The 115,343-nt window shown below is 60.5% G+C and carries 67 protein-coding genes, 42 pseudogenes and 1 other annotated feature (2 of these 110 running past the window's edge); of the genes and pseudogenes, 62 read left to right on the top strand and 47 right to left on the bottom strand.

Translation table 11 applies throughout. The annotated features are described in order from the left end of the window. A pseudogene (locus IVB23_RS13830) lies at window positions 1-253 on the top strand (IS3-like element ISRj2 family transposase); it begins 876 nt to the left of the window's first position. Window positions 254-1,236: 983 nt separating this feature from the next. Here the strand turns inward: IVB23_RS13830 and IVB23_RS13825 are convergent. Together IVB23_RS13825 and IVB23_RS39445 are read right to left on the bottom strand one after the other, a co-directional pair. Then, a pseudogene (locus IVB23_RS13825) lies at window positions 1,237-1,443 on the bottom strand (transposase); the annotation flags it as partial. Continuing rightward, a pseudogene (locus tag IVB23_RS39445) lies at window positions 1,425-1,742 on the bottom strand (transposase); the annotation flags it as partial. The pseudogenes IVB23_RS39445 and IVB23_RS13825, both read right to left, overlap by 19 nt. Before the next feature lie 744 nt (window positions 1,743-2,486). Between IVB23_RS39445 and istA (IVB23_RS13815) the strand changes: the two are divergent. Further along, the gene (gene istA / locus IVB23_RS13815; RefSeq protein WP_247804854.1) at window positions 2,487-3,998 is read left to right on the top strand and encodes an IS21 family transposase; all 1,512 of its coding nucleotides are present in this window, start codon (window positions 2,487-2,489) and stop codon (window positions 3,996-3,998) included. A 14-nt stretch (window positions 3,999-4,012) separates the two neighbouring features. Further along, complete coding sequence (gene istB, locus IVB23_RS13810) at window positions 4,013-4,765, top strand: IS21-like element helper ATPase IstB (protein ID WP_247803900.1); 753 nt, start codon at window positions 4,013-4,015, stop codon at window positions 4,763-4,765. A gap of 127 nt (window positions 4,766-4,892) precedes the next feature. Here istB (IVB23_RS13810) and IVB23_RS13805 read toward each other — a convergent pair. The 5 genes and pseudogenes from IVB23_RS13805 to IVB23_RS13785 all read right to left on the bottom strand — a co-directional run. Then, window positions 4,893-5,198 (bottom strand): annotated as a pseudogene (locus IVB23_RS13805) (transposase); the annotation flags it as partial. Window positions 5,199-5,260: 62 nt separating this feature from the next. Next, on the bottom strand, window positions 5,261-6,691 hold the full coding sequence (locus IVB23_RS13800) for a basic amino acid/polyamine antiporter (protein ID WP_247803899.1): 1,431 nt from the start codon (window positions 6,689-6,691) through the stop codon (window positions 5,261-5,263). Between the two features lie 190 nt (window positions 6,692-6,881). Continuing rightward, a pseudogene (locus IVB23_RS13795) lies at window positions 6,882-8,609 on the bottom strand (ABC transporter ATP-binding protein/permease); the annotation flags it as partial. Window positions 8,610-9,654: 1,045 nt separating this feature from the next. Next, window positions 9,655-11,034 (bottom strand): aspartate aminotransferase family protein, encoded by a 1,380-nt coding sequence (locus tag IVB23_RS13790; protein WP_247803898.1) that lies wholly within the window; start codon window positions 11,032-11,034, stop codon window positions 9,655-9,657. Window positions 11,035-12,705: 1,671 nt separating this feature from the next. Then, a pseudogene (locus IVB23_RS13785) lies at window positions 12,706-13,834 on the bottom strand (IS3-like element ISRj2 family transposase). A 243-nt stretch (window positions 13,835-14,077) separates the two neighbouring features. Between IVB23_RS13785 and IVB23_RS13780 the strand changes: the two are divergent. Then, window positions 14,078-14,200: pseudogene (locus IVB23_RS13780) on the top strand (ATP-binding protein); the annotation flags it as partial. Between the two features lie 172 nt (window positions 14,201-14,372). On the opposite strand, the gene istB (IVB23_RS13775) reads toward IVB23_RS13780, so the two are convergent. Beyond that, the gene (gene istB / locus IVB23_RS13775) at window positions 14,373-15,182 is read right to left on the bottom strand and encodes an IS21-like element helper ATPase IstB (RefSeq protein WP_247803897.1); all 810 of its coding nucleotides are present in this window, start codon (window positions 15,180-15,182) and stop codon (window positions 14,373-14,375) included. Continuing rightward, window positions 15,179-16,658, bottom strand: a pseudogene (istA, locus tag IVB23_RS13770) (IS21 family transposase). Before istA (IVB23_RS13770) ends, istB (IVB23_RS13775) begins: the two are co-directional and overlap by 4 nt. 279 nt (window positions 16,659-16,937) lie before the next feature. On the opposite strand from istA (IVB23_RS13770), the pseudogene IVB23_RS13765 reads away from it, so the two are divergent. After that, window positions 16,938-17,993 (top strand): annotated as a pseudogene (locus IVB23_RS13765) (IS256 family transposase); the annotation flags it as partial. 14 nt (window positions 17,994-18,007) lie between these two features. Then, window positions 18,008-18,331 carry a hypothetical protein gene (locus IVB23_RS13760; protein WP_247337951.1) on the top strand — a complete coding sequence of 108 codons (324 nt, stop codon included), beginning with the start codon at window positions 18,008-18,010 and terminating at the stop codon, window positions 18,329-18,331. Here the strand turns inward: IVB23_RS13760 and IVB23_RS13755 are convergent. Beyond that, window positions 18,310-19,395, bottom strand: coding sequence for an IS110 family transposase (locus IVB23_RS13755; RefSeq protein ID WP_247803896.1), 1,086 nt, complete (start codon window positions 19,393-19,395; stop codon window positions 18,310-18,312). The genes IVB23_RS13760 and IVB23_RS13755 overlap by 22 nt on opposite strands. 351 nt (window positions 19,396-19,746) lie before the next feature. Here IVB23_RS13755 and IVB23_RS13750 point away from each other — a divergent pair, with 351 nt between their 5' ends. The 5 genes and pseudogenes from IVB23_RS13750 to IVB23_RS13730 all read left to right on the top strand — a co-directional run bounded on the left by IVB23_RS13750 (window position 19,747) and on the right by IVB23_RS13730 (window position 25,912). Then, window positions 19,747-19,944, top strand: coding sequence for a hypothetical protein (locus IVB23_RS13750; RefSeq protein WP_148756753.1), 198 nt, complete (start codon window positions 19,747-19,749; stop codon window positions 19,942-19,944). Next, a complete protein-coding gene (locus IVB23_RS13745; protein WP_247803895.1) occupies window positions 19,925-21,994 on the top strand; it encodes a recombinase family protein in 2,070 nt (689 codons plus the stop codon). Before IVB23_RS13750 ends, IVB23_RS13745 begins: the two co-directional genes overlap by 20 nt. 398 nt (window positions 21,995-22,392) lie before the next feature. Then, window positions 22,393-22,635: pseudogene (locus tag IVB23_RS13740) on the top strand (IS256 family transposase); the annotation flags it as partial. A gap of 1,104 nt (window positions 22,636-23,739) precedes the next feature. Continuing rightward, window positions 23,740-24,249: pseudogene (locus IVB23_RS13735) on the top strand (transposase); the annotation flags it as partial. 118 nt (window positions 24,250-24,367) lie between these two features. Further along, window positions 24,368-25,912: pseudogene (locus tag IVB23_RS13730) on the top strand (ISNCY family transposase). 567 nt (window positions 25,913-26,479) lie between these two features. Here the strand turns inward: IVB23_RS13730 and IVB23_RS13725 are convergent. The 4 genes and pseudogenes from IVB23_RS13725 to IVB23_RS13710 all read right to left on the bottom strand — a co-directional run. Beyond that, window positions 26,480-26,680: a transposase gene (locus IVB23_RS13725; RefSeq protein ID WP_247804852.1), complete on the bottom strand. Its 201-nt coding sequence runs from the start codon at window positions 26,678-26,680 to the stop codon at window positions 26,480-26,482. Window positions 26,681-26,995: 315 nt separating this feature from the next. Beyond that, complete coding sequence (locus tag IVB23_RS13720; protein ID WP_247803894.1) at window positions 26,996-27,640, bottom strand: aminotransferase class III-fold pyridoxal phosphate-dependent enzyme; 645 nt, start codon at window positions 27,638-27,640, stop codon at window positions 26,996-26,998. 34 nt (window positions 27,641-27,674) lie between these two features. Further along, window positions 27,675-28,387 (bottom strand): annotated as a pseudogene (locus tag IVB23_RS13715) (IS5 family transposase). Between the two features lie 91 nt (window positions 28,388-28,478). Then, window positions 28,479-29,268 (bottom strand): annotated as a pseudogene (locus tag IVB23_RS13710) (aminotransferase class III-fold pyridoxal phosphate-dependent enzyme); the annotation flags it as partial. Window positions 29,269-29,693: 425 nt separating this feature from the next. Between IVB23_RS13710 and IVB23_RS13705 the strand changes: the two are divergent. Continuing rightward, a pseudogene (locus IVB23_RS13705) lies at window positions 29,694-30,969 on the top strand (IS256 family transposase). Between the two features lie 40 nt (window positions 30,970-31,009). Here IVB23_RS13705 and IVB23_RS13700 read toward each other — a convergent pair. Beyond that, window positions 31,010-31,303, bottom strand: a pseudogene (locus IVB23_RS13700) (transposase); the annotation flags it as partial. 73 nt (window positions 31,304-31,376) lie between these two features. Between IVB23_RS13700 and IVB23_RS13695 the strand changes: the two are divergent. Then, window positions 31,377-32,366, top strand: a complete 990-nt coding sequence (locus IVB23_RS13695; RefSeq protein WP_247803893.1) for an IS3 family transposase — start codon at window positions 31,377-31,379, stop codon at window positions 32,364-32,366. A gap of 74 nt (window positions 32,367-32,440) precedes the next feature. Here the strand turns inward: IVB23_RS13695 and IVB23_RS13690 are convergent. The 5 genes and pseudogenes from IVB23_RS13690 to IVB23_RS13670 form a co-directional block, all read right to left on the bottom strand. Then, window positions 32,441-33,282: pseudogene (locus IVB23_RS13690) on the bottom strand (IS5 family transposase). 97 nt (window positions 33,283-33,379) lie between these two features. Further along, window positions 33,380-34,217, bottom strand: a pseudogene (locus tag IVB23_RS13685) (IS5 family transposase). A 599-nt stretch (window positions 34,218-34,816) separates the two neighbouring features. Further along, entirely contained in the window at window positions 34,817-36,292 is a 1,476-nt protein-coding gene (locus IVB23_RS13680) for a cytochrome c peroxidase (protein ID WP_247803892.1), read from the bottom strand. 154 nt (window positions 36,293-36,446) lie between these two features. Beyond that, window positions 36,447-36,737, bottom strand: a complete 291-nt coding sequence (locus IVB23_RS13675) for a hypothetical protein (RefSeq protein WP_247803891.1) — start codon at window positions 36,735-36,737, stop codon at window positions 36,447-36,449. Window positions 36,738-37,136: 399 nt separating this feature from the next. Further along, window positions 37,137-37,350 (bottom strand): annotated as a pseudogene (locus tag IVB23_RS13670) (hypothetical protein); the annotation flags it as partial. A gap of 268 nt (window positions 37,351-37,618) precedes the next feature. Between IVB23_RS13670 and IVB23_RS13665 the strand changes: the two are divergent. Both IVB23_RS13665 and IVB23_RS13660 read left to right on the top strand, forming a co-directional pair. Further along, window positions 37,619-38,836, top strand: coding sequence for an IS110 family transposase (locus IVB23_RS13665; protein WP_247804850.1), 1,218 nt, complete (start codon window positions 37,619-37,621; stop codon window positions 38,834-38,836). Window positions 38,837-39,434: 598 nt separating this feature from the next. Continuing rightward, window positions 39,435-40,521 (top strand): annotated as a pseudogene (locus IVB23_RS13660) (IS5 family transposase). A gap of 112 nt (window positions 40,522-40,633) precedes the next feature. Here the strand turns inward: IVB23_RS13660 and IVB23_RS13655 are convergent. From IVB23_RS13655 to IVB23_RS13645, 3 genes are all read right to left on the bottom strand, one after another. Next, window positions 40,634-40,828, bottom strand: coding sequence for a hypothetical protein (locus IVB23_RS13655; protein WP_247803890.1), 195 nt, complete (start codon window positions 40,826-40,828; stop codon window positions 40,634-40,636). 977 nt (window positions 40,829-41,805) lie between these two features. Beyond that, a complete protein-coding gene (locus IVB23_RS13650; protein WP_247803844.1) occupies window positions 41,806-42,870 on the bottom strand; it encodes an IS630 family transposase in 1,065 nt (354 codons plus the stop codon). A 384-nt stretch (window positions 42,871-43,254) separates the two neighbouring features. Further along, window positions 43,255-43,836 carry a hypothetical protein gene (locus tag IVB23_RS13645; protein WP_247803889.1) on the bottom strand — a complete coding sequence of 194 codons (582 nt, stop codon included), beginning with the start codon at window positions 43,834-43,836 and terminating at the stop codon, window positions 43,255-43,257. Between the two features lie 380 nt (window positions 43,837-44,216). Here IVB23_RS13645 and IVB23_RS13640 point away from each other — a divergent pair, with 380 nt between their 5' ends. The 8 genes and pseudogenes from IVB23_RS13640 to IVB23_RS13605 all read left to right on the top strand — a co-directional run bounded on the left by IVB23_RS13640 (window position 44,217) and on the right by IVB23_RS13605 (window position 51,232). Beyond that, a complete protein-coding gene (locus tag IVB23_RS13640) occupies window positions 44,217-44,492 on the top strand; it encodes a type II toxin-antitoxin system RelE/ParE family toxin (protein WP_247804848.1) in 276 nt (91 codons plus the stop codon). Next, the gene (locus tag IVB23_RS13635) at window positions 44,489-44,827 is read left to right on the top strand and encodes a helix-turn-helix transcriptional regulator (RefSeq protein ID WP_247803888.1); all 339 of its coding nucleotides are present in this window, start codon (window positions 44,489-44,491) and stop codon (window positions 44,825-44,827) included. Before IVB23_RS13640 ends, IVB23_RS13635 begins: the two co-directional genes overlap by 4 nt. A gap of 575 nt (window positions 44,828-45,402) precedes the next feature. Further along, window positions 45,403-45,681, top strand: a complete 279-nt coding sequence (locus IVB23_RS13630; protein WP_247803887.1) for a hypothetical protein — start codon at window positions 45,403-45,405, stop codon at window positions 45,679-45,681. 135 nt (window positions 45,682-45,816) lie between these two features. Next, entirely contained in the window at window positions 45,817-47,226 is a 1,410-nt protein-coding gene (locus tag IVB23_RS39395; RefSeq protein WP_276578586.1) for a GGDEF domain-containing protein, read from the top strand. Window positions 47,227-47,621: 395 nt separating this feature from the next. Further along, window positions 47,622-48,152, top strand: a pseudogene (locus IVB23_RS13620) (GGDEF domain-containing protein); the annotation flags it as partial. A gap of 89 nt (window positions 48,153-48,241) precedes the next feature. Further along, window positions 48,242-49,048 (top strand): EAL domain-containing protein, encoded by an 807-nt coding sequence (locus IVB23_RS13615; RefSeq protein WP_346659139.1) that lies wholly within the window; start codon window positions 48,242-48,244, stop codon window positions 49,046-49,048. A 131-nt stretch (window positions 49,049-49,179) separates the two neighbouring features. Next, window positions 49,180-50,208 carry a dipeptide epimerase gene (locus tag IVB23_RS13610; RefSeq protein ID WP_247803886.1) on the top strand — a complete coding sequence of 343 codons (1,029 nt, stop codon included), beginning with the start codon at window positions 49,180-49,182 and terminating at the stop codon, window positions 50,206-50,208. A gap of 7 nt (window positions 50,209-50,215) precedes the next feature. After that, window positions 50,216-51,232 carry a DUF1611 domain-containing protein gene (locus IVB23_RS13605; RefSeq protein WP_247803885.1) on the top strand — a complete coding sequence of 339 codons (1,017 nt, stop codon included), beginning with the start codon at window positions 50,216-50,218 and terminating at the stop codon, window positions 51,230-51,232. A gap of 251 nt (window positions 51,233-51,483) precedes the next feature. Here IVB23_RS13605 and IVB23_RS13600 read toward each other — a convergent pair. After that, window positions 51,484-52,175: pseudogene (locus tag IVB23_RS13600) on the bottom strand (IS3 family transposase); the annotation flags it as partial. Window positions 52,176-52,208: 33 nt separating this feature from the next. After that, window positions 52,209-53,050 (bottom strand): annotated as a pseudogene (locus IVB23_RS13595) (IS5 family transposase). A gap of 381 nt (window positions 53,051-53,431) precedes the next feature. Between IVB23_RS13595 and istA (IVB23_RS13590) the strand changes: the two are divergent. Next, window positions 53,432-54,966: pseudogene (gene istA, locus IVB23_RS13590) on the top strand (IS21 family transposase). Window positions 54,967-55,034: 68 nt separating this feature from the next. Next, window positions 55,035-55,307 (top strand): annotated as a pseudogene (locus IVB23_RS13585) (ATP-binding protein); the annotation flags it as partial. 34 nt (window positions 55,308-55,341) lie between these two features. On the opposite strand, the gene IVB23_RS13580 reads toward IVB23_RS13585, so the two are convergent. Both IVB23_RS13580 and IVB23_RS13575 read right to left on the bottom strand, forming a co-directional pair. Further along, window positions 55,342-57,411 (bottom strand): recombinase family protein, encoded by a 2,070-nt coding sequence (locus tag IVB23_RS13580; RefSeq protein WP_247803884.1) that lies wholly within the window; start codon window positions 57,409-57,411, stop codon window positions 55,342-55,344. Further along, on the bottom strand, window positions 57,392-57,592 hold the full coding sequence (locus IVB23_RS13575; protein ID WP_247803883.1) for a hypothetical protein: 201 nt from the start codon (window positions 57,590-57,592) through the stop codon (window positions 57,392-57,394). The genes IVB23_RS13580 and IVB23_RS13575 overlap by 20 nt, the downstream gene beginning before the upstream one ends. 312 nt (window positions 57,593-57,904) lie before the next feature. On the opposite strand from IVB23_RS13575, the pseudogene IVB23_RS13570 reads away from it, so the two are divergent. From IVB23_RS13570 to IVB23_RS13550, 5 genes and pseudogenes are all read left to right on the top strand, one after another. Next, a pseudogene (locus IVB23_RS13570) lies at window positions 57,905-58,345 on the top strand (ATP-binding protein); the annotation flags it as partial. 203 nt (window positions 58,346-58,548) lie between these two features. Beyond that, window positions 58,549-59,677 (top strand): annotated as a pseudogene (locus IVB23_RS13565) (IS3-like element ISRj2 family transposase). A gap of 205 nt (window positions 59,678-59,882) precedes the next feature. Then, window positions 59,883-60,398 carry an IS3 family transposase gene (locus IVB23_RS13560; protein ID WP_247803882.1) on the top strand — a complete coding sequence of 172 codons (516 nt, stop codon included), beginning with the start codon at window positions 59,883-59,885 and terminating at the stop codon, window positions 60,396-60,398. Between the two features lie 47 nt (window positions 60,399-60,445). After that, a pseudogene (locus tag IVB23_RS13555) lies at window positions 60,446-61,207 on the top strand (IS630 family transposase); the annotation flags it as partial. 481 nt (window positions 61,208-61,688) lie between these two features. After that, the gene (locus IVB23_RS13550) at window positions 61,689-62,126 is read left to right on the top strand and encodes a hypothetical protein (RefSeq protein ID WP_074279456.1); all 438 of its coding nucleotides are present in this window, start codon (window positions 61,689-61,691) and stop codon (window positions 62,124-62,126) included. A 69-nt stretch (window positions 62,127-62,195) separates the two neighbouring features. Here the strand turns inward: IVB23_RS13550 and IVB23_RS13545 are convergent. The 4 genes and pseudogenes from IVB23_RS13545 to IVB23_RS13535 form a co-directional block, all read right to left on the bottom strand. Beyond that, a pseudogene (locus IVB23_RS13545) lies at window positions 62,196-63,752 on the bottom strand (IS66 family transposase). 54 nt (window positions 63,753-63,806) lie between these two features. Beyond that, window positions 63,807-64,157 carry an IS66 family insertion sequence element accessory protein TnpB gene (gene tnpB / locus IVB23_RS13540; RefSeq protein ID WP_247803881.1) on the bottom strand — a complete coding sequence of 117 codons (351 nt, stop codon included), beginning with the start codon at window positions 64,155-64,157 and terminating at the stop codon, window positions 63,807-63,809. After that, a complete protein-coding gene (locus IVB23_RS39345; protein WP_256469078.1) occupies window positions 64,154-64,282 on the bottom strand; it encodes a hypothetical protein in 129 nt (42 codons plus the stop codon). Before IVB23_RS39345 ends, tnpB (IVB23_RS13540) begins: the two co-directional genes overlap by 4 nt. Window positions 64,283-64,372: 90 nt before the next feature. Then, window positions 64,373-64,534: pseudogene (locus IVB23_RS13535) on the bottom strand (transposase); the annotation flags it as partial. Window positions 64,535-64,678: 144 nt separating this feature from the next. Here IVB23_RS13535 and IVB23_RS13530 point away from each other — a divergent pair. From IVB23_RS13530 to IVB23_RS13500, 7 genes and pseudogenes are all read left to right on the top strand, one after another. Continuing rightward, window positions 64,679-65,340: pseudogene (locus IVB23_RS13530) on the top strand (IS5 family transposase); the annotation flags it as partial. Window positions 65,341-65,426: 86 nt separating this feature from the next. Next, window positions 65,427-65,849 carry a transposase gene (locus IVB23_RS13525; RefSeq protein WP_247803850.1) on the top strand — a complete coding sequence of 141 codons (423 nt, stop codon included), beginning with the start codon at window positions 65,427-65,429 and terminating at the stop codon, window positions 65,847-65,849. Beyond that, entirely contained in the window at window positions 65,846-66,199 is a 354-nt protein-coding gene (gene tnpB / locus IVB23_RS13520; RefSeq protein WP_247803849.1) for an IS66 family insertion sequence element accessory protein TnpB, read from the top strand. Before IVB23_RS13525 ends, tnpB (IVB23_RS13520) begins: the two co-directional genes overlap by 4 nt. 69 nt (window positions 66,200-66,268) lie before the next feature. Continuing rightward, window positions 66,269-67,858: an IS66 family transposase gene (locus tag IVB23_RS13515; protein ID WP_247803848.1), complete on the top strand. Its 1,590-nt coding sequence runs from the start codon at window positions 66,269-66,271 to the stop codon at window positions 67,856-67,858. Window positions 67,859-67,878: 20 nt separating this feature from the next. After that, a pseudogene (locus IVB23_RS13510) lies at window positions 67,879-68,061 on the top strand (transposase); the annotation flags it as partial. Window positions 68,062-68,261: 200 nt separating this feature from the next. Then, window positions 68,262-68,653, top strand: a pseudogene (locus IVB23_RS13505) (hypothetical protein); the annotation flags it as partial. Further along, window positions 68,654-69,245: pseudogene (locus tag IVB23_RS13500) on the top strand (ArdC-like ssDNA-binding domain-containing protein); the annotation flags it as partial. A gap of 45 nt (window positions 69,246-69,290) precedes the next feature. Here the strand turns inward: IVB23_RS13500 and IVB23_RS13495 are convergent. Then, a pseudogene (locus tag IVB23_RS13495) lies at window positions 69,291-69,736 on the bottom strand (IS66 family transposase); the annotation flags it as partial. Between the two features lie 175 nt (window positions 69,737-69,911). Here IVB23_RS13495 and IVB23_RS13490 point away from each other — a divergent pair. Continuing rightward, the gene (locus tag IVB23_RS13490) at window positions 69,912-71,294 is read left to right on the top strand and encodes a recombinase family protein (RefSeq protein ID WP_247803880.1); all 1,383 of its coding nucleotides are present in this window, start codon (window positions 69,912-69,914) and stop codon (window positions 71,292-71,294) included. A gap of 185 nt (window positions 71,295-71,479) precedes the next feature. Here the strand turns inward: IVB23_RS13490 and IVB23_RS13485 are convergent, their stop codons facing one another. The 4 genes and pseudogenes from IVB23_RS13485 to IVB23_RS13470 form a co-directional block, all read right to left on the bottom strand. Then, entirely contained in the window at window positions 71,480-72,748 is a 1,269-nt protein-coding gene (locus tag IVB23_RS13485; protein WP_247803879.1) for a hypothetical protein, read from the bottom strand. Window positions 72,749-72,930: 182 nt separating this feature from the next. Continuing rightward, window positions 72,931-73,772 (bottom strand): annotated as a pseudogene (locus IVB23_RS13480) (IS5 family transposase). Window positions 73,773-74,200: 428 nt separating this feature from the next. Continuing rightward, window positions 74,201-74,408 (bottom strand): annotated as a pseudogene (locus IVB23_RS13475) (IS481 family transposase); the annotation flags it as partial. A gap of 67 nt (window positions 74,409-74,475) precedes the next feature. Continuing rightward, complete coding sequence (locus tag IVB23_RS13470; protein WP_247803878.1) at window positions 74,476-74,730, bottom strand: WGR domain-containing protein; 255 nt, start codon at window positions 74,728-74,730, stop codon at window positions 74,476-74,478. A gap of 862 nt (window positions 74,731-75,592) precedes the next feature. Here IVB23_RS13470 and IVB23_RS13465 point away from each other — a divergent pair. Both IVB23_RS13465 and IVB23_RS13460 read left to right on the top strand, forming a co-directional pair. Next, window positions 75,593-75,802, top strand: coding sequence for a hypothetical protein (locus IVB23_RS13465; RefSeq protein ID WP_247803877.1), 210 nt, complete (start codon window positions 75,593-75,595; stop codon window positions 75,800-75,802). A gap of 1,297 nt (window positions 75,803-77,099) precedes the next feature. Continuing rightward, a pseudogene (locus tag IVB23_RS13460) lies at window positions 77,100-78,551 on the top strand (GntP family permease). Between the two features lie 27 nt (window positions 78,552-78,578). On the opposite strand, the pseudogene IVB23_RS13455 reads toward IVB23_RS13460, so the two are convergent. Continuing rightward, window positions 78,579-78,889 (bottom strand): annotated as a pseudogene (locus IVB23_RS13455) (helix-turn-helix domain-containing protein); the annotation flags it as partial. A gap of 115 nt (window positions 78,890-79,004) precedes the next feature. On the opposite strand from IVB23_RS13455, the gene IVB23_RS13450 reads away from it, so the two are divergent. Beyond that, the gene (locus IVB23_RS13450) at window positions 79,005-80,033 is read left to right on the top strand and encodes an IS110 family transposase (RefSeq protein ID WP_247804843.1); all 1,029 of its coding nucleotides are present in this window, start codon (window positions 79,005-79,007) and stop codon (window positions 80,031-80,033) included. 252 nt (window positions 80,034-80,285) lie between these two features. Here the strand turns inward: IVB23_RS13450 and IVB23_RS13445 are convergent. Together IVB23_RS13445 and IVB23_RS13440 are read right to left on the bottom strand one after the other, a co-directional pair. Next, a pseudogene (locus IVB23_RS13445) lies at window positions 80,286-80,630 on the bottom strand (transposase); the annotation flags it as partial. 116 nt (window positions 80,631-80,746) lie between these two features. Beyond that, window positions 80,747-81,139: a hypothetical protein gene (locus IVB23_RS13440; RefSeq protein ID WP_247803876.1), complete on the bottom strand. Its 393-nt coding sequence runs from the start codon at window positions 81,137-81,139 to the stop codon at window positions 80,747-80,749. 172 nt (window positions 81,140-81,311) lie between these two features. On the opposite strand from IVB23_RS13440, the gene IVB23_RS13435 reads away from it, so the two are divergent. The 12 genes from IVB23_RS13435 (at window position 81,312) to IVB23_RS13380 (ending at window position 95,089) form a co-directional block, all read left to right on the top strand. Further along, window positions 81,312-82,244, top strand: a complete 933-nt coding sequence (locus tag IVB23_RS13435) for a hypothetical protein (RefSeq protein ID WP_247803875.1) — start codon at window positions 81,312-81,314, stop codon at window positions 82,242-82,244. Window positions 82,245-82,303: 59 nt separating this feature from the next. After that, window positions 82,304-84,460 (top strand): hypothetical protein, encoded by a 2,157-nt coding sequence (locus IVB23_RS13430; protein ID WP_247803874.1) that lies wholly within the window; start codon window positions 82,304-82,306, stop codon window positions 84,458-84,460. Between the two features lie 199 nt (window positions 84,461-84,659). Beyond that, entirely contained in the window at window positions 84,660-85,502 is an 843-nt protein-coding gene (locus IVB23_RS13425) for a hypothetical protein (protein ID WP_247803873.1), read from the top strand. Next, window positions 85,477-86,307 carry a hypothetical protein gene (locus IVB23_RS13420; protein ID WP_247803872.1) on the top strand — a complete coding sequence of 277 codons (831 nt, stop codon included), beginning with the start codon at window positions 85,477-85,479 and terminating at the stop codon, window positions 86,305-86,307. Before IVB23_RS13425 ends, IVB23_RS13420 begins: the two co-directional genes overlap by 26 nt. Further along, entirely contained in the window at window positions 86,304-88,394 is a 2,091-nt protein-coding gene (locus IVB23_RS13415) for a hypothetical protein (RefSeq protein WP_247803871.1), read from the top strand. The genes IVB23_RS13420 and IVB23_RS13415 overlap by 4 nt, the downstream gene beginning before the upstream one ends. After that, entirely contained in the window at window positions 88,391-89,437 is a 1,047-nt protein-coding gene (locus IVB23_RS13410; protein ID WP_247803870.1) for a hypothetical protein, read from the top strand. The genes IVB23_RS13415 and IVB23_RS13410 overlap by 4 nt, the downstream gene beginning before the upstream one ends. Window positions 89,438-89,449: 12 nt before the next feature. Further along, the gene (locus tag IVB23_RS13405) at window positions 89,450-91,078 is read left to right on the top strand and encodes a hypothetical protein (RefSeq protein ID WP_247803869.1); all 1,629 of its coding nucleotides are present in this window, start codon (window positions 89,450-89,452) and stop codon (window positions 91,076-91,078) included. A 51-nt stretch (window positions 91,079-91,129) separates the two neighbouring features. After that, the gene (locus IVB23_RS13400) at window positions 91,130-91,462 is read left to right on the top strand and encodes a hypothetical protein (RefSeq protein ID WP_247803868.1); all 333 of its coding nucleotides are present in this window, start codon (window positions 91,130-91,132) and stop codon (window positions 91,460-91,462) included. A gap of 47 nt (window positions 91,463-91,509) precedes the next feature. Continuing rightward, window positions 91,510-91,905, top strand: a complete 396-nt coding sequence (locus tag IVB23_RS13395; RefSeq protein WP_247803867.1) for a hypothetical protein — start codon at window positions 91,510-91,512, stop codon at window positions 91,903-91,905. A 76-nt stretch (window positions 91,906-91,981) separates the two neighbouring features. Continuing rightward, window positions 91,982-93,013: a hypothetical protein gene (locus IVB23_RS13390; RefSeq protein ID WP_247803866.1), complete on the top strand. Its 1,032-nt coding sequence runs from the start codon at window positions 91,982-91,984 to the stop codon at window positions 93,011-93,013. A gap of 170 nt (window positions 93,014-93,183) precedes the next feature. Further along, on the top strand, window positions 93,184-94,662 hold the full coding sequence (locus IVB23_RS13385; RefSeq protein WP_247803865.1) for a hypothetical protein: 1,479 nt from the start codon (window positions 93,184-93,186) through the stop codon (window positions 94,660-94,662). A gap of 49 nt (window positions 94,663-94,711) precedes the next feature. Beyond that, window positions 94,712-95,089, top strand: a complete 378-nt coding sequence (locus IVB23_RS13380) for a hypothetical protein (protein ID WP_247803864.1) — start codon at window positions 94,712-94,714, stop codon at window positions 95,087-95,089. 371 nt (window positions 95,090-95,460) lie between these two features. On the opposite strand, the gene IVB23_RS13375 is transcribed toward IVB23_RS13380, so the two are convergent. Further along, a complete protein-coding gene (locus IVB23_RS13375) occupies window positions 95,461-97,053 on the bottom strand; it encodes an EAL domain-containing protein (RefSeq protein WP_247803863.1) in 1,593 nt (530 codons plus the stop codon). Between the two features lie 446 nt (window positions 97,054-97,499). Between IVB23_RS13375 and IVB23_RS13370 the strand changes: the two genes are divergently transcribed. Continuing rightward, on the top strand, window positions 97,500-98,909 hold the full coding sequence (locus IVB23_RS13370) for a GGDEF domain-containing protein (RefSeq protein WP_247803862.1): 1,410 nt from the start codon (window positions 97,500-97,502) through the stop codon (window positions 98,907-98,909). Between the two features lie 29 nt (window positions 98,910-98,938). Here the strand turns inward: IVB23_RS13370 and IVB23_RS13365 are convergent, their stop codons facing one another. Beyond that, the gene (locus IVB23_RS13365; RefSeq protein ID WP_247803861.1) at window positions 98,939-99,190 is read right to left on the bottom strand and encodes a hypothetical protein; all 252 of its coding nucleotides are present in this window, start codon (window positions 99,188-99,190) and stop codon (window positions 98,939-98,941) included. A gap of 141 nt (window positions 99,191-99,331) precedes the next feature. Here IVB23_RS13365 and IVB23_RS13360 point away from each other — a divergent pair, with 141 nt between their 5' ends. From IVB23_RS13360 to IVB23_RS13340, 5 genes are all read left to right on the top strand, one after another. Next, complete coding sequence (locus IVB23_RS13360) at window positions 99,332-100,714, top strand: HlyD family secretion protein (protein ID WP_247803860.1); 1,383 nt, start codon at window positions 99,332-99,334, stop codon at window positions 100,712-100,714. Next, window positions 100,711-102,654: a glycosyltransferase gene (locus tag IVB23_RS13355; protein WP_247803859.1), complete on the top strand. Its 1,944-nt coding sequence runs from the start codon at window positions 100,711-100,713 to the stop codon at window positions 102,652-102,654. The genes IVB23_RS13360 and IVB23_RS13355 overlap by 4 nt, the downstream gene beginning before the upstream one ends. 248 nt (window positions 102,655-102,902) lie before the next feature. Next, window positions 102,903-103,073: a hypothetical protein gene (locus tag IVB23_RS13350; protein WP_247803858.1), complete on the top strand. Its 171-nt coding sequence runs from the start codon at window positions 102,903-102,905 to the stop codon at window positions 103,071-103,073. Window positions 103,074-103,116: 43 nt separating this feature from the next. Beyond that, on the top strand, window positions 103,117-103,410 hold the full coding sequence (locus IVB23_RS13345) for a transposase (protein WP_247803857.1): 294 nt from the start codon (window positions 103,117-103,119) through the stop codon (window positions 103,408-103,410). Beyond that, window positions 103,407-104,348, top strand: a complete 942-nt coding sequence (locus tag IVB23_RS13340) for an IS3 family transposase (RefSeq protein WP_247803856.1) — start codon at window positions 103,407-103,409, stop codon at window positions 104,346-104,348. Before IVB23_RS13345 ends, IVB23_RS13340 begins: the two co-directional genes overlap by 4 nt. 250 nt (window positions 104,349-104,598) lie before the next feature. Here IVB23_RS13340 and IVB23_RS13330 read toward each other — a convergent pair whose 3' ends face one another. Beyond that, a complete protein-coding gene (locus IVB23_RS13330; RefSeq protein ID WP_247803854.1) occupies window positions 104,599-104,826 on the bottom strand; it encodes a hypothetical protein in 228 nt (75 codons plus the stop codon). A gap of 626 nt (window positions 104,827-105,452) precedes the next feature. After that, window positions 105,453-106,286, bottom strand: a complete 834-nt coding sequence (locus IVB23_RS13325) for a transglycosylase domain-containing protein (RefSeq protein WP_247803853.1) — start codon at window positions 106,284-106,286, stop codon at window positions 105,453-105,455. Window positions 106,287-107,063: 777 nt separating this feature from the next. Between IVB23_RS13325 and IVB23_RS13320 the strand changes: the two are divergent. The 3 genes and pseudogenes from IVB23_RS13320 to IVB23_RS13310 all read left to right on the top strand — a co-directional run bounded on the left by IVB23_RS13320 (window position 107,064) and on the right by IVB23_RS13310 (window position 111,789). Next, a pseudogene (locus IVB23_RS13320) lies at window positions 107,064-108,301 on the top strand (IS3 family transposase). After that, window positions 107,291-107,407 (top strand) — a sequence feature (AL1L pseudoknot). It overlaps the preceding pseudogene by 117 nt. Window positions 108,302-108,896: 595 nt before the next feature. Then, window positions 108,897-110,123, top strand: a complete 1,227-nt coding sequence (gene metC, locus IVB23_RS13315; RefSeq protein WP_247320908.1) for a cystathionine beta-lyase — start codon at window positions 108,897-108,899, stop codon at window positions 110,121-110,123. 940 nt (window positions 110,124-111,063) lie between these two features. Continuing rightward, window positions 111,064-111,789 (top strand): LuxR family transcriptional regulator, encoded by a 726-nt coding sequence (locus tag IVB23_RS13310; protein ID WP_247320906.1) that lies wholly within the window; start codon window positions 111,064-111,066, stop codon window positions 111,787-111,789. Between the two features lie 454 nt (window positions 111,790-112,243). Here IVB23_RS13310 and IVB23_RS13305 read toward each other — a convergent pair whose 3' ends face one another. The 4 genes and pseudogenes from IVB23_RS13305 to IVB23_RS13290 form a co-directional block, all read right to left on the bottom strand. Then, window positions 112,244-112,981 carry an outer membrane beta-barrel protein gene (locus tag IVB23_RS13305; protein ID WP_247803852.1) on the bottom strand — a complete coding sequence of 246 codons (738 nt, stop codon included), beginning with the start codon at window positions 112,979-112,981 and terminating at the stop codon, window positions 112,244-112,246. A 219-nt stretch (window positions 112,982-113,200) separates the two neighbouring features. Then, the gene (locus tag IVB23_RS13300) at window positions 113,201-113,515 is read right to left on the bottom strand and encodes a hypothetical protein (RefSeq protein WP_247320904.1); all 315 of its coding nucleotides are present in this window, start codon (window positions 113,513-113,515) and stop codon (window positions 113,201-113,203) included. Window positions 113,516-113,600: 85 nt separating this feature from the next. Further along, entirely contained in the window at window positions 113,601-113,816 is a 216-nt protein-coding gene (locus tag IVB23_RS13295; protein ID WP_247803851.1) for a hypothetical protein, read from the bottom strand. Window positions 113,817-114,792: 976 nt separating this feature from the next. Continuing rightward, window positions 114,793-115,343: pseudogene (locus tag IVB23_RS13290) on the bottom strand (IS110 family transposase) (it continues 475 nt past the right edge of the window).

Here is a 115,343-nt window from a genome sequence, read left to right as displayed (position 1 = left end):
GCTGGACGCGAAGATCGCCATCAGCATGGACGGCAAGGGCGCCTGGCGCGACAACGTGTTTGTCGAGCGGCTCTGGCGCACGGTCAAATACGAAGAAGTTTATCTCCGCACCTACGACAGCGTGTCCGAGGCGCGAGCGTCAATTGCCAAGTATCTGGCCTTCTACAATCAGGGACGCCCTCACTCGAGCCTTGACGGGCGCACGCCCGATGAGGCTTACTTCGGCACGCAAGCTATGGTGATGGCCGCATGACCGTCGCCGACGATTTTTGTCGTCGCTCTGGTCGGGCTACGCCCTCCCGACGCAACGACAAAATCGTAAGGCCCCGCGTTCAGCATAACCCGGCAGGAATCCACTTAAATCCCGCGGGGCGCTGTCCAAACAACCGGGGCCAGCTCTCTGTTCGCGGATCTCGCCGACCATTTTAGTCGAAAGGCGCGCGTTCATGTCCTTTAAACGAGCCGACCAGCCAAGCAGAATGAGGAACGATAAGCGGCGATCCGTTCTGCGGCCAAATTCACTGCCGACACGGATGGCCGTGACGCAGGGCACCTGACAAGGCACCGGAAACGCGCAGGACTTGCTCGATTGGCTGCGCAACCAGCAGGGCCATTGTCTTCGCTCGAGCCGGCGAGCTCTTCGAGGAAATGCTTGACCGTCGCTTCGCGATGATCGGGATGGAGGCGATTGACCCAATCCTCATGTGACTCGTCTGTGGCCTCAAGCGGCAGGCCATGAATTATATATTCGGGCGAGCGGCGATCTCCATACCCGCGCCATTTTGCTCTCGACGGTGCTGACGGAAAGCGGTTGGATTGGTTCGCCGGACTTGGGTATAAAAGGCAGAATTCGGGAGTGGGGCCACCGCTGTCAGGCCTATTTGGCGACCAATTTGCGCGCTTTCGGAGTTGACCTTTCGTTAGACCTACCGACGTGCGCCGCACGTATAAAAAAGTGCCTGAACACATAAGAGTCGCCGTCACTAAGCGAACTGTATTGGGTCCAGCTGATCGCAATTGGAGGGAGGCAATCGCGTCTGAGCCAGGCCCGGCGCACAGACCATCACCTTGCGTAGCTGAGCGACTTCCAAGTGTACACCAACATTTTGCTCATTTGCGATCGCCAGATGGTTTTCCGCTTTACGGCCTAGGAGCCTGTCCCGGTAATGGACTTGGGATCAAGCGGATCGAGTTCTGAGCGTTTTTTTGGAGACAAGTTTCTCCTTAGCGTGCTGCTGCGAGTTTTGTGAGGTTGTGGGCGGTGCAGATCATGGCCCATTCGGCTTTGACCTTGTCGATGCCGCGCAGGAGGAACTGGCGGAAGCCTCTTGCCTGCTTGATCTGGCCGAAGACGGCTCGACGATCTGTTTTCGCAATCGATACCGGCTTCGATAGCCTGCGCGCTTGAGCTTTGTGCTCATTCTGGCGATCAGCGTGCCGGATTTGAGCTTCCTTTTTGCCGTGGCCGCCTTGGTGCCGTGCTTTTGCCGTCCAGTGGCGACGTAGCCCTCGATCCGGCGTCGAACGAGCGTGCGAAGATTGGCTTGCGAGCAATAGCCCGCATCGGCCGATGCTTCATCCGGGTTCGTCCCGAGATTGGCTTTGATGGCATCGAGCAAGGGTGCGAGCTGCGCCTGATCGCTCGGCGAGTTGGTCAGCGTGTGCGCCACGACGATCTGATGGGCGCCATCGACGGCGGCCTGTGCGTTGTAGCCCTGGATGAAGCCGTTTTTGGTCGGCATCACGCGGCTGTCGGGATCGGTGAAGTTGCGTTGCGCCTTGTCGCTCGGCTCTGCCGTGACAGGCTTGGACTTGCGTCCCGGCCGGCCCCTGCCGCCGTCGCCGGAGCCGTCGTCGTCCGGCTTCGAGGCGGCTTTGGTTTCGGCAGCAGCCTTGGCTTCGGCTTCCAGCGCGGCCTTGGCGGCCCGGATCTTCTCGAGCCGCTTCTCTTTATTGGCCATCCAGTCCGGCATCTCGTCGCCGCGCTTCAAGGCTCCGAACTGGCGGTCCTCGGCCTTGTCGGTCTGAGCGGCTTCGGCGAACCAGCGTTGGACTTCGGCAGCAAGCCTCGGTTCGGCCTCTTTCATCCGGCCATAGCTCATCGCCTTGTTGATCCCGGCATTGGCCTTGATCTTGGTGCCATCGAGCGCCACATGGCCAAGCTTCACAAGGCCGGCCTCGCGGCACAGCTTCAAGACCTGCCGGAACAGGCCCGATAGCGCGGCCAGATGGCGCTTGCGGAACTCGCTGATCGTGCGGAAGTCCGGATGCGGATTCCGATTTATTCCGGCCGGGTATTCCGATCTGAAGCCGGCCATCGTTCCGATTTGAAGCCGGCCACGATTCCGAAATGAAACCGGCCGGCATTCCGATTTGAAGCCGGCCGGGTTTTGGAAGTCGGCGTTTTCGTTTGGGTCAGTCCCTCAGGCATCAAATCCCTCGTTGATCACGAGGGGAAGCGGATGCCGGCCAAGAGAGAACTGACCATGCGACAGATACGACAGATGCTGCGGCTTGCCCGTGATGGGGTGAGCGCCCGGGAGATCGGGCGCACGCTCGGCGTGGCGCGCAGCACCATCCAGGACAATCTCAAGCGTGCCTCGACTGCCGGGCTGGCGTGGCCTTTGGCAGGCGATCTGACCGACGCCGTTCTTGAACAACGTCTGTTTGCCCATGCCGGCGTCAGGCGCGGCTTCCGCCGGCGAGCTGAGCCGGATTGGGCCTCGCTGGCCTGTGAGCTGAAGCGGCCTGGCGTCAATCTGATGGTGTTGTGGGAGGAGTACCGGGCGGTCCATCCGGAAGGTTATGGCTACAGCCGGTTCTGCGATTTATTCCGGGAATTCGAGCGGCGGCTGTCTCTGACGATGCGGCAGGACCATCCGGCCGGCGACAAGGTCTTTGTCGATTACTCCGGCAAGAAGATCATGATCGTTGATCGCGAAACCGGGGTTGTGCGCGACGCGGAGATCTTCGTCGCCGTGCTTGGCGCCTCGAATTACACCTACGCCGAGGCGACATGGACGCAGAAACTGGCGGACTGGATCGAGGCCCATGTCCGGATGTTCCGGTTCTTTAGCGGGGTGCCCCGCCTCGTCGTCCCTGACAATCTGAAGTCCGGCGTGCACCGGGCGTCGTTCTACGACCCTGAAATCAATCGCAGCTACGGGATGATGGCGTCCCATTACGGCGTTGGCATCCTTCCGGCACGGCCAAGAAAGCCCCGGGATAAGGCAAAAGTGGAAGCCGGAGTGCGTTTTGCCCAGACCTATATCCTCGGACGGCTTCGCCGGCAGACCTTCTTCTCGCTGGCTGAGGCGAACGCGGCAATCGCCGCCGCGCTGGAGCGCATCAACGCCCACGTCATGCGCCGGATCGGCGTCAGTCGCCGACAATTGTTCGAGACCGTCGAGATGCCTGTCCTGGCGCCGTTGCCGGATGCCGACTATCAGTTCGCGGAATGGCTCCTGGCCCGCGTCTCGCTCGATTATCACGTCGAGGTCGACGGCTTCTTCTACTCAGTGCCACACGGCCTGATCGGGGAGCAGGTCGACGTTCGCGCCACCACCCGGACCATCGAGTTGTTCCATCGGGGTTTGCGTGTTGCTGCTCACCAGCGCCGTTATGGCGGCCGCCGGCACGGCACTGATCCCGATCACATGCCCAGTGCGCATCGGCGTTACGCCGAGTGGACTCCCGATCGATTCCGGCGCTGGGGGCGGTCGATCGGGCCCAACACCGAGGGGCTCGTCCTCGCCATCCTGGCCAATCGGCCTCATCCCGAACAGGGATTCCGGACCTGTCTCGGCGTGCTTCGGCTGTTCAAGGATATTGATCCCGAACGCGCCGAGCTGATCGCGGCCCGCGCGGTCGGGGTCAGCGCACTGACCTACAAGAGCATCGCCTCCATCATCGCCAACAAGCTCGAACGCAGTTCTCGCGATACCGAGGACGCGATCATCGAACATCCCAATCTGCGCGGCCCCGGTTACTTCCATTGAAAGGATTATCCAGCATGCTCACCCATCCCACCCTCGACCTGCTGCATAGCCTCGGTCTCCACGGTATGGCCAAAGGCTTCAAGGACCTCGATGCCCAGTCCGAAGCGCGCAGCCTCGAACACGCCGAATGGCTGGCCCTGCTCCTGGAACACGAGAAAACGCTGCGCCAGCAAAAGCGGTTCGAAAGCAGAGCTCGAGCCGCCAAGCTGCGTCATGCCGCTTGCGTCGAGGATGTCGATTACCGCGCCATCCGCGGCCTCGACCGCACGCTCTTTCTAAAACTCGCCGCCGGCGACTGGATCCGGGCACGACATAATCTCCTCGTTACCGGGCCATGCGGCGTCGGCAAGAGCTGGCTCGCTTGCGCCCTCGGCAACAAGGCTTGCCGAGACGACTTCTCAGTTGCCTACCATCGTGTGCCGCGTCTCTTCGCCGCCCTCGCGCTCGGCCGCGCCGATGGCCGTTACACTAAGATGCTGCGGGCGATCGCACGACTTGATCTGCTGATCCTGGACGACTGGGGACCAGAACCTCTCGACGCCGACCAGCGCCGTGATTTGCTCGAAATCGTCGAGGATCGATACGAAGCCCGCTCGATTATCGTCACCAGCCAGCTGCCCGTCGATCGCTGGTACGAAATCATCGGAAACCCCACCATCGCCGACGCGATCCTCGATCGCCTCGTCCACAATGCCTACCGCATCGAACTCAAAGGAGAGAGCCTCAGGAAGCAGAAGCAAACCGCTCAAGATCAACCGGTCTCTTGACCTTCCCAGCCCTCGACGACATCATGAAATTGACCCATGCGAACGACGCCACGGGTGGCCGGCTTCAGATCGGAATACCCGGCCGGCTTCGAATTGGAATGCATGGCCGGCTTCGTCGGAATCCGCAGTCCGGACGCTGCATCTCCGTTACTGCCGCAAAATCCAGCCGCTCCTCGCAGCCCCGAGCGATCCTGCGCGACGAGTAGATCCCCTGGCTGTACGCACAAAGCAGCAGCGCCACCATCATGCCAGGATGATAGGGCGGAAAGCCGCGCTCCTCGTCGTAGGCATCCATGATCGCCGACAGGTCCAAACCCGTGCGAACCGTGTCGCGAACAAAGTGGGCCACGTGCCCGGGAGGCACCAAATCCTGGACCGACGGCGGCAGCAGCCAAACCTGATCAACGTCCCAAGGACGAAATGTCTTGCTCATCCGCCGTTTGAATCACGACGCTTGTGCTTCGTCGAGAAAAATCCGATTACTCGGACAGGCTCCTAGATGCTGATGTACCCCGTGGCCAAGCCGTGTATGCCGACAATGCATCCGACAACAGCTACGCCGAACAAGAGCCACTCGGCGGGTGTGAAGAGCCGCTTACCTAACTCTCGTCGACTCATGTAGTAGAGGATGGTGCCCGGGGCATAGATAATAAATCCAAGCAGCAAGAACTTCATCCCACCGGCAAACAGTAGAAATATCGTGTAGAGCGTCGCCAACACCGCAATAATTGTGTCCTTGGCGAGATCGCCTGAATGTTTTTCATAAGTCTCTTTGCGAAGCACCAGCATCAGCGCAAAAGCTGCGGAGAGAAAATAGGGTATCAACGAAAGATGGCTGCATAGTGAGAGCGCGAAGGTGAAGGCGTCGTCCGAAACCAATGTAGTAACAAGCACCGCTTGAATCAGTAGCGTTGTCATCAACAGTGCCGATGAGGGCACTTGATTGGCGTTCTCTCGCGCCAAGAAGGCCGGCATATCCTGCTTCTTCGCCGCTATCGAAAGCACCTCGGCGGCCATCATCGTCCACGCCAGGTAGGCGCCGAGCAAAGAGGTAATCACTCCAGCGGCGATAAACACCACTCCCCAATGTCCGACGGCGGCCTCGAGCACGCCACCGACGGAAGGCTGGCGGAGTTGTGCGATCTCCGCGCGGGGCAGGATGCCGTAAGCTAAAATCGAAACCGATGCGAACAGAGCCAAAACGCCAAGGAATCCTACGACCGTGGCTACACCAACGTCTTGGCGCTTCTTAGCCAAGCGCGAGTAGTTGCTTGCTCCTTCAATGCCAAGGAAGACGAACACGGTGACAAGCATCGTCGCCTTGACCTGAGCGAAGAGGTTGCCATAGTCGCCAGCTGAGTCGCCCCAGAGATTGTCCGCGAACACAGCGGGTTTCAGATAGAACATAGTCAAGAAGACGAATACCACCAGCGGGATGATCTTGGCGATCGTGACGATCTTGTTTATTCCTGCCGCCTCTTTCACGCCACGCAGAACCAGAAAATGGAATGCCCATATACCAACCGACGAGATGAGCACGGCGGAAAGCGTATTTCCTTGGCCAAACACCGGGAAAAATGCCCCGAGGGTTGATTTGATCAGGATCCAGTACGAAACGTTTCCGACGCATACGCTGGCCCAGTAGCCGAACGCCGAGAAGAAGCCGACGTACGGCCCGAAGCCAGCACGGGCATACGCATAGACGCCCGCATCGAGGTCTGGCTTGCGGTTGGCCAGAGTCTGGAACACGAAACACAGCATCAGCATGCCCGCGCCCGCGATGGCCCAGGCGATGAGTGCCCCGAAAATGCCCGTTGCTGTCGCGAAATTGCGCGGTACCGAAAAAACGCCGGCGCCGACCAAGCTGCCGACCACCAAAGCCGTAAGTGTCTGCAACGAGATTTTCTGATTGTCATTCGCGCTCATCGTCGTATCCCACGGTGATGGTGCTTGACTTTGCAAACTCATTCGGAACCTGACGCTGGACTCGCGAGCTTAAAACACGGCCGAGAAAGCGACCCACCTCCTGCAGAACGTCTGGAGTCGCCCTGTTGCGTTGCTCAGGGTTTCGACCGCAACAGGAGCTTTGGCTCCGCGGCGCCCGCTGGCGCCTCAGCGCCGCACTGGGCTCTTTCTCGACCGGCGCGCCATGGTCTCCGAGGAGGTGGATCGCGCCGTGCTTCACCATCGTCACCTTGCGGGTATGGAAGGCGTCCAGCGTCGAGCGGTGGCCGATCGAGACGATGGTGGCCAGTGGCAGCTTTTCCGTCAGCAGCCGGTACAGCCGGGCCTCGGACGGTTCGTCCAGCGACGCGGTGGCCTCGTCGAGGAACAGATAGTCGGGCGCGTGCAGTAGCGCGCGGGCCAGCCCGAGGCGCTGCTGTTCGCCCAGCGACAGCATCCGGTTCCAATGGCCTTCCTCATCGAGACGCTCGGCGAGGTCCGGCAGCCCGACCGCGATCAACGCGTCCCTGACGCGCGCGGTTTCGTATGCGCCCGGTGCCAGCACGCCGACCGGGAAATAGGGGCGCTGGGGCAACGTCATCAGCTTCGCCTTTCCGGGACGAAGATGGTGCCGGTGCCGAACGGCCAGATGCCGGCGATAGCCCGGAACGGCGTCGATTTGCCGGAGCCCGACGGTCCGGTCACCAGCACGCGCTCCGGCGTCTGGACGGAGAAGGCGTCGGCGGCGACCAGCGGCGTGCCGCTCGGCAGGTTCACGCAGAGCTGTTGCGATATTGCGATTGTCGCCCGCGGCCTTGAGGGCGATCGCAGGCTCGTGCGGCGGCAGGTGCGCGGCCGCGTCGACCGACATCTCGAAGCCGTCGAGGCGCGCGACGATCGAGCGCCATTCCGCCAGCGACCGGTACGCCGTGACGAAGAACGACAGTGCGCCCTGTACGCTCGAGAAGGCGGAGGCGGTCTGCATCATGTCGCCAAGCTGGATCTTCTTGGCGAAGAAGGCCGGCGCCACCAGCACGTAGGGAAAGATTACGGCGGCCTGCTGATAGCTCGCGGTGAACGCGGTGAGGCGCTTGGTACGGCTCATGATGGCGTACCAATTGCCGATCACGAAGCCGAAGCGATCCAGCAGGCGGCCGCGTTCGGCGCCTTCGCCCTTGAGCAGCGCGATCTGCTCGGAATTCTCCCGGACGCGGACGAGGTTGAAGCGGAAGTCGGCCTCGAAGCGCTGCTGCTCGAAATTGAGATTGACCAGCGGGGCGCCGATCCAGTGCGTCAGCGCCGTGCCGAAGATCGCGTAGACCAGCGCGCCCCAGCACAGATAGCCGGGGATCATGAGATCGGCGCCGAACAGGTGCAGCGGGGCGGCGTTGGAGAGACCCCAGAGGATGATCACGAAGGAGAACAGCGTCACGATGGACGACAATAGGCGAAGGCCGATGATCAGGGTCAGCTCGACGAAGTTCCTGACGTCCTCGGTGATGCGCTGGTCCGGGTTGTCGGCCGTATCGCCCTTGAGCTGCATGCGGTAGTGGGTGGCGCGTTGCAGCCATTCGCCCAGATAGTTCCGTGTCAGCCATTGCCGCCAGCGGATCTGGAGCCACTGGTTGAGGTACAGCTTGTAGACGGCCAGCGCGATATAGACTGACGCAAGGGCGACGAAGATCCAGATCTGCGTGACGAAGGCGTCCCAGTCGCTCGCCTGCAGCGCGCTGTAAAACCGGTTCTGCCACTGGTTCAGCAACACATGGATAGCCACAAGCGCCAGCTCCATCGCGATGATGGCGGCGAGGAGGCCGCGGCCGGCCCATTTGTCCTCCGACCGGAAATAAAGGGCAGCGATTCGCCAGACGATCGCGAGGGTGGCGCTGAAGTGGTTCAAAGAGCTTCCTCTCAATTTAATCTGTAGGAGGCCCGAAAGAACGTACCCAGCGCTGCTTTGCGAAAGCAAAAACTGGTGAAACATCACGGAAGCAAACGCTCCCGTTGCCCGTGCCGTCGCTGTGCTCTTCAGTCGACATGGCCCAATAGCGGCCGCCGAGGCCGGCGCTGAAGTTTTTGCAATCAGGTAGGACAGCAAGCTTCAGTCGGGACTCCTCCGCCAACATTGTCGCCTTGTTCAGCGAAGGTGGTCCTCCGGCGCTCAAGCCCACACGGAGCGCACTCCAGTCAGTAGCCTCGGGGCCCATGATCCTAGTCACCTGGCGCGACGCACGGGCGGCTGACGACCTTGGCGCATCCTGTCCAATCTGAGGTCTGGGCGTAATAGGGCCAACTCATGAATCCTCCGGCCTTGTAGTTGGTGCCCTGCAGAACTTCGTAACCGCCGTCGGCGGTGTAATAGGCGACCCCGTCGTTTGCCTGGCCCGACATCGTGTTGGTATCACCAAAATTTGGCGATAGCTCCCCCGAAACCATCGACGCCAAATCAGCAGCACCGGGCGCAAGATGTCGTATCGCCGCACTGTCGATGAGACGGACCGTGTGGAAACTCTCGAACAGGATCTTGAGCTCCTCATTGTCGGCCCACCGAAGACGCCGGGCAGTGTCAACAACCCGTTACCCTGAGCGCTGCACTTACTCCTGTCCATCAGGGCTGTTAAACAGCGCTCTCGCTAGCCTGAGAAGGCAGGCGTCATCCAAAGGACACCCTACACCGGACGAAGACTTCTCAACTCCGGCATAGTCAATGCATTCGAACAAGGCGCGAGACCATCGCTTACCTCGCGTTCGCCTGCTTCTATCCGGCAGCGGTGATCACACAACGCGCCGGAGCGATCACGCCCAATCCCACATCGATTGCGTTGGGGGGGCTCGCACAGATTCGATCTGTTTAAATGCAGGGGCGTTTGTTGCGTATTGTATTGATTTCGTGGCCTCTCAAGGCGAAACGGATTTGTAGGCGACTAGAGGGCTCGAGTGGAGAATCATCGGGCTCGTGACAGATTGACGACGGCCGCCTTAAGCTTGTGGAGCATGCCCGTGATCCCGTCCAAAAGCGCGTCGATTTGGTCCTTGTTGACGATCAGAGGTGGGCACATCGCTAACGCATCGTCGACATTCCGCATAATAATCCCTTGCTCGTGCATCAACCGGCTGGCGATAGTGCCAACGGCGCCCGGAGTAGCAGCGGCCACCTTCAGGTCCTTGTCCAGCACCAGCTCGATTGCCGCAATAAGGCCAACGCCGCGGACTTCACCGACAAGTGGATGGTCGCTGAGCGTACGCAGCCGTTCCTGCATGTAGCCGCCGATGCGGCGCGCGTTCGCAATCAGCTCCCGCTCCTCGATGAGTTTGAGGTTTTCAATCGCGATGGCGGCGCCAACCGGATGACCGCCACCTGTGAATCCGTGAGCCAGCATTCCAACCTTATTGCTCTCTTCCGCGACAGGCTCGAACATGCGGTCATTCATAATTATGGCCGAAAGTGGAAAATAGCTGGACGTGAGCTGCTTCGACACTACGATTACATCGGGCGCGATGTCGTAGGTTTCGCAACCGAACATTTTGCCAGTCCTGCCAAAGCCGCAAATCACTTCATCGGCAACCAAAAGAATGCTGTGCTGCTTTAGTACGTTTTGTATTTTGTCCCAGTAAGTCGGCGGCGGAACGACGACGCCGCCCGCGCCCATTACAGGCTCGGCGAAGAATGCTGCAATGGTATCGGGGCCTTCATGTTGAATCTGCGACTCGAGCTCCTCGGCCCGGCGCGTCGCAAAGGTCTCCTCCGATTCGCCGGGATGACCGTCTTTGTAGAAATGGGGGGAACCCGTGTGCAAAATGTTCGGCAGCGGCAGATCGAACGAGCGGTGGTTGTCCGGAAACCCGGTCAGGCTTGCCGCACCGATCGTGACGCCGTGATATCCACGTAAGCAGCTGATGACTTTCTTGCGCTGAGGCTGGCCCAATGCATTCGAGCGATAGGCGATCAGCTTCAGCACCGTGTCGTTCGCCTCGGACCCGGAGTTGGTAAAGAAGACCTTACTCATGGGCACTGGAGCCATCTTCACGAGTTTCTCGGAGAGCTCGATGGAAGGCCCATTCGATCGTGATGCGAAGGTATGATAAAATGGCAGGAGCGTCATCTGTCGGTTCGCGGCTTCGATTAGCCGTTTCTCACTGAAGCCAAGTCCCACACTCCAGAGACCGGCCATGACATCGAGGTAGCGGTTTCCGGCCGTGTCGAAGACATAGGAACCCTCGCCGCGCTCAATGATGAGCGGGCCGGCCTGTTGGTGCGACCGCGCGTTAGTGTAGGGATGGAGCTGATACGCTGCATCTCGGGCCTGTTGAGAATTGGGCTGCATGGTGGACCTCACGGCATCGCTCCAGAATTGCACCCGGGAAAAATATCGAGCACCAACAAGATCAAACACTTTGAACGACGCGAGCGAATACTATTTCCAGTGTCCGCTCGACAAACGACTCGTTTGCCTCAACTTTGGTCGGGCCTTCACGACTTCTGCCCGGCACCCGGAACCGTCTCCGCACCAGCAATGCTGCTCACAATGCGTGATCAAGGGGCTGAGGTAAGGCTAGTCAGAAATCTTGAGCTCGCCACCTGCCAAAGCTTATAGGCTCATTTGACACTTGGTACCGACCCGAGGGCGAGTTGCTTTCCGCTCCGGCTCGTGCGGTTGCCGACCGTTCCGCCAGAGCAATCCATTCGCGCAGGTCTTGCTCATTGCAGATAAGGGCTCGGCTGATACCGTGCTGACGTGAAATAGCAGCGAACCGCTATTGAATAACGATTGCTCGGCCGAGGCCCGACCCGAGTGACGCGTCGCATCCCGGGATGGCCTAAGTCAATGATTGCTCTGCCAGAGCTCCCATCTCTGTTGCCGTTCTGTCTACAGAAGCCGGTGTTATCAAGGAGCTTTGAGTGGTAACTGCGCTGAACTGGCTATCTCGCGCCGAGTTAGCGCCGCAACCAGGCACTGTCGGCACTCTTGCAGATTTGACCTTTTTGCATCATCTCCAATACGGGGCTGGGCAGATTGGAACGATTCGGCGTCGGGTTTTTTCGAAGCGGACCTTGTGGCGCATAGTGGTTCATCGGCGCGCGGCAACGGCGCCTAGACCCGCCTTACTAACGGCGTCGCGCCTGGTTGGACGAACGATACGCTCCACTATTGCGCGCGAACATTACGGAAGTCATGAGCCAGCGCGCGGGACTGGGTGATCGATGCCATTGGCGCACACACTCGCCGATGCTTGCATCCTTCCAGCCACCGAGCTGTGGCTACGAGCTGGTCTTCTTGAGAGCTGCGGGAGGCAAGACACGGACGGGTAGCGCGCATGCGGCTAGCGTGCGAGTATCCTCCTGCACTACATCCTCGCTCTGTGAGGACCCAATAACGGCATCGTCGCCATGCACCCGAGCGCATCGCGACTGTGCGCTATGCTGATGACTGTGTGCCAGGAACGCACCGACGTGGAGGAAGGTCTTCCGGAAGCCGGCCGTCAGGGGCGGGCGTCAAACCATCGCAGGCTGCGTCGGCCAAGAGCTGGAGTGGTGAGCTTTGCGAACAACGACCGTCGCTCCGGAGGTCAGGCGCCCCTTTGTGGAAGCTTCCAGCGCATTGGGTAAGCAGAACCCCGTCACATTACGGAATCATGCTTGTGTTAGTTGGCGCGCTTGGCTGTCCGGGACCATTGGCTGGGCAGGCGCGAGCCGAGATCGGAGAGTTCTCTGTCATCCGTGGATTAGCACCATGAGCCCGCAAGCCGAACTGTGTGCTTTGTTGAGAGGTGTTCTGGATGACGCCGTCGGGATGGTGCCCGAAGCAAAGCGAACCTCTTCGCTAAAGGCGTACGCCTACGCCGAAGCTAGAGCTGGCCCCGGTTGTTTGGACAGCGCCCCGCGGGATTTAAGTGGATTCCTGCCGGGTTATGCTGAACGCGGGGCCTTACGATTTTGTCGTTGCGTCGGGAGGGCGTAGCCCGACCAGAGCGACGACAAAAATCGTCGGCGACGGTCATGCGGCCATCACCATAGCTTGCGTGCCGAAGTAAGCCTCATCGGGCGTGCGCCCGTCAAGGCTCGAGTGAGGGCGTCCCTGATTGTAGAAGGCCAGATACTTGGCAATTGACGCTCGCGCCTCGGACACGCTGTCGTAGGTGCGGAGATAAACTTCTTCGTATTTGACCGTGCGCCAGAGCCGCTCGACAAACACGTTGTCGCGCCAGGCGCCCTTGCCGTCCATGCTGATGGCGATCTTCGCGTCCAGCAGCACATCGGTGAACTCGAGGCTGGTGAACTGGCTGCCCTGGTCCGTGTTGAAAATCTCGGGCCTGCCGTGCTTCGCCAACGCCTCCTGGACCGCTTCGACGCAGAAGGCCGCCTCCATTGTGATCGAGACGCGATGGGCCAGGACCCGTCGGCTGAACACATCGACGACCGCCGCGAGATAGACGAAGCCACGCCGCATCGGAATGTAAGTGATGTCCATTGCCCACGCCTGGTCGGGCCGCTCGATCTTCAATCCGCGCAACAGGTACGGGTAGATCTTGTGACCCGGTGCCGGCTTGCTCGTGTTCGGGCGACGATAGACCGCCTCGATCCCCATGCGCTTCATCAGCGTCGCGATGTGCGGCGACCGGCGTATACGCCTTCCCGCCGCAGCAACGATCGCAGCATACGCGCTCCCGCGAAGGGATAATCGAGATGCAGCTCATCGAGCCGACGCATCAAGGCAAGGTCCTCGGCCGAAACTGGCCGAGGTTCATAGTAGACCGTGCTGCGAGCCAGCTTCAGGACCTTCGCCTGGCGCACGATAGAAAGATCATGACCGCGGTCGATCATCGCTTTGCGCTCAGCAGGCCCGCCTTGGTGAGCGCGCCGGACAAAAAATCGTTTTCCAACGCCAGCTCGCCGATCTTGGCATGTAACGCCTTCAAATCGACCGGCGTCTCGGCCGATGCCTTGTCATGCCCAAACACGCCGGCGGCGCCTTCCAGGAGCTGGCTTTTCCAGATCGTGATCTGGTTCGGATGAACATCAAACAGTTGCGCCAGCTCCGCCAGCGTCTTGTCGCCTTTGACCGCAGCCAAAGCAACCTTCGCCTTGAATGCCGGAGAATGCGTCCGGCGGCTCTTCTTCGTCATCTTCGCTCCTGATTCGCGGCAAGAATCCTCGCCGCTGTCAGGCAGAAAATCCACTCAAGCTACTGTCCGAATTTGCGGAGCCAGCTCTCCCGATGATGCCACCGCGGCCCGCGGAGATATGATCCGCGCTAAAGGCCGGACATACGATCGCAGCCGTCCAAGTCGTTCGAAGTGCCAAATTGTGCTTGCCATCAGAGGCCGTCCACATACGACGACTGGGGCTCGTCGGTCCTCAATCCGCCCGAACGGCGCGACCTTCTGGAGATCCTCGATGATCGCCACGGTCGCGCCTCCACCATCGTTACCAGTCAGGTCCCTGTCGAACATTGGCACGACGTTATCGGCGAGCCGATGATCGCCCAAAGTTGGTGACGGCGGGAATCGGAAAGGCGGCATGTAGCGCGACAATCTGGATGGGGACACAGCGACAATCAGGATGGCCATTTCGACGGTCGCGGCGGGAGGATGATTGTCTCGGCGCGACGGTAACGCAAGAGATATTTTCGCGACGCGTGATTTGATTGTCGTGGAGCGACAATCAGGATGAGGTTTTGATCGTGGCACGGGTTGGCGGTCGTCCGGCGCCGCGGGCGTTGTCGACAGCAGCCTTGCGGCGGTAACTGTCGACATTCATTTCGAGGATTGTGGCGTGGTGGACGAGGCGATCGATCGCCGCGAGGGTCATGGCTTGGTCAGGGAAGATTTTGCCCCATTCGCCGAACGGTTGGTTGGCGGTGATGAACATCGATCGTCGTTCATAGCGGGCACTGATCAATTCGAACAAAACGCTGGTCTCCGCTTGATCCTTGGTGACATAGGCGAGATCGTCGAGAATGAGCAGATGATATTTGTCGAGTTTGGCGATGGCCGCTTCGAGCGCGAGATCGCGGCGCGCGATCTGAAGCTTTTGCACGAGGTCGGTGGTTCTGGTGAACAACACGCGCCAGCCCTTTTCGATCAGGGCCAGGCCGAGCGCCGCCGCCAGATGCGATTTGCCGCCGCCGGGCGGACCAAAACACAAGAGATTGGCGCCCTTTTCGAGCCAGGCGTCACCGGCGGCGAGCGCCTGCACCTGCGCCTTTGAGATCATTGGGACGGCATCGAAGTCGAACGTGTCGAGGGTCTTTCCCGGTGGCAGTCGGGCTTCTTCCAGATGACGTTCGAAGCGACGGCGGCTTCGTTCCACCATCTCCTGTTCGGCAAGAGCGGCCAGGAAGCGGGCGGCAGGCCAGCCTTCCTTGTCCGCGGTCTCCGCCAGAGCGCTCCAGATCAGCTTGATGCCGGGCAGCCGCAGTTCGCCGAGCAGCAGTTCGATGCGGGCGGCGTTGATCTTGTCGGTCGCATTCATGCGGCTTCTCCCACGGTCGCGGCGATCTGGTCGTAGATGGCGAGCGAGGGCAGCGTGACGATGACGACGGGCAATGCCATGCCTTTCGGGCGGAAGCGTTCGATCAGCGCCTTGAGATCCGGGAGCACGCCGTCGTCGAGCGCGGCTTGCAGCACGGCACCGAGCTCCGCCTCGCAGGCACGTTCGTGGGCGAGCGCCAGAAGGCCGACCATGACGCGGCAGGCTGGCCTCTCGCCGATTCCAGCGAGCAAAGCCTCGAACGCAAGGGCGTAGGCGCGGCGGGGAAAGAGCTGCTCGCGATAGACCAGATTAAGCAGCGCCATCGGCTTGCGACGCAGGGAATGGATGACATGGCGATAGTCGATGACATGGCCATGCTTGCCGTTTGGCAGAGCTCGCCCGCACCGCAAGGAGACGATATGCGTCGCGCCCTGGAAGCATTCGAGCCGGTCGTCATACAGACGCACGCGCAACCGGTGACCGATCAATCGAGAGGGAACCGAATAAAACACCTTGCGCAAGGTGAAGGCGCTGGATGTCGTGACATCGACGTTGACCTCCTCATAGTCGGCGGTCTTGCGGACCGGCAGCTTCTTCAACGCCATCCGCTCCTGGTCGATGCGCTTGGCATTGCGCGCGTTGCCGCGGCCAACAATCTCGTCGACGAAGCCACGCCATGCCGGAAGATCGTCGAAGTCGCGCGACGCGCGCAGCAACAGGGCGTCGGCGAGCGCCCTCTTGAGATGGCCATGCGCGCTCTCGATCGAACCATTCTCATGCGACACTCCGCGATTGTTGCGGGTCGGCGTCATGCCGTAATAGCCGCAGAGTGCCTCGTAGCGTGTCGTCAAATCCTCTTTGGCGTCGGCGCCGAGATTGCGGAACGCCGCCGAAAGGCTGTCGCTTCGGTGCTGCTCGGGAACCCCGCCCAACGACCACAGGGCGTTCTGCAACCCTTCCGCCAGCGCGACAAAGCTCTCGCCACCGAGCACGACATGGGCGTGTTCGAAGCCGGAAAACGGCAGACGGAAGTGATAGAGCCGGCAATCCAGCGGTTCGCCGGCGACGGTGACGCCAAGATCGGCGACCTCGGTGAAGTCCGACAAGCCCATGCGACCCGGCGGATGCTCCTGGCGGAAGATCACCTCCCGGTCCGGGCCGTTCACCGCGCGCCACGCCCTGATCCGCCGCTCAAGCGTGCGCCGCGTCCCGGGGCCCAGCTCCGGATGCCGACGACATAGTTCCTCGAACACAGCGACCGGCCGCAAGCCGGGGGGCGGCCTTCAGCATGGGGAGGACGTCGTTCTCCCAGACGCCAACGAATGGATCGGCGCGGCGACGTTCGCGGGGCGCCTGTTTTTGGGTTGGAAGTCGGGGATCCTTCTCGAACCGGTAGGCGGCGGAGGTGCTGAATCCGGCCTTCGCAGCGGCAATGGCTGGCGAATGGTTGCGGCGCAAGTTCATGAATAGCCTCATTTGTTGATCGGTGACGTGTCGGCCAGCCAAGGAATTGGGGTCCTCTCGAAAGAGAAAACCGATCCTTGACCAGCCGCCGTTACCGCCAAATGAGGCCCTTCGGGCGCCCACGCCGCTGCTGGGGTAACTCCGGTCGGGCTACGCCCTCCCTTCGTCACCCCAGCAGCGGCGCATTCTCATCCTGATTGTCGCGGGATTCTCATCCTGATTGTCGCGCCGCAGCGGCATATCGTGGGGGTGCTTGACGCCTCCACTTCTCCACCGAAGGAGCGATATGCCGTGTCCAACGATAACGTCATCCATCTGATTCAGCCAGGAATCTTCGACGATCAACTCACAGAAGTCTTGCGCAATGGAGCGCGTGCCCTGCTGGCCCAGGCGGTCGAGGCCGAGGTTGCAGACTTTCTAGGCCAGCATGCCGATTTGAAGACCCGGGACGGCCACCAGCGCGTCGTCCGCCACGGTCACCTGCCGGAGCGCGAGGTGATGACCGGCATTGGTCCGGTCGCCGTCCGCCAGCCGCGTGTACGCGATCGCGAAGCGGACGCCGCCGATCCTGGCCGCATCCGGTTCTCGCCGTCGATCCTGCCGCCCTACATGCGTCGGTCGAAGTCGATCGAGACGCTGCTGCCGATCCTTTACCTGAAGGGTATCTCGACCGGCGACTTCTCTGAGGCGCTGGCTGCGCTGCTCGGCAAGGATGCTGCCGGGTTGTCGGCCTCCGCCATCGGTCGCCTGAAGGATGGCTGGCTCGACGAGCACGCCGCGTGGCAGAGGCGCGATCTGTCGGCGAAGCGCTACGTCTACATCTGGGCCGATGGCATCCATCTCCAAGCGCGCCTCGAAGACGAAAAGCAGTGCATCCTGGTGCTGATCGGCGCGACGCCGGAAGGCCGCAATGAATTGGTCGGCTTCACCGATGGCGCCCGCGAGAGCGCGCAGGACTGGCGCGATCTGCTGCTCGATCTGAAGCGGCGCGGGCTCGACGTGGCGCCGCAGCTTACCATCGCCGATGGCGCACTCGGGTTCTGGAAGGCGGCCGGCGAGGTCTGGCCGAAAACGCGCGAGCAGCGCTGCTGGGTGCACAAGACCGCCAACGTGCTTGCCAAGTTGCCGAAGAGCCAGCAGCCGAAAGCCAAACGCGCGTTGCAGGAGATCTGGATGGCTGAAACGAAGCTCGCCGCCGAGCTGGCGTTCGACGCCTTCATCGAGAGCTACGCGCTGAAGTACGAGAAGGCCGCCGATTGCCTGAGCAAGGATCGAGACACGCTACTGGCGTTCTACGACTTCCCGGCCGAACACTGGAAACACTTGCGGACGACGGATGAGATGGACAAGCGATTTTTTTCATGACCGAGATGACGATTGCAGAAATCGCGTACGTCCATTCTTTTGTTCGGCTGCGCCGCGGGCCATTCTTCCGTCCCGGCCATCGATCTCGCAGCCGCCGCGCGCAGGGGCGGTCAAGGCTGGCCGCGTTTGCAGCCACCGCAAGGCTTGGCCTTGACCGGCCCGAGCACGGCGGCATGCTGGCGTGGAACGGGACTGCATTCCTGGCTGGCACTTGCCGTCAGGCGGGATTATCCTGGGTGGGCGCGGGCGACCTCGTGGCGAAGCGTGGCGCATCGGCTGCAAGCGCCACCAGGCTGCCCTATTTTGTCTTGCCGAGCTGAGGCGCCCGCGCGCCGGTTTTTGGCCGCCGTGGTTTCCATTGCGTCACCAAGCGCTCGTAGCTTTGCTCCGCCTGTGCGGCAATCAACATCTCGCGGTCGCGCAATGCCTTGATGTTGTAGGCATACGCTGGCCCACGCCGGCTGCCTTTCTGTTGCGGATGTCCGGCTTGAAGCTGCATCGCGCGGGTCTTAATAGCGACCAGTGCCGGGCGCGCCCATAGGTAATCCTCGCCCTTCGTCAACAAATGCCAGCAAAGCACGGTGAGCTTCCGGGCCACGGCCACCGCGGCGATCTGATGGCCACGCCGGGCGCGGATGCGCACGAAAAACGCATGCAGCGGACCGGGCGCCTTGGCCGCTGCCCAGGCCGCCTCGACCAGCATGGCGCGCGCGTGACTGCGGCCGATCTTGCTGATGCGGCCGTGATGGGCGGCGCCCAGTCCGGACTGCCGCACCCGCGGGTTCAGCCCAAAATAGCTCACCAGCTTCTGCGGGCTGTTGAACCGGCTGATGTCGCCGATCGCCGCCATGATGCCGGCAGCGACCGCCAAGTTGACGCCGGTGATCGTCATCAATCTGTTGACCGCGGAATCGTCGATGGCGTCCTGCGCGATCTCGCGGTCGAGCAGGGCCAGATCTTCCGCCAGCCGGTCAAGCTCGCGGACGTGCCGATCGATCGCCGCGCGCTCATCGTCCGGCAACGGTTGGGCGGCCAACCACGCCCGGCCGCGGCCGTTGAAAAGATCGGCATGCGGGCACTTCGGGATCAGGTGCGCGTGCAGGATCGAATGCACCTCGTTCTTGAGCCGCGTGCGATGCCGCACGACCTGGTAGCGCCGCGCCACCAGCCGACGCTTGCGTTCCGTCTCCGCGTCAGGCGTCCAGATCTGCGGCAGGTACCCAGCCGCCTGCAGACTGGCGAGCGTGCCGGCATCGATCTTGTCGGTCTTGACGTGAGCCTGGGCGATCGCCTTCACCTGCAGCGGATTGGCGATAATCACCCGTGCCACGAACGGTGCCAGAACCCGCGATACCGCCATGCTGTTGCCGGTCGCTTCGACCACCACCTCATCACTGGCCAGCAGGGTCTTGCCAAATCCCGTCGAACCAGCGTCACAATGCCGGGTGTCCGGCGTTCGAGGTGCGGATCTTCTATCCGTTCCATCCACGGGCCGGGCAGATGGTGCAGGTCGAGCACCGCAAGCGGTTCGCCGGCGAGGATCATCTGGTCGTGGTTCAGCCCGACGGCACGCTCGCCCTGATTTCGGCATGGATGAGTGAGGAGACGGCTCGCTCCACGGCAATCACCGGCTCTCCTTGTTTATCTGTCGATAGGCTCGTCGAGCTGCGCGTCCGGCTCGATGCGCTTCTAGCCTCGCCTGACGGGGAATCAGCCCCGCACCAAGGAGGCGATCATGCGACCACGACCGAGCCGGCAGCGAGACCTGTTCGAAGTCGATCAAAAGATGTTGGACATTCCGACCACGCAGAAGCCTCTGCTTGTCAGCCTGATCGAGCGCATGCTGGTCGAGGCCCTAGCCGACGACGACATCGCGACAGACGCGGCCAGCGACAAGGCAAGGGAGGTCGCTGATGAGCAAGATCGCGCCTGAGCACCTCGCCCGTCAGGCCGTCGTCTACATCCGTCAGTCGACGGCTGATCAGGTCGCCAGCAATCTGGAAAGCAAGCGCCGTCAATATGGACTTGCCGATCGGGCGCGGCAGCTCGGCTGGAGCGATGTCGCCATCATCGATGACGATCTTGGCCGCTCTGGCGGTGGCGTTGCGCGGCCCGGCTTCGAGAAGCTGCTGGCTGCCATCTGCGACGGGCGTGTCGGCGCCGTTGTCTCGATCGAGGCGTCGCGCCTGGCTCGTAACGGCCGTGACTGGCACACATTGCTGGAGTTCTGCGGTCTCGTGGGTACGCTGATTGCCGACGAGGACGGAGTCTACGATCCGCGTCATCCCAACGACCGCCTGCTGCTCGGCATGAAGGGTACTATGAGCGAGATGGAGCTATCGGTCCTACGACAGCGCTCGCTGGAAGCCTTGAAGCAGAAGGCGCGCCGCGGCGAACTGTTCATGACGGTTGCCATCGGGTACGTGCGGATCGGCAACAACAGCATCGCGAAGGATCCGGATCGGCGCATTGCGGAAGCCATCACACTTGTCTTCGCGAAGTTTACCGAGATGCAGTCACTGCGTCAGGTGCACCTGTGGCTCAGGCACGAGCGCATCCCGTTGCCGGCCGTCGCCTACGGCACAGAAGGCCGACGGATTGAGTGGAAGCTGCCAGTCTACAACACGCTCTTGCACATCCTGACCAACCCGATCTACGCCGGTGCCTATGCATTCGGACGTACGGGCAGCCGCGTCAGCATCGAGGCCGGCCGCAAGAAGGTCGTTCGCGGCTTCAAGAAGGAGCGCGACGACTGGGAGGTATTGATCCCGAGTCACCACGAGGGTTATCTGAGCTGGGCGGATTACGAAAGGAACCTCAGCCTGATCGCGGACAACGCCAATGGCAAGAACCCAATGAGCCGCGGCGCATTGCGCCGTGGCGAGGCGCTGCTGGCCGGCCTTCTGCGCTGCGGCCATTGCGGGCGCAAGCTGCATGTCGCCTACTCCGGCAAGGACGGCAACACCGGCCGTTATCACTGCCAGGGTGGCTTCATCAATCACGGTGGCGATCGCTGCATCTCCTTCGGCGGCATGCGGATCGATCGCGAGGTCGGCATCGAGGTGATCGAGCGCCTGCAACCGCTCGGAATCGAAGCCGCACTCGCGGCGCAAGCGGTGCGCAGCCGTGCCAGCGAGGACAAGCGGCGGCACTTGGAACTGGCGCTCGAGCAGGCCCGCTACGAGGTCGGCCATGCGCGGCGTCAATATGATGCCGTCGATCCCGACAACCGCCTCGTTGCCGCCGAGTTGGAGAAGCGATGGAACGAGCGGCTGGCCATCGTCCGCGATCTGGAGACCGAGCTGGAAGGGCTGACAGCCTCACCCGCGACAGAACTGACGCCGGCCTATCGCGAGCGGCTGATGACGCTCGGCGCCGATCTACAGCTGGCCTGGACCAGGCCGGGTGTGACGCCGGAGGCCAGGAAGCGGATCGTGCGAACACTGACTGATGAGATCATCGTCCACGTCGAGGACAACGCGCTCAATCTCGTGATACGTTGGCACGGCGGCGACCACTCCGCGCTCAAGGTCAGGAAGAACCGCTCGGGGCAACATCGCTGGAGTGCGGCGGGCGAGACTATCGATTTGGTCCGTGTACTGGCGCGGCAGATGCCGGACAAGGCGATCGCTTCGGTGCTCAATCGCGCCGGCAAGACGACAGGGCGCGGCAACGGCTGGACACAGTCACGCGTGTGCAGCCTGCGAAGTCACAATGCGATTGCGACCTATCGGGAGGGCGAGCGACGGGAGCGCGGCGAGGTCACGCTCGACGAGGCCGCTGCAGTCCTGTCCGTCAGCCCGTCGACGGTGCGCCGTCTGATCAAGGATGGCCAACTCGCGGCGAGTCAGCTCTGTAAGGGTGCGCCGTGGATCATCAAGGCGGCCGATCTGGAACGTGCCGATGTGAAGAGCGCTGCGACCGCCCGGCGTCTGCGGCGTCCGCCGTCCGGCGATCCGCTGCAAAAAGTGCTGGAACTCTAACGACATGGACAGGTGAGCATTATGAAGCGGGCTCGTCCAACGCAGTCCGCGTCATATCAATGCGGCCCGCATGTCGAAGCCTGCCATCCTCCCAAACCACCACCTCTCCGAAAGTTCGGTGGACGTCGATGCCAATCACCCGTCGCATTCGCACCTCCTGCCAATCAGACCACATGACGGGAGCTACGGGCGACACGACAACTACGGATTCGCGCTTTCAGCGCAACCGGGCGAGTCGCAGAGGCGGCCAGCTACCAACTCGAGCTCGCGGCTCATCGAATGCATCGGCCTGCCCGCACCTTCGTGCTCCCGGTGCCTCTGTCCCGATGGTCGCACCATACGCTACGATCTTGAATATCGCAGCGGAACATCGGCACCGAGAAACTCTCATACCGGTTACCAACCCCATCGAAAGCACCTTCGCCACCGTGCGCCACCGCACCATCCGATCGAAGGGCTGCCTGTCCAACCAGACGGCACTCGCGACGGTCTTCAAACTGCTCGAGGCCGCGCAGAGAAGCTGGCGTCGTCTCGATGGCCACAACCAGTTGTCAAAACTCGTTCTCGGTGTGACATTCAATGATGGGATCGAGGTCATCGCCAAGCCGACCGACCGTCAGCCCATAACCGCCGCCGCCTGACCGGCTCCGGCCGTCACCAAAATTTGGCGATAGCTCCGAGACGTCGCCAGTCCGGCGGACCAAACGAGCAACTCGCAAACAGGACTATGCCCCCTTCCTGCTCCCAGTCGAAGCTTGTGCTGTCGGCCCAGATGCAAAGCAGGACTACCGCTATCTTCCTAGCAATTGTGGCCTGCGTTCTGTCCGGCACAGAACTTGCTCACTTCTCGCAGCATCGCCGCACCATTGGACTGATGGTGATGCCTGAGGATCGGGCGTTGAGAATGCAACGCCGCTCCCGGAACTCTTGCAATAACACCAGATCAGCGGAGCAAAGCCATGGAATATGTCGCGCTGGGGATTGCTGCGATCCTCTTCATCGCGGTTCTCGTCGGTTGGTGGTGGGCTGTTCGGAAGCTCTTCTAGTGCCGAGTTTGTACCCGCAGGTAATCGGAGCCGCACGCAAACTGCGTCAGAGCCAAGCTTGCCATTGACGTCCAAATGACCGCCTAAGCCTTCAAGAGAAGGTTACACATCTTCTGGCGAGAGCTTTGGGCCCCCTACTGTTTCTAACGTAGCATGAAAGCTTTGGATGCTGGGGCGGACCTCTTTGTCCCTGGCTCCATGAATGTCAAGCCCCGACTTTCTGTAGTTGAACAGGTCGGCGACATCATCTTGAACTCACTCGGTAACATCCGGGTCGAGATCGAGTCTGTCGCATGATAGAGGTTTTCCGTCGAGATCATTTTGCCACAGTCCGCCCCGCTCAGCTTGTCGCCGTCAATGGTCGCTCGTTCGAGTGGCTGGACATCCGCACCGACACAGCCGCCCAGCTGCGTGATCCGGTGACGCTCGAACGAGCGTGGGTGCCCCTAGTCGCGATCACCGTTCCGGCGCAGCCACAATGGGCGCCGACGCATCCCGCGACTTCAGAGGCTGGTCGACCATTTTGCAAGTGTTCTTACCGCGGTGTTCGTCGGAAAACAGTCAGCTCTTCGCGCCGAAGCTGATTATACGGATCGGGCTTGAGCTATCACCCAAAGTTGGTGACGGCGGGAATCGGAAAGGCGGCATATCGTGGGGGTGCTTGACGCCTCCACTTCTCCACCGAAGGAGCGATATGCCGTGTCGAACGATAACGTCATCCATCTGATTCAGCCAGGACTCTTCGACGATCAACTCACAGAAGTCTTGCGCAATGGGGCGCGTGCCCTGCTGGCCCAGGCGGTCGAGGCCGAGGTTGCAGACTTTCTCGGCCAGCATGCCGATTTGAAGACCCGGGACGGCCATCAGCGCGTCGTCCGCCACGGTCACCTGCCGGAGCGCGAGGTGATGACCGGCATCGGTCCGGTCGCCGTCCGCCAGCCGCGTGTACGCGATCGCGAGGCGGACGCCACCGATCTTGGCCGCATCCGGTTCTCGCCGTCGATCCTGCCGCCCTACATGCGCCGGTCGAAGTCGATCGAGACGCTGCTGCCGATCCTTTACCTGAAGGGTATCTCGACCGGCGACTTCTCCGAGGCGCTGGCTGCGCTGCTCGGCAAGGATGCTGCCGGGTTGTCGGCCTCCGCCATCGGTCGCCTGAAGGATGGCTGGCTCGACGAGCACGCCGCGTGGCAGAGGCGCGATCTGTCGCCGATATAGCGCGACAATCTGGATGGGAAGCGCATTGCGTCGCCAGAAATGTTCCTGAATGCTGAGTTGTTGCCTCACGTAAATTGCTCCCCAATGGCAAGGGAGCGCAGGGACAACGATGAGGCGATTGAGTATGGCGACGCGCAAGGAACTGAAGTCTGCTTTGGCGCGGCGCTACAGCATGTCGAGCCGCGTCGAAAAGGGCCGCATCCTCGACAGTTCGTTGCGATCACGGGCTTCCATCGGAAGCATGCGATGCGGTTGCTGCGCTGCGATTTTGAGGGCAAGACAGAGCGTCGCCGCAATCGTCCGCGGATCTACCAAGACGCGGAGCGAAATGCGCTGATACTGCTTTGGGAGGCTGCAGACCGGGTGTGCGGCAAGCGTCTGAAGCCCCTGCTGCCGATCTTGATTGAATCGATGGAGCGGCACGGCCATATCGACCTGGCGTCAGAGGTTCGGGCTAAATTATTGTCGATGAGTGCGGCGACGATCGACCGGGCACTTCGATGCGTTCGTGAGCAAAGCGGTCGGCCGCGTCGTCGCTCTGTGGCAAGTGCTCTGCGACGCAGCATCCCTATTCGTACTTCAGCGGATTGGGGAGATCCGGCGCCTGGGTTCGTCGAGGCCGATCTTGTTGCCCACAGCGGTCCTTCGGCGCGCGGCAGTTTCGTCCACACGCTTGTTCTCACGGACATCGCGACCGGCTGGACGGAATGCGCGCCACTTCTGGTGCGTGAGCAGAAGCTGTTGAGCACGGTTCTGACCGAACTTCGTAAACAGCTGCCGTTTGCGCTCCTGGGTCTGGACACCGACAACGACTCTGTGTTCATGAATGAGACCTTGAAGGTATATTGCGAACAGGCTGGTATCGTCTTCACGCGCTGTCGCCCCTATCGCAAGAACGATCAGGCCTTCGTCGAGCAGAAGAACGGCGCGGTGGTCCGACGAATGGTCGGCTACCGTCGATTCGAGGGGCTCGAAGCGGCTGCTTTGCTGGCTCAGCTTTACCGTTCGGCCCGCTTGTTCGTGAACTTTTTCCAGCCGTCGTTCAAATTGATACGAAAGGAGCGCGACGGAGCGCGCGTCCACAAAACGTATAGCGCCCCCGCGACCCCACATCAGCGGCTGGTTGCCGAAGCAAGAACACCTGATGCCATCCGTGCCAGCGTCAATGAAATATATGCCCGCCTGGATCCGGTCGCCTTATTGCGCGATATCCGAGCCGCGCAGGAGAAGTTGGCCAGTCTCACCGCCGCCGGCCCCAGCAAGCCATCCAACTGCGGCGCCACCGATCGAACAGTTTTTGTCGAGCTTGCGGATCGCGTGGAAAGAAGGAGCGGTCCGCCCGACCGACAGGCCAATTGCGAAGCCGAAGCGACGACGCCCTGATCCGCTCGTCAAGGCTACGCCACAGCTGCGCGAATGGTTCGAGGCCGAGCCGTGGCGAACCGGCAGCGAACTCCTTTGCAAGCTTCAGGCAGAATGCCCCGGGCTTTACCCGAGCAAGGTACTCCGAACTCTTCAACGTCGTCTCAAATCGTGGCGCAGAGAGCAAGCAAGCGCACTGTTGTTTAGCTCGCGGGAAAACGCAGCACAAACCCACGTGATCGACACATCACCGGAAAGCCTGCCGCTGCTGGATAAAGGAACGGCGGTGTGAAGTAGACCGGTGATCGACCGTGCTCAAGGCTGGCGCGTTGCGCCACCGCCTTCGGCGGCTGGCGGCCTTGACCACGGTCGATCACCGGTCTGTTGGCTTTGCAAGCGCTCGGTCGAGGACCGAGCGCGACATCGGCGCGCTCGAGATGACCACCAGTTGTGCGACCGGCTTCTGTCGCTCCCCTGGCGAGGGAGCAAAATAGATGAGGCAATAATAGGCCTACCGGGAACATCGCTACATGCGGCAATACGCGCTCTCATCCTGATTGTCGCGCCATACTCAAGGGCTATGCCGACGGCCGCGAGGCCAAAGCAGGGATCGCGAGCTGGATAGCCTTCTACAACGTTCGCCGCCTTCATCAGGCGCACGGCTATCGCACGCCAATGGCGGTCTGGCGCGCAGCGTGATAGAAAGGGATCAGGAGCGGTCAGTTTCCAACTCACAAACCGGTTCAAGCGGTCCCGCTCTCCGGGTCCATTTCAGTCCGCGATCTTCGAAACCACGTCATTGCGCAACTTGATCTAAGAATCTGTCAGCCTAACAAGGAGGGGCATCACTGCACGCGCGTCAGATGCACGACGCCGTCGCTGATCTGCGGCCACTCGAAACGACCATCGTGGCCAAGTCGCTTGTAGACCAAAACGAGGCCGGTGCGACCGTGACCAATGCGAGCCGGCCAGCACGCGCCAATCTGCGCCACGTCGTCAACTGCTGGGCCTTCACACCATAACACCGTGCGACATCACATACGCGGGCGTCGGGCTTCATGCTCTCGAAAACAGCCCGCCCCTTGATCTCCGCAGACCACAACCGGCCTCCAGAACGCGTCCGGCGCGTAAGCTTCCCTACAAAGCCATCAGCCTCGGCTTGCTCACCCGATTGTTCCATCGTCTTCAGTCTCCTCTTGGCTCTCTGACCAGCCAAGAATCGCAGAGCGAAAGCCGAAGGGAAACCAATTAATCAAATGGGAGAAAAGCTCCGCTTACAACCATTCCATAAGTTCGATTGATTAAATTCATAGGTGTTTGTTGCGCAAAGTATTGATTTGGTGGGTCTCTCAAGGCGATCGGATCTGTAGGCAGACTAAACGGGTCGTGTGGGGACTTGTCCGGATCGCGACAGATTGACGACGGTTGCCTCAAGCTCGTGGAGCATGCCCGTGATCCCGTCGAAGAGCGCGTCGATTTGGTCCTTGTTGACGATCAGAGGTGGGCATATCGCTAACGCATCGTCGATATTCCGCACAATGATCCCTTGCTCGAGCATCAACCGGCTCGCGAAAGTGCCTACGTCTCCCAGAGTAGCAGCGGCTACCTTCCGCTCCTTGTCCAGCACCAGCTCGATTGCCGCAATGAGGCCAACGCCCCGGACTTCACCGACGAGCGGATGGTCGCTGAGCGTACGCAGCCGTTCCTGCATGTAGCTGCCGATGCGGCTACTGTTCGCAATCAGCTCCCGCTCCTCGATGAGTTTGATGTTTTCAATCGCGATGGCGGCGCCGACCGGATGACCGCCCCCTGTGAAGCCGTGAGCCAGCACTCCAACCCTATTGCTCTCTTCCGCGATAGGTTCGAACATGCAGTCATTCATTATGATCGCCGAGAGTGGAAAATAGCTGGACGTGAGCTGCTTCGAAACTACGATTACATCGGGCGCGATGTCGTAGGTTTCGCAACCGAACATTCTACCGGTCCTGCCAAAGCCGCAAATGACCTCATCGGCAACCAAAAGAATGCTGTGCTGTTTTAGGGTCTGTTTGGATTCATCTTGAGTTTGTCACGGCGGCGGTCAGATTGATCATTGCTTCGAAGCTCAAATCGGTTTTGTCGGCGCGCATGGCGATCCGCTTGAATTCCTTGAGCTTGCAGAAGAAATTTTCGATCAGATGCCGCCATTTGTACATTTCCTTGTCGATGGCGAGAGGCTTGGCGCGACGTGGGTGCTGGGAAATGACCACCTTGGCGCCGCGCTTGTCGAGGTCGGCGATGATGGCATTGCTGTCGAACGCCTTGTCTGCGATCAGCGCATCGAAGGCCAGCCCTTCGATAAGCGGCGAGACGCCGACCGTGTCGAAGCGCTGGCCGGGCAGCAGCACGAAACGCACGAGATTACCGAGCGCGTCGGTAAGTGCCAGGATTTTGGTGGTCATACCGCCTTTCGAGCGGCCGATGGCTTGGTTTTGCGTCCCCCTTTTGCGCCCTGTCCGTGGCGGTGGACTTTGACGATGGTGGCATCGACCATGACGTATTCCATGTCCGGCTCGTCCGAGACCGCATCGAACAGACGCTTCCAGACACCTGCCTTCGCCCAGTCGCGGAAACGCGTGTATACGGTTATCCAGTTGCCGAAGGCGCGCGGCAGATCGCGCCATGGGCTGCCTGTCCGGGCGATCCACAAGACTGCTTCGACAAATAGCCGGTTGTTCTTGCCGCTCCGGCCGGGATCAGCCGGCTTGCCAAGACAATGTGGTTCCATCTTCGCCCATTGGGCGTCAGTCAAAACGAATCGGTTCATCCCAAGCTTGAATCACAGCCAAGCCCAAATGAGAATCCTGAATCCAAACAGGCCCTAGTACGGTTTGTATTTTGTCCCAGTAAGTCGGCGGCGGAACGATGACGCCACCCGCGCCCATTACAGGCTCAGCGAAGAATGCTGCAATGGTATCGGAGCCTTCATGCTGAATCAGCGACTCGAGCTCTTCGGCCCGACGCGTCGCAAAAGTCTCCTCCGATTCGCCGGGACGACCGTCTTTGTAGAAATGGGGGGAGCCCGTGTGCAGAATGTTCGGCAGCGGCAGATCGAACGAGCGGTGGTTGTGCGGCAACCCGGTCAGGCTTGCCGCAGCGATCGTGACGCCGTGATAGCCGCGTAAACAGCTGATGACTTTCTTGCGCTGAGGCTGGCACAATGCATTCGAGCGATAGGCGATCAGCTTCGGCACTGTGTCATTCGCCTCCGAGCCGGAGTTTGTGAAGAACACCTTACTCATCGGCACTGGAGACATCTATCTTCACGAGCTTCTCGGCGAGCTCGATGGAAGGCCCATTCGATCGTGATGCGAAGGTATGATAGAATGGCAGGACTTGCATCTGACGATGCGCGGCTTCGATGAGTCGTTTCTCACTGAAGCCAAGTCCCACACTCCAAAGACCGGCCATGGCATCGAGGTAGCGGTTTCCGGCCGTGTCGAAGACATAGGAACCGTTTCCGCGCTCAATGATGAGCGGTCCGGCCTCTTGGTGCGACCGCGCGTTAGTGTAGGGATGGAGCTGATAAGCTTCATCTCTGGCCTGTTGAGAATTGGGCCGCATGGTCGACCTCACGGCATCGGTCCACAATTTGACCTCGGGAAACATGATAGAACACAAACAAGATCACATATTTGCAACGACGCGAGCGAGTATCTCTGCTGATATGCTAGTCGGAAATGTTGAGCTCGCCACCCGCCAAAGCTTGTAGGCTCTTATTTGACACTTGGTACGAATCCGAGAGCAGATTGCTTCCGTGTTCGGCTTGGTACGGTTGCGACCCTTCCGCCAAAGCAATCCGTTCGCGGAGGTCTTGCTGCAATTCCAGACAAGGGCTCGGCTGATCCCGTGCTGACGTGAGATAGCAGCGAACCGTTATTGAACAACGATTGCTCCGCCGAGGCCGCCCAACGCAAATGATGCGCGCATCCCCCGGTTGACCTAAGTCAATGATTGCTCTGCCAGAGCTCCCAGCTGTGTTGCCATTGGAAGTAGGGGATGTCCCGGGTTCTGTTGAATTTCTGAAGAGGTCCATGACGAGAGATATGACACCGGCTGGTTCGCCGGCGACCGGGGCTGTGGACGAAGCGTTTGCAGAAGTGCGGGCGAGCTTTGATCGGTTCTGCCTTGCGGCGGGGATCGAGGCGCTCGGCACGATGATGGAGGCGGATGTCACGGCGGCCTGCGGGCCGCGCCACGGTCGCGACGCGGCGCGGCGGGCGCACCCGTTGGGGCCGAACGCGGGGACGGATCGGCTTCCACGGCGGCAAGATCGAGGTCGAGCGCCCGCGGGTCCGGGGCGTGGACGGCCGCGAGGTCACGATCCCGAGCTGGGAAACGGCGGCGCAGGAGGACTGGCTCGGTCGCTGGGCGATGAATCTGATGCTGATCAATGTGTCGACGCGCCGGTTCGGCCGCGCTGTCCGGCTGCCCGAGGGTGACGTGCCGGCACCGCCCGGATCGGGAGTTTCGAATTCGGCGGCCTCGCGGAGGTTCGTAGCGCTGTCGGCGGCGCGGCTGGCCGACTTCATGGCTGCCGACCTGTCCGCGCTCGACCTTCTGGTGGTCCAAATCGATGGGCTGCATCTCGGCGACGATCTCGTGCTGGTCGCCGCGATCGGGGTTGACGGCGAAGGCAACAAGCATCCGCTGGCGCTGGTGGAAGGGGCGACCGAGAATGCCGCAACGGTTCAGGCCCTGCTCGACAACCTGGTCTCGCGCGGGCTCGCCCCGACGGTGCCAAGACTGTTCATCGTCGACGGCGCGAAAGCGTTGTCGAAGGCGATCCGCCGCACCTTCGGTTCGGCCGCTGCGATCCAGCGCTGCCAGATCCACAAGGCGCGCAACATCATGGAACGCCTGCCGAAAGAGCATCATGCGGCCACCCGTCGGGTGCTGCGCCAGGCCTGGGAGCTCGATGACGCCGACAAGGCTGAAAAATTGATCCGCAATCTCGCGCGTCGACTCGACCAGAAATGGCCCGGCGTCGCGGCCAGCATCCTCGAAGGCCTCGACGAAATCCTGACTGTCGTCCGGTTGAAGCTGCCGAAGGAGCTTCGTCGATCGCTCGCCTGTACCAACATCGCCGAGAACATGATGGGCATCATTCGCCGCGTCACACGCAACGTCAAACGCTGGCGGGATGCCGGTATGGCCCTGCGATGGGTCGCGGCCGGCATGATCGAGGCGAACAAGGGCTTCGGACGATTGAAGGCGCATAAGCAATTGTCGGTTCTGCGTGCGGCCCCTCAAGCTCACCACGATCGCATGACGATCAACCCCGTTGCCCACGTCACGAGGGCCGCGTAACATTCATTCCGGCAACGTCGGCCCGACCTAGTACTCGGAATCAGAGCTGAGTGATACGGCGGCCTTTGAAACGGCGTTGACGGACCTTTTTCTTGGTCCAGACGAAGGGCTCGGCTTTGTCGTTGTAGGCGTTGACGTAGGCATCGATGTGTTCCTGAAGCTGGTTGAGGCTTGTGAAGGAGGTGCCGCTAAGTGACTGCCCCTGCAAGATCGAGAACCAGACCTCGACCTGATTGAGCCAGGACGCGCTTGTCGGCGTGAAGTGGAATTGCACGTTGGGGTGGGCCTTGAGCTAGGGCTCGTTCTTCTTGTGGGTGTTGAGGTTGTCGAGGATTGAAATGGACCCCGATTTTGGGACCACGTGCCTAGTTGGAAGGGGCTGCTCCGTTTGATAGACGGAGCGCATGATGACGACGAAGACGAGACGCAAGATCGACGCGGCGCTGAAGGCAAAGATCGCTCTGGAAGCCGTGCGGGAGCAGGCGATGGTGGCCGATCTGGCCCAGCGCTATGAGGTTCACCCGAACCAGATCTATGCCTGGAAGAAGCAACTGCTGGACCAGGCGGCCCGGGCCTTTGACGCGGGTGTCGGGGCGGGAGAGCGAGGACGCTCGCGAACGCGAGATCGAGAAGCTGCACGCCAAGATTGGACAACTGACAGTCGAGCGCGATTTTTTAGCGCGGAGGTCCGGAAGATGAGCACGCCGGACCGTCGAGGAATGCTCGATCGCGCCAACATGGCGCTGTCGATCCGCCGGCAATGCATGTTGCTTGGCATCGCGCGCTCTGGGGTCTACCGGCCGCCACGGCCAGCCAACGACAACGACCTTGCCCTGATGCGGCGCCTCGACGAGTTGTTCACCGCCTGGCCGTTCCTGGGCTCGCGGCGAATGACCGCGATGCTGAAGGCTGAGGGGCTTCCGGTCAATCGCAAGCGCGTGCAGCGGTTGATGCGCAAGATGGGCATAGCGGCGCTGGGACCGAAGCCGAACACGACAAAGCCGTCGCCGGGCCACAAGATCTATCCCTATCTGCTGCGCAACATGACGATCGACCGACCGAACCAGGTGCGGGCGGCCGACATCACGTATCTGCCCATCGGCCGCGGCTTTCTCTATCTCGTCGCCATCATCGACTGGGCGAGCCGTGCGGTTCTGGCGTGGCGGTTGTCGAACACGATGGACGTCTCGTTCTGCGTGGCGGCTCTGGACGAGGCGCTGGCGACGTACGGCACGCCGGAGATCTTCAATACCGACCAGGGCAGCCAGTTCACCAGCGTGCCCTTCACCACCGCGCTGGCGGCCGCAAACATCAAGATCTCCATGGATGGCCGCGGTCGTTGGATGGACAACGTCTTCATCGTGAGCGTCATCCAGGGACCACGCGCTGAGGGCTGATCTGATCGATTAGGAAGATCTCGTGAACTGAATCATGACGAGGTCTCCCACCATGTCTAAGAGTCTGTCCGGGATCATGCTGTTTTTTGGCAGAGCTTTCGCAGCATGAGGCGGATTGAGGCGAGGCGCAAGAACGCCAATGCCTTTCGGTTGAGGCACTCCCAATCCTTGGCCAAACGGCGGCAGCGGTTGAGCCAGGCGATGGTGCGTTCGACGATCCATCGCTTGGGCAAGATCGCAAAACTCTTTGCTGTATCGGAGCGCTTGACGATCTCGACGTCGATTTGCCGGAGGATTTTGCGAACGGCGGACTGAAAGATCGGCCCCTGATAGCCGCCGTCAGCATAAAGCTTCAGCAGGAATGGATGCAGGCCAAACAGCGTGGCCATCACCAGCACCCCACCGTCACGATCCTGGATGTCCGCCGAATGCACGAGGGCGTGGAGCAGCAAGCCTTGAGTATCGACTAGGATGTGGCGCTTCTTGCCCTTGATCTTCTTGCCCGCATCGTAGCCATGCGGGTCGATCCACGCCCCCCTTTTTCCGCGCTCTTGACGCTTTGACTGTCGATGATGGCGGCGCTCGGGCTGGGTTCTCGGTTGGCCAATTCTCGACATTGTACATAGAGCGCGTGATGGATGCGATCGAGCGTGCCGTTCCAAGCCCACAAGTCAAAATAGTCGTGCACCGTGCTGCGTGGCGGCAGGTCCTTCGGGATCGCTCGCCATTGGCAACCGGTGCTCAGCACATACATCAGGCCATTGATCACCTCGCGCACATCGACCGTGCGCTTGTTGCCGCCTCGCTTGGCTGGCGCAATCAGCGGCTCCACCAACGCCCATTCCTCATCAGTCAAATCGCTTGGATAGCGTAGCCGGCTTCGGTCGTAACGACCGCGGTTCTCCTTCGTCCACATGGGCGCCCCTTCGAATCGGACCGCCACCCTTGAATCACAAATGATTCCGATGATTCAAGATGTTCCCGGACAGACACTTAGAGTCTGTCCGGAGAGATTATGCAGGATTGCACAGTTTTCTCAGCATGAGCCTGATTGAAGCGAGGCGGAGAAAAGCGAGCGCCTTACGATTGAGATTCTCCCAATCTTTGGCGAGACGCCTGCAACGCCCGAGCCATGCGAACGTTCGTTCGACGACCCACCGCTTCGGGAGGACGACAAATGCCTTCGCGTGATCGGAACGCTTGACGATCTCTATGTTCACCTGCGCCATTATTTTCGTCGCGGCGCGGCGAAACAGCGGACCTTGATAGCTGCCATCGGCGTAGAGTTTCATCAGAAACGGATACATGCCGAACATGGTCGCCATGACGAATGCGCCGCCGTCGCGATCCTGAATATCAGCGGCGTGAACAATGGCATGCATCAACAGGCCTTGCGTATCGACGAGAATGTGCCGCTTCTTGCCCTTGATCTTCTTTCCCGCGTCGTAGCCCGGCGGATCAATCGAAGCCCCCCTTTTTCAGCGCTTTTGACGCTTTGGCTGTCGATGACTGCGGCGGTGGGACTGGCTTCCCGGCCAATCGCTTCGCGGCATTTTACATAGAGTTCATGATGTATGAGGTCGAGCGTGCCATCCCAACTCCACAGGTCGAAATAATCGTACAACTCGATCGCGGCGGCAGGTCTTTCGGGATCGCCCGCCACTGACAGCCGGTGGAGAGAATATACATGAGGCCGTTCACAACCTCGCGCATGATCACTGTGCGCTTGTCGCCGCCGCGCTTGCCTGGCGGGATCAACGGTTCGACCAGTTTCCATTCGTCGTCGCTGAGGTCGCTGGGATAGCGTAAATGGCTGCGGTCGTACCGCGCCCGATTTTCATTCGTCCACATCGCCGGCCCCTCCGAATCAGGCTGCATCTATTGAATCACAAACGATTCATAGGATTCAACTTCTCCCCGGACAGACACTTAGGACATTGAAGCCTCTCCTTCCGATCATGAAGCTTCACCGCATGTATGATTCGGACTGTACAACCTGACGCTACGTAGACTTCAACCCCGATCGCAGAGCCGGCTCCGCAAATGAGCTATCGCCAAATTTTGGTGACGGACGGGCCGGTCAGGCGGCGGCGGTTTTGGGCTGACGGTCGGTCGGCTTGGCGATGTTTGGAACTCTCACCAGTTTGGCCGTGTTCTCCGGTGAACGTCAGCTCGCGGGCTCACGCGTCGCGCGCGAATCCAAGCGTACCAACTCAACGACGTCGACGCGCGAGAAATTGCGCGCTATCGTGGCTCGCTAGGCGAGTGTTTTCATCGTCGGATCAATTGGGATCAGCCGAATGCGTGCCGCTCCTCGTGACTTTAGCGGCAAGGCGGGAACTGAACTGCGACAGACGACGCGGCTGCTTCAGACGGCAACCAGGAGGGCAACGGGCCTGGAGTGTCTGCTGAGCTCGACAGTGTGACAGCGCTCGCCCTCGGTTTCCAAGCTAATTTTTCTGTGTGTACCCATCCGTCAGCGTCTGCATGAACGCAACCAACGCATCCTCTTCCTGGGTGGTCAAGCCCAGATTTCCGGTCTCGCTCTTGTTCATGTTGTCGGTGCTTTCGGGCGCCGGCCAACAGCCGGTCCCTTCGCGGGGGTCGTGAGGTGCGCAGCGCGGTAAGACGTCGCGCGTGTTGTAGAAATGCACGATCTGCTTCAGGCTCTTGAAATAGCCATTGTGTCCATAGGCTTTAACGAACTCAGGCGACGGTCGCTTGTCGACATTGCGCAGGGTGGGGACCCGGAAACGGCCTCGATTATCCGACGCCAGTGTTTTCCAACGAGCATCAACGGCGGACGGTTGGATGAGCGGATGGCCGCCGGAAAGAAAGGCTCCGACACCGCCGTCTACGAACGATGAGCCATTCCTATTGGCGATGTAGCCGCGCGCGTCAGGCAGGCCCTCAGAATAGTAGGGAAGCTGCGGATTGGTGGGCGTACCGATGTTGCTCGCGGTGAAGTCCGTGAAAAGCGGTTCTTCGCCGGGACCGCCGTCACGGTGACATTCGTTGCACCGACCCTTGCCGCGGAAGACTTCGTAGCCTTGTTGCTCCTGTGCGCTGAACTGCGCCTTTCCGGCGAGCACAGCGTCGTATTTCGAGGTGAACGCTGTGACTTCATGCGAGGCTTCGTAGCCAGCGATCGACTGTGCCATCTGGTCGAACGTCGTGGCCGCACGGCCGCGATCGACAGGGCTCAGATGCATCGGCGCTGGATCGCCGGGAGCCGGCGGGCCGGGGGTATTGCAGACGTCTTCAGCGTTTACCGGCCAGTCAATCGCAAAGGCCTGTGTACCCCAGACGGCTTCGAACAGGCCGCGATAAGGCCGTTGCGAAGCGCGATACACGGAGCACGCGATGTCGGGCAGGCCCATCTCTGTCGGATTGATGGGTGGACCTTCGGCTTGCTCAGCCGCGGGATTGCCGAGGCGACGACCGGTAGCACGCATGTCCCAGAAGTTACCTCCAACGAGATCGCCCTGCGCCTCGTTGTAGTGCAGCACCGGAGCGAGGGGCGCATAAGTGTGCGTCTGGGGCTTCCGTTCGCTGAACCGCGTCCGAACCGATCCGGGATATGAGCCGGTGGTCCGGTTGAGTTCCGAAATCGGTCCCGTAAATCCCGTTTCTGGCATGTGGCAGAACGCGCAAGCTTCGTTGCGATTGACCGAGAGCTCCTTGTCGAAAAGCATCAGCTTTCCGAGCAATTCGATCTGCTGCACCTGGTTATCCGGAACGGAGGTGAGTCGCTTCAAAGTGTCCGCTTCGATGCGGTCTATTTCGACTTCGACCCGGGCGATCTCGGCGAGGGCCGCCGGCGATAACGGTGCGACGCTCTCGCGAGCGGGCGGAGTTGCTGCCGCCATTAAGGCTGCGGCACCTATTCCGGCGGAAAGCGCCAGTCCCGTGTGCAACAATCTCATGGCGGGAGCCCCTTATAGTCTCGATGAGATGTCCTTGGCCTTTTCGCGTACAACTATATCGGTTTGCGTGCGTCAGCACTCGTTCCCTTGCGTGCGAAATCACGCTGAAAAATGGAGTTTCCGAGCTCGAAGGGCGCCTTGAAGTTTGAGCCGGTCAGCACGTATCCGCCGTGCGACTTCGTGTAGGTTTGCTGGAGCCAACCGGAAGAAGTGCAGAGCCGCTGCGGCCGATCACATCGGAGCAAGGAGTAGAGTGGCCCATCATGGCGGTCGCAACCTCGACCCCGAAGCGGCACGAGTTTTGCAGCAGTTCTAAATTTTGTTGCAGCAAATGGGTGCTTGCTTGGGCGACTTCCTCGCCGGCCTGTCTGGTCTGCTCAGCGGTCTTCTCGCCGGCGCTTTCCTTTTTTTGGGCGGACTTTTCGTCCTGGCGTAGACCGGCCATGTCTGTTGCTCCGTCGTTTGGTTTCGTTGGTGAGGCAGGATCCTGAGGTCTCCGTCACAGATGCGATCCTACGCAAGCAAACGCTGTCCCGTCCGGGACCGGTGAGTTTCAAGACTGTCCCTGAGTGGACACACTTGCTTGCTGCATATGACCCTCCCGAGTTTCAGGGACGTTGGACACTTGCATCGCGTCTTGACATCCTAGACGTCAGTAAAAGCCAAAGGGAGTGACCGAGAGCTTTGTCGAGCCACATACAAACTCTCTCATGTGAAACGCCGGACGACAACCTATCAAAATTGGTAGAGTCGAATGAAAGCGATGGACGGATGTGCGTTGAAGCGTAGCAATGGAAAATGGCATCGAGTTCAATTTGAGAGTAGCAGCCTACATCGACCAGTTTTATGGCGAGGCCGGGGGACCTTTAGCCGTAGGAACAAGAATATGTCCATCTCTGCGCAGCGTTTTGGGCAACTGGTTGTGGCCATCGCCAGCTTTTCTGCGCGGCCTCAAGCAGTTTGAAGACCATCGCGAGTGCCGTCGTGTTGGACAGGCAGCCCTTCGATCGGATGGTTCGGTGGCGCACGGTGGCCAAGGTGCTTTCGATGGGGTTGGTAATCGGTATGAGAGTTTCTCGGTGCCGATGTTCCGCTGCGATATTCAAGATCGTAGCGTATGGTGCGACCATCGGGACAGAGGCACCGGGAGCACGAAGGTGCGGGCAGGCCGATGCATTCGATGAGCCGCGAGCTCGAGTTAGTAGCTGGCCGCCTCTGCGACTCGCCCGGTTGCGCTGAGAGCGCGAATCCGTAGTTGTCGTGTCGCCCGTAGCTCCCGTCATGTGGTCTGATTGGCAGGAGGTGCGAATGCGACGGGTGATTGGCATCGACGTCCACCGAACTTTCGGAGAGGTGATGGTTTGGGAGGATGGCAGGCTTCGACATGCGGGCCGCATCGATATGACGCGGACTGCGTTGGAGGGATTTGGCAAGACCCTGCTGGCCAGTGATGAGGTGGTGGTCGAAGCGACCGGCGACAGCATGGCGGTATCGCGGGTTCTGGCACCGTTCGTGGCACGGGTGATTATCGCCAATCCGCTGCAGGTGAAGGCGATCGCCCAGGCTCACGTCAAGACCGACAAGATCGATGCCGGCACGCTCGCCAGTCTGCAGGCGGCTGGGTACCTGCCGCAGATCTGGACGCCTGACGCGGAGACGGAACGCAAGCGTCGGCTGGTGGCGCGGCGCTACCAGGTCGTGCGGCATCGCACGCGGCTCAAGAACGAGGTGCATTCGATCCTGCACGCGCACCTGATCCCGAAGTGCCCGCATGCCGATCTTTTCAACGGCCGCGGCCGGGCGTGGTTGGCCGCCCAACCGTTGCCGGACGATGAGCAAGCAGCCATCGATCGGCACGTCCGTGAGCTTGACCGGCTGGCGGAAGACTTAGCCCTGCTCGACCGCGAGATCGCGCAGGACGCCATCGACGATTCCGCGGTCAACAGATTGATGACGATCACCGGCGTCAACTTGGCGGTCGCCGCCGGCATCGTGGCGGCGATCGGCGACATCAGCCGGTTCAACAGCCCGCAGAAGCTGGTGAGCTATTTCGGGCTGAACCCGCGGGTGCGGCAGTCCGGGCTGGGAGCGGCCCACCACGGCCGTATCAGCAAGATCGGCCGCAGTCATGCGCGTGCCATGCTGGTTGAGGCGGCCTGGGCAGCGGCCAAGGCGCCCGGTCCACTGCATGCGTTTTTCGTCCGCATCCGCGCCCGGCGCGGCCATCAGATCGCCGCGGTCGCCGTGGCTCGCAAGCTCACTGTGCTCTGTTGGCATTTGTTGACGAAGGCGGAAGATTACCTGTGGGCGCGCCCAGCGCTGGTCGCCAACAAGGCCCGCGCGATGCAACTTCAAGCCGGACATCCACAACAGAAAGGGAGCCGTCGCGGAGCAGCCTATGCCTACAACATCAAGGCGCTGCGCGACCGCGAGATGTTGATTGCCGCCCAAGCGGAGCAAAGCTACGAACGATTAGTGTCGCAATGGAAAGCGAGGCGACCAAAACCTGGCGCGCGGGCGTCTCAATCCGGCAGGACAAAATAGGCAGTCCGGTGACACTTGCAGCCGACGCGTCACGCTTCGCCACGAGGTCGCCCGCGCCCGACAACCATAATCGCGGCTGACGGGAAGATCTAGCCACGCCAGGAACGCAGCCCCGTTCCACGCCAGCGTGCCGTCGTGCTCGCGCCGGTCAAGGCCAAGCCTTGCGGTGGCCGCAAACGCGGCCAGCCTTGACCGCCCCTGCGCGCGGCGGCTGCGAGATCGGTGGCCGGGACGGAAGAATGGCCCGCGGCGCAGCCGAACAAAAGAATGGACGTACGCGATTTCTGCAATCGTCATCTCGGTCATGAAAAAATCGCTTGTCCATCTCATCCGTCGTCCGCAACTGTTTCCAGTGCTGGGCCGGGAAGTCGTAGAACGCCAGTAGCGTGTCTCGATCGAGCTATCGCCAATAACGCTTTAAAAAACCGGGAATGATGCCAGGGGAGCTATTGCTCGTGATGGAGGCTGCGGGACTAATCGAAACGGTTGACCTGCTGAGGCCCCACGTCGAATCGCGCTAGCAGTCTGCTGAAGAACCCCCTCGCCACGGAGGGAGCTTGGTGATTCACTTTATCATCTCGAATCGGTGGAGACGATCATGCGCGGCAGGTTTACGGACCAGGGCGGCCTGTTTTCGTACATCGCGCCGGAAACGCGTGTGCCAGCGAACCATCCGCTGCGGAAGGTTCGGGAACTTGTCCGGGATGTTTTGAGTGATTTGAACCGCAGCCTTGGGAGGCTCTACGCCAGCGAGGGACGTCCTTCGATCCTCTCCAGAGCAATTGCTGAGCGCCTTGCTGCTGCAGGTGTTCTACGGCATCCGCTCGGAACGCCAGTTGATGGAGCAACTGGACTACAATCTTTTGTATCGCTGGTTCGTGGGACTGTCGCCGGACGATCCGGTCTGGGACCCGACCACCTTCACCAAGAATCGGGAACGGCTGCAGAACGGCGATGTGTTCACGAAGTTCATGACCCGGCTTCTGAACCATCCGCAGGTCAAGCCGCTGCTGTCGGACGAGCATTTTTCGGTGGACGGAACGCTGACCGAAGCCTGGGCTTCAGAGCAGAGCTTTCGCCCCAAGGACGGCAGCGGCGACGATGATGACGGCGCCAACTTCCACGGCCAGAAGCGCAAGAACGACACTCACGCGAGTACCAGCGACCCGGATAGCAGGCTTTATCGCAAGGCGGCCGGACGGGAGGCCAAGGTTTGCTATATGGGCCACGCCACCATGGAGAACCGGCATGGACTGGCGGTGGCCGGCAGGGTCACGCATGCCAATGGCACCGCCGAGCGCCGTACCTCGGAGGTCATGCTGAAGGCCAAACGCAAAGCTGCCGGCCATCGCATCACGGTCGGTGAGGACAAGGCCTACGATACCGCCGATCATGTCGCCAATCTTCGCGCCATCGGCGTGACGCCGCATGTGACACAGAACCAGGCCGTCACCAAGACCGGCAAGTCCCGCAACAGCGCCATCGACGAACGAACCACGCGGCATCGGGGATATGGCATGTCGCAATCGCGCCGGGCGATGGTCGAATGCATCTTCGGGTGGGGCAAGCAGCATGGCACCATGCGCAAAACCAAACATCGTGGCATCGCGCGGGTCGCCGCCGACTTCCTGCTCAATCTGATCGCCTATAACCTGATCCGCATTCCCAAACTGCTTGCCGCTTAGCCACCCCGCGCCGGGCTAACCCGGCGCCGCGCCGAACACGGTATCCAACCTCCAGCGGTCCGCCCCGTCAGCGACCGAACAAAGACAAGAAAACTCTCAACTTCATCGTTTTTCAGCAAACTGCTAGGCCGGCTTCGATAGTTGCTATTTCGTCTTGGACGGCTTTAACAGCGTTCGCGGGATCGATGCCGGAGACAGCGTGTAGTTCGCCCAGCATCTTGCGCCGATGCGCGAGTAGGTCCGTTAAGGCACGTCGGTCCCGCACCTTCACGTAGCCGGCGACGATCATTTCCATGGCTGTTGACACTGCGTTGCCTCCACCTCTCCGCGCTTGAGTTATCGCGGCCGGCTAAGCTCCAACAGACCGGCTTCCGTCATACGATATTCGACACCTTTGCCCGTTGAGCGTCGCTCCATCCATCCGCTTCGTAAAAGAGCGAGCGTCGTTCCGGGGCTGTCGGGAAGCTTTAACGAAGACACCCAATTGCGGTCACGAAGACGATCGAGAAATTGCCGGTGGTAGTGCTTAAAAATCGACCTGCGCTTTTCTTGCCGACGGATGTCTCGCAGTATCGTTTCAGGCGGGAGTTCAGTTTCCATAGCGGTTTGTTGCCATCCCATGGTTTACGATCACTTAAGGATCGGGAACAGCCGGCAATTTTTTCTAAATGGTTCATGGTTATTGTTTTGCGGCATGGGAGGACGGATCTGCTTCGTTCGTGCCCGCTGTTAGGCGAAGCTATGCTCGCCTGGTACATCGAAGGTTGAATTGCATCCGCTTGTAGCCGATCGCAGTGTGAGGTCGACCGATGACCAGCCCGACTGCCAGAAGGGCACTCTTTGACCTTGCTCAAGGCGGTTGCGACAGGGGCGCTTAGAACCAACATGTAGCCGAACGGCGCCGCCATGACGTTGCTGAGGTTATGGGCCCGGGGTCCTAGGCACACCGGGCCCGCCTTTAGCCCTGCTCGGGTGGCGGCCGCGATCCGCCCCGCGTTGTCGTCTGGGACTACTTGCATCAGCAAGCGCCCGCGCCGCAAATCCAACTGCGATGCTAAGCACAAACCATAAAGGTCCGGTACGGGCGACACCGCCATGGTAGGAGCAAGCCCCGCGCGATCTTATGGAAGGCGAATGCCATCGGCGCACCTGGCCGGCCCCCAAACACTCCAAATATGATCAGGAAGGCGATCGCTGCCGAGAGACTGATGGATTTTGACCAATCGAGGATAGCCATCCGCATTGTCGGAACACCTGCAATCAGAAGTTATCTAGTATCCGGAATCAGAGCTGAGTGATACGGCGGCCTTTGAAGGGGCGTTGACGAACCTTTTTCTTGGTCCAGACGAAGGGCTCGGCTTTGTCATTGTACGCGTTGACGTAGGCATCGATGTGTTCCTGAAGCTGCTTGAGACTTGTGAAGGAGGAGCCGCTAAGTGACTGCCCCTGCAAGATCGAGAACCAGACCTCGACCTGATTGAGCCAGGACGCGCTTGTCGGCGTGAAATGAAATTGCACGTTGGGGTGGGCCTTGAGCCAGTGCTCGTTTTTCTTGTGGGTGTTGAGGTTGTCGAGGATGACGTGAAGCCTTCGGCCCGGAAAGGCCGCGATAACGCCGTTCATGAAGTCGAGGAACTCGACGCGGCGACGGCGTTTTGAATGAGCCGCGATGATCTTTCCGGTGGCGACTTCGAGCGCCGCAAACAATGTCGTAGTGCCATGCCGCTTGTAATCGTGGCTCTGGCCGGTCAAGGCGCGGCCATTGGGCAACTTCAGATAACCCTGCGCTCGCTCTAAAGCCTGGATCGAGGGCTTCTCGTCCACGCATAGCACAATGGCCTTCGCGGGCGGGGCGACGTAGAGGCCAACAACATCGGCGGCTTTGGCCGTAAAGTTCGGGTCGTTGCTCTCGCACCAGGACTTGCGAGCCGCGAGGTCAATCTTGTGGCTGCGCAGGAACCGCCAGACATATTGGACGTCAACATTGCCCAGCGCCTCGGCCAGCAGAGGCCCGGTCCAGCGCGCAAACCCTTGCGGGGGCGGCTTATCCAGCAGCTTCAGAATCCGCTTGTCGGTGGCCTTCGTATAAATCGGCTGCTTGCCGGGCCGCGGCTTGTCGTGCAGTCCTTCAAGGCCATGATCGGCATAGCGGTGTCGCCAAAGGCTGACAATCCGCGGCTGGACTCCGACTTCTTTGGCGATCGAGCGGGTGCTGCGCCCGTCCGCCGCCAACAGAACTATCCGCGCCCGCTTCAAATCGCGCTGCAACGTCACCGGCGAGCGACAACACGCCTCAAGCACCGTGCGATCTTTCCGCGAAAGGCGGACTTCTCTTGCTTCAGGGATCATCCATATCTTGAATCACGACTCACGATCCAAGAAAAGTGGGTACTAGGCTGGCCATAAACAAGTTCGAAAGTCTTCTATCCTCGGGCTCAAGACCTCCAGTTTAGACGCCGCCCTTGCGATCATCATGGCAGCATTGAAGCATTCGATTTCCATGACAACGCGCCGCCGTGCTTCAGCCAATCACGCTCGCGTTGAGTAACGTGATCCAATCGCTCTTCTCCGAAAACGCTCTTTTGATAGTGGATTGTTGCGCAAGCCCGCAAACAGGAAGTTCACTTCGCGTTTGATTATCCCCGTCAGCGAGAGTAAGCGCGAGGTCGAAGTCGCCGCGCTCGAACGCGTCGATGGCGGCTTCGACCTGTCGGGTAGCCCCCTCCGTCAGGGTCAGCTTGATAGGATCGGCCGGCAATCGAGGGCCGCGGACGCGACGCCCGAACTCGGACGCTGCTTCGGCTCGCTTCTTCGTCGTCGAAGCCTCTCGCCAGTCGCGGACCTTTTATCCAGGATAGACGTCGGTCGCCAGAAGATTGAACTTGTCGCTAACGCGGCGATCTGGCCGCCGGTGAAAGCGTACTTCACGTGGGCTTGGTCGCGTTTGCGCGAAGAATGAAACGACGGGACCAAGAAGTGATTGTTGTCGCCGTTCTCGCTTATCACGATGCCATGGGCGATTTCGGCGCGGCGGGCTGCGGCTTCGGACGCGACCGCTTTAATCAACTTTAATTCGCGTTCCACTTCGTCATTAGGCGCCCAATGCCAAAGCGCGTCGGCGGCTTCGGCCAGCATTGTCTGGGGATTGCTAAAGGCGCTCCCGCTGCGGTAGGCTCCGAGGGCTCCAACCGGAATCACCGCGCCGAGAACTGCGGCGTACAAATCAAAATACTGTTCGACCTTCTCCCACTCATGGAGCGCCTGACCGACCGTCAGACGGATAGCCGCGCAGCGAGGCGAGGGCTTGTCCAGCAACACACGATACTAGATATCGATGGGCTCTGGCGTGATGGCTTCTCCGAAGCCCACGTCGACTTGAACCGGCACGCGCGCGCCGGCGATCGTTGCGCTGGACCGAATGTGCCGTTGCCCGTGTTGCCCGTCGATGTATTTTCTTCTGTCCTGCCGATCAGGTAGCTATCGCCTGCTGGTGGCGTTCATCGCCCGAACAACTTACAAGCCTAATATATCTGCCGACCGACGGTAAGGTGTGCAACCCCTTCCATTATGGGGATACCCCCATAATATAGGAAGTGACATAAAACGGCCCGAACCTAAACCCTGCGTCTTTATTGGCTCAAGCCCTAAGGACTTGAAGCGATTCCCCGCCAAGGTGGGGGCACGCCTTGCACCAAGTGCAGGAAGGTGAGGAGCCAATAGCCGCAAAGGCGCTGAGAGGATTCGGCGGGCGTGCTATCCAGGAGCTAGTCGATGATTTCGACAGCAAGACCTGCCGGGCCGTTTATACGGTGCGCTTTGCCGGAATGGTGTACGTGCTCCACGCTTTTCAGAAGAAGGCGAAGAAGGGCATCGCCACTTCCCAGCAAGACATTGAACCTATCAAATCGCGCCTGCGCGATGCTGAAGAGCATTATCGTGCGCGGGCAGACAAAGGAGGCCGCAAGCCATGACCAAACGCAAAATCGAAGCCTACGAGGGCAGCGGCAATATATTGGCCGATCTTGGGTTGCCCAATCCAGAAGAACGGCTGCTGAAATCCAGCATCGTGACCGAGCTGCATCGCCTGATCAAGGCACGCAACCTGACCCAGGTCAAGGCGGCAAAGCTGATCGGGATTTCGCAGCCTGACCTGTCTCACCTGCTGCGTGGTGACTACAGTGACTATTCAGCCGAGCGCCTGATGAAAATGCTCACGGTGTTCGAGCAGGATATCGAGATCGTGATGCGGCCTCACCGCAAGGCCGGTGAGCCGGGCCGTATCACCTTCAAACCTGTTGCAGCGTGATGAGAGGCGGGCCACGCCTGCTTTTCAGCTTCATTCTCCGGGGGTTTGGAAGTTAGTTCGAGGAATCTGTCAAGGACAGCAGTTTGAGTTACCATCGTCCTGCTCGCCATTAATTGAAAACTCAAGGAATTGTCCAGGAAGCTTGCAGGGAACGAAGGGCAGCTTCGAGGCAGCGTTCCGACTCAACACGCTCGTGAAACAGGGTGACGCAGTCAGGCTCTAGAATTGCGGTTCTTGATGGTGACAGTGAAACGAAGGCAAGGCTGGATTAACGGGACGACCTACAAGGTTTGGCAGGCGGCTAACTCGGCAAGCTCAGGTATCCTAACGGCCTCGGCCGTGCCGTGCGGGCATTCAGACGAGGGAGATCGGAGATGGCCTACAAGAAACTCGCCAATCAAAGCGCGCTGACGCCTACCGCGTCGCTCTTTGTCGCTCTTTAGGCGTGTTACCCCAGCAGGGGATACCCGCGGCGGCAGGCGGAAGGGTGAGTACGGTGATAGGCGAAGCCCTTTCTTTCGCAGGCTCGTGAGTTCCTCGTCTTCCGATGGGGCGTTCTCGAGCGCCTCGCAGACGTGACGACCCGCGGCAGCGGCCAGAACAATCTTCTGAACACACACGATACGCTGACCGTCAACGCAGCGGGCGGCCTGAACGCGGAGAGTCGAATACATATACACGCGGTACACGACGCTGATGATCGCGATGGGGCGCGCTCGCCGGTCCTCGTCGACAAGGCCAATGCTGTCCGCGCCGCCGCCTGGTCAACTGAAGGCCCGCAGATCCAAAGAAAACGGAAGCTCGATGTGTGCGTCTTCACCGGTGCAGCGGTGTCCGAGCCGTCGAGTTGTTGAAGAGCCTTCGGACGGCGCGAGCCCTGGTTCCTCATCTCGATAGTACAGTAAGGACCAAGGCACTCTGGGACAGAGTCTCGCTCGGAGCCGCCCAAGGGTCCCTGAGCGACCGCTGCTCATGTTGGGAGACGGTGTATGCATATGAACGCTCATCTTCCGGTACACGAACCGACCAACGCGCTCCAGCTGGTCACACAGGCGTATATGCGCCTTCTCCTAATCGCCTTCGCCGTGACGCCAGCGCAGTTCATCGCCTACCTGTATTTCCAGCAGGATCCCACGCTACGATTCAACAATCACCTGTTCCACGAAATTGCGATTGCAATAGCCACCATCGAGGGGCTTTTCGTCACGTATGTGACGTGGCGTTGCTATCAGTCTTCAGGCGAACCTCTGTTACGTTGGTTGACGCTGGGATTTCTCGGCTTCGTGCTGATCTATCTGCCGCACGGCACCTTCACCGAGATGGCACACCGCAATATCTGGCTGTTTCTGCTCTATGGCCCAGCGTCGCGTCTTGGAATGTCAATTCTGCTCTTCGTTGGGCTGCTCAGCTACAACCAGCCTTCAGACGAGGTCGAGAAGCGTTCGGATCCGCGCGCATGGTTGATCTGGATCGGCCTATTCCTAACGATGGATATAGCCGTCGGTCTGATCGCCTACTCCCCCTATGCGGGACGCCCCGCGGTCCGCTTATCCATGGAGGGCGGCGCATTGGTGTTCAGCGCGCTCAACGTCGGGGCAATGCTTATGCGGCGGCCTCACTCGCCGCTGATGCTTATCTTTGGCATTTCGGTCGCGTGGTTTGCGCTATCTTCGCTCGCATTCATTCTGGCGACGCCCTGGAATCATATGTGGTGGCTCGCCCACGCGATCTTTGCTGGCGGATTCGTCCTGCTCAGCTATGGCGTTGTTCAGGCGTTCCGAACCACGCAGTCATTTTCGGCCATCTATAGCCAGGAAGAAATGATGGCCCGCCTGGCCGACTCGATGGGAGAGACGCAAAGGGCGCTACAGCAATTGCGACTGAGCAATCAAAGTTTGGAACGTCTTGCCGCCACCGACCCGCTGACCGGTGCCGGCAATCGGCGCCACTTCATCGAGCATATTGGCGCCGAGATCGCCCGGGCCAAACGAAGCGGCGCTCCATTATCTCTGCTGTCGATCGACCTCGACCATTTCAAGGAGATCAATGACTCATGTGGCCACAGTGTCGGCGACGCGGTCCTCTGCGCATTCGTGCGAACGTGTCTGGACGCCATCCGCCCTTGCGATTCTGTCGCGCGCGTGGGCGGTGAAGAATTTATGGTGTTGCTGCCGGGGGCGACACTCGACACGGCTAGCGCGATAGCCGATCGCCTTCGATCGACCATCGAACGCAGTGCATTCGACGTCGGAGCCCAGCCGTCAGTCGGCGTCACCATCAGTGTTGGGGTGTCGGAGTTCGGGGCCGATGGAGACACGCTTGACGAATTCCTGACCGTGGCCGATCATCGGCTCTATCGCGCGAAATCTGGAGGTCGCAATCGTGTGATTGTCGCATAGGGGGTTCTTTCAGTCCCGCGCTCCGTCTCAGGTGCTTCGGCCCTGACGCCGGTTCTCACCCGGCTGGCGAGTTCGCCCCTAGAAGACGAATGTTAAAAATGGATCACTACTGGTTTCGTCGAGGAAACGGTTAATAGCGGCGTTGAATTCGCGGACCGATCAGCAGTCGGCGCGTTTGAGGCGACTTGGCGAATTTTCCTTCGACGGCGTTGAGCCAAGTGGATGAGCTAGGCGTGAAGTGGAAGGTGAAACGCGGATGGCGATCGATTGGCGTAGTTCGGCCAAAAGAGATTTCATTGCGCTCTTTGGGGGCGTCGATCTTGGCGCATTTTTATGAGCTTGGCCCTCGTTTGTTTCAGCTGGGACGGGGCTATTCGGATTCGGCACTCGACCCCATGGTGTTCATCATAATCGTCGCATTCTTCGTGAGCGTTGCGCTGACAATTTTTAGTGTTCGCCGCTATCGAGATCTCGCCCGGGAAACAAAAGCGCGGACCGTTGCAGAAATAGAAGCGCGCGATCTGGCGCGACATGATCCATTGACGGGCCTGCCTAACCGTCGCTTGTTTGATGAAAACTGTCATGCGAGCCTTCGCCTCGCCGGGCACACTCGCCGGATAGCCGTTCTGATGCTTGGCCTTGTTGGCTTGAAGAGGATCAAGGAGACTCATGGCCACGCAGCGGGGGAGAAGGCGCTATGCGAAATTGCCCACAGGCTCGGCGACGTCTTGCGCGTGGATGGCGTCCTGGCGAGGATTGGAGGCGACGAATTCGGGATTTTCCTGCCAGACATTAGCTCCCTTGAGGATCCCATCAATCTGGCACGCCGTATTGTGGCATCCGCCGCCGGCACCTTTTCGATCGAGACGGGTGCGGCCGAGCTTGATGTCGGCATTGGCGTCGCCATTGCACCGATTGACGGTGTCAATCTCCACGAGTTGGTCAGGCGCGCAGAACGTACGCTTTATCGCGCGCGAGGCGATGGAGGTCGTCTGTTCGCTTTTTCGAACCAGAAATGGACATGCATGTTGAGCGGCGCATCGAGATCGAGCGGGAACTTCGCAGCGCTATCACGGCGGATGTCATCGAGCCGCACTACCAGCCTGTCGTTTCGCTTAGCAGTAATTGCATCGTCGGGTTCGAGGCCCTGGCGCGTTGGAGAAGTAGGAGCCTTGGGCATATTCCGCCCGATATGTTTATTCCGATTGCAGAGGAAACGGGCCTGATAAACGCGCTCGGAGATCAGCTTCTTCGCCGGGCCTGTTTCGATGCCAGTACGTGGCCGGAGATGTTTACGCTTGCCTTCAATATTTCGCCCGTTCAGTTGCGTGATCCAGCGATTGGGCATCGCATTCTATCGATCCTTGGGCAAACCGGATTCAGTCCGCGCCGCCTGGAGATTGAAATTACCGAGAGCGCGTTCGTGGAAAAGACCGAGGTTGCGAAGACCGTGATTGAAGAACTCCGTCGAGCCGGAGTCCGCGTCGCGCTCGATGATTTCGGAACGGGTTATGCTACGCTTAGCCAGCTTCTTTCGTTTCGTCTCGACAAGATCAAGATAGACCGCAGCTTCGTGTCGCATCTCGACGACAGTATCGAGAGCCAGGTGATTGTTCGTGCTATCGTTGACCTTGCAGAGGGATTTGGCTTGACGACCACGGCCGAGGGCGTCGAAGGCGCTGGCCAGCTGGCCTATCTAGTGGCCAATGGTTGCACAGAAGGACAAGGTTACCTGTTCAGCGCTGCCGTCCCGGCCGCCGGTATCAACGCGCTGCTTAATCGCCATTCCGGCCGCACGGCCAGTGCTGAAGATGCGGTTTAGAAGCGCAAATACGTGGATTGTAAGTTATGGATTGTGGAAAGTCTCCCGCTCGGTCGACAATAGCCCATAGCTATAACGATACGGGCTCGCTTGTTTTTTTGACGCCTGTCCAGTTTGTCGATGGAGCTTTCATGGAGCACGAACCCACTGGTCCCCTCAGAATGCGAGTGGAAACGGAAAAATGGCCGCTGGTCGCGCCCTTTCGTATGACGGGCCAAACGCTGGATGCTGCCGAGGTTCTTGTTGTGGTTCTGGAGAACGATGACTTTGCCGGCCGCGGAGAGGCTGCGGGTGTCGATTACAGGAATGAAACGACTGCATCGATGCGCAACCAACTCGAAGCAGTGCGAGCCAAGGTCGAACGCGGGCTCACCGCCCGATCGTTGCAACAGCTATTGCCGCTTGGTGGTGCGCGCAATGCGCTGGATTGCGCCTTGTGGGATTTCGAAGCGTCGGCCAGCGGGCAGCCGGCCTGGCGTCTGGCCGGGCTGCACAAGCCGCCGCAGTCTCTAGTCACGACATTTACGTGCGGTGCCGATACCCCGGAAAAAATGGCAGCTGCTGCCCGCGCGTATCGCGGGGCTCGGGCTATCAAGATCAAATTGACTGGAGAAGCCAGCGACGGCGATCGCGTTCGCGCGGTTCGCGAGGCGCAGCCGAGCGCGTGGCTTGGTGTAGACGCAAATCAGGGGTTCACACGTCATTCATTGACGCACCTAATGCCGATCATGGTGGAGAGCAAGGTGGAGCTGATCGAACAGCCTTATCCTGTAGGACACGAGGCGCTTCTGGACGGCTTTGATTCGCCGATCGCGATCGCCGCAGATGAAAGCGCTCAATCACTCCGCGACATTCCGGACCTGGTCGGGCGATTCGGTGTGGTCAATATCAAGCTCGACAAGAGTGGCGGGCTCACTGAAAGCTTGGCGATGGCCCGGGCGGCACGCCAGTACGGGCTTGAGGCAATGATCGGAAACATGATCGGCACGTCGCTTGCCATGGCGCCAGCGTTTCTCGTAGGCCAGCTTTGCACTGTTGTGGATCTGGATGGGCCGATATTACTCAAGAGCGATCGGTCCATCAGGGCTCAATATGAGGACGGATATATCACTTGTCCGGAAGCCCTATGGGGTTATTCGCACAAGATTGGCGGGAAGTGAGGGCGACATGAGCACACATCAAATCCAAAAGCCGTATCTGCTAATGATCGGCGACATGGATGAGCCGGGGAATGCAAAAACCGCATTCGGACTGCGAGACTGGGCGGCCGACGCTTGCATCGGTCAATTCCGGTTCACCGAGAAGGCGGTAAGTCTTGGCCTGCCCGACATGACTCCGGAGAGAGCAGCGCGGGCAGGGGTTAAGACACTCGTTATCGGAATTGCGGCTCCCGGAGGGCAATTGCCGGAAAGCTGGCACGCTCCTTTGGCAGATGCCCTGAAAGCGGGGCTGGATCTCGCGGCAGGACTGCATCAGCGGCTGAAGGAGATTCCCACACTAGCTGAATGCGCAACAAACACTGGCCGGAAGATCCATGATGTTCGACACTGTGACACTGCCTTTCCTGTTGGAAGCGGTATCCGTCGTCCTGGGAAGCGTCTTCTGACCGTGGGAACCGATTGCGCCCTCGGGAAAAAATACGCAGCTCTGGCAATCGCCAAAGCCATGGTAGGAGATGGCATGAATGCCCGTTTTCGTGCTACTGGTCAGACGGGAATTCTGATTTCAGGGAGCGGTATCGCCGTCGATGCAGTCGTGGCCGATTTTATCTCGGGAGCGGCGGAAGCGCTTTCGCCAGCCAACGACGCCGATCACTGGGACATTATCGAGGGGCAGGGGTCCTTGTTTCACCCTGCATATGCCGGCGTTTCCCTTGGACTCCTCCATGGCTCACAACCTGACGCGCTGGTTCTCTGTCACAATCCGTCCCTCAAGTCACTAGGGGGCTTTCCACATATTCCCATTGTAAAACTCGATGATGCCATCTCGACTCATCTTTCGGCGGCCCGACTGACAAACCCCGGGGTACGGTTCGTCGGCATATCACTCAACACCTCATCCATGAGCGATGGTGAAGCTCGCCACGCCTTGGCAACGACGAGTGCCATGTTGAAGTTGCCTTGCGTGGATCCTATTCGTACCGGGGTTGATCCTATCGTCAGGCAATTGAAAACACTTCGTTGATCTCATCGGCCGATGGACTTGACCCGTCGTGGAGGCCGTTGAAAACTTGCGGATGGGAGGCTTTAAGGCTTCCGATCCGGCGATCGAGCTAAATCAGTTTCGGTCCCGCCGCATTCCTCCCGGCTGGCTTGACCCCTTCTCGCCCGATATCCGCAAGAGCCATCACTCCGGTCTCCTGAAATGGCCCCGGAGAGCGGGACCGCTTGAACCGGTTTGTTAGTTGGAAACTGACCGCTCCTGATCCCTTTCTATCACGCTGCCAGAGACTCTGTCTGCTGCAGTTGCTGTGGGCATGTGGTCAACGCGTCAGCGTTGTCCACCATGTCCACAGTCTTCGCGGCCTGGATCCGTTCGCGCCAGACCGCCATTGGCGTGCGATAGCCGTGCGCCTGATGAAGGCGGCGATCGTTGTAGAAGGCTATCCAGCTCGCGATCCCTGCTTTGGCCTCGCGGCCGTTGGCATAGCCCTTGAGATAGATGTCCTCATGCTTGAGCGACCGCCACAGCCGCTCGATGAAGACGTTGTCCATCCAACGACCGCGGCCATCCATGGAGATCTTGATGTTTGCGGCCGCCAGCGCCGTGGTGAAGGGCACGCTGGTGAACTGGCTGCCCTGGTCGGTATTGAAGATCTCCGGCGTGCCGTACGTCGCCAGCGCCTCGTCCAGAGCCGCCAGGCAGAACGAGACGTCCATCGTGTTCGACAACCGCCACGCCAGAACCGCACGGCTCGCCAGTCGATGATGCCGACGAGATAGAGAAAGCCGCGGCCGATGGGCAGATACGTGATGTCGGCCGCCCACACCTGGTTCGGCCGGTCGATCGTCATGTTGCGCAGCAGATAGGGATAGATCTTGTGGCCCGGCGCCGGCTTTGTCGTGTTCGGCTCCGGTCCCAGCGCCGCTATGCCCATCTTGCGCATCAACCGCTGCACGCGCTTGCGATTAGCCGGGAGACCCTCAGAGTCTGTCCGGGATCATGCTGTTTTTTGGCAGAGCTTTCGCAGCATGAGGCGGATTGAGGCGAGGCGCAAGAACGCCAATGCCTTTCGGTTGAGGCACTCCCAATCCTTGGCCAAACGGCGGCAGCGGTTGAGCCAGGCGATGGTGCGTTCGACGATCCATCGCTTGGGCAAGATCGCAAAACTCTTTGCTGTATCGGAGCGCTTGACGATCTCGACGTCGATTTGCCGGAGGATTTTGCGAACGGCGGACTGAAAGATCGGCCCCTGATAGCCGCCGTCAGCATAAAGCTTCAGCAGGAATGGATGCAGGCCAAACAGCGTGGCCATCACCAGCACCCCACCGTCACGATCCTGGATGTCCGCCGAATGCACGAGGGCGTGGAGCAGCAAGCCTTGAGTATCGACTAGGATGTGGCGCTTCTTGCCCTTGATCTTCTTGCCCGCATCGTAGCCATGCGGGTCGATCCACGCCCCCCTTTTTCCGCGCTCTTGACGCTTTGACTGTCGATGATGGCGGCGCTCGGGCTGGGTTCTCGGTTGGCCAATTCTCGACATTGTACATAGAGCGCGTGATGGATGCGATCGAGCGTGCCGTTCCAAGCCCACAAGTCAAAATAGTCGTGCACCGTGCTGCGTGGCGGCAGGTCCTTCGGGATCGCTCGCCATTGGCAACCGGTGCTCAGCACATACATCAGGCCATTGATCACCTCGCGCACATCGACCGTGCGCTTGTTGCCGCCTCGCTTGGCTGGCGCAATCAGCGGCTCCACCAACGCCCATTCCTCATCAGTCAAATCGCTTGGATAGCGTAGCCGGCTTCGGTCGTAACGACCGCGGTTCTCCTTCGTCCACATGGGCGCCCCTTCGAATCGGACCGCCACCCTTGAATCACAAATGATTCCGATGATTCAAGATGTTCCCGGACAGACACTCAGCCTTCAGATCGCGTGAAGATCCTGAGCTGGAACGGAAGCGGCCTTGTGCTTTACTACAAAAGAATCGAGGGGCAGTTCACCTGACCGCCGATCAAGGAAGGCGTCATGCCGCTATCTCATGCTCAACTTGCGCGTTTCGCGGCATCGTGAGCACGGATTTCAGCGCATCGTGAGCAACGATTTCAGAGGATCGTGAGCAGCGATTTCAGGCGATCGTGAGCAACGTTTGGCGGTGCCGGACGCTTCGACCGACAACTCAACCGGGCTACGGAGTCTTCATTCAACCAATGAGGAAGCCTGATGCCTACCGAGAGATTGTCGATGCGCCGGATCCGAGAAGTTCTACGTTTGAGGCACCAGGGCCTGACCGAGCGCGTCATCGCGCGGACGTTGGGAGTGAGCAATGGGGTCGTACACGGTTATGTGCGTCGCGCCCGCCTTGCGGGGCTGACCTGGCCGCTGCCGGAGGGCCTGGACGACGAGAGCCTTGAACTGCTGCTGTTTCCGGCGCCGACGGCAGCCTCGCAAAGCGACCGGCGCCCGACACCGGATTGGGCTTATGTCGAGAAGGAGCTGCGCCGCCGCAGCGTGACGCGCCTGCTGTTGTGGGAAGAGTATCGCGCCGCCAATCCGGACGGCTTTGGCTATACCTGGTTTTGCACGACGTTCGAGGCCTGGAAGCGGCGGGCCCGGCCAAGCATGCGTCAGACCCACGCCGGTGGGGAGAAGGTATTCGTCGATTTCGCCGGCGACACCATCGATATCTTCGATCCCATCACCGGCGAAGTGCGCGCCATGAAGCTGTTCGTCGCGGCGATGGGGGCCTCGAACTATACCTACGCCGAGGCCTGCCCAAGCGAGAGCCTGTCCGACTGGATCGGCGTGCATGCCAGCCTGTTCAGGTATCTCGGCGGCGTGCCGAAGTTCGTTGCGATAATCTCAAGGCCGCCGTGACCAACCCCGATCGCTACGATCGCGGGATCAACCGCACCTATGCTGAGATGGCCGGCCATTACGGCACCGCGATCCTGGCGGCCCGCCCGAGGCGACCAAAGGACAAGGCCAAGGTTGAGGTCGCAGTCCAGATCGCCCAGCGCTGGGTCCTGGCCCGCCTGCGCAACCAGCGCTTCTTTTCCTTGGCGGAGCTCAATACCGCCATCCGCGGGCTCGTCGTCGAACTCAACGCCCGCCAGATGCGCGGCTTCGGCTCTAGCCGGACCGAACTGTTCGCCGAGATTGATCGCCCCAGGTTGAGAGAACTGCCGGACCAGCCCTACGTCTTTGCGCGATGGAAGCGTTGCCGTGTCGCCCCAGATTATCACGTCGAGATCGACGGCCATTGGTATTCCACCCCTTACCGCCTGATCCGTGAACTCGTCGATGTCCGTATCGCCGACAAGACCGTCGAGGTCTTCCACAAGGGACAGAGGATCGCCAGCCACGCCCGCGCGCCCAACCGGCGCGGCCACACCACGATTGCCGATCATATGCCCAGCGCCCACCGCCGCTACGGCAAATGGACACCGGGAGGGCTGATCGCCGCCGGCGAGAAGATCGGTCCATCGACCGCGGCGTTCTTCCAGGTCGTCATCGAAGCCCGGCCGCACCCCGAGCAAGGCTTTCGCACCTGCCTCGGTATCCTGTCGCTGGCCAGGAGCTACGACCATGCGCGCGTCGATGCCGCCTGCCGACGCGGCATCCTGATCAAGGCCCGCTCCGTCGCCTCGATCCGTTCGATCCTCAAGAGCGGCCTCGATCGCGCTTTCCTCGACGAGACGTCCGACCACCAGCCCCTGCGCCACGGCAACATCCGCGGTCAGGGCTATTTCCACTGAATCAGGGAGACTCCAATGCTGACACACACCCCACCCATGAACGGCTGATCACGCTTGGCCTGACCGGAATGGCCAAAGCCTTCGAGGAGCAGCGACGATCACCGGACCTCGACGCCCTGCCGTTCGAGGAGCGCGTCGGGCTTCTCGTCGATCGCGAAGCCGCCGAGCGCGACACCAAACGTCTCACGACCCGCCTCAAGTTCGCCGCGCTACGCCAGAGCGCATGCGTGGAAGACGTCGATTTGCGCACGCCACGCGGCATCGACCGCAGCGTCTTCGCCAGACTCGTCGGCGGCGACTGGATCGACCGTCACGAGAACCTGCTCATCACAGGGGCAACCGAGCCCGCTTCATAATGCTCACCTTTCTATCTCGTTAGAGTTCCAGTTCTTTTTGTAGCGGAGTGCCGGACGGCGGACGTCTGAGGCGCCGCGCGGTGGCGGCTCGTTTGACGTCAGGACGCTCAAGATCGGCTGCTTTGATGATCCAAGGTGCGCCTTTGCAAAGCTGGCTCGCCGCGAGCTGGTCGTCCTTGATCAGACGTCGCACGGTTGACGGGCTGACGGAGAGGGCCGCGGCCGCCTCGTCCAGAGTGACCTCGCCGCGGTCGTGGCGCTCGCCTTCGCGATAGGCTGCGATGTCGTTGTGGCTGCGCAAGCTGCACACTCGCGACTTGGTCCAGCCATTGCCGCGCCCCGTGGTTTTGCCGGATCGGTTGAGCACCGACGCGATCGCTTTGTCCGTCATCTGCCGCGCCAGCACGCGCACGAGATCGACTGTCTCTCCCGTTGCGCTCCAGCGGTGCTGGCCGGAGCGATTTTTTTTGACCTTGAGAGCGGAGTGGTCGCCGCCGTGCCAGCGGATCACCAGATCGAGCGCGTTGTCCTCGACGCGGACGACGATCTCGTCGATCAGCGTTCGCACGATCCGCTTGCGCGTTTCGGGGGCCACGCCGGCACTTGACCAAGCACGCGCCAGGTCGGCGCCTAGCGTCATCAGCCGCTCCCTGTCGGCAGGTGTGAGATCAGCAGCGGGCGAAGCCATCAGTCCCTCCAGCTCTGTCTCCAGATTGCGCACGACCGCCAGCCGGTCGTTCCATCGCTTTTCCAGCTCGGCGGCGACGAGGCGATTGTCGGGATCGACGGCATCGTATTGGCGGCGCGCGCGCCCCACCTCATAGCGAGCCTGCTCCAGCGCCAGTTCGACTTGGCCGCGTTTGTCTTCGTTCGCACGGCTGCGCGCAGCCTGCGCGGCGAGTGCCGCCTCGATACCGAGCGGCTGCAGGCGCTCGATCACCTCGGCGGCCACGTCACGATCGATCCGCATGCCGCCGAACGAGATGCAAGGGTCACCGCCATGATTGTTGGCGCCGCCCCGACAATGGTAGCGACGGGTGTTGCCGTCCTTGCCGGAGTAGGCGACGTGAAGTTTGCGCCCACAATGGCCACAGCGCAGCAGGCCGGCGAGCAGAGCCTCACCTCGGCGCAGGGCACCGCGGCTCATCGGGTTCTTGCCGTTGGCGTTATCCGCAATCAGGCTGAGGTTCCTCTCATGGTCCGCCCAGCTCAGATAACCCTCATGATGGTTCGGGATCAACACCTCCCAATCCTTGCGCTCCCTCTTGAAGCCGCGAACCACCTTCTTGCGGCCGGCCTCGATGCTGATGCGGCTGCCGGTGCGCCCGAATGCATACGCGCCGGCATAGATTGGGTTGGTCAGAATGTGCAGGATCGTGTTGTAGACCGGCAGCTTCCACTCGACCAGGTGGCCTTCGGCGCCATAGGTGACGGCGGGCAACGGAACGCGCTCGTGTCTGAACCAGAGGTGCACCTGACGCACCGTCTGCATCTCAGTGAACTTGGCGAAGACGAGCGCAATCGCCTCGCCGACGCGCCGATCCGGGTCCTTCTCGATGCGGTTGTGGCCGACCCGCACGTAGCCGACGGCGACCGTCATGAACAGCTCGCCCCGGCGCGCCTTCTGCTTCAGCGCTTCGAGCGAGCGCTGGCGCAGTACCGACAACTCCATCTCGCTCATGGTACCCTTCATGCCGAGCAGTAGGCGATCGTTGGGCTGTCGCGGATCGTAGACGCCGTCCTCGTCGGCGATCAGTGTGCCGACGAGACCGCAGAACTCGAGCAGCGTGTGCCAGTCGCGACCGTTGCGTGCGAGCCGGGACGCTTCGATCGAGACCACGACCCCGACGCGCACCTCACAGATGGCGGCCAGCAGCTTCTCGAAGCCGGGCCGCGCGACGCCACCGCCGGAGCGGCCGAGATCGTCATCGATGACGGCAACATCGCTCCAGCCCAACTGTCGCGCGCGCTCCGGCAAATTGTACTGACGGCGCTTACTTTCCAGGTTGTGGGCGACCTGATCAGGCGTCGACTGACGGATGTAGACGACGGCCTGACGGGCGAGGTGCTCAGGCGTGACCTTGCTCATGAGCGGCCTCCCTCGTCTCTGCGGTTGGCGTGCCCGTCTCGATATTGGCGCCGTCGGCGAGGGCCTCGAGCAGCAGCCCCTCGATCAGGCAGACGAGAGTGCTTCTCTGCGACGCCGGAATCGCCGGCGTCTGGCGATCCTCCTCGAACAGGCTCCGTTGCAAATGGCGTCTTGGTTGCATGATCCCCTCCTTCACGCAGGGGCCATGCCCCGCCTCGAGAGGCGATAAGCACATCGATTCGCGCCCGCAGTTCGACGAGCCTTTCGACAGCCAACCGAGGGCTTGCTGTGAGCGTTGCAGAGCGAGCAATATCCTCGCTCATCCAGGCCGGGATCAGGGCGAGTGTCCCGTCGGGCTGCACCACGACCAGATGGTCCTCGCCGGCGAAACGCTTGCGGTGCTCGACCTGCACCATCTGCCCGGCCCGAGGATGGAACGGATAGAGGATCAAAACCTCGAACGCCGGACACCCGGCATTGTGACGCTGTCTCGACCGGGCTCGGCAAAAGCTGGATTGCCTGCGCCCTCGGCCAAAAGGCCTGCCGCGACAATCGTTCGGTCCAGTATCACCGCGTCCCGCGCCTGTTCGAAGCGCTCGCCCTGGCTCGCGGCGACGGCCGATATGGCCGGCTGCTCAAAACCATCGGCCGCATTCAACTTCTGATTCTCGATGATTGGGGCCTGTCAGTTCTCAATCCGCCCGAACGGCGCGACCTTCTGGAGATCCTCGATGATCGCCACGGTCGCGCCTCCACCATCGTCACCAGTCAGGTCCCTGTTGAACATTGGCACGACGTTATCGGCGACCCAACCCTCGGCGACGCCATCCTGGATCGCCTCGTTCACAACGCTCACCGTCTGCAACTCTCCGGAGAAAGCATGCGAAAGCAGAACGCCCGCAATCAAACTCTTGACGCCAACTCAAACCCCTGAACCAATCACCCATGTCGGTCAGAGCCGCTGCTCATCATCGCGCGAAACAGCTGCTCACGATCGCCTGAAATCGCCGCTCACCATCGCCGAAATACGCACTCAACTCTCGGTGCTGAGAGCTGGCTCCGCAAATTCGGACAGTAGCTTGAGTGGATTTTCTGCCTGACAGCGGCGAGGATTCTTGCCGCGAATCAGGAGCGAAGATGACGAAGAAGAGCCGCCGGACGCATTCTCCGGCATTCAAGGCGAAGGTTGCTTTGGCTGCGGTCAAAGGCGACAAGACGCTGGCGGAGCTGGCGCAACTGTTTGATGTTCATCCGAACCAGATCACGATCTGGAAAAGCCAGCTCCTGGAAGGCGCCGCCGGCGTGTTTGGGCATGACAAGGCATCGGCCGAGACGCCGGTCGATTTGAAGGCGTTACATGCCAAGATCGGCGAGCTGGCGTTGGAAAACGATTTTTTGTCCGGCGCGCTCACCAAGGCGGGCCTGCTGAGCGCAAAGCGATGATCGACCGCGGTCATGATCTTTCTATCGTGCGCCAGGCGAAGGTCCTGAAGCTGGCTCGCAGCACGGTCTACTATGAACCTCGGCCAGTTTCGGCCGAGGACCTTGCCTTGATGCGTCGGCTCGATGAGCTGCATCTCGATTATCCCTTCGCGGGAGCGCGTATGCTGCGATCGTTGCTGCGGCGGGAAGGCGTATACGCCGGTCGCCGCACATCGCGACGCTGATGAAGCGCATGGGGATCGAGGCGGTCTATCGTCGCCCGAACACGAGCAAGCCGGCACCGGGTCACAAGATCTACCCGTACCTGTTGCGCGGATTGAAGATCGAGCGGCCCGACCAGGCGTGGGCAATGGACATCACTTACATTCCGATGCGGCGTGGCTTCGTCTATCTCGCGGCGGTCGTCGATGTGTTCAGCCGACGGGTCCTGGCCCATCGCGTCTCGATCACAATGGAGGCGGCCTTCTGCGTCGAAGCGGTCCAGGAGGCGTTGGCGAAGCACGGCAGGCCCGAGATTTTCAACACGGACCGGGGCAGCCAGTTCACCAGCCTCGAGTTCACCGATGTGCTGCTGGACGCGAAGATCGCCATCAGCATGGACGGCAAGGGCGCCTGGCGCGACAACGTGTTTGTCGAGCGGCTCTGGCGCACGGTCAAATACGAAGAAGTTTATCTCCGCGCCTACGACAGCGTGTCCGAGGCGCGAGCGTCAATTGCCAAGTATCTGGCCTTCTACAATCAGGGACGCCCTCACTCGAGCCTTGACGGGCGCACGCCCGATGAGGCTTACTTCGGCACGCAAGCTATGGTGATGGCCGCATGACCGTCGCCGACGATTTTTGTCGTCGCTCTGGTCGGGCTACGCCCTCCCGACGCAACGACAAAATCGTAAGGCCCCGCGTTCAGCATAACCCGGCAGGAATCCACTTAAATCCCGCGGGGCGCTGTCCAAACAACCGGGGCCAGCTCTCAAGATCGACGCGGCGCTGAAGGCAAAGATCGCTCTGGAAGCCGTGCGGGAGCAGGCGATGGTGGCCGATCTGGCCCAGCGCTATGAGGTTCACCCGAACCAGATCTATGCCTGGAAGAAGCAACTGCTGGACCAGGCGGCCCGGGCCTTTGACGCGGGTGTCGGGGCGGGAGAGCGAGGACGCTCGCGAACGCGAGATCGAGAAGCTGCACGCCAAGATTGGACAACTGACAGTCGAGCGCGATTTTTTAGCGCGGAGGTCCGGAAGATGAGCACGCCGGACCGTCGAGGAATGCTCGATCGCGCCAACATGGCGCTGTCGATCCGCCGGCAATGCATGTTGCTTGGCATCGCGCGCTCTGGGGTCTACCGGCCGCCACGGCCAGCCAACGACAACGACCTTGCCCTGATGCGGCGCCTCGACGAGTTGTTCACCGCCTGGCCGTTCCTGGGCTCGCGGCGAATGACCGCGATGCTGAAGGCTGAGGGGCTTCCGGTCAATCGCAAGCGCGTGCAGCGGTTGATGCGCAAGATGGGCATAGCGGCGCTGGGGGGATGTCCCGATCGCTGTTGAACTAGTACCCACTATTCTTGGATCGTGAGTCGTGATTCAAGATATGGATGATCCCCGAAGCAAGAGAAGTCCACCTTTCGCGGAAAGATCGCAAGGTGCTTGAGGCGTGTTGTCGCTCGCCGTTGACGTTGCAGCGCGATTTGAAGCGAGCGCGGATCGTTCTGCTGGCGGCGGATGGGCGCAGCACCCGCTCGATCGCCAAAGAAGTCGGAGCCCAGCCGCGGATTGTCAGCCTTTGGCGGCACCGCTATGCCGATCATGGCCTTGAAGGGCTGCAAGACAAGCCGCGGCCCGGCAAGCAGCCGATCTATACGAAGGTCACCGACAAACGGATTCTGAAGCTGCTGGATAAGCCGGCCCCGCAAGGGTTTGCGCGCTGGACCGGCCCTCTGCTGGCCGAGGCGCTCGGCGATGTTGACGTCCAATATGTCTGGCGGTTCCTGCGCAGCCACAAGATTGACCTCGCGGCTCGCAAGTCTTGGTGCGAGAGCAACGACCCGAACTTTACGGCCAAAGCCGCCGATGTTGTCGGCCTCTACGTCGCCCCGCCCGCGAAGGCCATTGTGCTATGCGTGGACGAGAAGCCCTCGATCCAGGCCTTGGAGCGAGCGCAGGGTTACCTGAAGTTGCCCAATGGCCGCGCCTTGACCGGCCAGAGCCACGATTACAAGCGGCATGGCACGACAACGCTGTTTGCGGCGCTTGAAGTCGCCACCGGAAAGATCATCGCGACGCATTCAAAACGCCGTCGCCGCGTCGAGTTTCTCGAGTTCGCCGCGGCCTTTCCGGGCCGAAAGCTTCTCGTCATCTGAAATGGACCCGGAGAGCGGGACCGCTTGAACCGGTTTGTTAGTTGGAAAGTGACCGCTCCTGATCCCTTTCTATCACGCTGCCAGAGACTCTGTCTGCTGCAGTTGCTGTGGGCATGTGGTCAACGCGTCAGCGTTGTCCACCATGTCCACAGTCTTCGCGGCCTGGATCCGTTCGCGCCAGACCGCCATTGGCGTGCGATAGCCGTGCGCCTGATGAAGGCGGCGATCGTTGTAGAAGGCTATCCAGCTCGCGATCCCTGCTTTGGCCTCGCGGCCGTCGGCATAGCCCTTGAGATAGATGTCCTCATGCTTGAGCGACCGCCACAGCCGCTCGATGAAGAGTGAGCGTCATGGGAGGATCACCGTGCCCGGCCTTGACTTGCGCGGAATGCTCTGGATTGCGCGGTCAGGGTGATTGACGCTGCCGTTGATCGGTGATGGGGTGATCCCGGGTTGGAGCGGGCAACGGGGCATCAGAATGACCAGCGATTCTCAGCTGCGCGAGAAGCTTCGGAAGATCGAGGCGTTGTTCGTGGGTGCTGGAACGGCTGGTGAGCGCCTTGCGGCGGAAGCTGCGCTGCAGCGGGTACGCGCCCGGGTCGAGGAGCTGGCTCGTCACGACCCCCCGATCGAGCAGCAATTTTCACTTCCTGACCAATGGTCGCGGCATCTGTTTCTGGCGCTTTGCCGCCGGTACGGGCTACGGCCGTTTCGTTACCACCGCCAGCGACGCAACACGGTGATGGTCCGCGCGTCGCGGGGCTTCGTCGACAAGATCCTGTTGCCGGAGTTCACCGAGCTGGAGAGGGCGCTGCAAGTCTATCTACACGAGGTGACGCTGCGCGTGATCCGAGAGGAAATCTATGACGACACCAGCGACGCGCAGGAAGTTCCAGATGCTCTGCCGTCGAACTGATCAGGCGGCGAGCTTTGCCTCCGAACCGTCGCGCTCGACCTTCCAATTCCACGGCAGCAGCGTGTGCAGCTAATTGATCTTTGTGCGTCCAGAGACGATGCGCTCGAGGACGTCGGTCAGATAGTGCCGTGGGTCGATATCTTGCAGCTTTGCCGAGTTGATGAGCGACGCGAGAATGGCCCATGTCTCGGCGCCGCCTTCGCTGCCCGCGAACAAATAGTTCTTCTTTCCAAGCCCTATCGGCTTGATGCTGCGCTCGACCGTATTGTTGTCTATTTCAATGCGTCCGTCATCGATGAAGAGCGTCAGGCCGTTCCAATGGTTGAGGGTGTAGCGGATGGCTTTGCCCAGACCGGACTTCTTCGAGACTTCCAGCAGCCGCGCCTCGAGCCAGGGTTTGAAGTCCTCGATCAACGGCCTGGTGTCGGTTTGCCGCACTGCAGCCCGATGCGCCGCCGGCAGACCGCGGATGCGATCCTCGATGGCGTAGAACATCGCGATCCGTTGCAGCGCTTCCGCGGCAATCGGCGACTTGATCGCGACGTGAACGTCCCAGAACTTCCGCCGCGCATGCGCGAAGCAGAACGCCAGCTGCATCAGACGGCCGCCGTTCTTGATCAGGCCCTTGTAGGCGGCATAGCCATCGACCTGCAGGATGCCGTGGTAGTCCCCGAATAGCTGCTAGGCGCGGATCGCCTTGCGATCCTCGGCAAACATGAAGACCACCGCCGGCGGCGCCGGGCCGCCCCACGGACGGTCATCGGTGGCGATCGCCCAGAACTGGCAGACTTTGGTCCTGCCTCGGCCGGGATCGAGAACCGGCAGCGGCGTCTCGTCGGCAAACAGCCGCGGGTAGGACATCACTGTGTCGCGCAACAGCGTGTGAAGCGGCTTCAGCCACCAGGCGGCGCGGCGCATCCACGAGGCCAGCGTCTGCCGGTCGAGCGTGATGCCTTGCGCGGCGAACATCTGCTCCTGCCGATACAGCGGCAGCTGGTAGCCGTATTTCATCACCGCGATGTGGGCCAGCAAGGCTTCCGTCACCATCCCGCCATCGATCGGCTGGGCCGGCGCGGGTGCCTGCAGCACACCCAGGCGGCATCCCCGGCAGCCGTACCTCGGACGCACAATGCGCTTGACCCGGTACTGCATCGGAATGACGTCGTAGGCTTCCTTGACGGTCTCCCCGATCTTGTGTAGCCGCTCGCCGCAGCAGGGGCAGATGTGGCTCTCGATATCGATCACGACATCGATGCTCGGCAAATGCTCCGGGAGCTTCCCCCGGCTGCGTCGCGCCGGTCGCTTTCCACGGCCCTCCGCTCCGTCAGGCAGCCTGCCTCCGGTCACGTCGTCGTTGGCGGCACGAGCCGCCTCCGCCGTGATGGTGAAGAGAGACAGCTGTCCGGGGTCCAGGGTCTCGGACCGGGGACCGAAGATCGTGCGCTTGTACTGGGACAGGATCATCAGGAGCTTGTCGTTCTCCTGGACCGCAGCGTCGCGTTGGACGATCGCTGCATCACGCTCGGCCGAAAGCATGCTGCATTCCGCCGACAGCGCCGCAAGCCGTGACGATAGCGCCATCACGGCTTGTCGAAGCAATGCTGGATCGGAAGGCAAATCACTCATGCAGAGTGGTTCTACAACAACTCCGCATGAGTGACGAACTACTATTGATACGGATCAACCAGCTCGTGCTGGCTGATCCACAACCCGCATCGGCACACACTTCCAGTCCGAGCCGTCGAGCAGCACGGAGAGCTGAGCATGAGATAGCGGCATGACGCCTTCCTTGATCGGCGGCCAGGTGAACTGCCCCTCGATTCTCTTGTAGTAAAGGACAAGCCCGCTTCCGTCCCAGGTCAGGATCTTCACGCGATCTCTGCGCTTGGAGCGGAAGATATAAAGTCCGCCGTCGAACGGATCGGCTCCAAACGCCTCGCTCACCAGCATCGCCAGCGAGTCCATGCCGCGACGAAAATCGACCGGCTGCGTCGCGATCCAGATCGACAACCCGGGTCGCAGCCCGATCATTGGCCAACCGTCCCGACTGCCGCCAGCACCTCGCACAGCGCCCGCCGGTCGACCGTCCCCCTGACACGGATGCGGACCGCGCCGACCTCGATCTCGATTGCCACCTGATCTTCGCTCGACCGCAATTTACCCCCGCAGCTGGTGATCGCAACCGGCACAAAGCCAGGTGGCGCCTCTCCATACCCACGCTCCGCGACCTTCGCCCGCGTTGTCTGACGACGCCACAGAAACAACAGGCTTGGGCTGATGTCGTGTCGCCGCGCCACCGCGGACACGCTTGCACCTGGCGCAAAACTCTCCGCGACAATCGCTGTCTTCGCATCGGCCGACCAGCGCCGTCGCCGGCCGGTCCCGGTGATGATCTCGACACGCTGCAGCGTGTCAGCAGAATCCTTGAGGATAGGCGCATGCCTATCCGTATCGCTATCCTTACGACTATCCTTAGTGTCTGTCCGGGAACATCTTGAATCATCGGAATCATTTGTGATTCAAGGGTGGCGGTCCGATTCGAAGGGGCGCCCATGTGGACGAAGGAGAACCGCGGTCGTTACGACCGAAGCCGGCTACGCTATCCAAGCGATTTGACTGATGAGGAATGGGCGTTGGTGGAGCCGCTGATTGCGCCAGCCAAGCGAGGCGGCAACAAGCGCACGGTCGATGTGCGCGAGGTGATCAATGGCCTGATGTATGTGCTGAGCACCGGTTGCCAATGGCGAGCGATCCCGAAGGACCTGCCGCCACGCAGCACGGTGCACGACTATTTTGACTTGTGGGCTTGGAACGGCACGCTCGATCGCATCCATCACGCGCTCTATGTACAATGTCGAGAATTGGCCAACCGAGAACCCAGCCCGAGCGCCGCCATCATCGACAGTCAAAGCGTCAAGAGCGCGGAAAAAGGGGGGCGTGGATCGACCCGCATGGCTACGATGCGGGCAAGAAGATCAAGGGCAAGAAGCGCCACATCCTAGTCGATACTCAAGGCTTGCTGCTCCACGCCCTCGTGCATTCGGCGGACATCCAGGATCGTGACGGTGGGGTGCTGGTGATGGCCACGCTGTTTGGCCTGCATCCATTCCTGCTGAAGCTTTATGCTGACGGCGGCTATCAGGGGCCGATCTTTCAGTCCGCCGTTCGCAAAATCCTCCGGCAAATCGACGTCGAGATCGTCAAGCGCTCCGATACAGCCGTAAGCGCGAAGCCGATACCCTTGCTTCAGAATTCGAATGAACGTGCGAAGAAGCCTCCGGCTCTGGACGGAGGTTTGGGATGGGATTGGACAGCAAAAAGGACGTCCATTTGGACGGCTCATCGGTAGGGCCGGTGAGCTGGCTGGAGGTCCTTGAAGGACCGTCGGGACGCCGCGTGCGTTCGGAGGCTGAGAGAGCTCGGATCGTCGCCGAGAGTCTGCTACCCGGTGCCCAGGTGTCCGAGGTAGCGCGCAAGCACGGAGCGACGCGCTGGCAGATTTACGATTGGCGACGACGCTTCCGACAGCGAGGCATGTGGGCGCCGTGCGAGGCGTCGCAGTCGACATTCGCGCCGCTGGTCGTGGAAAGCGCGTTGGAGGCGGGTCACGTTCCGGCCATCAAGCTTGAGATCGCGATCGGCGATGTCGTGCTGCGGACGGACACAGCCATAGATGGCGAGCAGCTGTCCCGGGTGATCCGCGCAGTGCGAGCGTCACGATGATCGCGGCCGGTGCCGATCTGAAGATTTACATCGCGACGCGGCCGATCGACTTCCGCTGTGGCCATGATGGGCTTGCGACGAAGGTGCAGGAGATGCTTCGCCTCGACCCGTTCAGCGGCGCAGCCTTCGTGTTCCGATCGAAACGAGCGGACCGGATCAAGATTTTGGTCTGGGATCGAACGGGCCTGGTGCTGGTGCACAAGCGTCTCGAAGGTTGCAAGTTCGTTTGGCCAACGATCGCAGACGGCGTGATGCGCATATCGCCGGCGATGTTCGCAGCCCTGTTCGAGGGGCTGGATTGGAGGTTGGTCCGCCCGGAAGAAGCGCGGCGTCCCCAGGCAGCTGGATAACTGCGGCAGATTGACTCGGAAGCTATTTTGAACGTGGCACGCGCAGTGACGATGTGCTCGAAATAGCGCATGAGCATTGCGGCGCTGCGCAACGAAAATGAACGCCTGAAAGCGCTTTTGGCGCAAACGCAGGCAGCCTTGAGCGAGCATCAGGGGGCACTGGCGGCATCGGAGGAAGCGCGACGTCGGCTGGAGGTCATTCTCGGGGAATTGCGACGCGAGAAGTTCGGCGCGACGTCCGAGAAGCTGCGGCCAGATCAGTATCACTTGCCGCTGGAAGACGTGGAGATCGCGCAAGGCATCCTGGACGCGGCGCAGGAGAGAGCCGAGGCTGTGATCCAGGGCCGATCGCGGACCGCGCCGGATCAAGGTTCTCATCGCAATCGCGGCTGCTTGCCTGCCCATTTGCCGCGGGTGGAACGGATCATCGAGCCTGCGAGCACGCTCTGTCCGTGCGGTTGCGGCGCCATGACGAAGATCGGCGAGGACGTCAGCAAACGCCTCGACGTGATCCCGGCGCAATGGCGCGTGCTGATCACACGCCGCCCGAAATACATCTGTCGCCGCTGCTCGGGCCCTGTCGTGCAGGCGCACGCACCGGAGCACGTGGTGCCTGGTGGACTGCCGACCGAAGCGGCGATTGCGCACGTGATCGTCTCCAAGTTTGGTGACCATACGCCGTTTTACCGCCAGTCCGAGATCTATGCGCGTCAGGGCATCCGGCTTGATCGGGCGACACTGGGCAACTGGTCCGGTCGCGCCTGCTTCCATCTTCAACCCATGGCGGACCACATGCGCCGCCACCTGGCCATGGCGGATCGTCTGTTCATGGACGAAACCACGGCGCCGGTACTCGATCCCGGGCGCGGCCAAACGAAGAAAGGCTACTTCTGGGCGATCGTGTCCGATGACCGCGGCCACAGCGGCCCAAGTCCGCCGATCGTGCTGTTCCGATATGCCCCCAGTCGCAGCGGTGCCTTCGCTGAGCAGTTCCTGGACGGCTTTGGCGGACGCTTCCTGCAATGCGATGCCTATGGCGGTTATGACCGGCTAACCGAAGTCGCCCGACCACAGGGGTCGTGGACGCTCGTGCATTGCTGGAGCCATTTGCGCCGGCGTTTTGTCAAATTGGCCCGCAACAGCAAATCGCCGATCGCTGAGGCCGCCATTCGGCACATCGCACAGCTTTACGCTATCGAAGCCATGGTGCGCGGCTCATCGTCGGACATTCGGCTGGCCGCACGCAAGGAGCATTCGTTGGCTCTCGTCGCCGCGTTAAAGCCGTGGTTCGAGAAACAGTTGTCGATGATCTCCAGCGGCTCGACGCTCGCCGACGACATCCGCTACGCGCTCAATCACTGGCAAGGGCTGACCCGCTTCCTCGAAGACGGGCGCCTCGAGCTTGACACGAACCCGGTCGAGAACGCCATCCGGCCAGTCTGCCTGACCAGAAAAAATGCGCTCTTCGCCGGTCATGAAGTGGGCGCGGAAAACTGGGCCTTGCTCGCCTCGATCGTCGCCACCTGCAAGCTCAACGACGTTAACCCGGCCGCCTACATCGCCGAAACACTCGAGGCAATCATCGACGGCCATCCCCATAGCCGCATCGAAGACCTCATGCCGTGGCGATTCCGCAAAACGTCAAGCCAGCCTCAATAGGGTTGCGGCTAAGCGCTTACGATACAGCAAAGAGTTTTGCGATCTTGCCCAAGCGATGGATCGTCGAACGCACCATCGCCTGGCTCAACCGCTGCCGCCGTTTGGCCAAGGATTGGGAGTGCCTCAACCGAAAGGCATTGGCGTTCTTGCGCCTCGCCTCAATCCGCCTCATGCTGCGAAAGCTCTGCCAAAAAACAGCATGATCCCGGACAGACTCTAAGAGCGCAGGTGCGTTGGAGTATTGATTGTGCAGGCACGACCGGCTGGTTGTAGCTAATGTGAGGACATTGAACTGGAGACGAAGCAGAGTTTGCAAGGGAACTTCTCGAACCACGGACGCCTTCCAACAGCAATGGGGCGGCCCAGTTTCGGTCGCGATGTGGGCGCATGCGATCTTGCCTGGACCGCCGAAGCCCTCAAAGACGGGCTCAGCGACCGCGCAATGGAAATCCACCTTCAGCGCATCGTCGGCGCCTACGTCGGATGAGGCCACGGCGCCGGCCAGTTCTACTCCCGCGCCGCGACCGAGGCGCGCGAAGCCACCGCCAGCTTGCCAACGACGCACGCGACGAGGACCTCGACGGCCCCGTCGGCTTCGACACCCAGGCGCAGCGCAAGCGCGAGTTCGCCGCTGACCTGGGGCTGCAGGCACACGCGCTCCGCATGGCGGCCGAGGGCGCCGTCGCCGCCTACGAGCAGGTCATCGGCGAGGCCTGGAAGCCCTTCGAGCGGCAGGTCGAACACGCGGGTGAAACCGTCACCAAGAAGGTCGCCGCGGCCCAGATGTCGGCTTTCCCTTGGGTCAAACCGTGGAACACGGCCAATGCCGCTGGGCGAATCACGCCGCCGTTGCGCCACAACGGAATGCCCTACCAAGGCATCAACGTCGTGCTGCTCTGGTCGGAAGCCGTCGCGCGTGGCTTCACGTCGCCGACGTGTATGACGTTCAAGCAATCTCTTGAGCTCGGCGGCCACATCCGCAAGGGCGAGAGCGGAACGATGGTGGTCTACGCAAACAAGATCACCAAGACCGAGACGGACGACGCCGGCGACGACATCGAACGGACTGTGCCCTTCCTGCGGGCCTACACGGTGTTCTGTGTCGATCAGATCGACGGCCTGCCCGACCACTACTACGGGCGTCGGGCTCCGAGCACGCCGCCGGCGCAGCGCATCGCATCGCACATGTGGACGCGTTCTTCGCCAACATCGGCGCGACCATCCGGCACGGCGGCGACAAGGCATTCTTCGCTCCATCCCTCGACCTCATCCAAATGCCGCCGTTCGAGAGCTTCCGCAAGCCAGGAGCTATCCGGCCACGCTCGCGCATGAATGCGTGCACTGGACGGCGCCGGCCCATTGCGCCAATCGTGATCTCAGCCGCTATGTTGCGGGCCAATTTGACGAGGCGCCGGCGCAAGTGGCTCCAGCAATGCACGAGCGTCCATGGCCCTTGCGGTCGAACGACTTCGTTCAACCGGTTATACCCGTCATAGGCGTCGCATTGCAGGTAGCGTCCGCCAAAACCGCCGAGGAACTGCTCGGCGAAGGCGCCGCTGCGACCGGGAGCATATCGGAACAGTACGATCGGAGGACTTGGGCCGCTGTGGCCGCGGTCATCTGAGGCGATCGCCCAGAAGTAGCCTTTTTTCGTTTGGCTGCGCCCCGGATCGAGTACCGGCGCCTTGGTCTCATCCATGAACAGCTGACCCGCTATGGCCAGGTGGCGGCGCATGTGGTCCGCGATGGGCTGAAGATGGAAGCAGGCGCGGCCAGACAGTTGCCCAGTGTCGCCCGATCAAGCCGGATGCCCTGGCGCGCATAGATCTCGGCCTGACGGTAAAACGGCGTGTGGTCGCCAAACTTGGAGACGATCACGTGCGCAATGGCCGCTTCGGTCGTAAGCGCGAAGCCGATACCCTTGCTTCAGAATTCGAATGAACGTGCGAAGAAGCCTCCGGCTTTGGACGGAGGTTTGGGATGGGATTGGACAGCAAAAAGGACGTCCATTTGGACGGCTCATCGGTAAGGTCGGTGAGCCGGCTGGAGGTGCTTGAAGGACCGTCGGGACTCCGCCATCCACCGGATCATTGAGAACCCGGTCTACGGCGGCGCCTATGCCTATGGTAAGACGGCTGTGGCGGCGGGATACACCGCCGAGGGCATGAGCGTGAAGATCCGCGGCAAGACGCGGAACGAATGGTTGACGTTGAAGCCTGATACCCACGACGGGTATGTGAGCTGGGAGAGGTTCGAGGCGATCCGCGCGATGGTCAGCAGCAACGTTCCCACTGGTCGGCATCACGGCGCGCCCAAGCATGGAGACGCGCTGCTGGCCGGTCTGATCCGGTGCCAGCGCTGCGGCCGCAAGCTCACACTCCGGTACTCCGGCATGAAGCACCATATCCCGCGCTACAGTTGCAGCCGCGCTTGGATGGACAATGGCGGCGCTCACTGCATCGCCTTCGGAGGATTGCGCGTCGATGATGCAATCGAGGAAGCACTGCTTGGCGTCGTCGGCCCAGGCGCTATCGCCGCTGCAACCGCTGCCGCCAAGGAAGCCGGGGAACGGCGCGATCAGGTGCGCGATGCGCTCAGTCGCGATCTGGAAGCGGCGCGCTATGCCGCCGACCGGGCTTTCCGGCAATACGATGCCGCTGACCCCGCGAACCGGCTGGTGGCGAGTGAGCTTGAAGCGCGCTGGAACAGGGCGCTCGCTCACGCGGCGGAGGTCGAGGACAAGATCGCTATGCATGATGCGGCGACGCCCGCACCTATTGCTGATCCAGCTTCGCTCGGCGTACTGGCCTCAAACCTCAAAACGGTCTGGGATGCGCCGACGACGGATGCTCGCCTCAAGAAGCGCATTGTACGCACCCTCGTCCATGAGGTCGTGGCCAATATAGATGACGCGGCGTCCGAGATCGTTCTCATCGTCCACTGGGTGGGTGGCGCTCACAGCGAGTTGCGCTTGCCCAAGCGCCGGCGCGGACAGCGCAACAGCACTTCCGCCGATATTATCCAAGCCGTGCGTCAACTGGTGCTGATCGCCAACGACGATCTGATTGCCGGCCTCCTCAACCGAAACGGCCTCAAGACGGGCAACGGCAATCGCTGGACCCGCGAGCGCGTCACATCAATGCGCTCGAGCTACCACCTCCCGGTGTTCAAGCCCGCCGATGACCGGATCGAACCCTGGCTCAACCTTAGCAACGCCGCAAAGCTCCTGAAGATCTCGCCCAAGACCCTCCGGCTGGCCGCTGAAGCCGGCGAAATCGAAGCCTTCCATCCGCTATCGGACGGCCCGTGGATCTTCACCCGCGCCTCGCTGATAACAACTGCTGCTCAATCTATCGCCGAACGAGCGCGACAGAACCCAAGATACCCCACGGGATCGCATCCCAATCAGCAAAGTCTCTTCTCTTCAACAACATAGACAGATGGGTGTTCTGATGCGCGGTTGTACAACACGACCCGCAGGCATTCGACCATCGGCTATCTCAGCCCGGTTGAGTGCGAGCGCAAGGTGGGATTAGCTTAACCGGGTGTCCATCAAACCGGCAGCAGCTCAGTAGGCTGTCAGCAATTGGTAGAAAATCGTTAAACGGGACTGTCCCAGAATTATTGCTTCACGGTAATGTCGAATACGGCCTCGATCGGTCCTGTCTCATTTCTCGGACGGGAACGATCAGTGAAGATAAACACTACCTTATAGTTGCCAGCGTCTCTCAAAGAGAGGCCAGCCGTTGCATGATTGCGGAAATAATCCGCGTCCAATGGAAAGCGTTGCGTCGAGTTACCTTGATAAGTATGTACGTTCGCGATTTTGGTGATGACCGTACCGTCGTGATTGCGGAGTTCGATATCTAAACCGATCTCATAGGTGGCGAAGGGCGTCCCGGGCAAAATACGACCAACATGGTCGAAGCTGGCAAAGATGAAGATTTCCTCTCCCGCCGAGTAGACATTGGTTCCACGCTCAGCGAACGCGCCATCTTGGTTTGTCCGTATCTTGTCGGCGAGAAATGTTTGGATGAACTTCATTGGTGGCATTAGCATCTGCGGGGCAACAGCCGATGCATCAAACCAAATCGGGGCGGCGCGACTGCCGTCCGGGCTCGGCGCGGCAGTGAAATATTCTTGAACCGCGGTGTAGCAAATCGTTTTTGCTTGCCAAGCCTCCAGCACCATCAGCATGGTTACTGGCAAGAATCCGCGTCCTTCCGGCGGTCGCTCGACGAGCAAGCACATCGACCACTCAAAAAGGACTTTCGAGCCTTTGAGCGTCGGATCGACTTGGAAGGCATTTTTGAGCTTGTTAACCGAGTTCTTAAACTCGTAGGAATTCTTGTCATGCGTGTTGGTCGTGGATAGGACGACGATATTCGGTTCGACACCCGCACTGGCAGCGTCCCGCTTCGCTTGTTCGATGCTTGGTTGTCCATGGGATAAATAGGTCCGAACAAGTGTTGCGCCGTGGCTGCGTTGTGCGGAGTCTCGCCACAGCGCCAGATTTAAATCGAAGTCACCACCAAGGTTTGCCATAAGGAAGAACGCCGGAATTCCTTGGCGAGCCGGTGATTGCTCGTGGTTGGTTTGAGCTTCAGCCTGCGGCTGCTTGAACGGGTCAATACGATCGAATTTGATTAGATTGTGGTCGCGATGTTCCTTTGCGAGGATCAGTGCGGGCTGTGGAGAATAGTTGCTGAACGAGACAGGCTGCGGTGGTTCAGTGTCGCGTGGTTCTCGGTGCTCAACCTGGAGGATGGAATATTTGCAGCCATCTACCCCACCCTTCTGGAACGATTTCGCTGTTTTGCTGTTCGTCACGTTCGACGACAAATCCATACTGAGCCGATTGTCGGTGGGGACAGCGTCGAGCAAGCGCATGTGTGAGAATAAGTGTCAGTGCTGTGGCAGTGATGAAGCATGAATGACACTTCATGATTCCTCCGGGACGTGCCATTTGGAACGGGTTGGAATGCGAGTGGCGTAATCTCCGACATCGTGAAGATATCTGATGAAGCGGCGCTACTTTTCTGTCCGCCAACTGCCTAAGAGTCTGTCCGGGATCATGCTGTTTTTTGGCAGAGCTTTCGCAGCATGAGGCGGATTGAGGCGAGGCGCAAGAACGCCAATGCCTTTCGGTTGAGGCACTCCCAATCCTTGGCCAAACGGCGGCAGCGGTTGAGCCAGGCGATGGTGCGTTCGACGATCCATCGCTTGGGCAAGATCGCAAAACTCTTTGCTGTATCGGAGCGCTTGACGATCTCGACGTCGATTTGCCGGAGGATTTTGCGAACGGCGGACTGAAAGATCGGCCCCTGATAGCCGCCGTCAGCATAAAGCTTCAGCAGGAATGGATGCAGGCCAAACAGCGTGGCCATCACCAGCACCCCACCGTCACGATCCTGGATGTCCGCCGAATGCACGAGGGCGTGGAGCAGCAAGCCTTGAGTATCGACTAGGATGTGGCGCTTCTTGCCCTTGATCTTCTTGCCCGCATCGTAGCCATGCGGGTCGATCCACGCCCCCCTTTTTCCGCGCTCTTGACGCTTTGACTGTCGATGATGGCGGCGCTCGGGCTGGGTTCTCGGTTGGCCAATTCTCGACATTGTACATAGAGCGCGTGATGGATGCGATCGAGCGTGCCGTTCCAAGCCCACAAGTCAAAATAGTCGTGCACCGTGCTGCGTGGCGGCAGGTCCTTCGGGATCGCTCGCCATTGGCAACCGGTGCTCAGCACATACATCAGGCCATTGATCACCTCGCGCACATCGACCGTGCGCTTGTTGCCGCCTCGCTTGGCTGGCGCAATCAGCGGCTCCACCAACGCCCATTCCTCATCAGTCAAATCGCTTGGATAGCGTAGCCGGCTTCGGTCGTAACGACCGCGGTTCTCCTTCGTCCACATGGGCGCCCCTTCGAATCGGACCGCCACCCTTGAATCACAAATGATTCCGATGATTCAAGATGTTCCCGGACAGACACTAAGAGAAACACTACACGTGGCCTGCGTTTCGGCTCAGCCTGCGATTGGACGTCGATTGGGTCGACGGCATACGGCGTCATTATGATCTTGGCGATCAATGCCAAAACCAGAAAGGGTCATATGCCGCGAACGTTTCAGGTGCCCTCCTGGCAGCTCTTCGTTGCGGTTGAAGATCATAAGACTAACAACCGCCGGATTAGAATACGAGGGCCAACTGCGCACGGCAGCACCGCGCTAATGTAAGAACAGGCTTTTCGCCGGGTGCTTACGGATCGGGGAAGGCATAAGGGTACGCGACCGCGCACCTTTTTGCTTATTTCGACACAGAAATTTTCGATTGTTGGGCTCCTGGCCTCCCGCTCAATGGAAAGGGTCATCGACTGTGCCTTCTTCGAGTCAGTCGGAAGGTCAGCGATGATGTCGCGCTGCTTCCACTTGCGGACGGACTTCTGGTTGATCTCGGAGCGCTTGGCGAGCGTTCTTAGGCTCTCTTGCTATTCTGGATTGCTCGGCGACTGTCTCCGTCGCGGTGGCGCAGCCGTGTAAAACTCGCCCTATAGCGCATCTCGAACTCGCCGACCTCATCCGCCAGGTGAGCCGTAGTCCCCGGGAAACTGACGATACCTCAGACGTTTTCCTCCACAGAGGTGTATCCGCGCCTGCGCTTGGCGCGCTCCAGTCGTACGAATGCTTCGCCCGCTTCCGCGCTGGCATCGAAAGTCTGCACCATCGTCTGGCCGGTCCCGATCCGGCCCCAGTAGCGGATCAGCGAGACTCCGCCGAACAAGGTCGGTTGGATCGAAAGCAAGTAAAATCGCCGCATGTTGCGGGCTGTGTCGATGCGGCGAAGGCAAAGGGGCCCTAGCTTGAGGTTCGGCATGCATGGATTCTCGCTTTCTGTGGAAGCGAGGTCAGCACGGTTTGCAGGTTCGTTGTCCGCGCTTTCGGAAGGAGCTTGAGCAATTCGGGTTTATAAGACCGAGCGCAGCCGTGGGCACGAAAACCCAAGGGATCACGAACCATTCCTCATCGACCAACGTGTCTTCCGTCACTGTTGAGCCTTGCAACTGTTTTACGAGAGCGCGCGGTTTCTTTGCACCTTGAGTAGAAAATTGCTGTTGCAACCGGCTGGGTTGTATGCAACAGTAGGCTTGGGTCTCAGAAACCCAAGATAGCATCAGTGGCCATCAATGGGCCAGGTTCTAACAGCCCGGTTCGGCGGGGACGGTGCGTCCATCTCCAAGGGGCACCCCAAAAGCACATTGGCCGTTCACAATTACGGTTTCTGAACCCCGGCAGCCAGTCCGCTACCGGCATCAGAGCTAAAAGCAAAATCCATGAACCATCAGCGAATCTCTCGCCGCGCCGTGGCGATCGCTCGCGTCTGCAGCCTCGAGGTGTTGCACGACAACGAAACATCTCAGCAGAGAGCCGACCGGTTGCTGGCGCCGCACAAGCGGCGTAACCGTTCTCCGTCGTCAAATGATTTGAGGCTAATTAGGCGGCTCGCGAAGGGAGGGGCTGGCTCCTCAGGGGTTAGAGCTTAAGCGGCCTGCACTCGTTGCTGCGAGCGATGGTTTGCATTCCGCGGAGCGAGCCATGAGCCAACCTCAAGGCCGGTCGATTCGATTGAAACTCCATTCTTTGGAAAGGCGATCGATGCGCGACTTGAGCCTCTTTCGTGCGATCCATGGACCGAGGATTCTTTGCGGGGCCACGCCGCCGATATCGGCACAAGAAGGGTGACAGCCGGCGCCGCGGCTTTTGTGGACAGCCTGTCTATCAGTCTCACCAATCTGGGATCAGCCCGGTCCGCACCGCCTTCGGCTGAAGAGCGGGCGGACCTGTTTCGCGAAGCTGCCGAGAACGCCACAAAGCAACAGCAGCACGCTGCGCGTGAAGAGGAGGATGTCGCCTGGCGCGAGCAACAGAAAGATATCTTCGGAGAGTGACCATGGGGCCGGCCCTGCCACGGTCGAGCCCCCGGCAACTTCGGCAAATGAAGGACGTGAAAGTGCCAGCCGCTGTGAACCGGTCGAAGAAGGAGAGGGCGCAGAGATTGCGATCGACCGCGATCGATTGCGCTTCATGCTCTGATCGTTGTCTTGGGCCATAACACCTTAGATCGAGCATTCGACTATGCCCGCCTCCCGCACTTGGGGTTGCGTCCAATACGCAGAAACAATGCTCGCCAACATCACAGAATGTCGCATTAGGAGCCGGACTGTGATGCGATCAGAAGTCTTCCGTTAGCGAACAGCACCAAGATCTGCCCGTCGTTCCACGTAAACACGTGGAACTTGATGCCCTCCTGGATCTCGCTTGACATGAGAGTGCCTGCGCAGCCAAACTTGTAAACGACGTCTGCGTAGTTCGAGCCCAACTCGACACTTTTGAAGTCCAAGTCCGTCACGCGACAATATCCGGCCGGGAATGAGCGAGCGTTAACGGATCTGTAGTTCGTGTCTAAATCATCCGGAGCGGCCGGATTGAGGAGCGCTCTGCTCGCCGGAGCGCTGGCTTTCGCGGGTCGGGAACCGCTCGGGCCTGGCCGCACGAAGAGCCACGCGACGACCGCAACTGCTGTGATCCGCAAGGCTGCTCGCCAGTTAATAGAGCTGCGTGCCCCGGCGAATATTCGAGTTGTCGCCGCCGAACCTGGGATGTTGGCAGATTTGATGGTGGGCAGCTGGCAGAGACGCCAATCATTCCCAGATGCTGCACGTGAAGTGGAAGACTTCGCTTGAATGAAAAACAATGGGCTTCCCTCACGTTCTCATTCCGGAGAGGATGGTCAGGTCGACGCGACGTCAGCACAACGCAGTCTCCGCGTTATGGTCAACTACAAGAATTTGCAGGTGGCGGAGATCAATCTAATCCCGAGAGCCTAAGCTGCTCTTGCAGAGCCAGAGCCGGTGGCAGACGACCTGCTTAAGGCAGTCGAATCCGCCCTAGCGAGGCAAAATGAACTTGAATGTAGACGAGGCAATCTGCCGAGCCGTTGGCGCTGTTGGGCCCGCGCAGTCCTTATCTCGGTAAGTCGTTCTGTCAGCGAGGGCGCGCTTACAGGTCTGCTGCTCGTCGACGGAAACCCGGTGCAAACACCCGGCTGATCCAAAATCCGGAGATGCGCCCGGAAGGACGGCTCGCAGCAAGCGAGTTCATTGACGCTTTCGGCACAGATATCGGTAAGCACTCGACGGCCGATCAGATATCTCGCTCCTGAATATCCTGCTCACGGAGTGTTGAATGGGACTGCTGGGCATCCTCGTTGGGCTTTCGCTGCTCATTTTCTTTGCGTTTCGCGGCTGGAGCGTCCTGCTGCTCGCGCCTATCGCGGCGCTGGTGGCGGCCGCGTTCGGCGCACAACCGTTGCTTGCCAACGGGACCCAGATTTTCATGGTGAGCGCCGCCAGCTTCCTGGCGCAGTTCTTTCCGATCTTCCTGCTCGGCGCCGTCTTTGGCAAGCTGATGGATGATTGCGGCGCAGTCGCCTCCGTGGCTGCCTTCATGGCGAGATGCTTCGGCGAGCGCCGCGCGATCCTTGCCGTCGTGCTGGCGGGGGCGCTCGTCACCTATGGCGGGGTGAGCCTATTCGTCGCCTTCTTCGTCATCGTCCCGATGGCGCAATCTCTGTTCCGTGCCGCCTCAATTCCCCGCCGCCTGCTGCCGGCGACTGTCGTGCTGGGCACATCAAGCTTCACCATGTCGGCGTTGCCGGGAACGCCGTCGATCCAGAACGTAATCCCGATGCCGTTTTTCGGCACGACGCCCTTTGCGGCGCCCGGCCACGGCATCGTTGCATCCGTTGTCATGCTCGGTATCGGCCTGTGGTGGCTGCGACGTGCTGAGGGGGCTGCCCGCGCCGCCGGCGAAGGTTATGGCGAGGAGGCACTGGCGGCAACCGAGCGCACGCCGGCTGATGAGCTGTTGCGGGAACGAGCGACCACCGCCGGCGAGTTCGATCCTGCCGAGATCCGGCATGGACGCCGCAGCAAGACGCCACGCCTGCACTGAACGCCATCCTGCCGCTGGTCGTCGTCGTCGCCGTCAATCTTCTGATGTCGCTTGGTGTGTTCCCGAGGCTTGATTTCTCCTATCTCGCCGAGGAGCGTTGGGGCGGCACGTCGATTTCAGCCGTCGCCGGCGTCTGGTCGGTTGCGATCGCGTTGATCGCTGCCATCTTAACTGCATCGCTCTCAACTGGCCTCGGCTGCCGGCGCTTCGGCAGACCATGGATGCCGGCGCGAATGCGTCCGTACTGCCGGCGCTGAGCGTTGCAAGTCTCGTCGGCTTCGGCGCTGTCATTGCAGCGCTGCCTGCATTCGCAGCCGTGCGCGACTGGGTGCTGGCAATCGAGGGCGGCCCCCTTGTTTCGCTCGCGGTTGCAACGAATGTCCTGGCGGCACTGACCGGCTCGGCCTCGGGCGGCCTCACGATTGCGCTCGACGCACTCGGCCAGACTATATCGAGATCGCGGCCCAAACTGGCATCGACCCCGCTCTGATGCATCGTGTCGCGGTGATCGGCTCAGGCACGCTCGACATCTTGCCGCATAACGGCGCCGTGGTCAGCCTGCTCTCGATCTGCGGCATGACCCATTACGACAGCTATTTCGACATTTTCATGGTCGGCATCGTTCCGTCGGTCGTCGCGTTGGCCGTCGTGATCATGCTCGGCGGCGGAGTGGGGTCATTTTGAATGGGTACCTGCTTTGTCACGACGCAGCTTCCGCTGGTCGGTGAACCGCACGGCCAGCTCTCGCGGCGATAGCTCTGGCAGAGCCAGCGCCAGATCAATGATCTGGTCGCGGACGTCGTCGGGGATGCGATTCCAGACCCGGTCTGGTCGGGACCGATGGTCAGCCAGCGCCTCGACGCCACCCTCGCAATAGCGGTCATACCAGCGATAAAACGTGGCTCGCGGGATGCCGAGTTCGTCCAGCGTGCGCTTGGCCGGCAGGTGGATTGCTCAACGAGCCGGATGATCTCGGCCTTCTCGGACGCAGGGTATCTCATGCCTCGTCCTCCCCATCTCTTACCCGACAGTGAATGCAAGGGCATTCCCCGAAAGGGCCCGTTCATGCTTTATGGAATGGCCCGCCCCTCGCACCGGCGTCGTAGGGTCGCCGACGGTACAGAAGGAGGAACGGAAATGGATATTGCAGTGCTTGGTGTCGATCTTGGCGAGAATGTCTGCAGCATCGTCGGGCTCGACGCGTCTGGTGCGGTCGTGATGCGGCGTAAGGTTAGGCGCGAGACGCTGATAGCTCTTGTGGCGAAGCTTCCTCCGTGCGTCGTCGGGATGGAGGCGTGCTGCGGGGCTCATCATCTGGGCAGGTTGTTCGCCGCCCATGATCATGAGGTTCGGCTGATGTCGCCCAAATATGTCCGCCCGTACGTCAAGGCGCAGAAGAACGATGATCGCGACGCTGAGGGGATCGCGGAGGCTGCGACGCGGCCGACGATGCGCTTTGTGGGACTGAAGAGCCAAGACCAACTCGACATGCAGACGCTTCACCGATCCCGGGACCGGCTGGTCGGTGAGCGGACGGCGCTGATCAACCAGCTGCGCGCGATCCTGCTTGAACGCGGCCTGGTCGCGCCGCAGGGCAAACGGAAGCTTGAACATTCCTGGGTGCTGATGGACGAACAGGGCGGCGCGGGATTGAGCCCGCGGATGATCGCGTTGGTCGCCGACGCGCGCACCCAATGGGCCGGGCTTGACCGTCGGATCGCAGCTTTTGATGCGGAGTTTGTCCGCTGGGCGAACGAGAACGAAGACACACGCCGGCTGACCACAATCCCCGGCATCGGCACGATCGCGGCAACGGCGCTCGTCGCCGCGATTGGACGGGCGGCGTCTTTTGATCGGGGCCGCGATCTCTCGGCCTGGCTTGGCGTGGTTCCACGTCAGTTCACCACCGGAGGCAAACCGAAGCTGCTCGGAATCAGCAAGCGCGGCAATACATATCTCCGCAAGCAGCTGATCCATGGAGCGCGCGCGGCGTTGCCCCATGTGGTAGAGCGTGACACGCCGCTGGGACGGTGGGCGAAAGCGCTCATGGAACGGGCTCATCACAATGTCGCCGTTGTCGCCTTCGCAAACAAGCTTACCAGGATCGCCTGGGCTGTGCTGCGAAGCGGAGAGCGATTTGCGGTCACCAGGACCACGGCGGCGTAGAAGGCTTGGCGGCCCGGCCAGGCGCCTGGCTGCCACGGATGTTTGCGAGAGGGTGACGACGAGATGGTCTAACAGTCGAACGGCGCTTCGGAAGCCTGGTCAAAAAGACGGCGGCTCGACGCCGGACGCTTTATGAGGACCGGGGCGCGCGTATCTCCATCATGGCCGGAGGCTGCGCCTCGAGGCCGGATACGTTGAAGCAGACTGGTTGGCTGTCAATCTCAGATCCCCCTTGCAGACGGGGCGGGCCATACGTTTTTTGAGCAGGCGGTTCTCCAGGGTGAGGTCGGCCACTACCTCCTTCAACGCTGCAGTCTCACGACGAAGGTCCCTCACCTCGCCGGGCGTCGCGGTGTGCGCCGTGTCGCCCGCCTGGCGGCACTCGCCGGCCTCCAGGAACTCCTTGGACCAGCCATAATACATCGAGGCGGCGACGCCTTCGCGACGGTACGGCTCGGAGATATTCTCCTCGCCCCGCAGTCCTTCCAGCACAATACGAATCTTCTCTTCCGCCGAATAATGCTTGCGGGTCTGCCGCCGAATGTCCTTTAAAACTTGTTCTGCCGGCGCTTCGCCCGGTCCGGATTTCTGCTTCATCTTCGCTCCTGGTGGCCACGATGAACCAGAAATCCTCTCTCCGCAAAATCCTTCGGTTCGTCTCACAGGGGCCCTGACGGCTAACTCCCGCGATTACGTCGCCACTTCAGCCTGCTCTAGCCGCATACCAATCGGCGAAGCTCGCGGTCCACGCTAGAGTGGAAACGTACGACCGTATCGTCGGCGAGGACGTCCGATCGATAGATGTAGTCGAGCATGATGTTGTCGCCCATTCTTTTGACGCGCAGCTGCAGATCGAAGCCAATCTCTCTTCCAAGATATCTTGGGCTTTCACGCGGCAGCGCCCCTTCGCTCGGCAGCACGAATTTCTGATTGAGAATGAGGGTGGTTACCGGGTAGCGGCCTGAAGGCCTACCAATGCCGAGTCGCGCCTCGAGGTCTAATATGCTGAAGGTAGAGCAGCGGCGCAGCTGAGCCAGACACTCGTTCGCCGACGCGACAAGTGCCTTCGCGCCGCCCTCTGTTGCCGGGTAGACAGCTGCCAGCAAGGCACAGCATCCTATGATTGTCAGCTATTTCGCGACTGACATTTTCAGGAATCGTTACCGCTACCGGCGGCATTCATCGACGGACGATCACCAGGCGCCGTGGTCGGAGTTTCTGCCGCCGCGCCAGGACCTCGTCATCGACGCAGCCCGCCTCGACGCAGGGAGACACTGAATGTCCAATCAACCGAACGGAGTTGGCAGCGGCGATCTCCTGTGCATCCCCGTCGGGCCGGTGCGCGATGGCACGTTCCAGTACATCCCGGGCGCACCGACCGTCGAAATCGCCCAACTGATGTTAAGCCCAGTGGCGGCGCAACTCTCCCTGCAAGCGGTGTGGCGGGCCGAGCCGGAGGCACTTCAGGCGGCCCAACGCGCGATCCGAGCCCAATATCCAGATATCGGCAGCATCGATCTGCAGCCGGTTGCGCTCGATCAGCCGACAGCATCGCTAACGGTGACGATTCCGGACGGTCCCACCTACACTTTCGGGCCGAGCCCGGCTTCCGGCATGGCCCAGCAGCGCGTCGTGTTCAACGACCGGCTGACCTCGGCGGAAAAGACCGCCGCGATCGCGGCCTTCCAGGGACAATCGAGCATCCTGACACTGACCTATCAGGGCCGGCTCGACACGCGCGAGAGCTCCACCGTCAAGATCGCCGGCGACCTTGCGCCGACCTTGAAGGTACTGGCGCCGCAGAAGCCGGACGAAAGCTCCGGCGGCTGGTTCGGAAGGAAAAAGGATCCCGATCCGCCGCCTCCGCTGCCCGATCTCGCCGCATGCACAGCCGCACTCGATGACGCGATCTCCAGCGGCCGCATCAAGCTGACGCGCATCGACACGGCGAATGTATCCGACGCGACGAAGAGCAAGGCGGAAGCTGCCGCCCGCAGCCACGTGGCGAAGGTGCTGTTCGACAAGCTGCAGCAGATGGGCGCAGACGCCGCCTACGTGAATTCATTGCCGGTCACCTGGGAATCCCCGGCGACCGAAGACGCGACGTTTCAGATCAGCCGTTCGGCCGATCTGGGCGGCTGGCTCGGCCGCAACGCCGGCTTGCAGCAAGTCACAGAAGTGAGCGCACCGATTGCGGAGCCCCCGAGATAGACGCCGGACATCCGCGAGAACCCAAGCTGAATGCTGAACCGAACAGAGGAGCACGTCTCATGCTGAAACTTTCGCCGGCGATCACGGTCCAGGGCATTCCCTATGCCTTCGGTCAGACCATGGATTACACCTTCTTCCCCGACAGCGAGGAGAAGGACACCTATTACGCCCTGGCCGAAAAGCCGGCGTATCAGGCCGTCGACGGCAAGCCGGCCTTCAATCTAACCTGGTATTTCGGCGACAACCAGGAAGCGGGCGGCATCTGCACCTTCACCGCTGCACTGCCAATGCCCAATATGAGCGACACGAAAGTCCAGGACGCAGTCAGCGCCGCTCTCAACAGCAATGAGTCCGTCGTCAAGATCGCGCAGACGACCTTCGCACTGTGCCAGGCGATCGATGCCAAGAACGCCGACGAGGTCGCAAAACTCAAGGCCAGCCTCGGCTTCGATGACGCTACCGTCAACAGGAGCAAGGCGAGCTTCGACAAGAGCCGCGATTACAAGCAGTTTCTCCCGCGCATCTCGGAGCGCTCCATCAAGCCGGTGCCGTTCAGGTCGGGCAAGGTCACCGTGCAGGCGTTCACGAATCTGGATGCCTATCAAAAGGGGTCGCCGTCCTATTCAACGGGCAGCGTCCAGACCACTCCGTCGCTGATGAACAGCAATGCTGCGGTGGTCACCTTCAATCTACAGGACCTCGGCGCCAATCTGTTCTGGCACGGGCTCGGCGGACCGCCGTTCGACCAGTCTTCGCGCAAGCTCCCGGAATACAATCCGGACAAGGGCGTCAGCGTCATCAGCGTCACCTACAACGTCGAGTTCGACGGCCTGCTCCCGGAAGCGAAGGCGACGGTCACTCTCAGCAAGGACCTCATCGCGAAACTGAAGGTCGAAGACAAGGAGTGGCAGGATTCGTGGGGACGTACACACCACGAGGAAGTCGAGCGCGGCAAGGAATACAACGAGACCGTCAACAGCGCGACCGACATCGTCCTTCCGGCGGTCGCGTCCAAGGAAGACGGCGACGCAGTACGCAAGCTGCTCACCGACTGGGCGGGGAAGCAGCTCGAGGACATGGCGAAATCCCAGCTTCCCGACGTCAAGCTGGATGCCCTGAACATCGACAATGTCCGGACGCTCGAGGCCAAGAGTGGCCAGTCCCGCACCTATACATTGACACAGGCGACAACCATCCCGAGGAACCCGCAAGGGCCGCTTCAGAAGATCAGCGCCCTTGCAGGCAAGGAGCCCCTGACGACCTTCTTCCAGCTGATCGATCTCAACGACAAGCCGTTCTTCAAGGTCGACGTCACCGTCAATCCGCCGAACCTCGCTTATCTCAAGGCCCGTGCGATCGATCGGCTCGCCATCACAGACCTGTCCTACGTCAAGACCCAGCTATTCGGCACCAGCGGTCCCGTCACCACGATGACGTACAAGCCCGGCGCCGACGCTAATGTCGATGACGTCCAGCTCAAGGGAATGTTCGACGTCAGGATCCCCAGCGACCAGCGGGTGCTTTCGTACAACTACCTCGTCTCCTACACCGACGGTACGCCGTCGTTGCAGGTCAAGGGACTGAAGCTGAGCGGCACCAACTATCTCGATCTCAGCAGTGTCGACCTTGGCGTCCTCAGCGTGTCGCTGAGCGGCATCGACCTGCCCTGGGACATCGTCGACAGCGCCACCGTCGATGTGAAGTACGGCGACTGGCACAAGAAGGTCGCGCTTCAGAAGGATGCGCCCGCCTTCATCGCCAAGCCGTTCGGCAGGCCCATTGCCGGACCAATCCAGTACAAGGTCACCCTGAATCCGATTTCGGGCGATCCGGTCGAGGGTGAGTGGATACAGGTCACCCCGGACCGCGGCAATGCGGACATCAGCCTGCAGAACCCGCTCGGCAACATGGTCCGCACCCTCAAGTTCGCGCTGGTGGACGGCGCGACGGCCGCCACGCTCCGGGTTGAATACACGTTCAAGAGCCAGGACGCCGACCGTGTATTCGAACAGCTGATCGAACTGGATTCATCGGCCACGTCCCGCGCGCCGTTCAAATGGCGCGTCCCGGCGCTGAGCGGCCACGCGTCGTCGTTTCGGGTGGTCACGGCGATCGTCAACGACAACGAGATGGCGGATCCGAGTGGAGGAAACCTGGCCGAGGTCAAGACCGACCCTCTGATCCGGGTCGCACCGACGAAGATCTCGAAGATCTAGCCAACGCCGGGAATCCCCCATGCTCGCGGACGATCACGAAATCCAACTGCAAGGCGTCGAAGGAGTCCTTCTCTACAGGGATTTCTTCGACCCCAAGCTGTTCTATTGCTGCTCGACGCGTCCCGCCGTGGCGCGAACGAACGGCGACTACCAGTTCGCGATCGTCCTCTACGAAAAGCCCCGCAAGGATTGCGCGGGAATGCTGTCCTTCGTCGCCGACCTCAAGCTGGACGAGGCGACGAGGACCAAAGCGGAAGAGCGGCTGCGCGAGACAACCCAGGGCGCGCAGCTCGTCGCAATGCCGTGGAGCGCCGGCACCGTCGCGGCCGCCATCATCGGCGGCGAGCCGGTGTACGCCGTCCCCTCCCTGCTCGGCGGCAACTCCGTCGCGTTGGCCGTGAACCTCACCCTCGATCAATATATTCTGCTCAAGAACAGCGGCAGCAATCCGCAAGCTCCTCCGATTTCGGTCGTCTATAGCCTCTCCTACGAGGCGTTTCGGCCGCAATACAGCTACTCCATCGAATTTGACGAAACGCGGTTTCGCGACTGGGTGCAGAAGAAGACGACGGCTGACTTCCTGTTCGTCAGCTTCGAGAAAATCGAGACCTTCGAAGACCTGAAGGAAAGCGCCGTCATCAGGGTCGTGGCCGAGAACGATACCGGCGAGCCGGCTCCTGAGGGATTTCGGCGCGCATTTCTCCAAAGCCTCCAGAGCCTGCTCGAGCCGGCGCCGCGCTTCGCGACACCTCCGGAAGCAAAAGGCGGCAGCTGGATAATCGGTTTCGGCAGCAGCACAGTGCACGACATCCAGAACATCGCCCGGCGGCTCGACTGCAACATGAAGATCAGCGGCGCGGTGACGCGCAAGATCTTCATTCAGGGCGCATTGAGCGGACTGAGTGACGCCCTCGCCGCCCGGCCACCGCTCGTGCTGCCGGCCAGCAATCCGTTCAGACAGGAGCTCACGGTTCGCTGCCACGCCGCATTCGACGCCGCACCTCTGGTTGCGGCCAATGTTAGAAATCAAGCGGCTGGGTAACACCGGGGAGCTTACGAACGTCTTCAACAAGACCCAGCCGGCGGATTGGCCGGTCGAGCTCATCCACCTGCCTGGTAATGATGTCCTGCCTCAGTACCGGTGCGAATCCCATTTCGGCAACAAGCGTCCGGTGAGCACTTCGCAGGCGATCGACATCCGGCCCGAGCAGGCTTTCCTCGATAAACTGCCCGCCGAATTTTACGCCTACCGGATGTATTCCATCAGCGTCGCCGACGAATTTCCGTGGGACCTGGTGAGGTCGATCAAGCTGGAGCTCAAGGGGCCGGCGCCGCTCGCGTTCGATCCACCGGTCCTCGTCCTCGGCCCCAACCTACGTTCTGGCCAGATCGGCGCCTTCGCGTCGCAGCCGGCTAAGCTGGACGACGTGGAGTTCGCTGCCACCTGCCAGCCTCGATCGAGCTCGCCCTTCGTGCTGAATGGACTCCCGGCCGGCGCCACGATCTTCCTGAACCCGCTTCTGCGCCGGGTGGTTCACTTCGAGGCCAGCCGGGATTTCGATTGGGGCACGTGGAGTGCCATCGGCCTGACGGTCACTCCGTCCGGCGGCCCGCAGCTCTGGGCTGACGGCAACGACAGTTTCGAGCTGACGCGGTCTTCGCCGGCAACGTCCTTTGCCTATTGGTACACCGACGGCAAGCAACTGAGCTGCCAGCGGCAGTTCATCAACGTCGATTCGGCGACGCCGCCGACGCCGGCCGTCCCCTTCGAGACCTCCGAAGCGCACGTCACGATACCAAGCCCGAAAGCGTCCGTCGTCATGGCAGAACAAGGGAGTCGCACATGATCTTAATCGGCAGTCAGAAATTCCAGCAGGACGGCATCGACGTCTATCCGGATCACGAGTCCCCGACGCAGTTCTGGTATCTTCCGGGAACGGTCAGGCTCGCCGAGCGCAACAAGAGCAAGGTGCTGTCCTATCTCTGGTACACGGATTCCGAATCGGATTCCGACGGCACCGGCTTCCTCAATTTCGAGGTCAACACCGCCGTTCCGGCCGCGACGCTCGACACGATCAAGGGGATGATCGCCAGCAAGACCGGCGTCAACGCGTCCAAGCTCACCCTCTCCGCAGTTCCCTACCAGACCGGAAACGTCAATTTTTCCATTCTGGGTCCGGTTGCAGCAACCGCGGGCGAAGGTCTCAAGACGGACCCCAGCGTTCTCTATCAAAGCAAGGAACAGCTCGTCTGGAACGCCGGCTCGTCCTCTCTGGTCGGCGATAACGCTGCGGTCTGCTCGGTCAAGTTCACCAAGGAGGGCAAGCTGGCGGCGGCCATGAAGCAGGCCATCCTGTCCGGCTCCAACGCGATTGCCGCGCTCTACCGGCTCGAGTTCCTGGCGATGCGGCCGTCGGTCACGTTCAAGGTAGCCGGCACGATGAAGAAGACCATCACCGATTTCCAGCTCAGCCTCGGCACATCGATTCCGCTCGAAGCCTTCGTGCTCGATCTCGGGATCCAGGCGCAGTGGCAGAAGATCATGTCGAAGACGGATCTCAAGATCGAGGTCACCGATTTCACGGGCGAGCCGCAGGAAGGACTAAAATGGGCGCAGCAGATCCTGCTCGAATACATCCTCAAGAACTTCTTCGAGGTGTCGATCGGCCGGGACAAGGACAACTGGAGCCCGCTGAAGGAAAAGCCGGAGATCAGCCAGGCCGTCGAGAAGGCGAAGGACGTCGAGCAGGCGGCGACCGACAAGGTCGCGGAGGACGGCAAGAAGGAGGGCGAGGCAGACAGCGCCGTCAAGGAAATCGTCAAGGCGGCCACCACCTTCATCCCGAAAGTCAACGTCCGCGCTTCCTACTACGAAGGCAAGCAGGAGAACTCGATCGATTTTCTCTACTCCGAACGGAAGGCCAAGGCCTTTCCGATCCTGCCGCAGGCGCTCGTGCTCGAGGGATTGGGCGACAACGAACAGGCTCGCGGGAGGTACGTGACGCAGGTCAACCGCGCGCAGGATCCGTTCGGACTGCCCCTCAACGTGACCGTGGCGATTCCGGACGAGGCTGACCGCACCAAGGTCGGCCTGCGTACCCTCAACGTCACGGGGCGGTATCCCGCCGGCGCTGGCGCGGCGGGGCGAACCACCAAGATCCTGACGGTGAACGCCGGCACCGTCACCGGCGACAATCCCCTGAAGTTTCAGTACGACAAATCTGGGTCCGCGAAGGTCGAGTACGACGTCGACTACGTGTTCAACCCGAGCGACGAGTGGCAGAGCGACGCATTTCGGTACTCGTCCAAGGGCGAGGAAGAGCGGGCGCTGATCACCGCGATGCCGGAAAGCGTCGCCGAGTTTCTCACGCTGACCGTCAATTTGAGCGACGACTTCGTCTGCGAGACCAACGACCAGGTCGTGGTCGCGCTGACGGGCAGCCGATGGAAGGGCGACAAGCGTGTGGTCTTCCAGAACGGCGCGCCGTCCTCGCAAACGCTGAAGATCCGCAGCGAGGCGAAGTTCAAGCCCGATCCGATCCAGTACCGGGTGGAAGTGCGCAAGGGATCGAAGGTTTCCTACACATACGGGCCCGAGCCGGTGATGGACAAACAGGTCATCGTCCGCGACCGGTTCGTCGATCACATCCCGGTGTTCTTCGCGGCCGGCTTTGGCGACGACGCCGACAGCGTCGATCTGACCCTCACCTACAAGGACGGCGACTTCGAATGGGAGGACCAGTTCACGCTGGAGAAGGACCAGAAGGGCGCGAAGAAGCTCAAGCGGATCGTTCCGACGCTCAAGGATTTCGGCGACAAGCGAAGCTCGCTGGTGGTGCAATGCGAGGTTGACCTTCCATCGGGCGATTCCTTCCAGCTCAAGAAGGCCCGGGTCGGCGGCGTCAACACCATTCCGTCCAAGGTGCCGGCGTGAGCAGCGTTGCCGGCATCACGCGCGACCATCGTCCGGGCGCGGCGCAGCGGCGCGGCTTCGAACGTTCGATCGAAGCCATCGCGCGCCACGACCCCGGCCTGGCCAGCGCGTTCGCGCGAACCAGCGGCATAGCGTTGCGGGATTGCCTGACGTCCGCCCGCCAGGGCAAAGCGTGGTCGGGTGGCGTGCTCAATCGCAACGGGGCGCCGCTGGAGTTCTCGTTCTCGACAATGTCCGACGACCTCAGATACACCATCGAGGTGGGCGGACCGGACATACCGCCCGAACGGCGCCTTGCCCGCATCGACACGCTGCTCGGAGAGCTCGGGCTGGATCCGGGCTGGGCCGGGATCCCCCGGCAATTTCAAGACCTCCAGCGCAATACGCCGCTGGCATACGGCGCCTGGCTCGGCATCCGTCACAAGCGGGCGTGGACCTCGGGCCCGGCGACGACGTTCAAGATCTACGCCGAAATGCCGAAGGCGGCGGCGATCACCGCGCTCCTGACAGATTACCTCGGCGCGCCCGTGCTGCCGGACGGCGAAGCGCAGCTTGCGCTACTCGGGGGAACGCCGGACTCGGATCGCTGCGAGTTCTATTTCGAACTGTCGCAGGCCAGGCCCGCAGTGTCGACGCTGACGCGCCTGCTCGCCCGCTCCGGACTAGCAGCACGCCAGGACGACCTGCTGGGGCTCATTCGTTCATTCCATTTCCGTCGCGACGGCGGGCCGGACACGCTGCCCGAGGCGCAATACGGCTTCAGCTATTCGGTGCAGCCCGGCGGCGGCGATCCAGTGTTCTCGATCTTCGTTTTGCCGTCCGCCCTTGCCGGTGGCGACGGCTACTTGCGGCGCGAGCTTCTGATCTCCGTGCTTGGCCGCGGCTGGTCACTTGGCTGCTACGGCGCGCTCACCCAGCCGCTGGCACAGCGCCTCTTTCAATCCGGGTTTCACAACATGCTGACCTTTTCCGCAGGCGCGGGGCGAGCGCTGGGACTCCAGGTCTCGGTCAGCCCACCGCCGGAATTCATCCACGACGATTGAGGGGATCGCACAATGTCGCAACCGTCGACAGTGAAGGTATTACAGGGAAAGCGCCGCGCGGGCGAGCTTGGCGACACCGTGATCAACCCTTCGGACACGCTGTCGTCCACCGTGCTGCTCAACACCGCAGCCGGCGCCAGTTTCTATTTGCCCGCCTACCGCTCGGCCGCGCAAACCTCGGGCGGCTCAACGGCGTTCCAGCCGAGCGTGACCGACGACGGCCTGCTGACCTTCTTCCTCGAGTCGGTTCCTGCTCCGGAGATCGCCGGCACCGTCGGCGGCGCGACACCCTGTCTGACCGGCACGACCTTTACCCTCGTCGTGAACCAGAGCGGTGGAGGGACGCGGATCCCGTTCGATCATGCCTCTGCCGGCGGTGCCGTGCACCGCCTGTCCGTCAAGCTTGCCGCGAACCAGGCGAAGCTGGTTCGCGCCGCCCTGTTCGACATCAATCCAAACGTGGCGATCGAAATCAGCCAGACGCTGCAATTGGCGGCGCGGCAAACGCCGGCATTCGTCCAGAGCAATTGGAGCAATCCCGCGATCCGCAGCGGCCTCGTGGGCCTGTTCAACGGAATTCCGTTCTCGGAACCCTCGATATATTCCCAGATGGCGACCGCCAGCGACCCGGACTTTCCCAACCAGTATCTGGTGCTCAACTGCGTCTACACGGCGCAGGTTTCGGCGCCGCAACTGCCCGGCTACGTGCAGTGGCAGGTGAACTGGCACGATCGCGCCTACAACTACTACCAGGACAACCAGGACCCTTCGCGCGTCTTCTACCTGCCCGACCAGTTTGCCTTCGACAAGGGACCAAAGGACGCTCCGACCGTCTCGCTGCTCCAGTTTTCCCTGCCTACAGGCGGCACGACCGTCGAGGCGACGCGCGCCCATTTCCGCATTTACGGCAGACCCGTCGTCGATCTCGAACGCATCAACAACGCGGCGCAGTCGCTGAAGGCGAAGCTCGGTCAGCAGCCGCAGATGGTCTCGCTCCAGGACGCGCACAAGGTCAGGACCAGATTCACGCAATATCTGCCGAACGCGGCGGCCACTGGCAGCGATCCCGCGGTGCAGATGGAGGCATCCCTCGACCTCGCCGAGGGCCTGCGCAACGAGCTCGACATGAATTTCGCGCAGTTCACCGCGCTGTGGGCGGCGATCTTCAGCGCGGCGCCGGAGAACCCGCTGTTTCGAGGCTGGGTCGACGTCGAGCTGTCCGATGGCAGGTACGCCGACAGAATCGATTTCAACGCAAGGCTGCCGACCGACCGGGAGAGGTCCTTCTTCGACGACATTATCGAGACCGGCACGACCAACACCTATCCTGCGGAATTCAGCGTACGGACGGCCAAGGGCGTGTTTTCCGACATGCCCGACGTGGCGGAGCTGCTTCTGATCTTTGCCATCGGCAAGACATTCACATTCGACGGCGACGCGCAGAAGAAGACCATCACGGCCGAACGATCGATACGGGACATCGTAATCGGAAACCAGAAGCCGGACGAATACCCCTACCGGCTCATGGTCGTGCGCCAGGACGGGTCAAAAACATGTTCCGAGTGCACGGCGAAGACCGACATGCCGTCGATCTGGATCACGAAGGATCAAGTCGCACATTGCACGGGCCCGTGCGCGTAGGCCAGTGCGCGCAACAGGACATCGAGAGGCGAAAACCAAGGGAGAGACACGATGGCTGGACGCAAGTTCTTTAGCAACCTCAGTCAGTACCCGCTTGCCGTAACGCTGACGATACGCAGTAGCGAAGACCCGCGAGATCAAGCGGGGACGAAGGACTTCGCGCTGCCTGCGCACGGACAGTCCTGGCAGGACTACGGCAACAATGTCGACATCTACCTCAACGGCATCAACCTGATCGCGCTCTCCAACGGCGCGATGCTCGGACAACAGTACGTCGTGATCACCAGGGGCTCCCTGCTGGACAACGAGCTGAACATGTTCAACGCGGTCGACTTCAACTTCGCGAACAACACGTTCTATGTGTCGACCCGCCAAGTCTACTGAGCGATCGCTACGGCTTCGTGATGATGCAGAGAACAGGGAGATTTCCTATGGCCATGAAGACGCTGATCAACAGAACCGGTCATCACCTCAGGGTAACGCTAATCGTCCGCAAGGGCGATCATCCCGAGAATAACGCGGGCACGGTCGACGTGAGCCTGGGCGTCCGCCCGCCATCGTCGGACGTCACGACGATTGCCGATGATGCCGGCGTGAAGGACGTCGCCTATGGCAACGAGGTTGACATCTACCTCAACGGACTCACCGCGACAATGATCGCGGACGGATCTGGTGTCGGACGGCGCGATGTCGTGGTCGACCGCGGCTCGCCGCTGGACAACGAGCTCAACACCAACGACACCATCGTGTTTTCCTTCGACGGCGAAGCCGTCCTGGTATCCGCGACCAACTCGGACCAGACGCCCCACGCGTTCCCGGCAGATTAACCCGTCGCCGTCCGACGGCCCGACCCGTCGAACGGCGCACGGTCTCCCTATCAATCAAAGGCACGAGGAGACGACAATGGCCTATGCGGCAAAGAACTATACCCGCGTCCAACTGATCGCCTACGAGATCCCGACCCTCCAGGTCGTCCAGCCCGGCAACGCGCCGGAGGCCGTTCCACGGCTGCCGGTGCCTGCCCTCCCCGATGCGGACAGTGTGGCCAGGCTTCGCCGAATGGCCAGCGTCGTCAACTACGCCGCCAATCGCCTGCGCTTCGCCGGAGGCGACGCTGCGACAACGCTGAAGATCTTCATGGCGCCGGAGTTCTACTTCCGGCCCCCGAACGCCCAGAATGCCTATTCGTTCAACCAGATGATCAACATCCTGGATGCCTTGCGGAAGATGTTCGTCCACGCCGATTTCGCCGACTGGCTGTTCGTTCCCGGCTCGATCTTCTCGTCTCAGCCGGCGGACGCCAAGATGGACCTGCCGGGCGGCCAGCGCGCCTATTTCAATACGGCCTGCATGGTCAAGGGCGGCGCCGCCGACGCGCCCTTCAACTTCGTGCATAAGCGCCTCGTCTCCGACATCGACGGCGCTCCGCCGAACGAGGCGGCGCTGCACAATCCCAACTTCCATCATCTCCTGATGGACTGGAACGAGCGCAAGAACAATGCCTGGCGGTGCGACAATCGCACCTTCGGCATCGAGGTCTGCCTCGACCATCTCGACAACCCGACGTGCCGCGTCCTGAAGACCGTTCTTGTCGACTGGCAAGCCAATGAGCACCAGGCGGCGCCTCCGGTCGACGTGCATCTGCTCACGTCCTGCGGAATGGAGTTCAACGACCGCTCGTCCGCGGCGCGGGTCAATGGCTACCTGCTCGGCGTCGACGGTCATCCGGCGAACCGGAACTATGGCGGACATTCGCAAGTGAACCGCGTCACGGCGCAGAACCTCGCCGGCAACGCCACGCGAAGCCCGAACAACGCCGGCGGTGCCAACATGAACACACCGCTATGGAGCGAGGACATACCCCAAGCCCTGCGGATCACCAACGTCGCCACATACCCGGAGCGCGTGCGCTGCTATCCGCGGCAGCAACTGTGATGCGGGGACATGGCGCGGCTCTCGTTGCGCTAGGCTTTCTCTTCAAACGAACTGACCTTGCCTAGCCACGCGACGCCTGGGCGCGGACGCGTTCGTCCGCGTGGCATGCGTTCGGATTTCGTACATGCCGATAATGATCGGTGCATTGAGGGAATTGAGGGAACGGCCCAATGACGAGACAGATTCACACCGAGCAGGAGAGAACTTCGGTCAGCTCCTGCGCAAGAGCCCTGGCCATCGCAGCGCTGGCCGCAATCGCGGTCCTGTGCACCGCCGGCGGGGCGCGTGCGCAGAAGTGCGATGAGATCCGCAACATGTCCTGGAGCGAGGCGCTCACGCATCTCTATGCGGTGCATGCGATCAACAAGGGAGGACTGACGGTCGATCAGATCTTCACGCCGCGCGGGACGATCGGCTCGCACATGGACTTCGCACCGATCGAGGTAAGCATCACCGGAAAGTATCCCAACGTGGAGCCCGACTTCCGCGACCGGCCGACGCTGCACTTCACCTGGAACCATCTGGTCCAGTCACCCGGCCCGGCCGGCACGTGGGAGGCCGCGGAGATCGTGATCCTGGAGCCGCTCAAGGACTTCGATAGCGAACTGTGGGCCGCCACGCCCTACGACACCATCACGCTCGGCCCCCATCACCTGGGGGCAAAGACCATCATTCTCGCCAGGGGTGACGCCCTGGCCGGCGAAATCCGCAAACGCATCACCGACAATGACGGCGTCAAGGTGGAGGCCTTCACCGGCACCGGCGGGCGCGCGACGCGCGATGCCGTCGACCGGAGACTCGCCACCAACGCCGGGCTCTGGCGGCTGCACGACGCGCAACCGTCGCCGAACAACCTCGACGCGACCGATCTATCGAAGCAGCAGAAGACCCGTGCAAGCATGCCGGTATGGGTGACGTCGAGTAGCTGCACGGCCGGCGTGCAGATCCTCGGGGACAAGGCGGCGCAAAGTAACCTTGCCACGCACGCCAACCCGGATCCTCGGTTCATGACCGAGCTCTGGAATCGGAACCTCTATTTCGGGCTGCACATGGGGACAGCGGTCGAGGCGCTGCACGGCGCCCAGTCGCCGGGCGGCGAAGCGAACGGCCTGCGCGCGCGGCTGGGCCTTTGCGCCCAGACCTATCCCGGCAACGTCGACCTTCCCGGCGAGTGGGTGCTCGATCCGGACAACATGAAATATGTCGAAAATCCAGTGACCCACAAAATCGAGGTTGAGTACGCCATGAAACAGGAGACGATCCGTTGCTCGAGTTGGGTCGGCGCCAGTGCGTCGGCACCGGCCGCGACGCGCCTGACGTGCCGCGCACTCTGGACCAAGGACGAGATCGTGAACCGCACGCCATCGGATTATGCCTGGCAGCTCGCGACCCATATCCTAACCTATGCGATGTACGTCGATGCGCGGGTCGCCAACGCGTCTGAGGACGGGCTCACTCCCATGCGGATGGGAAAGCGTCTGTGGTGGAACATCTACGGTCCGCTGATCGCGAACGCGCGCAAGAAGCCAAACGAGATCGTCTCCAGCAATCCGGAAGCGCTCGCGCGGAAGGCCTGCGCTTCGACGGCGACGTCAACGGACTGGAACGCGTATATCAGCGCGCTCAAGCTGCTGCTGCCCAAGTCGTGAAACGAAGTGCCGCCCGTATCGGTGTAACAGCGACCGTTGATTCAATATCTTGATTCTGATCGAATTCCGTGGCGCGCGCTCACATCGCGCTTCACGTTGGCGCAACCAATTAACGGTGCCCGCGCCCGCCGAACGCGTTTTCTCCAACTCAGAAGACATGCTCATGCTACCTGTGATGAGATTTTCTTTGATCTCCCGGTGCACACGTCGCGCACATAGCGCCTCCAACTACTTGAAGAACCTGATCTCTCGATCCAATCCATCACCGGACAAACCGCAGCGTTATTCCTGCTCGCAATCTGCTGAAGCCGACCTGCACGTCGTTCGGCCCGCTCCGTCTATCGAGAAGCTTGCGCTGATGGTCGAGCGATTCCATCCGCTCGGGTCCTCGCCCATAACGATTTCCCAACCTCGGGAAGATGAATAGGCGTGCGAGGTCCTAGGTTCGCATTCCGCTCGGGTTAAAAAAGGCCGGCACGTTGTGGCGGCTCATTGTGATTTCAATGGCTTAGACGGTCGTGCCTTGGACTCGGAATTTGAGCAAGCTGGTAGGCCGTGGACTCGGAATCCGTGCTTTTGGGACTCAAGATCTTGGATAAGCAGGCCACTGATTTGGCTTCATATTTCGCCGCGTCGGACTCAATTCGCGTGAGAAGTATCAACGAGTCCAAACCTGACGCTTTGAACGACTTCGATCAAAATCGGATGGCGGATTGAAGCCGGTGCGGCTGAAGCGGCAAGCCCTACTCCGCTTCACGGACATTCACGCCGGCAATTGTTCTGTTGTTCAATACCGCTTCAAGCAACGGAAGAGTCGTAGGGCATTCGGTTCAGAAGGGCGGGGATATCCGCCGCAGGGATGGCCTTGTTGAAGAGGTAGCCTTGCCCTTCGGTGCAGCCATTGGCCATCAGAAAGGCCAACTGCGCTGCGTCTTCGACGCCTTCGGCTGTGGTCGTTAAGCCAAACCCTTGCGCAAGGCCAAGGATAGCGCGAACGATCACCCGGCTGTCTGCGCTGTCGTCCAGATGCGACACGAAGCTGCGGTCGATCTTGATCTTGTCGAGACGAAACGAAAGCAGTTGGCTGAGGGTGGCATAACCCGTTCCGAAATCATCGAGCGCGATCCGGACGCCGGCCTGACGTAGTTCATCAATCACGGTCTTCGCAACCTCGAGATTTTCCACGAACGCGCTCTCGGTGATTTCAATCTCCAGGCGGCGCGGGCTGAACCCGGTCTGCCCAAGGATCGCTAGAATTCTCACTCCAAGCGTGGGATCGCGCAATTGAATCGGCGAAACATTGAAAGCAAGCGTGAAGGTCCCGGGCCACGCGTTGGCATCGAAACATGCGCGGCGAAAAAGCTGATCTCCAAGCGCGTGGATGAGGCCAGTTTCCTCTGCGATCGGAATAAACACGTCGGGCGGAATACACCCCAAAGTCCGGTTGTTCCAGCGCGCCAGGGCCTCGAACCCGATGATGCGCTCACCCTTGAGTGAAACCAACGGCTGGTAGTGCGGCTCGACAATATCGGCGGCGATCGCGCTTCGAAGCTCTCGCTCGATATGGATGCGCCGCTCGACGTGCGTGTCCATCTCTGGCTCGAAGAAACGGACACAGGACCTGCCGTCGCCTCTTGCGCGACAGAGGGCACGAACCGCGCGCCTGACCAATCCGTCACAATTGACGCCGTCACTCGGAGCGATGGCGATACCAATCCCAACACCAAGCTCGGCTGACACTTTCTCGATCGCGAAAGCCTCGGCAGCGGACGCCACGATACGGCTCGTCAGATTCGCGGGAACGTCGAGGGAGCGAATGTCCGACATGATAATCCCGAATTCGTCCTCTCCAATCCTTGCCAGCATGCCATCTTCGCGCAAGATGCCGGTGACTCTGTTGGCAAATTCTCCAAGTGCCTTGTCCGCTGCTAGGTGGCCATGTCTATCCTTGACCCTCTTAAAGCCATCGAGGCCAAGCATGAGAACAGCCACCTGACGCGTGTCGCTGACGGCGCTGAGGCATGCATGAAGTTTTTCATCGAATAGGCGACGGTTGGGCAGCCCGGTCAAGGAATCGTGCCGCGCCAGTTCGCGCGCTTCTCGTTCTGCAATGGTCCGTTCTTTCACTTCGCAAACTAGATCTCGATAACGACGAAGGATATAGATCATCAGACCAATGATCAGAACAAACCCGACGAAAATAATGTCGTCGATTTCCGCGTGCTCCCTTCCCAGCTGAAACAACTGAGGGCCAAGCTCATAGGCATTTGCCAAGACCGAAGTGAGGGCGGTGCCCCCGATAAGAGCAACGGAATCGATTATGGCGGAGCTGCGCCAGTTGAACCAATCGGTGCGGAATACGCGCGATCGTGGCCTTGTCAAATTCCTCACAGTCCAACCCTCGTGACGCCGGCTGTTTCACAGTGGGGCTCTTATGTAGCAACATAGCCGTTAATTAAGCGGCAGATAATACGCGCAGATTATCGGAACGTGAGTTCTGCTGCTGAGGCCGCGACGGGGAACTCGCCGGATCGGAATAGTCGTTCCTGGGAATTGGGTTGCAATCCATCGGCCCGCACGCTATGGTGATCAACGCCAGGATGCAGACCGTACACCTGTCGCCCTGAATTTGACGCTCTAGGTGTGAGATGGGTTTTGCCTCGGGAAGTCCGATGCATGCCCGGAAACCAAAGGGGCCTAGCGTGTTGCAGTCGCCGCCGTGAGTCGGTTCCCGACTTCCGACGCTCTGTGCTTGTTGGCCGTCATCAAGCACCCGCCCTCCCGATTCTATTTGTAGCCGTGCGACCCCCGAAATTCAGGTACGTTGGAGGCAGCATATGTATATGAGCGCCAGTTTTGAGGTGCACGAGCCGCCCACCGCGCTCCGGCTGGTGACGCAGGCTTATGCGAGCCTCCTCCTCACTGCCTTCGCGCTGATGCCCGTCCAGCTCATCGCCTATCTGTATTTCTACCAGGCTCCAACGCTAAAATTCGAAGATCACCTGTTCCACGAAATCGCGATCGCCGTCGCCACTCTCGAAGGGCTGTTCGTCACCTATGTGACCTGGCGTTGCTACAAGTCTTCAGGCGAACCCCTGTTACGTTGGTTGACGCTGGGTTTTCTTGGCTTCGTGCTGATCTACGCGCCGCATGGCGCTTTCACCGGGATGGCTCACCACAATATTTGGCTCTTTCTGCTCTATGGACCGGCATCGCGACTTGCGATGTCGGTCCTGCTCTTCGTTGGGCTGCTCTCCTACAATTTGCCGCCAGAGGACGTCGAGAACCGCTCGAATGCGCGCGCTTGGCTGATGTGGATTGCCCTCTTCCTGACGGTGGATCTGATTGTCGCCTGGGTCGCCTACTCCGCCTATGCGGGTCACCCGGCGGTACGCTTGTCACTGGAGGGCGGCGCACTGTTCTTCTGCGCGCTGAATGTCGCGGTTATGCTATCGCGCCGCATTCATTCGCCGCTCATGGTGATTTTTGGCGTCTCGGTAACGTGGTTCGGCTTATCGTCGCTCGCGTTCATTCTGGGGCAGCCGTGGAATCATATGTGGTGGCTCGCCCACGCGATTTTTGCCGGGGGGTTCTTCCTCCTCAGCTATGGAGTCGTTCAGGCTTTTCGAACGACGCGCTCATTCTCAACCATCTATAGCCAGGAAGAATTGATGACCCGCCTGGCCGAAGCAATGGCCGGCACCCAGAGTGCGCTGGAAGAGGTGCAGTGGAGCAATCAAAAGCTGGAGCGCCTTTCCACCACCGACCCGCTGACCGGTGCTGGAAATCGCCGCCAGTTCATCGAGCACATCGAAACCGAGATCGCGCGGGCCAAACGAAGCGGCGCTCCATTGTCCCTATTGTCGCTCGACCTCGATCGTTTCAAGACAATCAATGACTCACGTGGTCATCGTGTTGGCGATGAGGTCTTGTGCGGATTCGTGCGAAAATGTCTTGAGGCGATCCGCCCCTATGACTCCGTTTCGCGGGTAGGCGGTGAAGAATTCATGGTGTTATTGCCCGGGGCGACGCTCGACGCGGCTTGCGCGGTTGGCGAGCGTCTTCGATCGGCCATCCAAAGCAGCGCGTTCGATGTCGGAAACCGGCCGTCGATCGACGTCACCATCAGTATCGGGGTGTCCGAGTTTGGACGCGATGGAGACACCCTTGACGAATTTTTGAGTGTCGCCGACAGGCGGCTCTATCGCGCAAAACATGAGGGGCGCAATTGTGTGATTGCCGCATAGGCCGTCGTTCGTTCGAGGTCCTGACGGCTTCATCCCGCTTTGTGCGCATTGCCCCCTTCATCCGAGTTGATCCATAGCTCATTTGTCGAAGTCTGACCGCCGGCCAGGCCGCGTTTCTCGATACGGCCGACGGTGATCAGGTCCAGGGGCTTTTCTTCGGCCAGCCGGTCCCGGCCTCGGAGCTTGGCGCCCGCATTCTGGCGGGTTTCGCGAGGACAATGCCGCCGGCTTCGCCCATGACCAAACTGCACGTCGTCAACGCCACGGCTGAACGGTAGCACGAACCTGCGCCTCAGTGGGGCGATGCGGCTCCGGCCGTAGACCATTCTACGTTTCAGTTAGCGTTTGTCTCACCAACATCGCATTTTTCTTCAGTAGCCTGCATCTCTCGCCGAGGTTGCGCGTTGGTGATCATGTCTACCATGAAGAATCAACCGCATAGCAACTCGACACCCGAAAGCGGCGGTCCACACACCGGTGAACCTCTCACGGCATCGATCGGCGGAGCAAATGGCGCGTACGGTCTGCAGCGCGAGTTGGATGCCCATCTTAATCCCGGCAAGACTGAGGCCTCCGAGACTGACGCTCCGACCGCGAATGTGGCGCAATCCGAGCCGAGCCGGTTACCACTGCGATTTGTGAAGGCGGCCGCGGGTATCGCCATCGTCACAGTGTTCGGCTGGCTCCCGCTGAGAGCGCTTTTCCAGACGTCAAGCGTCGAAGCCGTCATCAACTCGAGGCTCGTGACGTTGAGGTCGCCGATCGACGGGAAGATTTCAACCGGGGCCAGTCTGTCAGGCGACTTTGGCGTCGTCGGCGAAGGCACTTTCATTCTTCGTGTTGTCAATGCGCGCGGCGACCGCGTGCGGCTCGATGATCTACGAAGTCAAATGTCTCGCCTGGAAAACGAGAGGCCAAGCCTCGTTTCGAAGATAGCTTCGGCCCGCGCGGCGCAGAAGGATCTGGCGCGTCAGGCGGCCCTGTTCACGGAGGGGCGTATTCGTCAGCTCGAGGCGCGCATCGCGGAAATCCAGACCTCAATCGAAGCGGCCGCGGCGCGTCGCGAGGAGGCGACGGCCGCAGTGGTGAGAGCTTCGTCGCTTATCAAATCGGGCAGCGTTTCCTCCGTCGAGCTTGGGCGCTTGACGCGAGATCAAACCATAGCCCAGCAGACTGAGATCGGCGCCCGACGTCGCCTGGATGCAACCCAGGTTGAGCTCACCGCCGCGCGCGAGGGCACTTTCCTCGGCGACAGCTACAACGATCGTCCGAGCTCGGTGCAGCGTGAGGAGGAAATGCGGCAGCGGGCTGAAGGGCTCATCGCGGACGTAGCGCACGCGGATGCGCAAATCTCTTGGCTCATCCGCGAGATTGAATCAGAGCAATCTCGTTACATCAGCCGCTCCGAGGCGGACATCAAGTTCCCCATAGCCGGCCGAATATGGGAGGTCATGACGGCGCCTGGAGAGGACGTCCGGGCTGGACAACCGCTCATTCGTCTACTCGATTGTTCCGGCGCCGTGGTGACGGCGAACGTCACTGAGAGCGTATATAACGGGCTGCAACTGGGATCTCTCGCACATTTCCTGCCGAGCGCCGGCGGGTCCGAATTGGCTGGCACCGTCGTCAATCTCACCGGCTCCGCAGGGGCCGCAGCGAACCTCGCGATTAATCCCGATGCGCTGAGCAAGGAACCGTATCGTGCGACGATCTCGGTCCCCGACCTCAACGATGGCTCCAACGATTGTCCGGTCGGGCGAACCGGACGCGTCATCTTCTCGGCGGACACGGCGAGAAAGCCATGATCCCCGCGCTGACACCGGGCCTTATTGCGCTCGGGTTCTGCCTTGCCATCCTGCCCTGGCTCCGGCTTGGGAACTCTGCGGCGCGTTCGCTGATGATCGCAATCGTATTGCTGCTCATGATCCGCTATTTTGGATGGCGCGTTACGGCCACGGTCCCGCCAATCGGCTGGACCGCCGATTTCGTCGTGGGGGTCATGTTCCTCGTCGTCGAGGCTGCATCACTCGCGGCGAGTGCACTGTCGCTGCTGTTTCTCAGCCGCGCGACCGACCGAACGCCGCAAGTCGAAGCCAACAGACGGTGGCTTGCCGGACAGGTCTCCCGCCTGATCGACGTCTTTATTTGCACCTACAACGAGGAAGTTTCGATTCTTGAGCGCACGATCGTCGGCGCAACTGGAATGAACTATCCTAACTATCGAGTTTGGGTGCTGGACGACGGGCGGCGCCGCTGGCTCGAGAAGCTTGCAGGCGAGCTCGGCTGCCGCTATCTGGCGCGGCCCGACAACAAGGACGCCAAGGCCGGCAACATCAACCACGCTCTGCGGCATGTGACGGGGCTCGCCGATCCCCCCGACTTTATTTCGATCCTCGACGCCGATTTCGTTCCCATGCCCGAATTTCTCGCTCGGGCGATGTGCCTGTTCCGCGATCCTGGCGTAGGCGTGGTGCAAACGCCTCAGCATTTCATCAATGCGGATCCGATCCAAACCAACTTGGCCGCCACCAAGGTCTGGCCGGACGAGCAGCGATTCTTCTTCGATATTCTGATGCCATCGAAGGACGCTTGGGGTGTGGCGTTTTGTTGCGGCACTTCGTCAGTCATCAGATTCTCATCCCTCGTGACGATTGGCGGCTTTCCAACGGATTCCGTAACCGAAGATTACTTGCTGACGCTGCGGCTGAAGGAAATTGGAGCGCGCACGGTGTACCTGAACGAACGTCTGACCTTGGGGCTGGCCCCGGAGGGGCTCAAGGAGTACATCACTCAGCGCGGCCGGTGGTGTCTCGGCTTCATGCAGATCTTTCGGGGGCGCAGCGGCCCCTTTTCCCGAAGATCGCGGCTGGATGTTGTCGACAGGCTGTCCCTCGTCGAAGCATTCATGAGCTGGACCTCGACCTATGTCGTCAAGGTATTCGGTCTTGTCGTTCCGAGCCTTTATCTTCTGTTCGGCATCAAAGCCGTTCAGGCGGATCTTTCCATACTCCTCGGATATTTCCTCCCGTTTTATATCTGGTATTCGCTCACCATGGCCTGGATTTCCCGTGGACGGTCAATGGCGGTGATGTCCGACGTCACTCAATACATTGCTCTGCCGGCGGTTCTCAAAGCGGTCGCGACGGGACTGCTCAAGCCGCTGGGGCACAAATTCGAGGTCACCGCAAAGGGCGGGGATCGCGATCAAGGTTTCATCGAATGGCCGCTGCTCAGGGTCTACGGCTCTGCGTTGGCGATTACGCTCGCCGGAATTGCCTATGCCTTCGTGCTTCATGCGCAAGGCGACATGATCGCCTATGGCGGCCTGGCGCTGGCCTGGAGTTTATACAATGCGGTCATCCTGACGATCGTCTGCTTGGTGTCGATCGAGCAGCCGCGGCGGCGAAAGGCCGAGCGATTCGAGCGAACTGAGCCGATTCTTTTCAGTATCGGTGGGCAGTCCGGCATCTACCGCTTGGCCGATATGTCGATCACGGGTGCCCGCTTTGTGAGCAACAATCCCCCACCTGTTGGCACTGCCGTTCATTGCACTCTTCGGGAGAGAACTGTCGCCGCTCTGGTCGTGCGGCGCACTCGGGATGGATTTGCGATCCGGTTCGATGAGACCCTCAACACGCGCGTTGATCTCATTCGAGCTTTCTATTCCGGTGACTACGTCACCGCATTCACCGGCATACGCGCCGTCTCCCTCGGCAAAGCAATCATGATGCGGATTTTCGGGTGACTACGTTTGCCGGCATAACGGTGGCTCAAGACTTCGCCGCTGCGTCGGACGGCTGCATGGAAGGGGTTGGACAGCACGGCTGTCCCAGCAGGATGTCATGCTGATGGGCGGCAAGTGCAAGCCAGCGGAGAGCGTCGCGGCAGACCACGGCCAGCTGATGCCCAACGCGCTCGCCGCTGAAACTGAGCAATATGGATCAGCGAATCAGCTAGCATGCATCCTGGGGTAGCATTGTTGGGAGGAAAGCAATGATCGCCGAGAGAAAGCCGCCCACCTTTTGGCCCCAGAATCCGGACGACGAGATGCGAATGACTGGCGCCCTTCGCTCACTCGAAAAAGAGAATATAGAGCTGAAAGAGCTGGTCGTGCGCCTGTCGGAGACTATTGAAGTGGACCCCGGAAATAGGACCAAACGTTAAGGTGTGAAGCGTCCTGCTCTGTTTGAACCGACGGAGCACGGATATGACGAAATCACGCAAGAAGTTCGATGCCGCATTCAAGGCCAAGATTGCCCTGGAGGCCCTGCGCGAGGTCGCGACGGTGCCTGAACTGGCGAAGCGGCACGGCGTTCACCCGAACCAGATCTACGGCTGGAAGAAGCAAGTCCTCGACAATTTGGCGAGCCTGTTTGTGCGTGGCGCGACGGCTTTGGGAGATGGCGAGGAGGAGCATGAGCGTGAGACGGCGAAGCTATATACCAAGATTGGCCAGTTGACGGTTGAAAGGGATTTCTTGGCCAAGAGGCCCGGGCGATGACCGTCCCCGAGCGCAGGGCGATGGTCGAGCGCCCTGGCGAGAATTTGTCGGTTCGGCGGCAATGTGAGCTGCTGAATCTGGCGCGTTCGGGCGTCTATCGCTCCGAGCCGGTGACCAGCTCCGACGATCTGGCCATGATGCGACGGATCGACGAATTGCATCTGAAGTGGCCGTTCTACGGCTCGCGACGAATGGTGTTCGAACTCAACCAGGCAGGCTACGGCATCAACCGCAAGCGCATGCAAAGGCTGATGCGCGTGATGGGAATCGAGGCGCTGGTCCCGCGTCCCGGCACCAGCAAGGCAGCGCCCGGCCACAAGATCTATCCATATCTTTTGCGCGGCGTCAGCATCACCGAGCCCAATCACGTCTGGGCCAGCGACATCACCTACATTCCGATGGCGCAGGGATTCCTGTATCTGGTGGCGATCATCGACTGGGCTACCCGGGCGGTACTGGCGTGGCGTCTGTCGAACACGATGGATACGGGCTTTTGCATCGCCGCGCTCGACGAAGCGCTGGCGCGGCACGGCCGGCCTAAAATATTCAACACGGATCAGGGCGCGCAGTTCACCAGCTCAGCCTTCACCGGCAGGCTTGAGGCTGTAGGCATTGCGATTTCGATGGACGGACGCGGTCGTTTCATGGACAATATTTTCATCGAACGGCTGTGGCGCTCGATCAAGTACGGCCGCCGGCGCCTCGATGTGTCCGCAGGGCCGGGTGCAGGGCCGCCGAGGCGCTCGAGGCTTGGCTCGTGCGTAAAGCCCGTCGTGGGCTACTTCCGGCGAAGCCCCACAGCTGCAGTGAGCGGTTCCGTCCACCGCAACAGCAAAGTCGCCAGCAAAGCTGAAGCTTATGCGAATCAAGTCATGCGCGGACGCTCGGGCCTGCGTTTCAAGCTACTGATGGACAATTTGCTTCTCGAAGGATCTTGAGCGGTAACACCGTCGTTGGCGTGCAGTACAGCCACGGACATTTTCGCCGACCTTCACGTTGACGCCGGCGTCCTTGGCGGTCTTCTCGACCGCTGCGGTGCCGCCGAGAACGATCAGGTCCGCCAGCGAGACCTTCTTCACGCCGGACGAGGCATTGAACTCCTTCTGGCCACTCCCATATCTGGGAGGTGTGGCGTCTCCAATCGTTGTTCATTCCCGAATAACACATAGTGATCCCAGGCGGCGCTATTCAAAGGCAGACGCGGCCGTCGCGGATCACGCGGATGAACTCGCTCCAGCACTTGAGCATGTTGTCCATCGCCTTAGCCTCTATCACCTTCGCCGCTGGCGCCAACGTCTTCTCGATGATCCGCGCCTTATCATCTTGCCACCAGCGCCGCCGCCAATCCAACCCGTCCAACAGCTCGACCCGGCCGCCTGACGAGCTCAATGCGAGATCTAAGGTCAGCAGCTTCACGGTATACGTTGCAAACAGGCTTGCCTTCTCCGGCCGCTATTGATCAACGCTCTGCCCTCTTGCCTAACCACCCGAATGCTTCCTCATTGAGAAATGCAAGGCTTTCTCATCAGAGTAGGTAGGTGCTCGCTTCAGGTTGTTGCCGCATGCTTTCACCATCTCGCCAGACACCATTCATAACGATAGGACGCGTGCAGCAATGAAGACTTTGCTCAATCCCTCGCACGTCTCGCGCTCCCGTCAACTGTATGAGGATGCTGCCGCCCAAAACGGTATTAATGTTTCGATCGGATGATACGACTTCAACGAGTACGTCTCGATTTTATCAGCATCTTCGCCAATGAGGGCTTCATCATTCGCCTCATCGGTGTGCTCATGCTGAGCGATGGATGGGCCGTCCAGCGGGCACGCAACATACCTGGAAACCGTCGCCCCGTTGAGCGACGATCCGACGGTCAGCCTCCCTGCTATCGCCAGGCAACCGGCCGGCTCTTTCCGATGAATCGCGATCCGCCAGTTACATTACGGGGTGCGATACCAATTTGCAGTCAATCAGCTGTGCTACCCTCCACTCCTTGGCAGCAGTGGCAATCATCTTCCGCGAGATCACGCTCATCTCGATCTCTTCAATTCGGCGATGCGTCCTGATGCACGAAGATCAGGCGTGCCGGATGTTGCTTTGCCGCGAACAGCTGATCATTAGTGATGAGCCCGGTCTCGACGAGGGTGTCCAGAACCAGGTTTGCACGCTCACGTGCATTCGGAAGAGCAACATGCGAAGGTAGATCTAGTGGCGCATTTATCAGCCCGGCAAGCAGGGCTGCTTCGCCAAGTTCGATATCCTGAACCTGCTTGTGGAAATAACTCTGCGCAGCTTTACTGACGCCGAAGATGCCGCCTCCGATCTGCACACGGTTTAGGTAGATCTTCAGGATTTCATCCTTGCTGAGCCGCCATTCGAGCCAAATTGCGACAAGCGCCTCCTGAATCCTGACCTCCAAAGTTGGTTCATCTGAGGGGAATAGAATTCTCGCAACCTGCTGGGTAATGGACGAGCGCACGGCCTTTGTGCCCGGGCCGGCATGCAATGAGAGCGCGATCGCGGTAAGGTCAATGCCGAAATGGCTATAGAAGCGGCGATCCCCGGTTGCCAACGTCGCCTTGACTAGGACGTCCGGAAGCTCCTTCACTGAAATCGAGCTGTACGTCGCGCAAGCGCTGGTCAGACCCGTGCGGCATTCCGGCAGACAGAGTGTGGGATCGGCGCCCTCGCTCCAATCCTGATCACCTGTTTTCTGAAAAACGGGGTTTGCCGCGATCATTGACAGTATGAGGCTGATGAGCCCGAATGTTAAGGCTTCCGAAAGCGGATCGACGATCGTACAGCGCAAGGATCGGCGAACAAGCCTCGCACCGCGCATAAGCTCCGTTAGCATGCAGGCAATCGAATAGACACGCATGGCTCCAGCCATCATACGATCTTGGATTGGGGTTCTTCTTCGCGGTATCATCTGACTCACTTGCGTTTCAAATTATTTGAACTTAGCGCGTCGAAACGCGTGCCGCTTGCGGCACGCCGCTCCGTTCGGACGTCCCCACCAAAAAAAGCATCTGTCGTAGTTCTGGAGCCGCGACACGCCGCAGCACAACGTAAGAACTCGCGCATCAGCTGCACCTTGCCGAGGGGGCCGGCAGCGAATTCTGCAGGTGAGAGGTGAGCCCGCGTGAATTGTTTAGCCCTCGCGGGCTATTGTCGAGCGCTTCTGGTCCGCAAGATCTGGTTCGGGTTGCCAGCAGGCGGGTTGCTCGAGCGAGTTGCGCGACGGCGCATGACTGCTGCAGCTCTCTGCGGAGTGGGCCGTAGCCATATGCAGCCGCGCGCGCTCTCGTCGGCTGCGAAAACGCCGAGTACGGACGCCGTAGCCAGCCCCACCGGCGGCGACAATCGAAAGGACAATAAGAGCTGCCACCATCATCTCAAGCGCGCCTCGCAGATCTTCAATGTGCCGCGCCTGCACCTTGAGGCCGGAATGTGTCTCGGTTCGGAGAATCGAACCGCTAGTTAGTACAACTTGACGCTAGGTACGATTCAAGTCTGTTAAGGGCCAGCTCTCGATTCAGTCAGGTGTCGGTTTGAACCGCCCCGGGTTTGCCGGAGGCTCCAACTCCTGAGAGGGAGCCATGCAAGCAAGACGACGAACAAGTTTTCGCCTGAGGTCCGGGACCGCGCGGTTCGGATGGTTCTGGATCACGCCGGCGAGCACGCTTCGCGCTGGGCGGCGGTGACATCGATTGCGGCCAAGATCGGCTGCACACCGCAAACGCTGCATGACTGGGTCAAGAAGGCCGAGATCGACAGCGGGCAGCGGACCGGCGTTCCGACTGAGATGGCCGAGAAGCTGAAGGCCCTTGAACGGGAGAACCGTGAGCTTCGGCAGGCCAACGAGATCCTGCGCAAGGCGAGCGCTTATTTTGCGATGGCGGAGCTCGACCGCCGGTCCAAGCCATGATCGCCTTCATTGATGATCATCGTGGGGCGCATGGGGGCGAGCCGATCTGCAAGGTATTGCCGATCGCCCCCTCGACCTACCACGCCCATGTGGCCAAGCGGCGCGATCCGGCCAAGCGGTCGGCGCGCGCCAGGCAGGATGCCGCGCTGAAGGTCGAGGTTCGTCGCGTCTTCGACCAGAACTTCTCCGTCTACGGTGTGCGCAAGATCTGGCGCCAGCTCAAACGCGAAGGCTTCGATGTTGCCCGTTGCACGGTGTCGCGATAATGCGGGACATAGGTTTGCAAGGGGGCATCCGCGGCAAATCCGTCGAGACCACGATCAGCGACAAGGCGGCGCCACAGGATCACGTCAACCGCCAGTTCAAGGCGCCACGGCCGAACGTCCTTTGGCTCTCCGACTTCACCTATGTCGCGACCTGGACGGGCTTCGTCTACGTCGCCTTCGTCATCGACGCCTATGCCCGCAGGATCGTGGGCTGGCGGGCCTCGCGCACGGCGCATGCAGGCTTCGTGCTCGATGCGCTGGAGCAGGCACTGCATGATCGACGGCCGGTCCATCGTGGCGGGCTCGTGCATCACAGCGACAGGGGTAGCCCAATACGTCTCGATCAAATACACCGAGCGCCTGGCGGAAGCCGGCGTGGAGCCTTCTGTCGGCAGCGTCGGAGATTCCTATGACAACGCTCTCGCCGAAACCATCAACGGCCTCTACAAGGCCGAGGTGATCCATCGGCGCGGGCCATGGCGCAGCTTCGAGGCCGTCGAGTTCGCGACGCTGGAATGGGTCGACTGGTTCAACAACCGGCGGCTCCTGGAGCCCATCGGCAACATACCGCTGGCCGAAGCCGAGCAACGCTACTACGCCATGCTGGAACAACCCGCCATGGCGGCAAAACTTAAACCAAAGGGCCTCCGGCAAACCCGGGGCGGTTCAGTTCGTGTAAGTTGTGATCATTCAGCGTAGTGGGCCTGCGCAATTCTCTTGCACCACGAACTTGCATGACGGCGGCGGTAACGACCGCAACCGGTGCTTAAATGGCGCAAATCATGCTCCCCGCTTCGATATAAGCATAAGCGTGCAGCAACTAGGCCTTCATTGGGAAGCTGCAAAAACAACGCCAGCGCGCGAGTTCATAAGAAGTGCAATTGTCAACCCACATCAAGATCGTCCCGATTTAACCGATTTGGCGAGGAGCCCACATGCAGCGTCTTTTGTCCGACAAGAAATTCGCCTGGTGCCGAGGCATCCGACCAGTCCGGGTTAATCCGCCTGCAGCGCGCAGCCCGCGCGTCTGGCCCAACCTTTGCTGTAGTGATGGACCCACTGTAGATCTGCATGAAGCTGACCACCGACTTTTAGGGGCGCGGTCCGGCGCGGTCTCACTGTGCGGTCGATCGCGCTTTCGATCTGGGAGGAGAGCTGTTCTAACGTTGGGATATGATGACGAAGAGGCCGTTGATGCAGAGTTCTCGAGTCGTCGCGCCGGAGACGAGTTGCAGATTGATAGTAGTGGGTATTCGCCGCGCATTTAAGCGGCGCGATCCCAGATAGGAGAGGTATGGATCGGATCGCTTGGGGTAAAGGCTTGCCAGAGCCCAACACGCAATTGTCTCATCTCGGTCGCGCGCCGGCTGAACACGCCGGGATGGTCAATGTTCCTGTCTATCGAGGTTCCACGATCGTTTCCGAAACCCTCGAAGAGTGGGATAGGCGCAAGCAGAATCCAGTGACGAACTACGGACGATTCGGCTCACCGCTGTCTCGCGCTCTCGAGGTTGCCATTTGTGAACTGGAAGGCGGGTATCGTTCGATCTTGTTCCCTTCGGGCCTCTCTGCGTGCTCCCACGCGCTTCTCGGGATCCTGAAGGCCGGGGATCATGTTTTGATCTGCGATAACGTCTATGAACCGGTGAGGATGTTCGCGAACCAGGTTCTAACTAGATTTAAGGTCAAGGTGGAGTACTTCCATCCCACACAACCTTCGGATCTACTCGCGAAGATTGGGACAAAAACGCGAGCTGTGTACCTGGAGTCCCCTGGGTCCATGACGTTTGAGGTACAGGATCTGCCCGCGCTGTGCGCGATCGCACATCAATCGGGTGCGCTCGTGCTCATGGACAATACTTGGGCGACGCCGCTCTATTTCAAACCCTTTCTCCATGGCGTCGACATCTCGATCCATGCCGCGACCAAGTATATCGTTGGTCATTCCGACGCCCTTCTGGGCATTGCTACCGCTAACAAGGAAGCGTGGCCGCTCCTGCAGCCAAGCGCTCATCATTTCGGGGAGATTGCTGGGCCAGATGACATCTATTTAGCTCTTCGTGGACTGCGCACACTAGCCGTTCGCATGAGGCAGCATTACGAAAATGGCATCAAGCTGGCTCAAAGCCTGGAAGACCACCCGGCAGTGGGCCGGGTTCTACACCCTGCGCTCCCAAACGATCCCGGTTACAATATTTGGAAGCGGGATTTCTTGGGTGCAAGTGGCCTGTTCGGCGTCGTTCTGAAGCCTATGTCCAAGGCCCAGCTTTCGCTTTTCTTCCAGAAACTGAGCCTTTTTGGAATCGGATTGTCGTGGGGTGGGTACGAAAGCCTTGTGCTGCCTGTCGATGATCCTCCACGAACGGAAGCAATGGTTTCATTTGATGGACCGTTGATTCGTATTCACGCCGGCATCGAGGGGCCGAGTGATCTCATTGCGGACATGCATCAGGCGCTGCAAGCCGCCTGCGAACACTCCGCGAGCGACGCTGCTTACCAGGATGAGAGCAGAGACGGGTGATTTCAAGGGCAGTATTGATGGCGCGGAGGAGGCCGATAAAAGCGACGCTTGGGGGCGCTCTCGAGCAGAGATCAGTAGCGCAGACAGTCGCGAGTTCTGGGCATGTTGGCCGACACGGCCGATGATCTACCATTTGTAAAGCGGATTTATGGCCGTGCATCTCCGAGGTGGAGCACCAGCCCCGTGCAGGAAGACCATGCGCACGGCTTCTGCCTGTCAATGTGCGTGAGCACAACGCCCATGATGTGCGGTCAGTTGGATGTCATTTAAGCCACAGGTGCCATTGCCGTATTCGGATGATTCGTTCGCCCAAACATGTCCGGGTGCTTTTGAACACGAGCGCTTGGCAATACGCGATCGCGCAACCGGGGATCTCCGGCGCTCCGTTCGGTACGGCGCGACCGCCAGGGTAAACGGGTATCGCAGCGGATGCATGCCATTTCTGCGTCTAATTGCCTCTGCGCCCTATGACGCGGGCGCTGGGTCTACGCTAGCTCGGCTGGCCCCCGGAGCAAAGGCGGGAGGCTGACCAACGCGTAAGATCATTCGCGTACTTGCCGATGCAACAAATATTCTTCAGCTAGCGCCAACAAGGTTGTCTCTCTTGCGACAAATGTCCGAATTCTAGCAGTGAACGTTGCGTCCCCAGTTCTCCAGCACTCGTGCTTTTTGCGGCACTGCTCCTTGCGCCTCAGCTGGTACGACATTTGCTGGACGCTTCAGGTCCGCCTCCTCCCGAAGAAGCGCATGCACAATGTTCTCTATCGAGCAACTATCTGATCTGAGGCAACTCGATTGCAGCTCATGACGAGACGTATGATTGTCGCGTTCGGTCGAGCGCTTCGGCAAGCAAGAGGAGGCTGAAGTGGCGCAGGGCCTCTGCCCATCCACTCAAAAGACGCAGCACCGGTTTGCCTAAGTCGGTGGCGGGAGGCACCAAATGGACCTATTTTGCTTCATCGAATGCGCAAAACAGAGTCGATCTCCCGAGGTGTTGTTCGATCTGCTTGTGAGCTGTTCGAGCGAACAGGGCTTCAGTCAAGTCGCTTACGGGGCGCTGACGGACGCGGAGCCGACCCGCCGGCCAGAGTATCTGCCAGCCGCGGTGACAGTGAACTTTCCTTCCGCGTGGTGCGAGCGCTATGCTGAACGCCGATACAATGCCATCGATCCCGTGGTTCGGCGTACGACGATGCAGTCGGCGCCGTTTCTATGGGATCAACTCGCTCACAAATATCAACTGCAGCCCGGCGAAATGCGTGTGTTGAACGAGGCCAAAGAGGCCGGTCTGAAGCATGGCGTAACCGTACCACTGTTCGGACCATTTGGACAGCTATCTGTCGCATCCTTTGCATCCAGGTTCGACGATGTCGACCCTGAGTATCGCCTCAGTCGTCTCAACGCATTGGCCTGGCAGTTTCATCATGCATTTGCAGAGATCGCGCCGTCATCGGAGGGAAGATGCCATATGCAAGTGGCCCTATCCGAACGAGAAAAGGATTGCCTCCGCTGGGTGGAAGAGGGGAAATCATCCTGGGAAATCGGAGTCATCCTGAGAGTCAGCGAGAATACGGTGAACTTTCACCTGAAGAACGCGATGCGAAAGCTAGAGACGAACAGCCGTACCCATTGCGTTGCCAAGGCGATTCGCCTCGGTCTTATCTGACGTTTCGGCGCCGCTGCCGCGTATTGACCTATGCCGAACTCACGAGCGAGCGATCTGACCAGCGTGACAATATGACAATAGCAGCGAGGACACGTTCAGCCCAAGGTGCAGAAGATGCTGTTGCCGCGAATAGCTGACAAGCCTGTCATCTCGATCGTCTTCGGGAGCATAGATGCGCATCCCGCCGAGGGGTGGTCGTGTTTTCGATGCGGGAGAGATTCGCACGATTGCCTAAATTCGACGTGGACTGGCCATGACGGGAGACCATTCGCCGCATCGATGGCGCGCGTGCGATGACAGTGATCTTCGCAAGCGTGGTTGGTTGTGGATGCCGCCACTCGTCCAATATGGGAGCGGTTTTTGGGCTTGGATTGCTTGATGCAGCAAGCCCGCCCTCGCAAAAACAAGCCCCGGCCATGGGCCGGGGCTTTCGATCCGCCGTTCGTACTGCTGATCAATATTTCAGAAGAAACGGGCCGCCGAACTTATAGTTGAGCCGTGCAGTCACAAGATCGAAATCCTGGCGGATGCGATCGGTTCCGCCTGCGGGCGCGGCGAAGTGCACCGCTCCGGGCTGCATGAATAGGTGGTCGTACTCGAGGCTGACCGACCAGCTCGGCGCGAAACCGTACTCAATCCCAGCTCCCAATGCACCACCCCAAAGAATGTGGTCGCTCTTCCCAAGCTGCGCGCCCGTGAGGGTCGAGCTAATCTGATAGGTATTGCTCGTCACTGCGGCACCACCTTTGGCGTAAAATAATACGTTGTCCACGGCATAACCGATCTGCCCCGTTACCACGCCGAACGCATCAATCTTGGTATGGTTAATATCCGCAAACGCGACGCTGTCATTCGAGCCAGTCAAATCAGCCCAGTTCCCCTGGCCTTCAACACCAAGGACGATCTGGCCCATCTGCCTTCGATAGCCGATCTGGCCACCCACAGTACCGCCGGTCGCATCATGGCAGCCCTCAGGCGTGCCGCCATTGAAGTCCCAGCAATTCGAGCTTGAGCCCAAGCCGCCGTTCATACCAACGTAGTAGCCGCTCCAGTCGTAGATCGCAGCCGCAACAGGCTGTGGAGCTTTGGTATAGAGAGGCTGGACGGGCTGCGCAGCCAGATCCGCGCCGAATGCGGGCGCCACCGCGCCAAGCGCCACAATGCTTACAGTCGCAAGCAACAAGTTCTTCATTTCTAATCTCATGTCTTGAGTGCCCCGAGCCTCGCGCGTCTTAACAACATCCGCGCGAATAGCTGTAACTGCATCGCAACATTTGCGCCGAAAGGAATGCTTGAACCGAACCCTGCGTCAGGTTGCGGCGCTGCGCGGATCATCTTCAACTGCCTCGCAATGCTCCTTCGCGTGCGAACGTAGATTGCGTAGGCGTGGGCGAAAAGCGGGCTGCTGATCTCAGCGGATTAAGCGCACCGCAAGCCACATGATGCCCAGCCACACCGCAACCGAAAAGAGCAAAGCGCTTTGCAACGTCCTTGCTCTTATCCTGTCACGCCATCGAAGGAGCTGCGATGAGCAACCGGTGAAGCGCCGACCCCGTACAACAGCTATCACTTCATCGTAATCTGCGAACCGGAAGTGAGAGCGATGCTTGCGAATATACGCCAGCCGCTCAGTGGGTGAGAGGCACTGTGCCCACACCTCCCATGCCTCATCATCAAAACACGCGCTATTCTCAAGGACCTCGGCGAGGCGCTCGTCAGGTTTCATGATGCATCCGCTGTACTGACTATCGCGGATCGAGTTCTAGGAGGGAAGCCTCACCTTCGAAACCTCTCAGTTTAGGTAGGCGAGTTCAGCGAATCGGACTCGGCCAGGAAGCATTGGTCACGGTCAATGCGGCGCTGATCCTGCGCGAGATGAAATTCGAAGTCGTGCGATGGCTCTGGATCTCTCTTCTCGCCCAGTGCAGATCGCCACGGGCATAGAAGCGGTGTAGATGCCGCAGGAGAGTGAAAGGTGCTCCTTTGTCGATGCTGTCGCAATCGTGCTCGCCGTCGCATTCGTTCAAGCGCTAGCTCGCGTGCCAGACATATCTTCTCCGCGGTGTGCGCCAGCGCTGATTGGAATTCGGTCCGGCAATGGCTTCCGCGCATGCTAAGGTCACAAATCTACGTTGCAAGGTCCAGGGCCGGTTGCGAATACACCGCCGCCGACTCGATCATCCATGAACGGCCGACTCGCAGTCGTCACCGTCAGTGTCTCGGGTCAAATCGGCAATCAGTCACACGTTACACCGCGCCGTTGGGACTGACTCCACGCGAGCACGCGCGTGGCCTCCACGCTGCCTTGCGATTCTGTGCTCGACGAACTGATGACGGTGGGCGTTCGCCCTCGTGTGGCATCGGCTATTTCGAGCTTGAGCAAGGCCGAATGCAGCGTTAGGAACCACGGCGTGCGGGAACTCGGAGCGGCAGCGGAGCAGAAGTGCCGGAATGAAAGTAAGCGCCATAGAGCCGGGCGTGCTCACGTCGTTTGCGGGAACGCCAGCTGCGCATAGCATATCCTAATCCAAAGCCGCCGAAGAAGATCATAGTGAGAAAAAGCAGCGGTGTCGTCATCTCGATGTCCAAACCGGAGGATTGCTTTGATGTGTTACGTCACACTCCCGCCCTCGGTCGTTGACTAGTTGGTCGGCGCGAGGCGGCGGATGCCTGGTTCCTACAACGTGACGCTACGTACGATTCAAGTCCCTTCGGCTACTAATAGCGAGACATATGTGGAACGGCCCCGCGGGGAAGTGCTTTTTTAGACATTCGTCCTCCGGGAACGGTGCGGTCATATGTCCGGCCTTTCAGCGCGGTCGTGGACCGCTGGCCTCAATGAAATTCGCGATGCGAGGGGCTGATCAATCTGACGTACTTTAAGCGCATTGTCGCGCCGGCCTCTCTCGCCTCGGGATTTCGTCCCGGGGGGTCATCGTCTAATCATGCACCTCGCCTCTGTCCGGCTACGTGCCGGGCAGTCTGTTCTGGTCGTCGTTCGGCTCAGGCACGTGCTGCGCCGCTTGCCACGCCAGCATTTCGATAGCTTCCGCCCTTGGTGAGGAGCGCCCAGATGATCCTCGGAACTTGTTGGCAAGCGCGACAGCGACTACCTTGAAAGGCCGCCGCGCCCAAAGCGCGATTAGCCACCGCGGCGCTTTCTCGTTGCCCTTGACGCGTCGCAAGACCGACGTCGCGCCACAAACAAGCAGCGAGCGGAGCGTCGGATTCCCCATTTTCGATATGCCGCCGAGCCGTTCCTTGCCACCGCTAGAATGGGGCTTTGGCGTCAGTCCCAGCCAGGCGGCGAAGTGACGGCCGGATTTGAATCCTTCGGGATCCGGGACCAGCGCTTTGACGGAAGCCGCCGTGATCGCTCCAACGCCCGGAATTGTGACAGCCGCCGCATGTCCTCGTCACGCTTCACCTCGCCGACGATACCTCGTTCGAGCTTATCGATCTGGCGCGTCAACGCCTGGATCTGATCGGCGATTTCAGCCGGCTTTTGGCAGGCAAACGTCCTCTTCGTCCCGCACGATCTCGATCAACTCTGC

The sequence above is a fragment of the Bradyrhizobium sp. 191 genome (assembly GCF_023100985.1).
GTDB lineage: Bacteria > Pseudomonadota > Alphaproteobacteria > Rhizobiales > Xanthobacteraceae > Bradyrhizobium > Bradyrhizobium diversitatis.
This window is presented reverse-complemented; position numbering and strand designations above follow the sequence as displayed.

Coding starts and splice junctions, on each gene's coding strand:
- IVB23_RS13415 (WP_247803871.1), top strand. CDS start 86,304: ATGATCTTAATCGGCAGTCAGAAATTCCAGCAGGACGGCATCGACGTC.
- istB (WP_247803897.1), bottom strand. CDS start 15,182: ATGAATGCGACCGACAAGATCAACGCCGCCCGCATCGAACTGCTGCTC.
- IVB23_RS13355 (WP_247803859.1), top strand. CDS start 100,711: ATGATCCCCGCGCTGACACCGGGCCTTATTGCGCTCGGGTTCTGCCTT.
- IVB23_RS13575 (WP_247803883.1), bottom strand. CDS start 57,592: ATGCAACCAAGACGCCATTTGCAACGGAGCCTGTTCGAGGAGGATCGC.
- IVB23_RS13615 (WP_346659139.1), top strand. CDS start 48,242: ATGGACATGCATGTTGAGCGGCGCATCGAGATCGAGCGGGAACTTCGC.
- IVB23_RS13325 (WP_247803853.1), bottom strand. CDS start 106,286: ATGCGTGTCTATTCGATTGCCTGCATGCTAACGGAGCTTATGCGCGGT.
- IVB23_RS13525 (WP_247803850.1), top strand. CDS start 65,427: ATGGGATTGGACAGCAAAAAGGACGTCCATTTGGACGGCTCATCGGTA.
- IVB23_RS13450 (WP_247804843.1), top strand. CDS start 79,005: ATGGATATTGCAGTGCTTGGTGTCGATCTTGGCGAGAATGTCTGCAGC.
- IVB23_RS13605 (WP_247803885.1), top strand. CDS start 50,216: ATGAGCACACATCAAATCCAAAAGCCGTATCTGCTAATGATCGGCGAC.
- IVB23_RS13400 (WP_247803868.1), top strand. CDS start 91,130: ATGGCTGGACGCAAGTTCTTTAGCAACCTCAGTCAGTACCCGCTTGCC.
- IVB23_RS13750 (WP_148756753.1), top strand. CDS start 19,747: ATGCGACCACGACCGAGCCGGCAGCGAGACCTGTTCGAAGTCGATCAA.
- IVB23_RS13345 (WP_247803857.1), top strand. CDS start 103,117: ATGACGAAATCACGCAAGAAGTTCGATGCCGCATTCAAGGCCAAGATT.
- IVB23_RS13790 (WP_247803898.1), bottom strand. CDS start 11,034: ATGCAGCCCAATTCTCAACAGGCCCGAGATGCAGCGTATCAGCTCCAT.
- IVB23_RS13760 (WP_247337951.1), top strand. CDS start 18,008: ATGACCGAGATGACGATTGCAGAAATCGCGTACGTCCATTCTTTTGTT.
- IVB23_RS13485 (WP_247803879.1), bottom strand. CDS start 72,748: ATGCGCTTGCTCGACGCTGTCCCCACCGACAATCGGCTCAGTATGGAT.
- IVB23_RS13395 (WP_247803867.1), top strand. CDS start 91,510: ATGGCCATGAAGACGCTGATCAACAGAACCGGTCATCACCTCAGGGTA.
- IVB23_RS13420 (WP_247803872.1), top strand. CDS start 85,477: ATGTTAGAAATCAAGCGGCTGGGTAACACCGGGGAGCTTACGAACGTC.
- IVB23_RS13610 (WP_247803886.1), top strand. CDS start 49,180: ATGGAGCACGAACCCACTGGTCCCCTCAGAATGCGAGTGGAAACGGAA.
- IVB23_RS13405 (WP_247803869.1), top strand. CDS start 89,450: ATGTCGCAACCGTCGACAGTGAAGGTATTACAGGGAAAGCGCCGCGCG.
- IVB23_RS13385 (WP_247803865.1), top strand. CDS start 93,184: ATGACGAGACAGATTCACACCGAGCAGGAGAGAACTTCGGTCAGCTCC.
- IVB23_RS13430 (WP_247803874.1), top strand. CDS start 82,304: ATGCTGAAACTTTCGCCGGCGATCACGGTCCAGGGCATTCCCTATGCC.
- istB (WP_247803900.1), top strand. CDS start 4,013: ATGCTCACCCATCCCACCCTCGACCTGCTGCATAGCCTCGGTCTCCAC.
- IVB23_RS39395 (WP_276578586.1), top strand. CDS start 45,817: ATGCATATGAACGCTCATCTTCCGGTACACGAACCGACCAACGCGCTC.
- metC (WP_247320908.1), top strand. CDS start 108,897: ATGGATCGGATCGCTTGGGGTAAAGGCTTGCCAGAGCCCAACACGCAA.
- istA (WP_247804854.1), top strand. CDS start 2,487: ATGCGACAGATACGACAGATGCTGCGGCTTGCCCGTGATGGGGTGAGC.
- tnpB (WP_247803849.1), top strand. CDS start 65,846: ATGATCGCGGCCGGTGCCGATCTGAAGATTTACATCGCGACGCGGCCG.
- IVB23_RS13470 (WP_247803878.1), bottom strand. CDS start 74,730: ATGCCGAACCTCAAGCTAGGGCCCCTTTGCCTTCGCCGCATCGACACA.
- IVB23_RS13635 (WP_247803888.1), top strand. CDS start 44,489: ATGACCAAACGCAAAATCGAAGCCTACGAGGGCAGCGGCAATATATTG.
- tnpB (WP_247803881.1), bottom strand. CDS start 64,157: ATGATCGGGCTGCGACCCGGGTTGTCGATCTGGATCGCGACGCAGCCG.
- IVB23_RS13360 (WP_247803860.1), top strand. CDS start 99,332: ATGAAGAATCAACCGCATAGCAACTCGACACCCGAAAGCGGCGGTCCA.
- IVB23_RS13515 (WP_247803848.1), top strand. CDS start 66,269: ATGAGCATTGCGGCGCTGCGCAACGAAAATGAACGCCTGAAAGCGCTT.
- IVB23_RS13560 (WP_247803882.1), top strand. CDS start 59,883: ATGGTGGCCGATCTGGCCCAGCGCTATGAGGTTCACCCGAACCAGATC.
- IVB23_RS13580 (WP_247803884.1), bottom strand. CDS start 57,411: ATGAGCAAGGTCACGCCTGAGCACCTCGCCCGTCAGGCCGTCGTCTAC.
- IVB23_RS13435 (WP_247803875.1), top strand. CDS start 81,312: ATGTCCAATCAACCGAACGGAGTTGGCAGCGGCGATCTCCTGTGCATC.
- IVB23_RS13745 (WP_247803895.1), top strand. CDS start 19,925: ATGAGCAAGATCGCGCCTGAGCACCTCGCCCGTCAGGCCGTCGTCTAC.
- IVB23_RS13305 (WP_247803852.1), bottom strand. CDS start 112,981: ATGAAGAACTTGTTGCTTGCGACTGTAAGCATTGTGGCGCTTGGCGCG.
- IVB23_RS13310 (WP_247320906.1), top strand. CDS start 111,064: ATGGACCTATTTTGCTTCATCGAATGCGCAAAACAGAGTCGATCTCCC.
- IVB23_RS13680 (WP_247803892.1), bottom strand. CDS start 36,292: ATGAGATTGTTGCACACGGGACTGGCGCTTTCCGCCGGAATAGGTGCC.
- IVB23_RS13370 (WP_247803862.1), top strand. CDS start 97,500: ATGTATATGAGCGCCAGTTTTGAGGTGCACGAGCCGCCCACCGCGCTC.
- IVB23_RS13675 (WP_247803891.1), bottom strand. CDS start 36,737: ATGGCCGGTCTACGCCAGGACGAAAAGTCCGCCCAAAAAAAGGAAAGC.
- IVB23_RS13425 (WP_247803873.1), top strand. CDS start 84,660: ATGCTGTCCTTCGTCGCCGACCTCAAGCTGGACGAGGCGACGAGGACC.
- IVB23_RS13300 (WP_247320904.1), bottom strand. CDS start 113,515: ATGAAACCTGACGAGCGCCTCGCCGAGGTCCTTGAGAATAGCGCGTGT.
- IVB23_RS13340 (WP_247803856.1), top strand. CDS start 103,407: ATGACCGTCCCCGAGCGCAGGGCGATGGTCGAGCGCCCTGGCGAGAAT.
- IVB23_RS13725 (WP_247804852.1), bottom strand. CDS start 26,680: ATGAAGCCCGACGCCCGCGTATGTGATGTCGCACGGTGTTATGGTGTG.
- IVB23_RS13390 (WP_247803866.1), top strand. CDS start 91,982: ATGGCCTATGCGGCAAAGAACTATACCCGCGTCCAACTGATCGCCTAC.
- IVB23_RS13800 (WP_247803899.1), bottom strand. CDS start 6,691: ATGAGCGCGAATGACAATCAGAAAATCTCGTTGCAGACACTTACGGCT.
- IVB23_RS13650 (WP_247803844.1), bottom strand. CDS start 42,870: ATGATCCCTGAAGCAAGAGAAGTCCGCCTTTCGCGGAAAGATCGCACG.
- IVB23_RS13350 (WP_247803858.1), top strand. CDS start 102,903: ATGATCGCCGAGAGAAAGCCGCCCACCTTTTGGCCCCAGAATCCGGAC.
- IVB23_RS13550 (WP_074279456.1), top strand. CDS start 61,689: ATGACCAGCGATTCTCAGCTGCGCGAGAAGCTTCGGAAGATCGAGGCG.
- IVB23_RS13695 (WP_247803893.1), top strand. CDS start 31,377: ATGACGACGAAGACGAGACGCAAGATCGACGCGGCGCTGAAGGCAAAG.